Annotated in this window: 113 protein-coding genes (2 of these 113 cut by a window edge); 49 read left to right on the top strand and 64 right to left on the bottom strand. The window is 68.0% G+C overall.

Annotation, left to right across the window (positions count from 1 at the left end):
• Nucleotides 1–182, bottom strand: the beginning of a protein-coding gene (locus GON01_RS13880) for a histidine phosphatase family protein (protein ID WP_181599986.1). 418 nt of this gene lie to the left of the window's left edge; only the first 182 of its 600 coding nucleotides appear in the window; it begins with the start codon at nt 180–182; its stop codon lies off the left edge, out of view.
• 197 nt (nt 183–379) lie between these two features.
• On the opposite strand from GON01_RS13880, the gene GON01_RS13875 reads away from it, so the two are divergent.
• From GON01_RS13875 to GON01_RS17365, 6 genes are read left to right on the top strand one after another with little or no spacing between them, the layout of a single operon-like run.
• A complete protein-coding gene (locus GON01_RS13875) occupies nt 380–1492 on the top strand; it encodes an NAD-dependent epimerase/dehydratase family protein (protein WP_157028259.1) in 1113 nt (370 codons plus the stop codon).
• On the top strand, nt 1489–2547 hold the full coding sequence (locus tag GON01_RS13870) for an SDR family NAD(P)-dependent oxidoreductase (protein ID WP_181599985.1): 1059 nt from the start codon (nt 1489–1491) through the stop codon (nt 2545–2547). The genes GON01_RS13875 and GON01_RS13870 overlap by 4 nt, the downstream gene beginning before the upstream one ends.
• The gene (locus GON01_RS13865; RefSeq protein ID WP_157027961.1) at nt 2544–3635 is read left to right on the top strand and encodes a glycosyltransferase family 4 protein; all 1092 of its coding nucleotides are present in this window, start codon (nt 2544–2546) and stop codon (nt 3633–3635) included. Before GON01_RS13870 ends, GON01_RS13865 begins: the two co-directional genes overlap by 4 nt.
• Nucleotides 3632–4744 carry a CgeB family protein gene (locus GON01_RS13860; RefSeq protein WP_157027960.1) on the top strand — a complete coding sequence of 371 codons (1113 nt, stop codon included), beginning with the start codon at nt 3632–3634 and terminating at the stop codon, nt 4742–4744. Before GON01_RS13865 ends, GON01_RS13860 begins: the two co-directional genes overlap by 4 nt.
• On the top strand, nt 4741–5829 hold the full coding sequence (locus GON01_RS13855) for a CgeB family protein (protein ID WP_157027959.1): 1089 nt from the start codon (nt 4741–4743) through the stop codon (nt 5827–5829). The genes GON01_RS13860 and GON01_RS13855 overlap by 4 nt, the downstream gene beginning before the upstream one ends.
• Nucleotides 5826–7910, top strand: a complete 2085-nt coding sequence (locus GON01_RS17365; protein WP_157027958.1) for a bifunctional glycosyltransferase/UDP-glucuronate decarboxylase — start codon at nt 5826–5828, stop codon at nt 7908–7910. Before GON01_RS13855 ends, GON01_RS17365 begins: the two co-directional genes overlap by 4 nt.
• Here GON01_RS17365 and fliS read toward each other — a convergent pair whose 3' ends face one another.
• The 18 genes from fliS to GON01_RS13760 form a co-directional block, all read right to left on the bottom strand.
• The gene (gene fliS / locus GON01_RS13845) at nt 7911–8309 is read right to left on the bottom strand and encodes a flagellar export chaperone FliS (RefSeq protein ID WP_181599984.1); all 399 of its coding nucleotides are present in this window, start codon (nt 8307–8309) and stop codon (nt 7911–7913) included. It abuts the gene before it with no gap.
• Complete coding sequence (gene fliD, locus GON01_RS13840) at nt 8306–9721, bottom strand: flagellar filament capping protein FliD (protein ID WP_157027956.1); 1416 nt, start codon at nt 9719–9721, stop codon at nt 8306–8308. The genes fliS and fliD overlap by 4 nt, the downstream gene beginning before the upstream one ends.
• Before the next feature lie 134 nt (nt 9722–9855).
• Nucleotides 9856–10989, bottom strand: a complete 1134-nt coding sequence (locus GON01_RS13835; RefSeq protein WP_157027955.1) for an EscU/YscU/HrcU family type III secretion system export apparatus switch protein — start codon at nt 10987–10989, stop codon at nt 9856–9858.
• Nucleotides 10989–11807: a flagellar biosynthetic protein FliR gene (gene fliR, locus GON01_RS13830; RefSeq protein ID WP_181599983.1), complete on the bottom strand. Its 819-nt coding sequence runs from the start codon at nt 11805–11807 to the stop codon at nt 10989–10991. Before fliR ends, GON01_RS13835 begins: the two co-directional genes overlap by 1 nt.
• A 45-nt stretch (nt 11808–11852) precedes the next feature.
• Nucleotides 11853–12122: a flagellar biosynthetic protein FliQ gene (locus tag GON01_RS13825; RefSeq protein WP_157027954.1), complete on the bottom strand. Its 270-nt coding sequence runs from the start codon at nt 12120–12122 to the stop codon at nt 11853–11855.
• A gap of 4 nt (nt 12123–12126) precedes the next feature.
• Nucleotides 12127–12945 (bottom strand): flagellar type III secretion system pore protein FliP, encoded by an 819-nt coding sequence (gene fliP / locus GON01_RS13820; protein ID WP_408640933.1) that lies wholly within the window; start codon nt 12943–12945, stop codon nt 12127–12129.
• Nucleotides 12946–13006: 61 nt separating this feature from the next.
• A complete protein-coding gene (locus GON01_RS13815; protein ID WP_181599982.1) occupies nt 13007–13270 on the bottom strand; it encodes a flagellar biosynthetic protein FliO in 264 nt (87 codons plus the stop codon).
• Nucleotides 13267–13578: a flagellar motor switch protein FliN gene (gene fliN, locus GON01_RS13810; RefSeq protein WP_157027953.1), complete on the bottom strand. Its 312-nt coding sequence runs from the start codon at nt 13576–13578 to the stop codon at nt 13267–13269. Before fliN ends, GON01_RS13815 begins: the two co-directional genes overlap by 4 nt.
• Entirely contained in the window at nt 13579–14523 is a 945-nt protein-coding gene (locus tag GON01_RS13805; protein ID WP_157027952.1) for a flagellar motor switch protein FliM, read from the bottom strand.
• Nucleotides 14524–14529: 6 nt separating this feature from the next.
• Nucleotides 14530–15117: a flagellar basal body-associated FliL family protein gene (locus GON01_RS13800; RefSeq protein WP_157027951.1), complete on the bottom strand. Its 588-nt coding sequence runs from the start codon at nt 15115–15117 to the stop codon at nt 14530–14532.
• Between the two features lie 31 nt (nt 15118–15148).
• Nucleotides 15149–16618, bottom strand: coding sequence for a flagellar hook-length control protein FliK (locus GON01_RS17255; protein WP_157027950.1), 1470 nt, complete (start codon nt 16616–16618; stop codon nt 15149–15151).
• Nucleotides 16618–17052, bottom strand: coding sequence for a hypothetical protein (locus GON01_RS13790; protein WP_157027949.1), 435 nt, complete (start codon nt 17050–17052; stop codon nt 16618–16620). The genes GON01_RS17255 and GON01_RS13790 overlap by 1 nt, the downstream gene beginning before the upstream one ends.
• The gene (locus GON01_RS13785) at nt 17052–18377 is read right to left on the bottom strand and encodes a FliI/YscN family ATPase (RefSeq protein ID WP_157027948.1); all 1326 of its coding nucleotides are present in this window, start codon (nt 18375–18377) and stop codon (nt 17052–17054) included. Before GON01_RS13785 ends, GON01_RS13790 begins: the two co-directional genes overlap by 1 nt.
• Nucleotides 18377–19057, bottom strand: a complete 681-nt coding sequence (locus GON01_RS13780; RefSeq protein ID WP_309503281.1) for a FliH/SctL family protein — start codon at nt 19055–19057, stop codon at nt 18377–18379. Before GON01_RS13780 ends, GON01_RS13785 begins: the two co-directional genes overlap by 1 nt.
• Before the next feature lie 28 nt (nt 19058–19085).
• Nucleotides 19086–20093 (bottom strand): flagellar motor switch protein FliG, encoded by a 1008-nt coding sequence (gene fliG / locus GON01_RS13775; protein ID WP_408640932.1) that lies wholly within the window; start codon nt 20091–20093, stop codon nt 19086–19088.
• Nucleotides 20093–21769: a flagellar basal-body MS-ring/collar protein FliF gene (gene fliF / locus GON01_RS13770; RefSeq protein WP_157027945.1), complete on the bottom strand. Its 1677-nt coding sequence runs from the start codon at nt 21767–21769 to the stop codon at nt 20093–20095. Before fliF ends, fliG begins: the two co-directional genes overlap by 1 nt.
• A gap of 5 nt (nt 21770–21774) precedes the next feature.
• On the bottom strand, nt 21775–22137 hold the full coding sequence (fliE, locus tag GON01_RS13765) for a flagellar hook-basal body complex protein FliE (RefSeq protein ID WP_157027944.1): 363 nt from the start codon (nt 22135–22137) through the stop codon (nt 21775–21777).
• Nucleotides 22134–23396: a sigma-54 interaction domain-containing protein gene (locus GON01_RS13760; protein WP_157027943.1), complete on the bottom strand. Its 1263-nt coding sequence runs from the start codon at nt 23394–23396 to the stop codon at nt 22134–22136. Before GON01_RS13760 ends, fliE begins: the two co-directional genes overlap by 4 nt.
• A gap of 245 nt (nt 23397–23641) precedes the next feature.
• Here GON01_RS13760 and GON01_RS13755 point away from each other — a divergent pair, with 245 nt between their 5' ends.
• Nucleotides 23642–24472, top strand: coding sequence for a flagellin N-terminal helical domain-containing protein (locus GON01_RS13755; protein ID WP_157027942.1), 831 nt, complete (start codon nt 23642–23644; stop codon nt 24470–24472).
• Between the two features lie 93 nt (nt 24473–24565).
• Complete coding sequence (locus GON01_RS13750) at nt 24566–25516, top strand: alpha/beta fold hydrolase (RefSeq protein WP_157027941.1); 951 nt, start codon at nt 24566–24568, stop codon at nt 25514–25516.
• Here GON01_RS13750 and GON01_RS13745 read toward each other — a convergent pair.
• From GON01_RS13745 to GON01_RS13730, 4 genes are all read right to left on the bottom strand, one after another.
• Nucleotides 25403–26674 (bottom strand): glycosyltransferase family 87 protein, encoded by a 1272-nt coding sequence (locus GON01_RS13745; protein ID WP_157027940.1) that lies wholly within the window; start codon nt 26672–26674, stop codon nt 25403–25405. The two genes, GON01_RS13750 and GON01_RS13745, sit on opposite strands and share 114 nt — an antisense overlap.
• Before the next feature lie 8 nt (nt 26675–26682).
• The gene (locus GON01_RS13740; RefSeq protein WP_157027939.1) at nt 26683–29037 is read right to left on the bottom strand and encodes a hydrolase; all 2355 of its coding nucleotides are present in this window, start codon (nt 29035–29037) and stop codon (nt 26683–26685) included.
• A 49-nt stretch (nt 29038–29086) separates the two neighbouring features.
• A complete protein-coding gene (locus GON01_RS13735; RefSeq protein WP_157027938.1) occupies nt 29087–30124 on the bottom strand; it encodes a DUF2332 domain-containing protein in 1038 nt (345 codons plus the stop codon).
• A gap of 71 nt (nt 30125–30195) precedes the next feature.
• The gene (locus GON01_RS13730; RefSeq protein ID WP_157027937.1) at nt 30196–32004 is read right to left on the bottom strand and encodes an ABCB family ABC transporter ATP-binding protein/permease; all 1809 of its coding nucleotides are present in this window, start codon (nt 32002–32004) and stop codon (nt 30196–30198) included.
• Nucleotides 32005–32090: 86 nt separating this feature from the next.
• Between GON01_RS13730 and GON01_RS13725 the strand changes: the two genes are divergently transcribed.
• Genes GON01_RS13725 through nusB form a run of 4 tightly spaced genes read left to right on the top strand, consistent with a single transcriptional unit; the run spans nt 32091 to nt 34745 of the window.
• Nucleotides 32091–32321, top strand: a complete 231-nt coding sequence (locus tag GON01_RS13725; protein WP_157027936.1) for a hypothetical protein — start codon at nt 32091–32093, stop codon at nt 32319–32321.
• A 38-nt stretch (nt 32322–32359) separates the two neighbouring features.
• The gene (gene hisG / locus GON01_RS13720; RefSeq protein ID WP_157027935.1) at nt 32360–33010 is read left to right on the top strand and encodes an ATP phosphoribosyltransferase; all 651 of its coding nucleotides are present in this window, start codon (nt 32360–32362) and stop codon (nt 33008–33010) included.
• Entirely contained in the window at nt 33007–34296 is a 1290-nt protein-coding gene (hisD, locus tag GON01_RS13715; protein WP_157027934.1) for a histidinol dehydrogenase, read from the top strand. Before hisG ends, hisD begins: the two co-directional genes overlap by 4 nt.
• Entirely contained in the window at nt 34293–34745 is a 453-nt protein-coding gene (gene nusB / locus GON01_RS13710; RefSeq protein WP_157027933.1) for a transcription antitermination factor NusB, read from the top strand. Before hisD ends, nusB begins: the two co-directional genes overlap by 4 nt.
• A gap of 130 nt (nt 34746–34875) precedes the next feature.
• Here nusB and pgmG read toward each other — a convergent pair whose 3' ends face one another.
• From pgmG to GON01_RS13695, 3 genes are read right to left on the bottom strand one after another with little or no spacing between them, the layout of a single operon-like run.
• The gene (gene pgmG / locus GON01_RS13705; RefSeq protein ID WP_157027932.1) at nt 34876–36264 is read right to left on the bottom strand and encodes a phosphoglucomutase/phosphomannomutase PgmG; all 1389 of its coding nucleotides are present in this window, start codon (nt 36262–36264) and stop codon (nt 34876–34878) included.
• A gap of 34 nt (nt 36265–36298) precedes the next feature.
• Nucleotides 36299–36574: a J domain-containing protein gene (locus tag GON01_RS13700; protein ID WP_232328849.1), complete on the bottom strand. Its 276-nt coding sequence runs from the start codon at nt 36572–36574 to the stop codon at nt 36299–36301.
• Nucleotides 36574–37359, bottom strand: coding sequence for a division plane positioning ATPase MipZ (locus GON01_RS13695; RefSeq protein WP_157027931.1), 786 nt, complete (start codon nt 37357–37359; stop codon nt 36574–36576). The genes GON01_RS13700 and GON01_RS13695 overlap by 1 nt, the downstream gene beginning before the upstream one ends.
• Before the next feature lie 83 nt (nt 37360–37442).
• Between GON01_RS13695 and panC the strand changes: the two genes are divergently transcribed.
• Nucleotides 37443–38327: a pantoate--beta-alanine ligase gene (gene panC, locus GON01_RS13690; RefSeq protein ID WP_181599981.1), complete on the top strand. Its 885-nt coding sequence runs from the start codon at nt 37443–37445 to the stop codon at nt 38325–38327.
• A gap of 39 nt (nt 38328–38366) precedes the next feature.
• A complete protein-coding gene (locus GON01_RS13685; protein ID WP_157027929.1) occupies nt 38367–38663 on the top strand; it encodes a hypothetical protein in 297 nt (98 codons plus the stop codon).
• Nucleotides 38664–38691: 28 nt separating this feature from the next.
• On the opposite strand, the gene GON01_RS13680 is transcribed toward GON01_RS13685, so the two are convergent.
• The 3 genes from GON01_RS13680 to GON01_RS17250 all read right to left on the bottom strand — a co-directional run bounded on the left by GON01_RS13680 (nt 38692) and on the right by GON01_RS17250 (nt 40262).
• The gene (locus tag GON01_RS13680; protein WP_181599980.1) at nt 38692–39486 is read right to left on the bottom strand and encodes a hypothetical protein; all 795 of its coding nucleotides are present in this window, start codon (nt 39484–39486) and stop codon (nt 38692–38694) included.
• A 306-nt stretch (nt 39487–39792) separates the two neighbouring features.
• On the bottom strand, nt 39793–40116 hold the full coding sequence (locus tag GON01_RS13675; protein WP_157027927.1) for a hypothetical protein: 324 nt from the start codon (nt 40114–40116) through the stop codon (nt 39793–39795).
• An 11-nt stretch (nt 40117–40127) separates the two neighbouring features.
• Nucleotides 40128–40262, bottom strand: coding sequence for a hypothetical protein (locus tag GON01_RS17250; RefSeq protein WP_269748902.1), 135 nt, complete (start codon nt 40260–40262; stop codon nt 40128–40130).
• Between the two features lie 143 nt (nt 40263–40405).
• Here GON01_RS17250 and GON01_RS13670 point away from each other — a divergent pair, with 143 nt between their 5' ends.
• Complete coding sequence (locus tag GON01_RS13670; protein ID WP_157027926.1) at nt 40406–41269, top strand: LysR family transcriptional regulator; 864 nt, start codon at nt 40406–40408, stop codon at nt 41267–41269.
• A gap of 22 nt (nt 41270–41291) precedes the next feature.
• Here GON01_RS13670 and ligD read toward each other — a convergent pair whose 3' ends face one another.
• Together ligD and ku are read right to left on the bottom strand one after the other, a co-directional pair.
• A complete protein-coding gene (gene ligD, locus GON01_RS13665) occupies nt 41292–43826 on the bottom strand; it encodes a DNA ligase D (RefSeq protein WP_157027925.1) in 2535 nt (844 codons plus the stop codon).
• Between the two features lie 146 nt (nt 43827–43972).
• The gene (gene ku / locus GON01_RS13660; RefSeq protein WP_157027924.1) at nt 43973–44839 is read right to left on the bottom strand and encodes a non-homologous end joining protein Ku; all 867 of its coding nucleotides are present in this window, start codon (nt 44837–44839) and stop codon (nt 43973–43975) included.
• Nucleotides 44840–44928: 89 nt separating this feature from the next.
• Between ku and pdxH the strand changes: the two genes are divergently transcribed.
• Together pdxH and GON01_RS13650 are read left to right on the top strand one after the other, a co-directional pair.
• Entirely contained in the window at nt 44929–45507 is a 579-nt protein-coding gene (pdxH, locus tag GON01_RS13655) for a pyridoxamine 5'-phosphate oxidase (protein ID WP_157027923.1), read from the top strand.
• Nucleotides 45504–46439: a cation diffusion facilitator family transporter gene (locus GON01_RS13650; protein ID WP_309503274.1), complete on the top strand. Its 936-nt coding sequence runs from the start codon at nt 45504–45506 to the stop codon at nt 46437–46439. The genes pdxH and GON01_RS13650 overlap by 4 nt, the downstream gene beginning before the upstream one ends.
• 118 nt (nt 46440–46557) lie before the next feature.
• Here GON01_RS13650 and rpoZ read toward each other — a convergent pair whose 3' ends face one another.
• Entirely contained in the window at nt 46558–46899 is a 342-nt protein-coding gene (gene rpoZ / locus GON01_RS13645; RefSeq protein WP_157027922.1) for a DNA-directed RNA polymerase subunit omega, read from the bottom strand.
• A 126-nt stretch (nt 46900–47025) separates the two neighbouring features.
• Between rpoZ and GON01_RS13640 the strand changes: the two genes are divergently transcribed.
• The gene (locus tag GON01_RS13640; RefSeq protein ID WP_181599979.1) at nt 47026–48201 is read left to right on the top strand and encodes a phospholipase D-like domain-containing protein; all 1176 of its coding nucleotides are present in this window, start codon (nt 47026–47028) and stop codon (nt 48199–48201) included.
• A gap of 40 nt (nt 48202–48241) precedes the next feature.
• On the opposite strand, the gene GON01_RS13635 is transcribed toward GON01_RS13640, so the two are convergent.
• Nucleotides 48242–48856 (bottom strand): class I SAM-dependent methyltransferase, encoded by a 615-nt coding sequence (locus GON01_RS13635; RefSeq protein WP_157027921.1) that lies wholly within the window; start codon nt 48854–48856, stop codon nt 48242–48244.
• A 116-nt stretch (nt 48857–48972) separates the two neighbouring features.
• On the opposite strand from GON01_RS13635, the gene GON01_RS13630 reads away from it, so the two are divergent.
• The 3 genes from GON01_RS13630 (at nt 48973) to ung (ending at nt 52714) form a co-directional block, all read left to right on the top strand.
• Nucleotides 48973–50268, top strand: coding sequence for an MFS transporter (locus tag GON01_RS13630; RefSeq protein WP_157028251.1), 1296 nt, complete (start codon nt 48973–48975; stop codon nt 50266–50268).
• Nucleotides 50269–50330: 62 nt separating this feature from the next.
• Nucleotides 50331–51968: a S10 family peptidase gene (locus GON01_RS13625; RefSeq protein ID WP_157027920.1), complete on the top strand. Its 1638-nt coding sequence runs from the start codon at nt 50331–50333 to the stop codon at nt 51966–51968.
• Between the two features lie 50 nt (nt 51969–52018).
• Nucleotides 52019–52714: a uracil-DNA glycosylase gene (gene ung / locus GON01_RS13620; protein ID WP_157027919.1), complete on the top strand. Its 696-nt coding sequence runs from the start codon at nt 52019–52021 to the stop codon at nt 52712–52714.
• A 4-nt stretch (nt 52715–52718) separates the two neighbouring features.
• Here the strand turns inward: ung and GON01_RS13615 are convergent, their stop codons facing one another.
• Nucleotides 52719–53129, bottom strand: a complete 411-nt coding sequence (locus tag GON01_RS13615) for a MerR family transcriptional regulator (RefSeq protein ID WP_157027918.1) — start codon at nt 53127–53129, stop codon at nt 52719–52721.
• A 282-nt stretch (nt 53130–53411) separates the two neighbouring features.
• Here GON01_RS13615 and GON01_RS13610 point away from each other — a divergent pair, with 282 nt between their 5' ends.
• The gene (locus GON01_RS13610) at nt 53412–53636 is read left to right on the top strand and encodes a hexameric tyrosine-coordinated heme protein (protein WP_157027917.1); all 225 of its coding nucleotides are present in this window, start codon (nt 53412–53414) and stop codon (nt 53634–53636) included.
• Nucleotides 53637–53666: 30 nt separating this feature from the next.
• Here GON01_RS13610 and GON01_RS13605 read toward each other — a convergent pair whose 3' ends face one another.
• The 3 genes from GON01_RS13605 to gyrB all read right to left on the bottom strand — a co-directional run bounded on the left by GON01_RS13605 (nt 53667) and on the right by gyrB (nt 57475).
• Entirely contained in the window at nt 53667–54173 is a 507-nt protein-coding gene (locus tag GON01_RS13605) for a GNAT family N-acetyltransferase (protein WP_220128457.1), read from the bottom strand.
• A gap of 11 nt (nt 54174–54184) precedes the next feature.
• Nucleotides 54185–54724 carry a 2'-5' RNA ligase family protein gene (locus tag GON01_RS13600; RefSeq protein ID WP_157027915.1) on the bottom strand — a complete coding sequence of 180 codons (540 nt, stop codon included), beginning with the start codon at nt 54722–54724 and terminating at the stop codon, nt 54185–54187.
• Nucleotides 54725–55012: 288 nt separating this feature from the next.
• Nucleotides 55013–57475: a DNA topoisomerase (ATP-hydrolyzing) subunit B gene (gyrB, locus tag GON01_RS13595; RefSeq protein ID WP_408640929.1), complete on the bottom strand. Its 2463-nt coding sequence runs from the start codon at nt 57473–57475 to the stop codon at nt 55013–55015.
• Between the two features lie 101 nt (nt 57476–57576).
• Between gyrB and GON01_RS13590 the strand changes: the two genes are divergently transcribed.
• Nucleotides 57577–58047, top strand: a complete 471-nt coding sequence (locus tag GON01_RS13590; RefSeq protein WP_157027913.1) for a c-type cytochrome — start codon at nt 57577–57579, stop codon at nt 58045–58047.
• 25 nt (nt 58048–58072) lie between these two features.
• On the opposite strand, the gene GON01_RS13585 is transcribed toward GON01_RS13590, so the two are convergent.
• The gene (locus tag GON01_RS13585; RefSeq protein WP_157027912.1) at nt 58073–58246 is read right to left on the bottom strand and encodes a hypothetical protein; all 174 of its coding nucleotides are present in this window, start codon (nt 58244–58246) and stop codon (nt 58073–58075) included.
• Nucleotides 58247–58349: 103 nt separating this feature from the next.
• Here GON01_RS13585 and GON01_RS13580 point away from each other — a divergent pair, with 103 nt between their 5' ends.
• From GON01_RS13580 to GON01_RS13570, 3 genes are read left to right on the top strand one after another with little or no spacing between them, the layout of a single operon-like run.
• Nucleotides 58350–58763, top strand: a complete 414-nt coding sequence (locus GON01_RS13580; RefSeq protein ID WP_157027911.1) for an ExbD/TolR family protein — start codon at nt 58350–58352, stop codon at nt 58761–58763.
• Nucleotides 58764–58812: 49 nt separating this feature from the next.
• Nucleotides 58813–59130: a hypothetical protein gene (locus tag GON01_RS13575; protein WP_157027910.1), complete on the top strand. Its 318-nt coding sequence runs from the start codon at nt 58813–58815 to the stop codon at nt 59128–59130.
• A 58-nt stretch (nt 59131–59188) separates the two neighbouring features.
• The gene (locus GON01_RS13570; RefSeq protein WP_181599978.1) at nt 59189–60493 is read left to right on the top strand and encodes an Nramp family divalent metal transporter; all 1305 of its coding nucleotides are present in this window, start codon (nt 59189–59191) and stop codon (nt 60491–60493) included.
• 18 nt (nt 60494–60511) lie between these two features.
• Here GON01_RS13570 and GON01_RS13565 read toward each other — a convergent pair whose 3' ends face one another.
• Complete coding sequence (locus tag GON01_RS13565; protein WP_198159863.1) at nt 60512–61717, bottom strand: serine hydrolase domain-containing protein; 1206 nt, start codon at nt 61715–61717, stop codon at nt 60512–60514.
• 79 nt (nt 61718–61796) lie between these two features.
• Nucleotides 61797–62699 (bottom strand): OmpA family protein, encoded by a 903-nt coding sequence (locus tag GON01_RS13560; protein WP_157027908.1) that lies wholly within the window; start codon nt 62697–62699, stop codon nt 61797–61799.
• Nucleotides 62700–62936: 237 nt separating this feature from the next.
• Between GON01_RS13560 and GON01_RS13555 the strand changes: the two genes are divergently transcribed.
• Both GON01_RS13555 and GON01_RS13550 read left to right on the top strand, forming a co-directional pair.
• The gene (locus tag GON01_RS13555) at nt 62937–63359 is read left to right on the top strand and encodes a response regulator transcription factor (RefSeq protein ID WP_157027907.1); all 423 of its coding nucleotides are present in this window, start codon (nt 62937–62939) and stop codon (nt 63357–63359) included.
• Between the two features lie 95 nt (nt 63360–63454).
• Nucleotides 63455–64003, top strand: coding sequence for a DUF4199 domain-containing protein (locus tag GON01_RS13550; protein ID WP_157027906.1), 549 nt, complete (start codon nt 63455–63457; stop codon nt 64001–64003).
• Here GON01_RS13550 and GON01_RS13545 read toward each other — a convergent pair whose 3' ends face one another.
• Nucleotides 64004–64429 carry a surface-adhesin E family protein gene (locus GON01_RS13545; protein WP_157027905.1) on the bottom strand — a complete coding sequence of 142 codons (426 nt, stop codon included), beginning with the start codon at nt 64427–64429 and terminating at the stop codon, nt 64004–64006.
• Nucleotides 64430–64572: 143 nt separating this feature from the next.
• Here GON01_RS13545 and GON01_RS13540 point away from each other — a divergent pair, with 143 nt between their 5' ends.
• A complete protein-coding gene (locus GON01_RS13540) occupies nt 64573–64776 on the top strand; it encodes a hypothetical protein (protein WP_157027904.1) in 204 nt (67 codons plus the stop codon).
• Here GON01_RS13540 and GON01_RS13535 read toward each other — a convergent pair.
• Nucleotides 64773–65615, bottom strand: a complete 843-nt coding sequence (locus GON01_RS13535) for an SDR family NAD(P)-dependent oxidoreductase (RefSeq protein ID WP_157027903.1) — start codon at nt 65613–65615, stop codon at nt 64773–64775. The two genes, GON01_RS13540 and GON01_RS13535, sit on opposite strands and share 4 nt — an antisense overlap.
• A complete protein-coding gene (locus GON01_RS13530; RefSeq protein WP_157027902.1) occupies nt 65612–66010 on the bottom strand; it encodes a ribose-phosphate pyrophosphokinase in 399 nt (132 codons plus the stop codon). Before GON01_RS13530 ends, GON01_RS13535 begins: the two co-directional genes overlap by 4 nt.
• Nucleotides 66011–66077: 67 nt before the next feature.
• On the opposite strand from GON01_RS13530, the gene GON01_RS17070 reads away from it, so the two are divergent.
• Nucleotides 66078–66785 carry a PEPxxWA-CTERM sorting domain-containing protein gene (locus GON01_RS17070; RefSeq protein ID WP_232328848.1) on the top strand — a complete coding sequence of 236 codons (708 nt, stop codon included), beginning with the start codon at nt 66078–66080 and terminating at the stop codon, nt 66783–66785.
• 151 nt (nt 66786–66936) lie between these two features.
• On the opposite strand, the gene lepA is transcribed toward GON01_RS17070, so the two are convergent.
• Nucleotides 66937–68745 (bottom strand): translation elongation factor 4, encoded by a 1809-nt coding sequence (gene lepA / locus GON01_RS13520; protein ID WP_157027901.1) that lies wholly within the window; start codon nt 68743–68745, stop codon nt 66937–66939.
• A gap of 60 nt (nt 68746–68805) precedes the next feature.
• Here lepA and GON01_RS13515 point away from each other — a divergent pair, with 60 nt between their 5' ends.
• Nucleotides 68806–69534 carry a DUF72 domain-containing protein gene (locus GON01_RS13515; RefSeq protein ID WP_157027900.1) on the top strand — a complete coding sequence of 243 codons (729 nt, stop codon included), beginning with the start codon at nt 68806–68808 and terminating at the stop codon, nt 69532–69534.
• Nucleotides 69535–69683: 149 nt separating this feature from the next.
• On the top strand, nt 69684–70493 hold the full coding sequence (locus tag GON01_RS13510; RefSeq protein WP_181599977.1) for a CsgG/HfaB family protein: 810 nt from the start codon (nt 69684–69686) through the stop codon (nt 70491–70493).
• Here the strand turns inward: GON01_RS13510 and GON01_RS13505 are convergent.
• Nucleotides 70490–71056: an AAA family ATPase gene (locus GON01_RS13505; RefSeq protein ID WP_157027899.1), complete on the bottom strand. Its 567-nt coding sequence runs from the start codon at nt 71054–71056 to the stop codon at nt 70490–70492. The two genes, GON01_RS13510 and GON01_RS13505, sit on opposite strands and share 4 nt — an antisense overlap.
• A complete protein-coding gene (gene pnuC / locus GON01_RS13500) occupies nt 71053–71637 on the bottom strand; it encodes a nicotinamide riboside transporter PnuC (RefSeq protein WP_181599976.1) in 585 nt (194 codons plus the stop codon). The genes GON01_RS13505 and pnuC overlap by 4 nt, the downstream gene beginning before the upstream one ends.
• A gap of 134 nt (nt 71638–71771) precedes the next feature.
• Between pnuC and GON01_RS13495 the strand changes: the two genes are divergently transcribed.
• Nucleotides 71772–73076, top strand: coding sequence for an FAD-dependent oxidoreductase (locus GON01_RS13495; RefSeq protein WP_157027897.1), 1305 nt, complete (start codon nt 71772–71774; stop codon nt 73074–73076).
• Here the strand turns inward: GON01_RS13495 and GON01_RS13490 are convergent.
• The gene (locus GON01_RS13490; protein WP_157027896.1) at nt 73063–73731 is read right to left on the bottom strand and encodes a nitroreductase; all 669 of its coding nucleotides are present in this window, start codon (nt 73729–73731) and stop codon (nt 73063–73065) included. The genes GON01_RS13495 and GON01_RS13490 overlap by 14 nt on opposite strands.
• An 82-nt stretch (nt 73732–73813) precedes the next feature.
• On the opposite strand from GON01_RS13490, the gene GON01_RS13485 reads away from it, so the two are divergent.
• From GON01_RS13485 to GON01_RS13475, 3 genes are all read left to right on the top strand, one after another.
• On the top strand, nt 73814–74203 hold the full coding sequence (locus GON01_RS13485; protein ID WP_157027895.1) for a four-helix bundle copper-binding protein: 390 nt from the start codon (nt 73814–73816) through the stop codon (nt 74201–74203).
• A gap of 93 nt (nt 74204–74296) precedes the next feature.
• Nucleotides 74297–75469 carry an acetyl-CoA C-acetyltransferase gene (locus GON01_RS13480; RefSeq protein WP_157027894.1) on the top strand — a complete coding sequence of 391 codons (1173 nt, stop codon included), beginning with the start codon at nt 74297–74299 and terminating at the stop codon, nt 75467–75469.
• 93 nt (nt 75470–75562) lie between these two features.
• The gene (locus GON01_RS13475; protein WP_157027893.1) at nt 75563–76345 is read left to right on the top strand and encodes an SDR family NAD(P)-dependent oxidoreductase; all 783 of its coding nucleotides are present in this window, start codon (nt 75563–75565) and stop codon (nt 76343–76345) included.
• Between the two features lie 83 nt (nt 76346–76428).
• Here GON01_RS13475 and ppa read toward each other — a convergent pair whose 3' ends face one another.
• From ppa to GON01_RS13460, 3 genes are read right to left on the bottom strand one after another with little or no spacing between them, the layout of a single operon-like run.
• The gene (ppa, locus tag GON01_RS13470) at nt 76429–76968 is read right to left on the bottom strand and encodes an inorganic diphosphatase (RefSeq protein ID WP_157027892.1); all 540 of its coding nucleotides are present in this window, start codon (nt 76966–76968) and stop codon (nt 76429–76431) included.
• A 28-nt stretch (nt 76969–76996) separates the two neighbouring features.
• Nucleotides 76997–78904, bottom strand: coding sequence for a M61 family metallopeptidase (locus tag GON01_RS13465; RefSeq protein WP_157027891.1), 1908 nt, complete (start codon nt 78902–78904; stop codon nt 76997–76999).
• A 32-nt stretch (nt 78905–78936) separates the two neighbouring features.
• Nucleotides 78937–79566, bottom strand: coding sequence for a DUF1345 domain-containing protein (locus GON01_RS13460; RefSeq protein WP_157027890.1), 630 nt, complete (start codon nt 79564–79566; stop codon nt 78937–78939).
• Between the two features lie 52 nt (nt 79567–79618).
• Here GON01_RS13460 and hisS point away from each other — a divergent pair, with 52 nt between their 5' ends.
• From hisS to GON01_RS13440, 4 genes are all read left to right on the top strand, one after another.
• Nucleotides 79619–80863, top strand: coding sequence for a histidine--tRNA ligase (gene hisS, locus GON01_RS13455; RefSeq protein ID WP_157027889.1), 1245 nt, complete (start codon nt 79619–79621; stop codon nt 80861–80863).
• The gene (gene prfA / locus GON01_RS13450) at nt 80860–81936 is read left to right on the top strand and encodes a peptide chain release factor 1 (RefSeq protein WP_157027888.1); all 1077 of its coding nucleotides are present in this window, start codon (nt 80860–80862) and stop codon (nt 81934–81936) included. Before hisS ends, prfA begins: the two co-directional genes overlap by 4 nt.
• 109 nt (nt 81937–82045) lie before the next feature.
• Nucleotides 82046–82846, top strand: a complete 801-nt coding sequence (gene prmC / locus GON01_RS13445) for a peptide chain release factor N(5)-glutamine methyltransferase (RefSeq protein ID WP_232328847.1) — start codon at nt 82046–82048, stop codon at nt 82844–82846.
• A 289-nt stretch (nt 82847–83135) separates the two neighbouring features.
• Nucleotides 83136–83822, top strand: coding sequence for a DUF4167 domain-containing protein (locus GON01_RS13440; RefSeq protein WP_157027886.1), 687 nt, complete (start codon nt 83136–83138; stop codon nt 83820–83822).
• Between the two features lie 66 nt (nt 83823–83888).
• Here the strand turns inward: GON01_RS13440 and GON01_RS13435 are convergent, their stop codons facing one another.
• From GON01_RS13435 to hutH, 4 genes are all read right to left on the bottom strand, one after another.
• On the bottom strand, nt 83889–84500 hold the full coding sequence (locus GON01_RS13435; protein ID WP_157027885.1) for a murein L,D-transpeptidase catalytic domain family protein: 612 nt from the start codon (nt 84498–84500) through the stop codon (nt 83889–83891).
• Nucleotides 84501–84569: 69 nt separating this feature from the next.
• The gene (gene hutU, locus GON01_RS13430) at nt 84570–86222 is read right to left on the bottom strand and encodes a urocanate hydratase (RefSeq protein WP_157027884.1); all 1653 of its coding nucleotides are present in this window, start codon (nt 86220–86222) and stop codon (nt 84570–84572) included.
• Nucleotides 86219–87058: an N-formylglutamate deformylase gene (gene hutG / locus GON01_RS13425; RefSeq protein ID WP_181599975.1), complete on the bottom strand. Its 840-nt coding sequence runs from the start codon at nt 87056–87058 to the stop codon at nt 86219–86221. The genes hutU and hutG overlap by 4 nt, the downstream gene beginning before the upstream one ends.
• Nucleotides 87055–88575 carry a histidine ammonia-lyase gene (hutH, locus tag GON01_RS13420; RefSeq protein WP_157027883.1) on the bottom strand — a complete coding sequence of 507 codons (1521 nt, stop codon included), beginning with the start codon at nt 88573–88575 and terminating at the stop codon, nt 87055–87057. Before hutH ends, hutG begins: the two co-directional genes overlap by 4 nt.
• Nucleotides 88576–88636: 61 nt before the next feature.
• Between hutH and GON01_RS13415 the strand changes: the two genes are divergently transcribed.
• Both GON01_RS13415 and GON01_RS13410 read left to right on the top strand, forming a co-directional pair.
• Entirely contained in the window at nt 88637–89986 is a 1350-nt protein-coding gene (locus GON01_RS13415) for a formimidoylglutamate deiminase (protein WP_157027882.1), read from the top strand.
• On the top strand, nt 89983–90672 hold the full coding sequence (locus GON01_RS13410; RefSeq protein ID WP_157027881.1) for a UTRA domain-containing protein: 690 nt from the start codon (nt 89983–89985) through the stop codon (nt 90670–90672). Before GON01_RS13415 ends, GON01_RS13410 begins: the two co-directional genes overlap by 4 nt.
• Here the strand turns inward: GON01_RS13410 and hutI are convergent.
• Genes hutI through GON01_RS13395 form a run of 3 tightly spaced genes read right to left on the bottom strand, consistent with a single transcriptional unit; the run spans nt 90653 to nt 94019 of the window.
• Nucleotides 90653–91849: an imidazolonepropionase gene (hutI, locus tag GON01_RS13405; protein WP_157027880.1), complete on the bottom strand. Its 1197-nt coding sequence runs from the start codon at nt 91847–91849 to the stop codon at nt 90653–90655. The two genes, GON01_RS13410 and hutI, sit on opposite strands and share 20 nt — an antisense overlap.
• 26 nt (nt 91850–91875) lie before the next feature.
• A complete protein-coding gene (gene nagA / locus GON01_RS13400) occupies nt 91876–92997 on the bottom strand; it encodes an N-acetylglucosamine-6-phosphate deacetylase (protein ID WP_157027879.1) in 1122 nt (373 codons plus the stop codon).
• Nucleotides 92997–94019, bottom strand: a complete 1023-nt coding sequence (locus tag GON01_RS13395; RefSeq protein ID WP_309503267.1) for an SIS domain-containing protein — start codon at nt 94017–94019, stop codon at nt 92997–92999. Before GON01_RS13395 ends, nagA begins: the two co-directional genes overlap by 1 nt.
• A gap of 131 nt (nt 94020–94150) precedes the next feature.
• On the opposite strand from GON01_RS13395, the gene GON01_RS13390 reads away from it, so the two are divergent.
• Nucleotides 94151–95734, top strand: coding sequence for an aldehyde dehydrogenase (NADP(+)) (locus GON01_RS13390; protein WP_157027878.1), 1584 nt, complete (start codon nt 94151–94153; stop codon nt 95732–95734).
• Here GON01_RS13390 and GON01_RS13385 read toward each other — a convergent pair.
• From GON01_RS13385 to GON01_RS13375, 3 genes are read right to left on the bottom strand one after another with little or no spacing between them, the layout of a single operon-like run.
• Nucleotides 95664–97070 (bottom strand): peptide MFS transporter, encoded by a 1407-nt coding sequence (locus GON01_RS13385; protein WP_157027877.1) that lies wholly within the window; start codon nt 97068–97070, stop codon nt 95664–95666. The two genes, GON01_RS13390 and GON01_RS13385, sit on opposite strands and share 71 nt — an antisense overlap.
• 19 nt (nt 97071–97089) lie before the next feature.
• Nucleotides 97090–98871 carry a DUF885 domain-containing protein gene (locus GON01_RS13380; protein ID WP_408640931.1) on the bottom strand — a complete coding sequence of 594 codons (1782 nt, stop codon included), beginning with the start codon at nt 98869–98871 and terminating at the stop codon, nt 97090–97092.
• Nucleotides 98872–98901: 30 nt separating this feature from the next.
• Nucleotides 98902–100686, bottom strand: coding sequence for a DUF885 domain-containing protein (locus tag GON01_RS13375; protein WP_157027875.1), 1785 nt, complete (start codon nt 100684–100686; stop codon nt 98902–98904).
• 109 nt (nt 100687–100795) lie between these two features.
• Between GON01_RS13375 and GON01_RS13370 the strand changes: the two genes are divergently transcribed.
• The gene (locus GON01_RS13370) at nt 100796–101818 is read left to right on the top strand and encodes an Ldh family oxidoreductase (protein ID WP_157028245.1); all 1023 of its coding nucleotides are present in this window, start codon (nt 100796–100798) and stop codon (nt 101816–101818) included.
• On the opposite strand, the gene GON01_RS13365 is transcribed toward GON01_RS13370, so the two are convergent.
• Complete coding sequence (locus tag GON01_RS13365; protein ID WP_157027874.1) at nt 101815–103017, bottom strand: M24 family metallopeptidase; 1203 nt, start codon at nt 103015–103017, stop codon at nt 101815–101817. The two genes, GON01_RS13370 and GON01_RS13365, sit on opposite strands and share 4 nt — an antisense overlap.
• Nucleotides 103014–104291 carry an NAD(P)/FAD-dependent oxidoreductase gene (locus GON01_RS13360; RefSeq protein WP_157027873.1) on the bottom strand — a complete coding sequence of 426 codons (1278 nt, stop codon included), beginning with the start codon at nt 104289–104291 and terminating at the stop codon, nt 103014–103016. Before GON01_RS13360 ends, GON01_RS13365 begins: the two co-directional genes overlap by 4 nt.
• Nucleotides 104292–104340: 49 nt before the next feature.
• Here GON01_RS13360 and GON01_RS13355 point away from each other — a divergent pair, with 49 nt between their 5' ends.
• The 5 genes from GON01_RS13355 to GON01_RS13335 are packed head-to-tail and all read left to right on the top strand — an operon-like array spanning nt 104341 to nt 108873.
• Nucleotides 104341–105264, top strand: a complete 924-nt coding sequence (locus GON01_RS13355) for a dihydrodipicolinate synthase family protein (protein WP_157027872.1) — start codon at nt 104341–104343, stop codon at nt 105262–105264.
• 6 nt (nt 105265–105270) lie between these two features.
• Nucleotides 105271–106269: a 4-hydroxyproline epimerase gene (locus GON01_RS13350; protein ID WP_157027871.1), complete on the top strand. Its 999-nt coding sequence runs from the start codon at nt 105271–105273 to the stop codon at nt 106267–106269.
• Between the two features lie 7 nt (nt 106270–106276).
• Nucleotides 106277–106921 (top strand): GntR family transcriptional regulator, encoded by a 645-nt coding sequence (locus tag GON01_RS13345; RefSeq protein ID WP_157027870.1) that lies wholly within the window; start codon nt 106277–106279, stop codon nt 106919–106921.
• Nucleotides 106922–106969: 48 nt separating this feature from the next.
• On the top strand, nt 106970–108397 hold the full coding sequence (locus GON01_RS13340) for an amino acid permease (RefSeq protein ID WP_181599974.1): 1428 nt from the start codon (nt 106970–106972) through the stop codon (nt 108395–108397).
• A 2-nt stretch (nt 108398–108399) separates the two neighbouring features.
• Nucleotides 108400–108873, top strand: a complete 474-nt coding sequence (locus GON01_RS13335) for a YybH family protein (RefSeq protein ID WP_408640928.1) — start codon at nt 108400–108402, stop codon at nt 108871–108873.
• A 1-nt stretch (nt 108874) separates the two neighbouring features.
• Here GON01_RS13335 and GON01_RS13330 read toward each other — a convergent pair whose 3' ends face one another.
• On the bottom strand, nt 108875–109969 hold the full coding sequence (locus GON01_RS13330; RefSeq protein ID WP_157028242.1) for an alpha/beta fold hydrolase: 1095 nt from the start codon (nt 109967–109969) through the stop codon (nt 108875–108877).
• 19 nt (nt 109970–109988) lie between these two features.
• Nucleotides 109989–110215, bottom strand: partial view of a hypothetical protein gene (locus tag GON01_RS13325; RefSeq protein ID WP_157027869.1) — the 3' end only. The gene runs 985 nt beyond the window's last position; the window shows 227 of its 1212 coding nt (coding positions 986–1212); its start codon lies off the right edge, out of view — the gene reads right to left on this strand; its stop codon occupies nt 109989–109991.

The raw sequence follows: 110215 nt of genomic DNA, 5'->3' as shown, positions 1-110215 counted from the left end.
AGCGTGCGCTCGCGGGGCGAGGAATAGATGGCGGCGATCGGCTCGGAGGTCAGACGCGCGCCCAGCGCGCGGGCCTGCTCCTCCCCCGCTGCGCTCAGCGGCACGCCATCGGCCCGGCCGGTGAAGCGCTCGCCATAGTCGGTGTGCATTGCATGCCGGATCAGGAGCAAAGTCGCGGTCACGCGTGGTTTCCAAGCATCTACTTACCCTCGTTGTGCGAGCGTAACCGACGAGCCGGATCACGGTTCCGGTTCCGCCTGGTTCGCATGCGAAATGAATATCTTAGGGGAACTTAGATGATGATCCTTGGTTTGACCGGCGGAACGAAACGGGCGCGCATCGACGCATGCGAATGCCCGGCCTAGGAGCGAAACGCCCGATGCAGGAAAAGGTGCTGGTAACCGGGGGAGCTGGCTTCATCGGCCGCTTCGTCGCCGAGGAGTTGCTGCGCCGCGGCCATCAGGTCCGGGTGCTCGACAGCCTGATCGAGCAGGTGCACGGCGATTGCGAGCGGCCGGCGGGCTTGCCGGATGATGTCGAGCTGGTGCGCGCCGATATCCGCAACGGCGATGCCGTCACCAGGGCGCTGCACGGCATCGACAGCGTGATCCACCTGGCCGCCGAAGTCGGCGTGGGCCAGTCGATGTACGCGGTCGAGCGCTACACCTCCGTCAACGACGTCGGAACGGCGGTGCTGTTCGAGAAGCTGATCGAGCAGCCGGTCCGCCGCGTCGTCACCGCGTCCTCGATGAGCATCTACGGCGAGGGCCTGTACCGCGCTGCGGACGGCGCGCTTGTCGAGAAGGCAGAGCGCGGCGCCACCGCGAGCGGCAAAGGCGGCTGGGATCCGCTGGATGCACAGGGCCGCGCACTGACGCCGGTCGCCACCCCGGAGTGGAAGCGGCCGAGCCTCGCCAGCATCTACGCGCTGAATAAATTCGTCCAGGAGCGGACGACGCTGATCCTGTCCCAACCCTATGGGATCGAGGGCGTGTGCCTGAGGCTGTTCAACGTCTATGGCCCCGGCCAGGCGCTCTCCAATCCCTATACCGGCGTGCTGGCGATCTTCGCGTCGCGGCTGCTGAACGGCCAAGCCCCGATGATCTTCGAGGACGGCGAACAGCGCCGCGACTTCGTTTACGTCGGTGACGTCGCTCGCGCCTTCGCCGACGCGCTGGAGCTGCCGGGCATTTCGGGCGAGGTGTTCAACATCGGCTCGGGCCATGACCGCTCCGTAACGGAGGTCGCGACCGAGCTGGCGCGGGCGATGGGCAAGGACATCGCGCCCGAGATCGTCGGCAAGGCGCGGATCGGCGATATCCGCCACTGCTTCTGCGACACGTCGAAGGCAGCCGAACGGCTTCGCTTCCGCGCCCGGCAGGATTTCGGGGAAGGGCTGGCGGAGCTGGCCGAATGGGTCGCCGAGCAGACCGCCGTCGACCGCGTCGATGAGGCGCGCGCCGAGCTCGAAGCACGGGGACTGGTCGCGTGAACGGCCCGGTCCTGGTGACGGGAGGCGCGGGTTTCATCGGCTGCAACATCGCCGACCGGCTGGCGCGCGACGGTCATGACGTCATTATTCTTGACGCCCTCGCCCGCGCCGGCGTCGACACCAACCTCGACTGGCTGAAGCAGCGGCACGGATCGAAGATCCAGGCGATCATCGCCGATGTCCGGGATGAGGAAACGGTGGCAAGGGCCGTCCGCGACGCAGGCGCCGTGTTCCATATGGCGGCGCAGGTGGCGGTCACGACCAGCCTGGTCGACCCGATCGACGATTTCCAGGTCAACATCCGCGGCACGCTGACGCTGCTGGAGGCGGTCCGGCGGCGGAGTGCCAATGTGCCGGTGATCTTCGCGTCGACCAACAAGGTCTATGGCGACCTGGCCGACATCCAGCTGGAGGAAGACGACGACCGCTGGATGCCGGCCGATCCGGACGTGCGCGCGCACGGCATTTCGGAAGAGCGGCCGCTCGACTTCCATACGCCCTATGGCTGCTCGAAAGGAGCGGCCGACCAATATGTGCTCGACTATGCCCGCAGCTACGGCCTGCCGACGGCGGTGATCCGCATGAGCTGCATCTACGGCCCGCGCCAGATGGGGACCGAGGATCAGGGCTGGGTCGCGCACTTCCTGATCCGCGCCTTGGAAGGCCGGCCGATCACCATTTACGGCGACGGCAAGCAGGTCCGCGACGTCTGCCATGTCGACGATGCGGTCGATACCTACCTCGCCGCCCTGGCTGCGATTGACCGGGTGAAGGGCCGGGTCTTCAACCTTGGCGGCGGCCCGGACAATGCGATCAGCCTGAGGCAATTGCTGCGACACATCGAGACGCTGACCGGCCGCCCGCCCGAGACGCGGTTCGAGGGCTGGCGCGCCGGCGACCAGCGCTATTTCGTCGCAGACGCCCGTCTGGCCCGGTCGACCCTGGGGCTAGGCGCGCCGCGGCCGTGGCAGCAGGGCATCGCCGAGCTGGCGGAGTGGCTGGCCGAGGCGCGCGGGCTTGAGGTTCATGCGGGCCATATGGAGGCCGCGGAATGAGACGGCTGCTGATCACGACCGATACCGTGGGCGGCGTCTGGCAATATGCGACCGACCTGGCGGGAGCCTTGGCCGAACACGGCATCGAGCCGGTGCTGGCCACGATGGGGCCGCGGCCGACGGCACAGCAGCGCGCCGCGCTGGCCGAGGGCGTCGAGCTGGTCGAGACCGACCTGTCGCTCGACTGGCTCGCCACCGGACCGCACGAAGTCACCGATGCTGGCGAAGGGATCGCCCGGCTGGCGGACGTCTATCGCGCCGACATCGTCCAGCTGAACGCTCCGGCCTTGGCGGCCACGGTGCGCTTCGACCAGCCCGTGGTGGCCGTCGCTCACAGCTGCGTTGGCAGCTGGTGGCAGGCGGTCCGGGGCGGCTGCATGGACGGCGACCTCAGCTGGCGCGCGGAGCTGACCGGTGCCGGCCTCCACGCCGCCGATCGCGTCGTCGCGCCCAGCGGCGCCTTCGCGACGATGCTGCAGCAATGCTACGACCTTCCGCGACCGCCCGTCGTGGTGCGCAACGGCCGCCGGCCGGCGGGACTGCCGCCAAGCGCGCAGCAGGATATCGGCTTCACGGCAGGGCGACTGTGGGACGAGGGCAAGAATCTCGCGACGATCGATCGCGCCGCGGCGCTGGCCGCCAGCCGGATCGTTGCGGCAGGTCCGCTTGCCGGTCCCAATGGAACCGCGATCGCGCTCGATAACGTCGAAACGCTCGGCAGCCTGTCCGACCACGACATCGCCCGGCGGTTTGCCGCACGGCCGGTGTTCGTCTCCGCGGCGCTCTATGAGCCGTTCGGGCTGGCGGCGCTGGAGGCGGCGCAGGCCGGCTGCGCGCTGGTGCTGTCCGACATCCCGACCTTTCGCGAGCTGTGGGACGGCGCGGCCTGGTTCGTCTATCCGCACGATGCTGCCGGCTTCGCGCATGCGATCGACACCGTCATCGGCGATCCCGAATTGCGGTCCCGGCTGGGCGAGGCGGCGCGCGAACGGGCCGGCGACTACACCGTCGATCGGATGGCGGCAGGCATGCTCGCGCTGTACCGTGAGCTGCCGGTCCGCGCCGCGCCGGAGCTCGTCGCCGCATGAGGATCGCCTATTTCACCCATTCGCTGGCGAGCTGCTGGAACCATGGCAACGCGCATTTCCTGCGCGGCGTGCTGCGCGAGCTGCAGGCGTTGGGACACGAGGTGCGGGCATTCGAGCCCGAAGGCGCCTGGAGCCTTCAGAACCTGCTCGCCGATCATGGCGATGCCGGGCTGGACGCGTATCGCGCCGCCTATCCGGACCTCCATTCCACTGTCTTCACGGCCGAGGACGATCCCGCCGATCTGATCGACGGCGCGGACCTGGTGATCGTGCACGAGTGGAACGATCCCGGGCTGGTCGCTGTCCTCGGCAAGGCACGCGCGCGGGGCGGCCGCTTCACCCTGCTGTTCCACGACACGCATCACCGCGCAGTCAGCGAGTCCGAGGCGATGCGCGCCTACGACCTCTCCGCCTATGACGGGGTGCTTGCCTTCGGAGAGACGCTGGCGGCGGTGTATCGTGGCTGGGGCTGGCGAGACCGCGTCTTCGTCTGGCACGAGGCGGCCGACACCCGGCTGTTCCACCCGCCGGCCAAGGAAGCACCGCGCAACGGTCTGGTCTGGATCGGCAATTGGGGCGACGGCGAACGCTCGGCCGAGCTGGAAGATTATCTGTTGCGGCCCGCGGCCGAGGCCGGCGTGCCGCTCGACATCTACGGCGTGCGCTATCCGGCCGAAGCGCTGGCGGCGCTGGAGCGGCACGGCGCCGCGTATCGCGGCTGGCTGCCCAATGCGCGGGCTCCGCAGATCTATGCCCGGCATCTGGCGACCGTGCACGTGCCGCGCCGCTTCTACACCGCGCTGCTGCCCGGCATCCCGACCATCCGCGTGTTCGAGGCGCTGGCCTGCGGCATCCCGCTGGTCTGCGCGCCGTGGGACGATGCGGAGCGCCTGTTCCAGCCGGGCGACGATTATCTCGTCGCGCAGGACGGTGACGAGATGACTCGCCACTTGCGCGCGATCCGCGACGACGCGGACCTGCGCGCCAGCCTGGTCGCGAACGGCCTCGCCGCGATCCGCGATCGCCACAGCTGCGCGCATCGCGCGCGGGAGCTGATCGATATCGTCGCGCAGCTCGCCGCGCCCACCCTGATGAAAGCCATCGCATGAAGATCGCGTTTTACGGATCTAGCCTGGTGTCCTCCTATTGGAATGGCGCGGCGACATATTATCGGGGGCTGCTGCGCGACCTGGCGGCGCGGGGGCATGACGTCACCTTCTACGAGCCGGACGCATTCGACCGGCAGCAGCATCGCGACATCGAGCCGCCCGACTGGGCGCGATCCGTCGTCTATCCGGCGACGGAGGAAGGGCTCGCCAGAGTGCTGGCCGAGGCGCGGCACGCGGACGCGGTCGTCAAGGCAAGCGGCGTCGGCGTGTTCGACACCGAACTGCTGGAGGGCGTGATCCGCAACGGGGCCTCGCACGCGATCCGCATTTTCTGGGATGTGGACGCGGCGGCGACGCTGGACGAGATGCGCGGACAGCCGGACCATCCGTTGCGCGCGACGCTGAAGCAGCTCGACCTGGTCTTCACCTATGGCGGCGGCGATCCGGTGGTGGAGGCCTATCGGGGCTTCGGCGCGCGGCGCTGCGTGCCGATCTACAACGCCCTCGATCCTGCCACGCACCATCCGGTCGCGCCCGAGCCGCGCTTTTCCGCCGACCTCTCTTTCCTCGGCAACCGGCTGCCCGACCGCGAGGCCAGGGTGGAGGAGTTCTTCCTGAGGCCGGCGGCAAGCCTGCCGGACCGATCTTTCCTGATCGGCGGCAATGGCTGGCAGTGGAAGGAGCTGCCGGCGAACGTGCGTCACCTGGGGCATGTCGGCACGGCCGAGCACAATGCGTTCAACTGCACGCCGCTTGCCGTGCTGAATGTCGCGCGCGATTCGATGGCCGACATCGGCTTTTCGCCCGCGACCCGCGTCTTCGAGGCGGCGGGCGCCGCGGCGTGCCTGATCACCGACGCCTGGGAAGGGATCGAGCTGTTCCTGAAGCCGGACGAGGAAGTGCTGGTCGCCCGCGACGGGCAGGACGTGGCCGAGCATCTGCGCGCGCTGACGCCGGCGCGCGCCAACGAGATTGGAGAGGCCGCGCTCGCCCGCGTGCTCGCCGAGCACACCTACACCCTGCGCGGCGCGCAGGTGGACGCGATCCTCGCCGAAGAGGTCGGCCAGATGCGGAGCGTCGCATGAAGCTGGTCGTCCTCGGCCTGACCCTGTCCTCTTCCTGGGGCAACGGGCATGCGACCACCTACCGCGCCCTGCTGAAGGCGTTTGCGGCGCGGGGGCACGAAGTGCTTTTCCTGGAACGCGACAAGCCCTGGTACGCAGCGCACCGGGACTTGGGGGATGTGGATTACTGCACGCTCGCCTTCTACGACTCGCTCGCGGACCTGGACCGTTGGCACGGCGAGATCGCGGCGGCGGACGCGGTGATCGTGGGCTCCTATGTGCCGGACGGCGTCGCGGTGGGAGCCTATGCGCAGCGCACCGCCAGGGGCGTCACCGCCTTTTACGACATCGACACGCCGGTCACGCTTGCGAAGCTGGAGCGCGGCGATTTCGAATATCTGTCGCCGGCGCTGATCCCCGGCTATGGCGTCTATCTCTCCTTTACCGGCGGGCCGACGCTGCGGCACATCGAGGAACGCTACGGGTCGCCGGCGGCGCGCGCGCTCTATTGCTCGGTCGATCCCGACATCTACCGGCCGATCGAGGCGGAGAAGCGCTGGGACCTCTCCTATCTCGGCACCTACAGCCCGGACCGACAGGCGGTGCTGGAAAAATTGCTGATCGAGCCGGCGCGGCGCTGCCGGGCGCGGCGGTTCGTCGTCGCCGGCCCGCAATATCCCGCGGACATCGACTGGCCCGCCAATGTCGAGCGGATCGAGCATGTGCCGCCAGCCGGCCACCCGGCCTTCTACGCCGCATCGCGGTTCACGCTGAACGTCACGCGCGCCGACATGGTCAAGGCCGGCTGGTCGCCTTCCGTCAGGTTGTTCGAGGCCGGCGCCTGCGGGACGCCGATCATCTCCGACCGCTGGGCAGGACTCGACCGGCTGTTCGCGCGGGGAACCGAGATCGTGCTGGCCGATACCGTCGACGATGTGGTCGCGGCGCTCGGTACCGACGCCGGAGCGGTCGGCGCGGCGGCGCGCGAACGGACGCTCGGCGGCCACACCGCCGCCCACCGGGCCGCCGAGCTGGAAGGGCACCTGGATGAAGCAGCGAGTCGCAAGAACAACAAGCGGAGCAGGACGATGAAAGCGAAGAAAACCGCGCTGGTCGCCGGCGGCGCCGGCTTCATCGGCTCCCATATCTGCGACCGGCTCATCGAGGACGGCCTTCATGTGCTGTGCTTCGACAATCTCCAGACCGGGCGCGAGGAGAATATCCGGCACCTGCGGCGGGAGCCGCGATTCGACTTGATCGAGGGTGACGTGACGGACGCGCTGCCGGCGGCGCTGACGCGGAGCGCGCGCGGCCTGGCGCTGGTGTACGACCTCGCCTGCGCAGCCTCCCCGCCCCATTACCAGGCGGATCCGGAACACACGATGCTGACCAACGTCGTCGGCGCGTCCCACCTGCTGCGGCTGGCGGAGCGCGCCGGCGCTCGCTTCCTGCTGTCGTCGACCAGCGAGGTCTATGGCGATCCGGAGATGCACCCGCAGCAGGAAAACTATCGCGGCTGGGTCAACTGCACGGGCCCGCGCGCCTGCTACGACGAAGGCAAGCGCGCGGCGGAGACGCTGGCGTTCGACTTCGACCGGCTCGGCCGCGCCGAGGTGCGCGTCGCGCGCATCTTCAACACCTACGGCCCCCGGATGCGGCCGGACGACGGGCGGGTCGTGTCGAACCTGATCTGCCAGGCGCTGTCGGGCGACGACATCACCATCTATGGCGACGGCAGCCAGACGCGGAGCTTCTGCTATGTCGACGACCTGGTCGAGGGCCTGATCCGCCTGTCGCGCTACGAAGGCGCGCAGCCGGGGCCGGTCAACCTCGGCAATCCGATCGAGCTGACGGTGTCGGAACTGGCCGAGCGCGTGGTCGCGCTGACCGAAAGCGATGCCGATCTCGTCTATCGGCCGCTCCCGGTCGACGACCCGCGGCGGCGCCGGCCGGACATCACCAAAGCGCACAAACTGCTGGGCTGGCAGCCCGAAGTCGATCTCGAGGAAGGGTTGGAGCAGACCGTCGCCTGGTTCGCCCGCGCGATTGAACGCCCGCGCCGCGCCGAGCTTCGGATGGAGGCGACAGTCGCGGCGGAGTGATCAGCTCCGTCCGATCGCCTTCCAGCTGTCGGCAATCTCGCCGACATTGGCGACGACGTCACGTACCAGGGCGGCATTGGCCTCGATGCTGGCGCGCATCACTGCGTCGCGACAGCCGCGATAGAAGCGGGAGAGGGCTTCAGCCACCGACGCGCCTTTGTCGAAATCGAGGCCGGACTCCAGCGCGAACAGCAGCGCGATTGCCTTGGTGAGGCGCGCGTTCTTCGCCGCGTGGTCGCCTTCGTCGATCGCCAGCGCACCCAGCCGCAGCTCGCGCAGCAGGTCCTCGTAGAGGATCGCGATCAGCTGGTGCGGCGACGCGCCGCCGGTGCGGCTGGCCACATCCACCGACCGGTAGGTCTCGCGCGGATCGCGATGAAGGCGCGACGCATAGCTCACGCGCTCTTCGTCCAGGATGCGACCTGCTGCTGGAGGAAGCTCTGCGTCGCCTTATAGGCGGACACGCGCGCATCCATGCCGGCATATTGCAGCGTCAGCCGCTGAGTCAGGGTTTCGGTATCCGTCTGGATCTTCAGCTCCTGCTCGGAGATGTCCTTCTGCTGCCGGGTATAGCCGCTCTGGCTGGAGGTCAGCGCGCCGCCCGGGCCGGTCAGCGACAGCGAAATCTGGCGCAGCGCCGATCCCAGGCCGACGTTCAGCATCTTCTCCACGGCCGGACCCGAATTTGCCAGCGCGCGCTGCAAGGTAGCCGCGTCGAGCGAGAGGGTGCCGTCGCGATTGGTCTTCACGCCCAGCTCGGCGAGCGTCTTCGGCTCGCCATCGGCCGCGCCGGCGTTGATGTCCCTGCCGGTCAGCTCGCGCAGCTGACGCATCAGGTCCTTCGCGCCGGCGTCGGCCTTCAGCACGCCGGACGTCGCGTTGGTGTCGTCCTTCGCGATGTTGATCAGCTGGTTGTAGGTCTCGATAATGTCGTTGACCGCCTGGCTCAGCGCCGCGGTGGGCGGCGAGGTGTTGATCGCGATCGTCTGGCCCGGCGCTTCCTTGATCAGGTCGAGCTTCACGCCCGGGATCAGGTCGCTGAACGTGTTGGTGGGGCGGAGCACATCGACCCCGTCGAGCGCGACCAGCGCGTCGTTGGACTTGCGCGTCAGCGTCATGGCCTGGGCGCCAGTGTTGAAGGCGAGCGCCGACAGGCCCGGCGCCCCGGCATCCTCCGCCACGCCAATCGTGAACGCCTGGTCGGCACCGGTCTGGCCCTTGATCGACAGGCGCGATCCGGTCGAATCGGTGATGACGGTCGCCGTCACGCCCGCCTTGGCCGCGTTGATTGCGCTGGCGATGCCGGCAAGGCTGTTCTGGCCGTCGCCGATCGTCACCACCACCGGCGTCGCGCCCGATTTGGGCGTGAAGCCGGTCGGCACGTCGCTGCCGTCATAGGTCGCGGTGCCGAGCGTGATCGTCAGCGTTCCCTTGCCGAACGCGGCCGCGGCATCGGCAACCGAGCCCGAGGTGACGACCTGCGCATTGGCGAGCTTCTTGACCTCCAGGCTGGCGGACAGGCCGCTGATGCTCGCCCCCGGCAGCAGTCCGACATTCAAGACCGACGTGTCGGAGCTGACCGGCTGGGTCGCCAGCGAGCCGCCGGAGACGAGGCTGGTCAGCGCCGTGGAAAAGCCGGTCAGGCCGGAGCGGAGCTGCGACAGCGCCGAAATCTGCGCGGCAAGTGTATCCTTGCGCGCGGTGAGCGCCTTGGTCTTGGCACCGAATTGCGCGTCGACGAGCGAGGCCACCAGCGCCTTGGTGTCGATGCCCGACCCGGCGCCAAGCGTTACTGCAATCGAGTCGGCCATGTTCGTCTCCTGAATGCATAATCGGCCGATTGCGCCCGGACTTTAGCTCTCCATCGTCATCCCGGCGAAAACCCGGACTGCCTTGCTTCTTTGTGGAGAAAGGCGGTCCCGGCTCAAAGCCGGGGCTGACGAAATCAGGCCTTGGCGATGCGCACGCCGTTTTCGTCGAACAGCGCGGAATCGGGCACGATCACGTTGGGCTGGCCGCCGCCGGCGCGCAGGTTCACGCCGAACACGAAGGCGAGGACCGTCGCGATCGCGACATAGAGGTCGTCGCGCACTTCCTGGCCTTCGCGGCTGGTATAATAGACCGCGCGCGCCAGCGCCGGATATTCGAGCACCGGCTTTTCCAGTTCCTGCGCCAGCTCGCGGATCGCCAGCGCCTTGGCGCCGCGGCCCTTGGCGACCACCACGGGCACCTGGTCCTGACCGCGCTCGTAGCGGAGCGCGACTGCGAAATGGGTCGGGTTGGTGAGCACCACATGCGCGGTCTGGACCGATTTGCGCGCGCTCTGCTTGAAGATCTCGTGCATCCGCCGGCGCTGCGCGCCCTTGGCTTCGGGCGAGCCTTCGGCCTCCTTGTGCTCGTCCCTGATCTCCTGCTTGCTCATCTTGAGCTTGTTCAGCAGCCGGATGAACTGGATCGGCACGTCGACCCCGGCGATCAGCAGCAGGCCGCCGGACATCACCAGAAGCAGCAGGATCAGCCGCCAGCCGAGGGCGGTGACGCTGCCTTCCACGTCGCCCGCGACCAGTCCCAGCGATTGCTGGCGCATCGACCACAGCATCCAGACGCCGATCGAGCCCAGCAGCGCGACCTTCATCAACCCTTTGCCGAGTTCGATCCAGCCGTGCATCCCGAAGATGCGCTTGAGGCCGCTGCCCGGATTGATGCGCGACCCCTTGAACCCGATCAGCTTCGACTGGAAGCTGACGCCGCCGAGGCCGGCCTGGCTCAGCACCGACACGCCGATGCTGATCGCGAACAGCATCACCATCGAGGGAGCGAGCGTCAGCCCGACACTCAGGATCGGGCGCAGCGGCTGGAAGTCCTCGACGTCGGCGCGGCCGAATTGCAGGCTTTCGCGCATAACGGCCTTCAAGGCGCCGATCAGCGCCGGGCCGGACAGGGCCAGCCACAGCACGCCGGCCAGCACGACGGCGGCGGCGGTCAGCTCGCGGCTGCGGAGGACCTGGCCGTCCTCGGCTGCCTTCTGCCGTCGCTTGGGCGTCGGCGCTTCTGTTTTCTCGGCGAATTCCTCTGCCATCAGCCGAGCACCAGATTGGCCGTGGCCGACAGCGCTTCACGGATGATCAGGCCCATCGCGTCGCCCATCGCAGGAAAGGCGATCGCGAGCGCGACCAGGCCGGTCGCGAGGCTCGCCGGCAGGCCGATCGCGAATAGGTTCAGCGCCGGCGCCGAACGCGAGATCATCCCGACGATGATGTTGAGGCACAGGAGGATGAAGCCGACCGGCAGCGCCAGCAGCAGGCCGGACGCGAAAGCGTAGCTGCCGAACAGCGCGATCGCCTTCAGCTTTGCGGCCGAGAGCCAGGCCTCGCCCGGGGGCAGCACGCTGTAGCTGCGCACGACCAGGTCGACGAGGATCAGGTGCCCGTCCAGCGCCAGGAACAGCAGCACCATCACGATCGACAGGAACTGGCCGAGCGCGGGGCTCGGCGCGCCGCGCTGCGGATCGACGCTGGTGGCAAAGCCCAAGCCCATCGTGTTGCCGATCGCCTCGCTGGCGACCAGCGGCCCGGCAAAGGCGATCTGCAGGATGAACCCCAGCGCAAGGCCCACCAGCGCTTCCTGCGCGACCTGCAGGAACGTCTCCAGCGAGAACACGGCTTGCGGCGTCGCCACCGAAGCATTGTTGACGACCAGGATGCCGATTGCGCCCGCGAGCACGATGCGGACCGGCAGCGGCACCGACACCGCGCCGAACACCGGCGCGGCGACGAACGCCGCCCCGATCCGCACCATCACGAAGATCAGCGCGAACAGGGCCGGTTCGACGGAGGGCAGGCCGAGCCCGAGCACGCGACTATTCTGTGCTCCGGCAAAGGCCGGAGCCCTTGGCATATTCTCGCACGGCTCCGGTCTTCGCCGGAGCACAGAGACTTTGCGTCACTTCACCAAATCCGGAATGCGATCGAAGATCGAGATGGTGAAGTCGGAGAGCAGGCCCATGATCATGCTGCCGAAGATCACCAGCGAGATGCCTACCACCGCCAGCTTGGGCACGAAGCTCAGCGTCGCTTCGTTGATCGAGGTTGCCGCCTGCACCATGCCGAGCAGCAGGCCGGCGAGCAGCGCCGGGACCAGCACCGGCAGCGTCGCCAGCGCCAGCACCCAGAGCGCCTCGCGGCCCACTCCGATGAAATAGGATGCGTCCATCGCGCTAACTCACGAAGCTGTTGGCGAGCGAGCCCATCGTCAGCGCCCAGCCGTCGACGAGGACGAACAGCAGCAGCTTGAAAGGCAGGGAGATGATCGTCGGCGACAGCATCATCATGCCGAGCGCCATCAGCACGCTTGCGACGACCAGGTCGATGACCAGGAACGGCAGGAAGATCAGGAAGCCGATCTGGAACGCGGTCTTCAGCTCCGACGTGACGAAGGCCGGCAGCGCGATCGAGAAGGGCACGTCATTGGGGGTCGCGAACGGCCCTTGCTTGGCGATGCCGGCGAACATCTGCACGTCCTTCACCCGCGTCTGCTTCATCATGAAGCCGTGCAGCACGTTGCCGCTGCGCGAGATCAGCTCGCTCGCCTGGATCTGGCCGGCGGCATAGGGCTTGATCGCCTCCGCGTTCACCCGGTTCAGCACCGGCGACATCACGAACAACGTCAGGAACAGCGACAGCCCCACCAGCACCTGGTTCGGCGGCGTCTGCTGCAGGCCAAGCGCTTGCCTCAGGATCGACAACACGATGATGATGCGGGTGAAGCTGGTCATCATCAGCAGCAGCGACGGAAGCACCGTCAGCAGCGACATGATGATCAGGACCTGCAGGCTCAACGACAGCGGCGCGCCGCTGCCCGAGGTGCCGCCGATCTGGCTCAGCGCGCGGTCGAGCGCCTCGGGCGCGCCCGGCTGCGCCGCGGGCGCGGCGGCCGGCGCTGCGGCAGGCGCGGCCTGAGCGAATGCAGGCACCGCAAAAAGCAGGGCGAAAAGGATGAAAGCCGCCAGCCAGAGGCCAATCGTGCTCCGGCGCAGGCCGGAGCTCTGGGTGGAACGTTGCAACGCTCCGGCCTGCGCCGGAGCACCAAGAACAAGATCAGACACGCGGAGCGTCTCCACGATCCACCAGCTGGACGCCGCCGCGGCCGACCGAGACGAGCAGCTTGCGGCCCTCGAACTCGATCACGGCGAGGCGCAGCCCCGGCGAGATCATCATGCTTTCCTTGATCGCGATCGCGCGCGTGCCCTGGTTGCCGGGCAGCTTCTGCTCCAGCTTGCGCCAGGCCCAGAGGCAGGCGACCAGCAGGCCGCAGACCAGCGGCAGCAGCAGCGCGAGCTTGAGGAGATAGGTTCCGATCACAGCGGCGTCGCGCCCGCGGCCGGCGTGGCCTGGTCGGCCAACTCGGTGATGCGGATGCCGAAGCGCTCGCCGACCGTCACGACCTCGCCCCGGCCGATCAGCGTGCCGTTGACCAGCACGTCGAGCAGTTCGTTCGCATAGCGATCGAGCTCGATCACGCTTGATTCGCCGAGCGCGAGCAGCTCGCGCAGCTTCAGGCTGGCGCCCCCGACTTCGACCGACAAGCGGACGTCGACATCCTGCAGCAGGCGGAAATTGGCGGCGATGCCAAGATCCTTCGGCAGGCCGGTATGGCTCATGTCACTCATTCAGGAATCCTCGTCCTCGAGAGGTTCGATGCGATGAACGCGGATCGCGGCGCGGCCGTTCGAGGCCCCGACTGCGCCGCGCGCGAAACGGTTGTTGGAGACCAGCAACGGGATTTCCGGCCCGAAGCTGATCGGGATGATGTCGCCCGGCTTCAGCGTCATCAGTTGCGCGAGCGGGATGACCGGCTCAGCCAATACCGAGCGGACCGGCAGCTTCACCTGCATTACCGCGCGGGCGAGATTGTTGGTCCAGGCCGGATCCGCGGCCTGACGGCGCGACTGGACCTTGGACGAAAGGATCGCCGCGATCGGCTTCAGCGAGGCGGCGGGATAGAGGAGGTCGATCTCGATCGGCCGGGCCTCGCCCACCGTGAGCACGAAGCGGGTGCGGACCACCCGGTCCTCGCCGTCGATGTGCGACAGCATCGCCGGATTGGCCTCGGTGCGGCCGGGCTGGAACGCGATTTCGGCCAGCTCGCCCCAGGCGCCGGACAGGCGCTCGGCAAAACCGGCGGCGATTCGCGCGATCATCGCCTCGGCCGTCGGCGTGAACTCGGCCGGCAACGGATTCGGCGGAAGGCCCGGACCGCCGAAATAGAGGTCGACCAGGCGGAAGGTCAGCGCGCCGTCCAGCACCAGCATCGCCTGGCCGGACAGCGGCGCCATGCCGATCATCGTGACGCTGCTGAGCGCCTGGCCACGAGATGATTGATAGGCGTCGAACCGCTCGACCGCGATCGGCTCCGCCGACACCTTGACGGCCTGGCGGAGCAGCGGCTCGAACAGGCCCCGCAGCGATCGGGCGAGGCGCTGGTTGACCTGGGCCAGGGCCTGCAGGTCGCCCAGCGGATTCGCGGACGCGCTCGCCAGCACCGGCGCGTGCTGCGCCGTCGCGCGCCCGGAGGCGGCGCCCTGAACGGGTGTGGTGGAAGCGGCCTTAACCATATCCGGCTACTGAACAATGAAATTGGTAAAGTAGACGTTAGCGACGCCTCCGAAACCTTCCTTTTCCTTCAAAACATCGTTGATCGCCTTCGCCAGGCGACGCTGCAGGTCCTTCTTGCCCTCGGGCGTGAAGATCTGCTCCTCGTCGGTATCGGCGAGCGTCATCAGCACCGCCGAGCGCACGGCCAGCTCGTGCGCCTGCAGATGCTCGATGACCTTTTCGTCATAGGGCGTCGAAACGGCGAGCCCGACCTGGATCAGGTGAACGCTGTCCTTCAGGTTGGAGGTGAACTCCTTCTCCATCTGGAAATAGCTCGATTCGTATTTCGGGCCCTCGGCCGATTCGCCGCCGCCGCCATGGCCGCCTTCCTCGCCTTCCTTTTTGGCGGGCTTGGAGCCCTTGGGCAGCAGCTTGGGCAGGTCCTTGCCTTCGGGCTCGGCGGCCTTGGTGCTGCCGATCATCCCGGACGAGGCAAGGAAGATGCCGCCGCCGACACCGGCTCCGGCGAGGACGAGCGCGGCGAGAATAGTGATGAGCCCCTTCTTGCCCTTCTTCTTGGGAGCGGCGGCTTCCGGAGTAGCTGCGGTGGCCATGGTCTTCAGGCTTTCTGTGGCTGGGTGTGGATCAGGCGATCAGGTCGCCATCGGGGTTGAAGTCGGACTCCGCCGCGGCCGATTCGGTCGGGCGGGGACGGGTCGGCGCGGCCGGCTGCTGGTCCGGCGCCTGGCGGCGATCATGCGATTCGGCACCGCCGAAGCCGGTGTGGGCGAAGCGGATGCCACGTGCCTCGGCGAGCTCGTGCAGCCTGGGCGCGGCGTCGCTCAGCAACTGGCGCGCCTGGGGCGTCTCTGCGTTCAGCGTGACGTGGAGCCGCTCCTGGCGCTGCTCGATCTTGACGTCGACCGGGCCGAGCGCGTCGGGGACAAGGCGGATCTGGGCATCGCGCCTGCCGCCTTCCGGCTGCGGCATCTCGGCGATGCGGTCAATCATGGCCTGCACCCATTCGGCGCGGCCGGTGTCAATCACCGGCCGATGCACGGCTGCGAAGCTCGGGTGCAGCGGTGCAGGCGGCGCCACGGCCGGCTGGGGCAGCGGCGACGACGTCGCGGCCGCGAGCGGGGCGGATTCGCCCGCGCTTCGCGAGTCATGGCCATCGCGCTCACCGACCGCCGCCTTCACCAGCTGGGCGATGTCGCGCGCGACCTCGGGCGGCAGCGTAAAGCTGTGGGGTAGTGCAGTCGCCTGCTGCGGTGCGGCCGGCTGGGGCGCGGTGACCGGCTGCTGCGCAGCCGTAGCCGGCGGCGAGCCGGTGCCCGCCTGTGCGGGCGCAGGCCCTGGTTGCGCCGGCGGCGAGCCGGGGTCGGCCTGTGCGGGTACAGGCCCGGGTTGCGCCGGCGGGGCGGCGGGCTGCGCCGGTTTCTCGGCGGCGACGGCACCGGTCTCGGGTCCGCCGGGGGCCTCCGCCTGCTGCGGCGGAGGCGGCGTCCAGGCGACAGGCGCAAAGCCGGGCGCGGGCGGCGGAGCATCGGCGGCCTGTCCCGGCGCCGGCTGCGAGGGCACGGCCTTGTCGGTATCGGCTGCGGGCGCGGAGGGATCGGCGTCGGGCAGGTCGACAGCCGGTTCAGGTGGAAGCTGGACCGGCGCGGGGGCGCCGGGCTTCGCTTGCGGCGCGCGAGGCATGCCGGGCTTCCCGATATCCAACCCGCAGGCGATCGGACCCGGGTCGGGAGACGCAGGCGATGCCTGCGGCGCCGGCTCGTCTCCGGCGACGGTGATGGGCGCAGGAGCCGCAGCCGTCGTCGGGGCAACACCCGGAACCGGGCCGGCGGAGCCGACCATCACGGCTTCGACGTCGAGCTCCGGCAAGGGCGCCGGCGCACCGGCAACATCCGGCCGCTGCGGCGGCAAGTTCGTGCCGGTCGGCGGCAGCTGGAGCGGCGGCGATGCGTCAAGCGCGGAGCCGAGCCCGTCCATCACGCTGGCGAACGCGGGCGGCGCCGCCCCGTCGGTCGCCGCGATCGGACTCGCGGCGACCGGTGAGAGGCCGGTGAGCAGGGTCGGAACCCCGGGCAGAGAGATGTTGAGCGACGGCATCAGCCGTCCTTCAGCAAGGTCCGTGCCAGCGCACGTGCATGATGCGGCGCGTTTTCGAGCGCCTTGCGCGCCGCCGCCGCCTGCAGCTCCAGCTCGCGCTCGATCAGCTTCTCGACGACGCCATGATCGCGCTTGGCGGCGCTGGCCGCGTCGCGCGCCTGGTCGAGCTGCTGGTGCGCGATCTGGACCCGCCGCTGCGCCTCGACCTGGCTCTTCGCCAGCCGGTCGCGATAATGGGCGGCGGCGAACAGGCTGAGGCCCTGGTCACGCCCCTCTCGCGGGGCGACGTCCTGGCGGAGCGACTCGATCCGTGCGGCAAGCGCGGTGGCGCTGGAGGCGCGCTCGGCGGCGGCCGCCTGCTCCGCGCGCGCAAGGTCGAGCTGGAGCGAGCGGACGCGCAGCATCCGGCCGAGCCGCTTCGCGTCGCGTGCCATCAGCCGTCGCCGAAGATGCCGACCAGCTCGGCGGCGGAATCATCCAGAGAAACGGCGGCATCGGCGTCCTGCCGGATATAGTCGAGGATCGCCGGGTGATAGGCGAGCGCCTGGTCGATCTGCGGATCGGCGCCGCCGCGATAGGCGCCCATCAGGATCAGGTCCCGATTCTCCTCATAGGTGGCGAGGTGGCGGCGCAGCACGCGCGCGGCGGCGATATGTTCGGGTGCGGCAATGTCGGTCATCACCCGGCTGACCGAGGGGCCGAGATCGATCGCCGGATAGACGGCGCGCTCCGCGAGGCTGCGCGAAAGCACGATGTGGCCGTCCAGGATCGAGCGGGCCGAGTCGACGACCGGGTCGCTGCCGTCGTCGCCGTCGGCGAGCACGGTGTAGATCGCCGTGATCGAGCCGCCGCCCTTGGCATCGGCGCCGGCCCGCTCGATCAGGTTCGGCAGCATCGCGATCGCGGACGGCGGATAGCCGCGCGCCGAGGCCGGTTCGCCCAGCGCAAGGCCGATCTCCCGGCCCGCGTGCGCGACGCGCGTCAGCGAATCCATGATGAGCAGCACGCGCTTTCCTTCGGCGCGGAACGCCTCGGCGATCGCGGTCGCGCGCATCGCGCCGCGGATGCGGAGCACCGGCGAATGATTGGCGGGCACGGCGACGATTACCGCGCGCTCGCGCGCCGCGCCGGCGACCTTGGTTTCAAGGAAGTCCGTAACCTCGCGGCTGCGCTCGCCGATCAGACCGACCACGACCACGTCCGCCTTCACTTGGCGGACGATCATGCCCAGCAGCACCGACTTGCCGACGCCGGAGCCGGCCATGATGCCGACGCGCTGGCCCTGACCGATCGTCAGCAGGCCGTTGATCGCGCGTACGCCGACGTCGAGCGGCTGCGTCACGCGGGCGCGGTCGAGCGGGTTCTGCGGCCTGCCGGCAAGCGGCCAGCTCTTGGCGCCGCGGATCGGGCCGAGCCCGTCGATCGGATTGCCGGCGCCGTCGACGACGCGACCGAGCAGCGCGGAGCCGACCTGCGCCTCGCCCGGCTGGCCGACCGGCCGCACCGGCGCGTCGGGAAGCAGCGGCGCGGGGCCGCCCAGGTTCATCAGCAAGGTCTTGCCGGCCCGAAAGCCGATCACTTCGGCTTCCACCGCGCCCGCGCCGGAGCCGATCCGGCAGACGGTTCCGACTGGCACCGTGATGCCGACGGCCTCCATCAGCAGCCCGTCGAACGAGGCGAGCCGCCCGACCACTTCAGGTTGCGGCGAGAAGTCCAGGGCCAGGCGCGAGAGATAGTCTTCGGCAAATCGCTTCAGCATCAGCCGGCATCCGGCAGTGCCGCCCGATCGAGCGCGGCGGCGAGTTGGGCGAGCCAGGCGTCCGGACCGTCCTCGATCGAGGTGGTGCGGGTCTCGATACGGAAGCCGCCGCGATCGATCTCCACGTCGGCGACCGCCGTCACCGTCGCGGGCAGCTGTGCCTCGACCAGCGGCAGGTCCTCAGGATTGAGCTTCAGCACCGCGGCTTCGGCGCTGTCGGCAAGCAAGGCGACCGCCGACTCGACGCGGCGGCCGAGCATCTCGGCCGAAACCCCCGCCTCGCCGATCAGGCGCGACACCAGAAACATGACGGTCTGCCTCAACCGGCCGGCGAGCGCGTCGCGATCGAAGGCGCTGATCGCCTCCAGGCCGGCGGCAATACGGGCGAGCGCCTGCGCATCTGCCTCGCCACGCTCGGCCGCCATCCGTTCGGCGGCGGCCATGCCCTCGGCAAAGCCTTCGGCGCGCGCGGCATCGATCGCGTCGTGCGGCGGCTGCCGGTCCGAATTTCCCTTCTCGCCCATCGGGTCGAACGGATCCCAACCCGCCGTCGGGTTGGCGCCCGGCGTGGCCGGGCGGAAATGCTGCGGCTGCGGTGCCGGCGAGAAATGGACCGGGCCGCCCGCCGCGAAGCCGCCGCGCATGCCCGACATCGCCGCCCCCAGCGCACCGAAATCCACCGGCCGCGCCTCAGCGGCCCCTGCGAACCTAGACATAGTCGTCGTCTCCGCCGGCGAGGCGGATCGCGCCGTCCTTGGCCATCTGGCGGGCGATGCCGAGGATCGTCTTCTGCGCCTCCAGCACCTCCGACAGCTTGACCGGGCCGCGTGCTTCCATCTCGTCGCGGATGCCGTCCGCCGCGCGGCTGGACATGCAGCCGAGGAACTTGCCCCGCGCCGCATCGTCGACGCCCTTCAGCGCCAGCACCAGCACGTCCGATTCGACGCCGCGCAGCAGCGTGCCCATGCTCTTGTCGTCGAGCGCGAGCAGATGATCGAAGACGAACATCTCTTCCTCGATCGCCTTCGCGGTCTCCTTGCTGATCTTGGCGACCTTCGGCATCACCCGCTGCTCGGTGGCCTTGCGGGCATTGTTCATGATCGCCGCCGCTTCCTTGGCGCCGCCGAGCGGGACCGCCGCCGCGCTCTGGGCGGCGCTGGCGCGGCGCGACAGCACGTCGCGCAGCATGTCGAGCGCATCGGGCGGAATCGGACCCAGCGTCGCGATCCGGTGCAGCACGTCCGGCTGCATCGCGTCCGGCAGCTGCTCGATCACCTGGGCGGCGACGGCCGGATCGAGATTGACCAGCAGCACTGCCGCGATCTGCGGATGCTCGTCCTTGACCATCGCCGCGATCTCGCCTGCGTCGAGCCAGTCGAGCAGCGGAATCGCGCACGCTTCCTCGCGCGGGGTGATGCGGGCCAGCACGTTCTCCGCCTTGTCCGCGCCCAGCGCCTTGGTCATCATCGTCTCAATCTGCGGACGCGGATCGAAGCCGATCGTGTTCTTGCCCTTCGCCTTGCCGACAAACTCGTCCAGCACCTCGACGACCTGCGGCTCGGCGACGTCCGCGACCGCGAACATCGCGCGGCCCAGCATCCGCACTTCCTCCGGGTCGAGGTTCTGCAGGATGGCGGCGGCTTCGTCGTCGCCGACCAGCATCATCAGCACCGCCGCCTTTTCGACCCCGGTGAACGCCCGGGCGGGCTCCTGCATCATGCGGCGGCCTTCCCGTCGGAGCGGATCATGTCCTTGACCGCGAGCGCGGCGCGCGCCGGGTTGTCGCGGGTGAAATCGCGCACCAGCTTCACCTTGTCCTCATAGTCCTGGGCATTCTCCAGCGCCTCGACGCTGACCCCCTGCGGCCGCGTCATCGCGAACTCGCCGAGGTCGCTGCCGCCTTCCTCGCGCTTCCTGCCCATCATCTTCAGCATCGGCTTCAGCCCGACGAAGAGCACCAGCAGGGCAATCACCAGCGCGGTCAGGTTGCGGGCGACGACCGGGAACCAGCCGGCATCATACCAGGGCGACTTCGCCTCTTCCTCGCTCGCTCCCGCAAACTTGCGCGAGATGACCGTCACCTGGTCGTTGCGGGCGGCATCGTAGCCGACAGCGGCGCGGACCAGGTCCGTGATCTGCGCGATCTCCTGCGGGTTGCGCGGCTTGCCCGTCTCGGGATCGCGCAGCACCACCGCGACCGACAGCCGCTTGATGCTGCCCGGCACCGCGCGGGTGACGGAGATTTCCTTGTCGAGCTCATAGGCCCGCGAGAACTGGTCCGACTGCTTCAGCTGGTCCGGCACCTTGCCGCCAGGAACCGGCGTCGCGGCACCGGCAGGAGCGGCTGCCTGACCGGCCTTGACCTGCGCTGCGGGCGGCGGCGTGTTCGAGAGCGTGCCGGGAATACCTTCGGCACCGACCGGCCCCGCCTGGTTGCCCGTCCAATTGCCCTGTTCGGCGCGCAGCGCCCCTTCCTTGCCGTAAGCCTCGCGCGTCGCCTGGCTTTCGTCCAGATTGACCTCGGCCTGCACCTCGGCGCTGAAATTCCCCGCGCCGACCAAGGGCGTCAGCAGCTGCGTCAGCTGCTCGCGATACTTGTTCTCAACCCGGCGCTGGAAATCAATGCGCTCGTCGTTGACGCCGCTCGCGCCGGCGCCGCCGGGCTTGGTCAGCAGCGAGCCGGCGCCGTCGACGATCGTCACCGCATCGGGCTTCATGCCCGGCACGGACGACGCGACGAGGTTCACGATCGAGCGGACCTGCGCTTCCGACAGCGACTGGTTGGCGGCGAGCCGCACGATCACCGACGCGGACGGCGCCGCGTTGTCGCGGACGAACACGGTGTTTTCCGGCATCGCGAGGTGCACGCGCGCCTCGGTGACGCCTTCGATCTCCTCGATCGACTTGGCCAGCTCCGTCTCGCGCGCCTGGCGCAGGCGTTCGCCTTCCACCGCGCGGCTGACGCCCATCGGCAGCTGGTCGAGGATCGCATAGCCACCCGGCGTCGCCTTGGGCAGGTTCTGCGAGGCGAGCAGCATCCGCGCCTTGTAATAATCGTCCGCGGCGACGGTCAGCGTGCCGGTCTGCGGGTCGATATGGCTGTCGATCTTGGCCTGGGACAATGCCTCGGACGCGGATGCCTTGTCGGCGTCCGATAGGCCTGAGAACAGGATCTTCTGCGGCGGCGTCGCGACCAGGGTCCAGGCGAGCGCGGCGGAGCCGAGCAGGCCCAGCAGGCCGATCAGCGGCGCGCTTTTCTTGACCGCGGGCTGAGCCCAGACGCGCTGCAGCGCGCCCATCGGGTTGCGCCCGGCATCGCCGAGAGCGGCGCCGGCGGGAGCGGCGGGGAGGACCTCGCCTTGCGAAGCTGGGGTGAGTGCGTTGCTGGCCATCTAGATTATACCGGCATGCTCATGATGTCCTTGTAGGCGGACAGGAGTTTGTTGCGGGCCTGCAGCGTCGCTTCGAACGCGACCGAGGCCTTCTGGCGGGCGAGCATCACCTGGGCGACGTCGACGGTCTCGCCGCGCTCATAGGCTTCGCTGGCCTGCTGCGCGGCGCTCTGGCTGGCATTGACCTGCTTCAGCGCCGCGTTGAGGGTCGCCGCAAAGCTGTTGCCGGCGCCCGAGGCGGCGTCGTTCGTCGCCGGAGCGGCATTGCCGCCGACCTGCGCCGCCTTTTGCAGGGCGGCGTTGCGCTCGAGGATTTGGGCGCGGATCGCCATCACGCGATCGGCGCCCGAGATGCTGCTGATGCTCATGCCCAGGCACTCCGGCTAGGGGCGATATTGCCGCCGGCTTCGCGGATGCGGGCCAGGCGGTAGCGCAGGGTGCGCTCGGAAATCCCGAGGCGCTTGGCGGTCTCGGTGCGGTTGCCGCCGCAGGCCGCGAGCGCGTCCTGGATCGCCTGGACCTCGTGCAGCCGCACGATGTTGCCGAGGGTCGGATCGGCGGCGGGAACCGGCACCGGGGCCGGACGCGCGGTCGCATCGAACACGATGTGGCTGGCCTCGATCCGGTCAGCGGGCGCGAGCAGCAGCGCGCGCTGGATGACGTTCTCGAGCTCGCGGACGTTGCCCGGCCAGTCATGCGCCTGCAGCGCATCGAGCGCGGCCTGGGTCGGCCAGGGCATCGCGGCCCGATTGCCGGCGTGGCGCAGGATCATCGTCGCGGCCAGCGCGGCAATGTCCTGCCGGCGATGCGCCAGCGGCGTGGTGGTGAGCGGGAAAACGCTGAGGCGGTAATAAAGGTCGGCGCGGAAGCGGCCGGCCTCGACTTCGGCGGGCAGGTCGCGGTTCGCGCAGGCGATGACGCGGACATCGATCGGCTCGGGCGTGGTCGCGCCCAGCGGCACCACTTCGCGCTCCTGGAGCACGCGCAGCAGCTTGGCCTGCAGGCCAAGCGGCATTTCCGCGATTTCGTCGAGCAGCAGCGTGCCGCCATGCGCGGCGCGGAAGAAGCCCTGCGCAGCCTGGCCGGCGCCGGTGAAAGCGCCCTTGGTGTGGCCGAACAGCAGCGCCTCGAGCATGGTTTCCGGGAGCGCGGCGCAATTGACGGCAACGAACGGTCCGTCCGCGCGCGGCGAGTTAGCGTGGATGTGGCGGGCCAGCACTTCCTTGCCGGTCCCGGTCGGGCCGTTCACCAGCACGGTGATGTCGCTGGCGGCCACCCGCTCCGCGAGCGCGAACAGGGCGAGCGTATTCGGATCGGCGGCAGTCGGCGCGGTGCCGCGCAGCAACGCGGCGGCAAAGGCGTGGCCGAACACCAGGTCTTCCTGGCCATAGCCGAGGCGTGCCGGCGCGGTATCGCCGGCCGCAACGAGCCGGCGGTCGTCGCCCGATCCCAGCACCAGCGTGGAGCGCGGAGCCGGCAGCGGCTCGCCTTCGGTCACGATGAACGAGTCGCCGGCATTGATGCGGCCGCCGGCGAACGGCCGGACATCCCAGCCGAGTCCGCGCAGCCACGACAGCAGCACCGTCTGGGTCTGTCCCGCGGCCTCGCTGTAGAAAATCGACTGCATCTTCTGTTCTGCCCCCGAGATTGTCCGGCCTCGCGGCCTTCGGGGGCTGGTATCGGCGAACAGGGTAAAGCCCCGGTTAACGCTGCCTTCTTTGCCGCATGCGCGCGTGAGGGACGCCGGAAAAATCCGCCAGGCCACCCTAAAGTCCGGCTGATGGCGGCCGTTCAGTGCAGTGGCGGCTCTGGCTTCGATCCGGCTCTCCGGGGGGAAGGAGCGACAGCCGGAGTGACATTTGGAGACGTGTTATGACTGTTATTTCCACCAACTCGGCAGCCCTGCGCGCCCAGAACGGTTCGCGCATGGCAGAAGCTTCGCTGCAGACGGCGATGGAGCGCCTGTCGACCGGCAAGCGCATCAACAGCGCCAAGGACGACGCGGCGGGCCTCGCCATCGCCTCGACGATGACCGCGGCGATCCGCGGCATGAGCCAGTCGATCCGCAACGCCAATGACGGCATTTCGTACGCCCAGACCGCTGAAGGCGCGCTGAGCGAGGTTTCGAACATGCTGCAGCGCATCCGCGAGCTGGCGGTGCAGTCGGCTTCGGGCACCTACTCGAACACCGACCGCACCAACCTCAACACCGAGGTCACGGAGCTCAAGGCGCAGATCACCAACATCCTGGCGACCACCGAGTTCAACGGCACCCGCATCTTCAACTCGGGCAGCGGCTCGGGCTACACGGCGAAGGCGGGTTCGGTTGCGATCCAGATCGGCGCGAACAACGGCGACTCGATCAGCCTGACCTTCACCTCGCTGTCGAACCTGAACTCGAGCACGGCCGTCGACAGCGACACCAACGCGAAGACGGCGATGGACAATGTCGACACCGCGCTGGATGCGGTCAACACGACCCGCGCGTCGCTCGGCGCCGGCCAGAGCCGCCTGCAGTCGGTGGTCAACAACCTGACGCAGAACGTCGCCAACCTGTCCGATGCGCGTAGCCGCATCGAGGACACGGACTTCTCGGTCGAGACGACCAATCTCGCCAAGTCCCAGATCCTGTCGCAGGCCGCGACGGCGATGCTCGCCCAGGCGAACCAGAGCCAGCAGAACGTGCTGAGCCTGCTGCGCTAAACGGCTTCGCACCAGTAGCGTAAGCGTTCCAAGCCCCCGGCGCCCTGCGGCGCCGGGGGTTTTCTTTTGGCAGCCGCGGGCCGACAAACGGCCATGGCAGAGCGAAAAACGCCCCCGATTGCGAAGCTGGGCCTGGCCGCAGCGGCTTTGGGCGCGGCCGCGCTCTACAATCGCCGCCGGGCCCGTGACGCCGAGGCGGCAACGCCGCCGGCCGGCCGCTTCGTCGAAGTCGATGGCGTCCGGCTGCATTATGTCGAGCGCGGCGCGGGCCGGCCCCTGGTGATGTTGCACGGCATGGCGGCGCTGGTGCAGGACCTTCTCGGCTCCGGCCTCGTCGATCGCGCCGCCGCGCAATACCGGGTGATCGCGTTCGATCGCCCCGGCTACGGCTATAGCGAGAGGCCCGGCGGCCGATTGTCCACGCCTGAAGCGCAGGCGGCCCTGATCCGCGGCGCGCTCGCCGGGCTCGGCATCGAGCGGCCGCTTGTGCTGGGGCACAGCTGGGGCACTCTGCCCGCACTCGCCCTGGCGCTCGGGCATCCGCGGGACGTGGCCGGGCTGGTGCTGCTCGCCGGCCCCTATTTCCCGGTGATGCGGGCGGAACCGATGCTGCTCGCTGTGCCGGCGCTGCCGATCCTCGGCACCTTGCTGGCAAACACGGCGATGCCGCTGCTGGCCCGCGCCGCGCGCGCCCGAATTGTCGAGCAGATCTTCGCGCCCGATCCGGTGCCTGCGGCCTTCGCCGCCTTCCCGGCCGAGCTGGGGCTGAGGCCAAGCCACATCCGGGCGACGGCAGGCGATGCCGGGCTTCTGCAGCTTGCCGAGCTTCGACTCTCTAAGCGTTATGCCGAGCTGCAGCTTCCGGTCGCGATCGTTGCCGGCGTTGGTGACCGGCTGGTACCTTTTGCGCAGGCCGAGCGGCTGCACCGGCTATTGCCGCAGAGCAGCCTTCACCGGCTGGAGAGGCACGGTCACATGGTCCATTGGGTCGCGCCGGACCGGGTCATGACCGCCATCCGGGAGGTCGACCAGCGCGCCGTATGACGTCCGCCCCGACAGGCCGGCCACGAAGATGAGGAGGCCCGCGAGAGTGTAGGACGCCATATAGGCGATCGTGCTGGGCCAGACCTGCTCATACGGGACCGGCCCCGCCCCGATCAGCAGAGCGAAATTGATCGGACGGAAGACGAGGCCGAGGGCAAGGCACAGGCACACCGCCGCCCAGCGCCGGAGATGCCGGATCAGCAGCAACAGGGTCCCGGCCAGCAAGAAGTCATAGCCGTGGAGCGGCAGCACGAAGACCGCGGCGGCAACCGTGGCGATCCAGACGTCCTCGATCGGCCCGTGGCGGCGGAGCGCGAGCAGGCAGCTGCCGATCGCGAGAGCGACGTAAAGCAGCGCCGACAGCTCGGGACCGCCGCTCAGCGCGGCAACAAAGTCCAGCCCCGCCAGCTCCAGCGGCCGGTTCCATTTCAATGTCGGATAGACGGAGAGATTGGCGAGCAGGCGCTCCATGCTTTCGGCAAAGCCGCCGAGCCCGGACACGACGATGAGCGGAAGACACAGCAGGCCGGTCGCTGCCAGCGCCAGCATGGCCGGACGGCGCAGCTCCCGCCTGGACAGGGCGACCGCTGCGAAGATCAGCCCGAACTGGGGCTTGAGCAGCAGCAATGTCAGGCCCAGGCCCGATATGGCCGCATTGCCCCGACGGAGCCCGAACATCATCGCGGCGAAGCCGAACAGGACGAGGACATTGGTCTGGCCCAGATCGAACCCGGCCAGCGCGGCATCCGAGAAGCACGCGAACAGCAGGAAGGCGATCGCCGCGGCGGGAGGAACGGGCCGACCGGGACCGTTCGCGGCCAGCCAGGCTAGGATCGCGGCGCCGCCCAGTAGCACCAGGTTGGCGGCCTTCCATGCCAGGAACGCGTGATGCGGCGCAAGGCACGCCAGTCCGGTCGCGATCAGCCACCATTGCGGCGGATAGACCCACACGAACTGCGGCGGCAGGCCGTGCGCCGCCGCATAGGCCGCGAACTGCGGTCCATAGGGATCGAGCCCGTCCAGCCACATGCGGCCGGCGGCGTAGAAGGTCGTCGCGTCGACCTGGAACAGATTGCCCAGCTGCGAGACGGCGAGGACCAGCAGACCGGCGCCGAGAGCCGCCGCGAGCGCTATCGGCCGGAGAGCATGGCCGCGCATCGAATCGATCAGGCTGCCTGCCTGACGTCCGCCGCTTCGCCGCGCCGCACGACCGGGCGGAAGACGATGTACAACATCACGTCGACATCGCGCTTCAGTCCTGGCGGCGGGACCATGGTCAGCGACGCCAGGCTGGTGCAGCGATACAGGCCCGGCGCGAGCGTCTCCATGCCGTCATGGACCGGCGTCGCCGGCACCGACAGCCCGTCGCCCTTGGTGCCGAAGCTTTCGACGATATGGACGCGGGCCGATTCGATCTGCACGCATTCGAGCACGGCGCCCCATTGCACGCCGACCGTGAACCGCCCGGCGCCCATCGGCACCGCCATCGCATAATAGCCGTCATGGGTCGGATGCGCTTCGATCTCGGTCAGGGTCTGGCCCTGCGCGTCCGCGATGATCACCGGGAGCGTCATCGGGAAGCCGGCCATGTCGCCGGTCGTAATCTCCAAGCCGTAGCGGCACCAGGCGAGCATCGACAGGTTGAGCGACAGGCCCTGCCCGCGAATCTCGCCCGGGATGTAGATGCGATTGGCGTGCATCAGATAGGGAAGGCCGCGCGATCTGAGGCCGGCGACGGCCGCTTCCGAGTCGACCAGCGGAACCAACGCTTCGGTGCCGAGATTCACGTCGTGATCGAAGCGGAGAAGCACCTCCACTTCTTCCGGCGTCGGCAGGTACAGCAGCCGCGCGAGCGATGCCCCGGCCGCGATGCGCCACGGCTCGAAGTCTCCCGGCAAGGCGACGTCCTTGCTGCGGCGGGCGAAGGCGACCGCCCCGGCCTGCGCCCGATCACGCGTCGCGCTCTGGGCGGACTTGATTCCCGCCACTTTCCGGACCGGCGTACCGTCGAATTTATAGTCGACGACCGATCCCTGCGCGATCGTGCAGAGCTGCTCAAGCACCGCGATGGGGCCGAACAGCGAGTCGAGCACCCTTTGATCATAATGGCGCGCATCGATCAGCCCCCGCTTGTCGAGGCCGGTCTGCTGGCCTTCGCGCAGCAGCAGGTAGCGACCGGCCACCTGAAGCCCCATGCGCTCGACCAGCATCGGGGCGATCTGATCCTGAACGGAACCCTGGTAACCGAGGTCGGCGAATATGACGGCATCGCCTTCCGCGACGCCGACGCGCTTGAGGTGCGCCATCAGCCGATCCGCGAACCGCGCTGAACGATGGACGATCTGGCGCAGCATCTCGGGCCGCAGCACGGTCGCGACGAAGTCCGGATCGTCGGCCAGCTCGTCAAGCTTCAGCTTCGCAAGCTCGCCTTGCTTGAAGTGAAACTGCCCCGCCAGCATCCCCACGGAGATGTACTTGCCTTCGTGAAAAAGGCGGGCCCGCACCGCCGCCTCGTCGACCAGGCTGGCGCCTGCGGCGGTGTGGCGGCTGATCTCGACCAGCCGAGCGGGCTCGTCGGCGAACAGCTCTTCGAACACCCGGCCGGGAAGAAAGCCGTCGCGCAGCAGGAACAACAGGTGCGTGCGCCGGCCGCTCCGCTCGGCGATCGCGCGCCGCTCCTCGCGCAGCCAATGGGCGTAGGTCTGCAGCAACGGCCCCAGAACATCGTGGCCGAGCGCAAAGGCCGGGTCCGATTCCTCGCGGAGGGAAACGAGCGGACGGTGCGGCTGCCATGCGGGCCGCGTGACGCGCACGTCCGGCTGGATCATCGCGCTGGCCGCCGCTTCGAGGCGAAGCCGCGCCCTGGCCGCGTCGTCGAATTGCAGCAGGTGAACCGTGTTGATCCCGAGTTCGCTGGGCGCGACCTGGTCGGCAACGGGATTGTCGCCGACATGGAGCAGCTCGCCGGGCGCGGCGCCGAGCGCTTCCAGCACCGGCCCGAACAGCCCGTCGCTCTTGTTCATTCCATAAGCGCTCGACGGGAAGACGCGATCGATCAGCGCCGCGATGTCCGCGCCCGCCGCCGTCGCGATCAGTGCGCGCAGCTGGGCCTCGTCCAGGTAGGTGTCGGACACGATCATCACGCCCAGCCCCCGCGCCTTGGCGTCGCGGATCAGCTGCTTGACCGGCTCGAACCCGAAGCAGTGGCGCGCTTCGGCAGCCAGTTCGGCCTCGACCGAGGCAGCGACATCGCCGCCGGGCCGAAGCCGCTCGTGGATATCATCAAGCGACACCTCGAAGCTGTCGCGGTACAATTTGGCCCAAGCTCGCGCAGCGTCTTCGGCGCGGCGCCGCGGCTCGATCGCGCCGCCGGGGAAATCGAGGTCGGCGAACACATCGGCCGGCGTCGCCGTATCGCGCCAGACGAGCGTATCGAAACAGTCGAGCGACAGCCAGCGCACACCCGGCGGCGCCTGGTCGAGCAGGGTGGAGAGTTCGGACGAACGCAGCTGGATCTTCATGGGCACCTCGATTTGGCGCCCTTGTTGGCGGAAGATGGTTGAGAAGGCTTTAACCGTGCCAGGCGATGGCGCTGCCGTGCGGATGGCCGGTCGCCAAATGCCGTTCGCGCCCGCCGGGCCACTGCGTCAGGTGCAGCTCGGCGACCCCGCCCTGCCCGTTGAGCTCGTAGCGTGCCCAGGCGAGTGGCCGCGCGCGCGTCGCGCGTTCGCCGGCTCTGGCCAGCGCAGAGCGCACCCGCGCCTGCTTGTCGGCCGGCACATAGGTCCAGAAAATGGTGTGGAAGATCACCCGGCAGACCCCGTCCGCCTGCGGCTCAGAGAGCACCGCCTCGACAAAATCGGCGGCATCGGCCTGCTGGACCCGGGGCGGGTGCGCGGCGGCGAGCGCAAGCGCGGCTTCGAGCCGCTGGATGCGCTCCGCCTGGTCGGCCCAGCAATAGGCCATCAGCCGCTCGCGTTGCGCAGGATCGGCGACCGGCACCGGACTCTGGTCGATCGCGCAGCGAGAGACGACCCTGACCTCGGCTTGAGGCGGCGAACCGCCTTCCCATGCGGGCGCAAGCTGGAGTGGCGACTCGGCATAGCCCGCCTGCGTTTCGCCGAGACGATAGCCGAAGCGGTCGAGGTTCTGGTTGAGCCCGGCGCTCGCGCCCAGCTCGATCAGCTCGAACGGCAGCCCATAGTCTTCGGCGAGCAGCAGCAACGCCGCCATGATCGGCGCGGCGCGGCCGGTCTCGTTGGTTTGCGGTGGCGAATCGAGCCAGGACGAGAGCTCCGCATCGAAGCGATGCAGTACGCCGGCGACCACGGCGTCGCTGCCCTCGAGCTCACCCCTGTAGAGCCGCGACAGCCGCTCGTCGGCCCCGCGCCGCGCGAGCGCGTGGAAGCCGCCGGCGAGCCGCAGCGGCACCGAATCGCCGCTGCCGCGCGGATCGCCCTGCCAATCAAGCACGCGCCGGCCGGTTTCGGTCGACCGATCCAGCGCCGCGGCGATCCCGCGCACCACGGCGGCAGTGACGGGCGTGCCAGAGCGGTCGCAGAAGATCGCCTGGTTGCGGAAGGCTTCACGTACGTCTTGCTCGCTCATGCACCGCGGGTGGCATGGCGTGAGTTTCGGGTAAAGCTGCCTCTTATTCCGTTCGGTCTCTGGAGACCGCGCTATGCCTCCGCCATCTCCGCTTCCGCCGCCTGGCGCGCCCACATCTCCGCGTAGAGCCCGCCCTGCCGCAGCAGGCTGGCGTGGGTGCCGCGTTCGGCGACGCGGCCTTCGTTCAGCACGACGATCTCGTCGGCGTCGACGATCGTCGACAGGCGGTGGGCGATGACGATCGTGGTGCGGCGCTCCGACACGTCGCGCAGCGTACGCTGGATCGCGCTTTCGGTGCGGCTGTCGAGCGCGCTGGTCGCTTCGTCGAGGATCAGGATCGGCGGGTCCTTCAGCAAGGTGCGAGCGATCGCGACGCGCTGCTTTTCGCCGCCCGACAGCTTCAGCCCGCGCTCGCCGACCTGGGATCGGTAGCCCTCCGGCAGCTTCGAAACGAAGCCGTGGATCGCAGCGCCCTGTGCCGCAGCCTCGATCTCGTCCTGGGTCGCCCCGGCGCGGCCATAGCCGATATTGTAGCCGATCGTGTCGTTGAACAGCACCGTGTCCTGCGGGACGATGCCGATATTGGCGCGCAGCGTCCGCTGCTGCACGCGGCCGATATCCTGCCCGTCGATCGAGATGCTGCCGCCGCTCACGTCGTAAAAGCGGAACAGCAGCCGCGCGATCGTTGACTTGCCGGCGCCCGACGGCCCGACGATCGCCAGCGTCTTGCCGCCGGGCACCAGGAAGCTGACGCCCTTCAGGATTGGCCGGCCCGATTCATAGCCGAAGCGGACATTGTCGAACTTCACCCGGCCCTCGCTGACGATCAGCGGCTGGGCGTTGGGCACGTCGACGACTTCGGCATTGGTGTCGATCAGGTTGAACATCGCCGCCATGTCGATCAGCCCTTGGCGGATCGTGCGATAGACCATGCCGAGCATGTCCAATGGCCGGAACAGCTGGGCGAGCAGCGTGTTCACCAGCACCACGTCGCCGGGCGTGAAGCGGCCCTTGCTCCACCCCCAGACCGTGAAGCCCATCGCGCCCGCCATCATCAGGTTGGTGATCAGCGACTGGCCGATATTGAGCCAGGCGAGCGAGTTCTCGGACTTGACTGCGGCATCGGCATAGGCGCGCGCGGCCTTTTCGTAGCGCGCGGCCTCACGGTCCTCGGCGTTGAAATATTTGACCGTCTCGTAGTTCAGCAGCGAATCGACCGCCTTCGCGACCGCGCCGGTGTCGAGCTCGTTCATCTGCTCGCGCAGCTTCGCGCGCCAGTCGGTCACCTTGCGGGTAAAAAGGATGTACGCCGCCACCATACTGAACGTCGCCGCGACCATGCCGAAACCGAATTTGACCCAGAAGATCACCGCGACCGCGCCCAGCTCGATCACGGTCGGGCCGATGTTGAACAGCAGGAAATAGAGCATCACGTCGATGCTCTTGGTGCCGCGCTCGATCACCTTGGTGACGGCGCCCGTCCGCCGCTCCAGGTGGAAGCGCAGCGACAGGTCGTGCAGGTGCCGGAACACATGGGTCGCCAGCCGCTGCGTCGCGTCCTGGCCGACCCGCTCGAAGATCGTGTTCCGCACATTGTCGAAGAACACGCCGCCGAAGCGGGCGGCCGCATAGGCGACGACCAGCGCGACCGCGAGGGCGGCGCCCGGCTCCAGCCCCGGCGCCATCCGGTCGATCGCGCCTTTGTAGGCGAACGGCATCAGCAGCGTCGTCGCCTTCGCGATCAGGATCAGCGCCAGCGAGGCGACGACGCGCCTGCGGATCGCCGGCTCATGCTCCGGCCACAGATAGGGAAGGAAGCGGCGGAACATCGCCCAGCTGAGCCGGTCGTCCGATGTGCCCCCGGTCACAGATTTCGACATCCTCGTCGATGTAGGGAGGACCGCGCGCGAAACCAATGCAACCGGTCGCAATGTCATTGGTTGAGTCGCTCCCGAGGAGAGTGGCGATGGGCCCGTTCATTTACGTGATGGCGATCATGGGCTGCGGCGACGGCGGCTATCAATGCACGCAGGCCCGCATCGTCGACACGCGCTTCGAAACGATGGCCCAATGCCAGCAGGCCGCCGAAGCCGAGCTGATCAGGAACGGCGACCTCGACTTCCCCGAACTGATGGCGAGCTGCCGCTCAGTCACCAACCAGATTGCGCTCAACGACACGAAGCCGCGGCAGCGTTAGTTGCCCGGCGGTGGCGGCACCTCTAAAGCCGCCCGGCCATGGCCGATCCCGTCATCATCGCCGTGCCGAAGGGGCGCATCCTCGACGAGGCACTCCCCTTGCTCGCGCGCGCCGGGATCAAGCCTGAGCCCGCCTTTGCCGATGAAGCCAGCCGCGCGCTCCGCTTCGCGACCAACCGGCCGGACATCTCGCTGATCCGCGTGCGTGCGTTCGACGTCGCGACCTTCGTCGCGCACGGTGCCGCGCAACTGGGGATCGTCGGCTCCGACGTGCTGATGGAGTTCGACTATTCCGAGCTCTACGCGCCGGTCGACCTCGGCATCGGGCGCTGCCGCGTATCGGTGGCCGAGCCGGCGACGCTCGCCGCGCTGGACGACCCGCGCGAATGGAGCCACGTCCGCGTCGCGACCAAATATCCGGCGCTGACCCGCCGGCATTTCGAGGCGCGGGGCGTGCAGGCCGAATGCGTGAAGCTCAATGGCGCGATGGAGCTGGCGCCGCTGCTCGGCCTGTCCAGCCGGATCGTCGACCTGGTGTCCTCCGGCCGCACGCTCAGGGAGAACGGGCTGGTCGAGGTTGAGGTCATCGCCGAGGTCAGCGCGCGCCTGATCGCCAACCGCGCGGCGTTCAAGATGCGCTCGCCGCAGATCGGGCCGCTGATAGACGCGTTCCGGGCGGCGGTGCGATGATCCGCCTTTCCGCCTCCGATCCCGATTTCCGCGCCCGCTTCGACGCGCTGGTGAATGCGCGGTGCGAGGCAGATGCCAACGTGTCGCTTGACGTGCTCGGGATTCTCTCTCGCGTGCGTGCAGAAGGCGACGCTGCGCTGCGCGACTACACACAAGCGTTCGATGGCCACGACCTCGAAACGAGCGGCTGGCAGATCGATGCGGCGGAATGCGGGGCGGCGCTCGATGCGCTCAGGCCCGATCTGCGCGAGGCGCTGGAGCTCGCTGCCGCGCGCATCGCTGCCTATCACGAAAAGCAACGGCCGGCGGATCGCGACGAAGTCGACGCCGCAGGCGTGCGGATTGGCGCACGGTGGCGGCCGGTCGAGGCGGCAGGGCTGTACGTGCCCGGGGGACGGGCGGCATACCCGAGTTCGCTGCTGATGAACGCGATTCCCGCCAAGGTCGCCGGAGTCGAGCGGCTGGCGATGGTGACGCCGACGCCTAAAGGCGAGGTCAATCCGCTCGTGCTGGCGGCGGCGGCGCTGGTCGGCATCGAGGAAATCTGGCGCATCGGCGGCGCGCAGGCGATCGGGGCGCTCGCGTACGGGACCGACCGGATCGATCCGGTCGACGTGATCGTCGGGCCCGGCAACGCCTGGGTCGCGGAAGCCAAGCGCCAGCTCTACGGCGTGGTCGGCATCGACATGGTGGCGGGGCCATCGGAAATCCTGGTCATCGCCGATGCGGACAACGATCCCGAATGGATCGCCGCCGACCTGCTGAGCCAGGCCGAGCATGACCCGACCAGCCAGTCGATCCTGTTCACAGACGACCATGGGTTCGCCGGCGCGGTTGCGGCCGCGGTCGACCGCCAGACCGGCGAACTCGCCACCGGCGCGACGGCGCGAGCGAGCTGGGACGCGAACGGCGCGATCATCCTGGTCGAACGGCTGATCGACGCCGCGCCGCTGATCGACCGGCTCGCGCCCGAGCATCTGGAGCTGGCCGTCACCGATCCCGAGCCGCTGTTCGCGGCCGTGCGCCACGCCGGCTCTGTCTTCCTTGGCCGCCACACGCCGGAAGCGATCGGCGATTATCTGGGCGGCCCAAATCATGTCCTTCCGACCGGCCGCCGCGCGCGCTTTTCGTCGGGGCTCAGCGTGCTGGATTTCATGAAGCGCACGAGCTTTCTCGGCTGCTCGGCGGAGTCGCTGCAAAAACTTGGGCCGGCCGCGGTTGCACTGGCGGAGGCGGAAGGGCTACCGGCCCACGCACGCTCCGTCGCCCTCAGATTAGGCCAATGACCCAGACCGCACGATCCAAATCCCGTTCCGCCGCCCGCCTTGCCGCGGTGCAGGCGCTGTACCAGCAGGAAATGGAAGGGACCGCGCTCCGTCCGCTGTTGCACGAATTCCACATGCACCGGCTTGGCGCGACGATCGAAGACGTCGAATATGCCGATGCCGAGGTCGCCTTCTTCGACGACATCGTGACCGGCGTCGACGCGCGGCGCGAGGAAATCGACCGGCTGATCGCGGCCAAGCTCGCCCAGGGCTGGAGCCTGTCCCGGCTCGACCGCCCGATGCGCCAGATCCTGCGCGCCGGCACCTACGAGCTGCTCGCCCGCGCCGATGTGTCGGTGGCGAGCGTGATCAGCGAATATGTCGACGTGGCGCACGCCTTCTACGACAAGCGCGAGACCGCCTTCGTGAACGGGCTGCTCGATACCGTGGCGAAAGAGGTGCGGAAGTAGCCCCTCTCCCGCTTGCGGGAGAGGGTGCCGAGCGTAAGCGAGGCGGGTGAGGGCCTGTCACGCGCCGAGTACCCTCACCCCGGCGTCGTTCCGCTCCGCACCCTCTCCCGCAAGCGGGAGAGGGGCTGCATCAGTGCCCCGCCTGCGGCCCCCGCTTGATTCCTGACGCCGCGAGCTGATCGTCGATCTGGGCGACGAGCCGGTCCAGCCCCGCCTGGTCCTTCGCTTCGGCGCGCGCGACCAGCACGTCCTGGGTGTTGGACGCGCGCAGCAGCCACCAGCCATCGGCAGTGGTGACGCGGGCGCCGTCGGTGCGGTTCACGTCGGCCCCGTTCTTCTCCAGCCGGTCGAGCACTTCGTCCACGACCGCGAATTTGCGGCTTTCGTCGACCTGGAAGCGCATCTCGGGCGTGTTGAGCACCAGCGGCATCTCGGACTTCAGCTGCGTCAGCGACTTGCCCGACAGCCGCACCGCCCCCAGCAGCCGCACCGCGGCGTAGAGCGCGTCGTCATAACCGTAATAATCGTGCGCGAAGAAGATATGGCCGCTCATCTCGCCGGCGAGCGGCGCATGGATCTCCTTCATCTTCGCCTTGATGTGGCTGTGGCCGGTCTTCCACATCAGCGGCTTGCCGCCGAGCTCCGCGATGCGATCGTAGAGCGCCTGGCTCGCCTTGACGTCGCCGATGATGGTCGCGCCCGGCTCAGCCTTCAGCACCGGCTCGGCCAGGATGCCGAGCAATTGGTCCCCCCAGACGATCCGGCCCTCGCCGTCGATCGCGCCGATCCGGTCGCCGTCGCCGTCGAAGGCGATGCCGAAATCGAGGCCCTTGCTCCGCACTTCGGCGCGAAGATGCTCGAGGTTCCTTTCCTCGGTCGGATCGGGGTGGTGGTTGGGAAAGCGCGAATCGACATCGGTGAAGAGGAGATGATGCTCGCCCGGCAGCTGCTGGACGAGCTTTTCCAGTGCCGGTCCGGCGGCGCCGTTGCCCGCGTCCCAGGCGATGCGGAACGCGCCGCCCTGATAGCCAGCGACCAGCCGCCCGACATATTGGTCGAGAATGTCGAAGTCGCCGACCTGCCCGGGCGTTTCGGCCGCTTCCCAGTCGCCTTCGGCGGCCAGCCTGCCGATCTGCTGGATGTCCGCGCCGAAGAAGGGCCGGTGCTGGAACACCATCTTGAAGCCGTTGTAGCTCGGCGGATTGTGGCTGCCGGTGATCATGATGCCGCCGTCCACTTCAAGGACTGCCTCGGCATAATAGAGCATCGGCGTCGGGCCGAGGCCGACCCGCACCACGTCGCAGCCGCTTTGCGTCAACCCTTCCACCAGCGCGTCGGCCAGCACCGGCGAGCTTTCGCGCCCGTCCCAGCCCACCGCCACCCGCGTGCCGCCGGCGCGGCGCAACAGTGTCGCGAATCCGCGCCCGATCGCGCGTGCATCGTTGGGCCCGAGCGTCTCGCCGATCACGCCGCGGATATCGTACTCGCGCAGCGACGTGGGGTGGAATTGATGAGTCATTTGATCTCCGTCGTGGATGGCCCGCGTTTCGAGCCTAATCTGTCGAGGGCCGCGCCAGTTCCTTCAGCAGCACGTCGCGAGCGAGATTGGTGCGTCGCGCAAGCTCGATCGTGCCACCGGCATCCGGATGCACTCGCGCGATGATGCGGCGATGGGCGTCGCGGACCTGATCGGCATCCGCATCGGCGCCGAGCCCCAGCAACTGGCGCGCCTCGGCAAGCGGCATGCTGACGCGCCGCCGCTGCTGATTCCCCCGCCACCAGAAAACGACCAGCGCCGCCAGTGCGACCAGGGTCAGCAGCTTGGCCATCAGGCGGCGGCGCCGATCCGGTCCGGCAGCGCGAGTCCGGCGACCAGCTCGCGCAATTCCTGGCGCGCCGCGACATGGCCGAGGCCGATGTCCGGGATCTGGCCGATGTCGAGCATGGTGAGGCCGCTCGGGAACAGCTCGCGATAGATGACGCGCTCGCCGAGGCCGGGGATGATACGGAAGCCGACGCGCTTGGACAGCGCGACCAGCGCCTCGCCGACCCGGCGCATGTTGCGCGCCTCGATATGCTGCATCCGGTTGCGCAGCACGATCCAGTCGATCGTCGCGCCGTCGGTCTTCGCCCGCACCTTGCGCGCATCCCAGATCAGCTCGGAATAGAAGCTCGGCCGGCTGACCTTGTAATTCTCCGGATCGACCTGGCCGATCAGGTCGAAATCGACGAAGCTGTCGTTCATCGGCGTGACCAAAGTATTGGCCATCGTCGCCGCCCGCCGGGCGATCGGGTCGTCGCGGCCCGGCGTGTCGATCACGACGAACTCGGCATCGGCGGCTGCCTCGGCCAGCGCCGCGTCGAAGCCCGCCTCGCTCGATCCGTCGACGACGGCGAAGCGCGGCTGCGGCAGGTCGACACCGCGCCGCTTCATCGTCGCGGCGCGGTTCTCGAGGTAGCGGGCGAGGGTCCGCTGGCGATGATCCAGGTCCAGCGCCGCGACCGAACGCCCCTGGGCGGCGAGCGCGACCGCCACGTGCACCGCCGTGGTGGATTTCCCGGTGCCTCCCTTTTCGTTCGCGAAAACAATGACGTGCGCGCCGTGCAAGGCCATGCGACCGCTTTCCATGATCAGGTTACTTGATCGGGAACATGAGCGCCCCCTATGGAGCCCGCTCATATCAGCCCCGAGTCACCGTGCAAACCATCCGTCAATTGAAACCGCTGCGCAAAGCGCTCGCGGCGCTTTGTGCCGAAGGGGGCAAGCTGGCGCTGGTGCCGACGATGGGCGCGCTTCATGCCGGGCACATGGCGCTGGTTGCGGAGGCGCGGAAGCGCGCGAAGCACGTCGTCGTCTCGATCTTCGTCAACCCCAGGCAGTTCGGCGCGAACGAGGATCTGGGCGCCTATCCGCGCCGTGCCGCCAAGGATTCGGCGATGCTGAGCGAGGCCGGGGCCGCGCTGCTGTGGATGCCCGACGCCGAGGTCATGTATCCGGCCGGCTATGCGACGAGCATTTCGGTCGCCGGCGTCAGCGAGGGGCTCGACGGCGCGGCGCGGCCGGGCCATTTCGAGGGCGTGGCGACCGTCGTCGCCAAATTGTTCAACCAGGTCCGGCCGGACGTCGCGCTGTTCGGCGAAAAGGATTTCCAGCAGCTCGCGGTGGTCCGCCGGATGGTCGCGGACCTGGATTTCGGCATCGAGATCGTCGGCGTCCCGACCGAGCGTGACGAGGACGGCCTCGCGCTGTCGTCGCGCAACGTCTACCTGACCGAAGAGGAGCGGCAGCAGGCGCGCGCACTTCCCCGGGCGCTGGGCATGGCCGCGTCCGCGATCGAAGGCGGCGGCGACGTGGGCGAAGCGCTCGCCCGCGCCGAAGCGGCACTGGTCGAGGGCGGCTTTCAATCGGTCGATTATGTCACCCTGTGCGACGCCGCGACGCTGCAGCCGCTGGAGTCGCTGGACCGCCCGGCACGGCTGCTGGCGGCCGCCCGGATCGGCGCGGCGCGGCTGATCGACAACGTCCCCGTCATGCCCAGGGATTTATCCACCGACCCCGTTAACCATTCTTCAAAACCCTGACCCCACTCTGCCCCATGCAGCAGAAGGGGATTTGCTGAGATGGGAAGCAGTTACAAGAGTGCCGCGTTCCTGATCGAGAGCCGGCTTGCCGACGCGGCCCGCGGCGATGCCGATGCGTGCTTCGACCTGGGAATCGCCTATTCGTCGGGCGCAGGCGGCCTGGAGGTCGACCTGATCGAGGCGCACAAATGGTTTAACCTGTCGGCGCTGTCGGGATCGACGCGCGCCGCCGAATGCCGGGCCGAAGTCGCCGACGAAATGACGGCGCGGGAGATCGCCGAGGCGCAGCGCCAGGCGCGCGCCTGGCTGCACGCGACGCAACGCCGGGCGGCCTGAGTCTTTCGAGCCGGGCCGCCCCGGCTTCTTATTTTCCGCTTTCCGCTCCTTCCGCCTCCAGCGCGGCGAGCGCTTCGCGCAGCGCCCGGGCGGCATCGCGAACCGCCTTCATCCGGTCGGGCGCAACCGCCGGCTTCGGCGCATCGACCGCCGCGACCTGCACCGGCTCGGCCGGTTTTGCCGGCATCGCCGCCGGCGGGGGCGGGGCTTCCGCCAGCTTCACTGCATTGGGATCGACCGCGCGCGCCGGACCCTCAGGCTGGACCGGAGCCAGGTCCGGCCATTCGGTTTGCGCCATTTCGTCCGCTGCCTGCGGCGCCGGCTCGGGCGCGGCCGCGACCGGAGCGGGCGGCAATACCGGCTCGGCCTGCGCCGCCAAGGGCGGGGGGGACGGATCGGCCCGCGGCATCATCAGCGGCGGCGGCGGCGCGTAAGTGGCCGGCCGTTCCGCATAGCGCCGTTCGGGCGGGCACAGCAGCGCGTCGCCTTCGTCCGGCACCGACCGGATCATGTCCGTCAACCCGCGTTCGGACACATAGCCGGCGTCGCGCAGATCGGCCGCCGCGTCTGCGCAACGATCGGGGGTGAAATCGGCATCCGAATATTGGTTGCCGAGCGCGGTTTCATATTCCGAATAGGCGTCGAGCCCGGCAAGGGCGCCGCGCGTGCGGACGAAATGCGCGCGCACGATCGCCTGCTTTTCCGCGATCAGCGCGCGGTTGGCGCGCACGAAGCGGTTGGAATCGACCACGATCCCGGGTTCCAGATCCCGGCAGTTCAGCATTGCGACCAGCAGCATCGTCTTGAATCGCTGAACCTTCAACGCATCCAGTTCGCTGCTCTGCCAGCAGTCTGTGTCGAACGAGGAGATGTTCGCGTGCAGCGGCGCTGACGCGCACGACAATAGGAGCGCAAAAGCGCTGATACGCCCACCAATCATGTGAGTTCCCCTTCACGACCGGCGCCCCCTACCGCTGTTACGGCCGAGGAGAGTCGCCGGGTGAGAAGGTATCACATCACTTATCCACAGCAACGGCAAGCTGTTCAGAAAAGGCGGTAAAACCGGCCCGTTTCTGTTCAGGAACGATCAGCCGACTGCCTAACGCGATATTGCGAAGCCGGAATGATTTCAGGCAGCAAGCGCGGGGAGCGTGCGGGCATCGGAGGTCACGAGCTCGACCGCCATCGCCTCGCCGATCCAGAATTCGACGAGGCCGCTGCGCCCCAGCTCCTCTGCATGAAAACCATGCATGCACGCGATCTCGATGACCTGCTCGACGCTACGGGCGACAGGCAGCGGCAGTCGCTCGATAATGCTCGCACTCGATTCCGCCGGCAGCACGGTAATCCGCCCGCCGACCGCCCGGCCGCCCGGACTGATGGACGACGGTGCGCCCAGCAGCGCCGCAAGCGCAGCCGCCGCGCGCTCGGGATGGTCGGCGCGAACGATCATCGCACGTCTCCTCAGCCTTGAAGCGACAAGAGCGCATAGAGCAGCGGCAGCGTGCCTAGGCTCAGGAAGATGCTCGCCAGCACGGCAAGCGCGGGATCGAGCCGGGGACGAGGCCGGATTTGGAGGGGCTGCATCATCGTCTTCATGACTCCGGCTAATCGCATTTTCCGCCGTATCCGCTGTGGCCAACGGCACAGAATGGCCGGCCGGGGTGTAGCGGCGGCCCGGCTGGACAGGCAATCAACGATCCTGCAGACCTGTTCTGCAAATCCGCAGAAGGGGGGTCGGCATGCCGGCATGGGAATGGAGCGACGTGCGCTGCTTCCTGGCCGTCGCCCGGCACGGTGCGACGCTGCGCGCCGCGCGCGATCTCGGCATGAACCAGACGACCTGCGCGCGGCGGATCACGGCGCTGGAGGGCGCGCTGGGACTGCGCCTGTTCGACAAGTCAGGCAGCGGCTACCAGCCTACTCCGGCCGGCCAGCGATTGGTGGCCGCCGGCGAGCGGCTGGCGGATGCCGCGGCCGCGTTCGAGGACGCGGCGACCGCGCTCCGGCGCGCCGCGAGCTTCGCCCTGAAACTGACGACCGTGGACGGGTTCGAGCATGCGCTGGTCGCGCCCGCCGTGGCCGCCGCGCGCCGGAAGCTGCCCGGCCTCGCGGTCGAGATCGACGTCGGCAGCGAGCGGCGGGACCTGCTCCGCGGCGAGGCCGACCTGGCCGTGCGGGCCGGACCGGAGCCCGACGAACTCGGGCTCGTCGCGCGCAAGCTCGCGCAGACTCCGTGGGGCCTGTACCGCCATCGCGATTATCCGGCCCCCGTCACCCCCGACAACATGCTGGAGCATCCGATCGCGAGCGTGGACGGCTATCCGCTCGAATCGACGCGCGCGATGGCGCCGCACGCCCGCATCGTCCATGTCACCAGCAGCCTGACCGGGCTGCTCGCGGCGCTCGGCGGCGCCGACTGTATTGCCGGCCTGCCGCTGTTCATCGGCGATGCCGAGCCCGACCTCGTTCGCTGCGGCCTGTTCGAGGGAGACCGGACCGGCCTCTGGGCGGTCTATCCCGAGCGGCTCCGCGGCCGGCACGAAATCCGCGTGCTGGTCGACTGCCTCGCGGACCAGGTGAAGGCATTGGGATGGCGGCCGTAACACCAGCGGGCGCAACGGTGCGTCAGAAGTCCGGCAGCACCTGCTCAGCCACCCCCCAGCCTTTCAGCGGGCGCGAATTGGCGCGTTCGATCAATTCCTCCCCGTCGAGCACCGTGAACCGGGCGGCGGTATCGAGGTCCTTCAGCTCGTCCCAGGCGATCGGCGCCGCGACCGGCGCGTGCGGCCGCGCGCGCGCGGCGTAGGGCATGATCGCGGTCGCGCCGCGCTGGTTGCGCAGATAGTCGACGAATATCCGGCCGACCCGCTTCGCCTTTGACATATTGGCGACGAAGCGCTCCGGCTCCGACTGCTCCAGCGCCAGCGCGAAGCGGTGGGTGAAATCCTTGACCGCCGGCCAGGCCGCCTCCGGCGTCAGCGGCGCCACCACGTGCACGCCCTTGCCGCCGGTCAGCATCGGGAAAGTGACGAGGCCGAGATCGCCCAGATAGCGTTTCAGGTCGAGCGCCGCCTTCTTCACCTGCTCGAAATCGAGGCCTTCGTCCGGGTCGAGGTCGAACACGATCCTATTCGGCCGCTCGATATCGGGCACCAGCGAGCCCCAGCCATGGAATTCGATCGTGCCCATCTGCACGCAGGTCAGCAGCCCCTCGGCGGAATCGACGTAGAGATAGTCTTCGGTCGCGCCGTTCTTTTCCTTCACCGGCACGTGACGCACATGCTCGCCGAAGCTGCCGGCATCGTGCTTCTGGAAAAAGCACTTCTTCGCGCGTCCCTGCGGACACCGCACCAAGCTGATCGGGCGGTTCGCGAGCCAGGGCAGCATGATGCCGGACACCTGCGCATAATAGGACGCCAACTGGCCCTTGGTGATGCCCGAATCCGGGTAGATCACGCGTTCGGGATTGCTGATCTTCACGCTGGTCTCCGGCGCGGCGGGCGGCTCGACCGGCTTTTCGGGCTTCACCTCGGCCGGCTTCTTGTCCTCCCGCAGGCCGATGAAGCTGCCGTGGCGAACGACATTGTCGGCGGTGAACTCGGCGAAGGCGATCTCGGCCACCAGCTGCGGCTTGACCCAATGCGCGCCGCGCACGGCCGCACGCGGCGCCTCGACGGTCGGCTTGTCGCTCTTCAGCTTTTCAAGCTTCGCGCTCAGCTCCTCGATCAGCCGGGCGTTGAAGCCGGTCCCGACCTTGCCGGCATAGCGCAGCTTTCCGCCCTCGTTCAGGCCCAGCAGCAGCGAACGGAAGCCGCGTCCGCGCGCTTCGCTGGCGGTCCAGCCGACAATGACGAATTCCTGGCGCTGGATGCATTTGATCTTCAGCCAGTTCTGCGTGCGCTTGCCGAGATATGGAGCGTCGGCGCGCTTGGAGACGATGCCTTCGAATCCTTCTCGGCACATGGCCTGGAACAATTTCTCGCCCTCGCCGATCACATGCTCGGCGAACAGGATCGGCCCCTCGGCGGGAATGATCGTGCGCAGCAGCTCCTTGCGCTCCAGGTTCGGCAGCCGCTTCAGCTCCTCGCCGTCCAGCGACAGCAGGTCGAACGCGAACATCGTGAGATCCCGGCTGCCGCGCGACAGCGCGTCCTGCAGCGCCGAGAAGCTGGGCTTGCCCGCCTGGTCGAGCGCGACCACTTCGCCGTCGATCAGCGCGGCGCCAACATCGAGCGACTGCGCCGCCTCGGCGATGACGGCGAATTTGTCGGTCCAGTCGAGGCCGGTGCGCGTGAACAGCTTCGCCTCTGAGCCTGTCGAAGGACCGCGGCCGACCGCGAGCAGCACGCGATAGCCGTCGTATTTCGCTTCGTGCAGCCAGTTGGAGCCGGTGGGGACGGTATCCACGAGCGTGGCGAGCTGGGGCGGGGTGAAAGCGGGGAGTTCAGGTCCTCCCCGAGCTTTGCTCGGGGAGGGGGACCGCGCGGAGCGCGGTGGAGGGGCAGCGCCGGCACGGCGCTGACGCGCCGCCCCTCCACCCCTCGCCTTCGGCGAGCGGTCCCCCTCCCCCAGCTGAGCTGGGGGAGGATCTTTGCCCGCCGCGATCTCGTCCATCGTGCGGCCGGTGCTGACGCTGGTCAGGCAGCGGTCGACCAGGCCGCCGGACGGGCCCGCATATTCGTCGTCGATCTTGCGCAGGAGCCAATTCTCCGTCCGCTCCTTCGGTCGCGGCTTCAGGCGGATCAGCAGCCATTCGCCCTTCATCCGCTCGCCGTCCAGGATGAAGTGGAGGTGCCCTTTCTCCAGGTCCTTCGCGCTCTTGCCCTTGACCGGCGCCCAGGTGCCGCGGTCCCACAGCATCACCGTGCCGCCGCCATATTCGCCCTTGGGGATCGTGCCTTCGAACGTGGCGTAGGAAAGCGGATGGTCCTCGGTGCGGACGGCGAGCCGCTTGTCGTCGGGATCGAGGCTCGGCCCGCGCGTCACTGCCCAGGATTTGAGCACGCCGTCCATCTCCAGCCGCAAATCCCAGTGCAGCCGCGTCGCGTCGTGCTTCTGGACCATGAAACTATGACCGGTCCCCTTCGCGATCGCGCCGGCCGGCTCCGCGGTCTTGGTGAAATCGCGCTTGGCATTGTAGCGGGCGAGCGGGTCGGCCATCTAAATCCTCCCCTCGCTTGTCGAGGGGACCGCGGGAAGCGCGGTGGAGGGGACCGGAACGAAGCGGAGGGTTAAGCTCGGCGCTACGCGCCGCCCCGCCACCATGCTTCGCATGGTCCCCCTCCCCTGCCGCGCAGGGGAGGATTTCATCCCGCCGCCCTCTTCTTCACCGTCGCCGCCTTCTTCGCCGGCGCCTTGGCCGCCGGCTTGCGGGCCGGCTCCCCGGGTTTTTCGAGCGACTTCTTCAGCGCGGCCATCAGATCGACGACATTGCCGCCGCGCTTCGGCGCTTCCTCCTCGGGCTCGGGCGCGACCTTGCCGCCTTTCGCCTTCAGCTTCTTCTGCACCAGCGCCTTCAGCGCGTCGACATAGCGGTCGTGGAACTGGTCCGGCTTGAACGGCGCGCTCTTCTTCGCGATCAGCGTTTCGGCGAGGTCGAGCAATTCCTCGTCCGGTTTCGTGTCGGCGATGTCGCGGAAATAGCCCTGCGCCTTGTTGACTTCATCCGAATAGCGCAGCGTTTCCAGCACGATGCCGCGCCCGCACGGCTTCAGGCTGATGATGTATTCGCGACCCCTGAGCGTCAGCTGGCCGAGGCCGACCTTCTTCGTCCGCTTCAGCGCCTCGCGCAGCACGATGAATGCTTCCTCGGCGAGGTCGTCGGCGGGGACGACATAATAGGGCTTCTCGAAATAGAGCACGTCGATCTCATGCGCGTCGACGAACTGGGTCAGCTCCAGAGTCTTCTTGCTCTCGAGCTTGACCGCATCGATCTCGCTCTCGTCGAGCAGGACATAATGGCCCTTCTCATACTCGAAGCCCTTACGGATATCCTCCGGATCGACCGCGCCGACGCCCGGCGCGACTTTCTCATATTTGATCCGCTTGCCGGTCGGCTCGTGGATCTGGTGGAATTGGATCTGCGCGCCGCTCTTCGTCGCCGAATAGAGCTCGACCGGAATCGAGACGAGCGCGAGTCTGATCTGTCCCTGCCAATAGGCGCGTGCGGCCATGGGTCACCTTCGTTGCGAGACCGATTCAATCGCCGGAGCGCCCGCTGGTTCCTTGCGGGGCCCCGCCGCGCCACTTAAACGCGCGAGCCATGCAGACCGACCCCTTCGCCCTGTTCCGCGCCTGGTATGCCGAAGCGCGCGAGACCGAGATCAACGATTCGAACGCGGTGGCGCTGGCCACGGCCGACGCCGAAGGGCGGCCATCGGTGCGGATGGTGCTGCTGAAGGGCTTCGACGAGCGCGGGTTCGTCTTCTATACCAACCGCGAAAGCCGCAAGGCCGTGGAGCTGGCCGCCAATCCGCACGCCGCCTTGCTGTTCCACTGGAAGTCGCTTCGCCGCCAGGTGCGGATCGAAGGGCCGGTGGCGCTCGCGTCCGACCAGGAATCGGACGCCTATTTCGCGTCGCGCAGCCGCGACTCGCAGCTCGGCGCCTGGGCGTCGGACCAGTCGCGGCCGCTCGACCGGCGCGAGACCTTCGAACAGCGTTACGAGGCGATGGGGCAGCGCTTCGAAGGGCAGTTGGTGCCGCGGCCGCCGCATTGGGGGGGCTATCGGCTGGCGCCAGAGCGGATCGAGTTCTGGCAGGACCGTGAGCATCGGCTGCACGAGCGGCGCCTGCTGGAGCGCGACGGCGCCGGCTGGCGCGAAAGCCTGCTCTACCCGTGAGCGACGCCCGGCTTCAGGAGCGCGGCTCGCTGACCGCGCGCGCGGCGATCGCCAGCGTGTCGATGGCGCTGTTCCTGCTCGGGCTGAAGGCCTGGGCGGCATGGACGACCGGCTCGGTCGCGATGCTCGGCTCGCTCGCCGACACCGCCTTCGACGTATGCGCCTCGCTGATCACGCTCTATGGCGTCCGGCTGGCGGCGCAGCCGGCCGACTATGATCACCGCTTCGGCCACGGCAAGGCGGAAGCGCTGGCCGCACTGGTCCAGGTCGCGCTGATCGCAGTTTCTGCCGCCGCCATCCTGTGGCGTGCCGTCGACCGGCTGCGCAGCGGCGGCGAGACCCAGGGCGCGGAGTTCGGCATCGGCGTCTCGGCGATCGCGATCCTGTCGACCTTCCTGCTGCTCGCCTATCAGCGGCGGGTGATCGCCCGCACCGGATCGGTCGCGATCCACGCCGACAACGTCCATTACCAATCCGACCTGCTGCTGAACGGCAGCGTTATCGTCGCGCTCGTCCTGGAGCAATTCGCCGGCCTGCGCGGCGCCGATCCGGTGTTCGGCATCGGCATCGCGCTGTGGCTGGCATGGGGCGCCTGGCAGGCATCGTCGCAGGCGATCGACCAACTGATGGACCGCGAATGGCCGGAAGAGCGGCGGCGACGCTTCGTTGAGCTCGCCAATGCGCAAGCCGGCTTTCGTGGAATCCACGACCTGCGCACCCGCACCAGCGGCGCGCATGATTTCGCCCAATTCCATGCCTGGGTCGATCCGCAGATGACGATCGCGGAAGCGCACGACATCGTCGAAGCCGCAGAGCACGCATTGCAGTCGGCCTTTCCCGGGGCGGAAGTGCTGATCCACCTCGATCCCGAGGGGCAGATCGACCGCGCCGGGCAATATGACGAGGATCTGCGGGAGACGCCGGAGACGTGAGGTCCGAAACGATTCGCTTTGAGCGGGGTCGAGAAGCAACCCGTGGTTACGACAACGGCTTAGCCGGCCGGCCGAAGTTCGCGCTGTCTTCGGCTAGGCTGCGCCGAGCCGCGCGCGCTCACTCGTAATCGCCGCCCATGTTCTGGTTGCGCGGCGGGGCGGCCGCAGTGAGGCGGAGCGCCTCCGCCTGCTGCGCCAGCGAGCCGAGCTCGTCGACCGCGTCGTCGTCGTCGACCTGCACGCGCTGCAGGCTGCCGATCAGCGTGTCGCGCAGATTGTCCGGCCGGATCGTCTCTTCGGCGATCTCGCGCAGCGCGACGACCGGGTTCTTGTCGCGATCGCGATCGATCGTCAGCTCGGCGCCGCCCGAGACCTGGCGCGCGCGCTGAGCGGCCAGCAGCACCAAGTCGAACCGGTTCGGGACCTTGTCGACGCAATCCTCGACGGTAACGCGCGCCATTGAACGCTCCAAAAAATCGGCACTTCGGGAAGGCGGGCGACATAAGGTCGGGCGTCCCGTGAGTCAATGTTCCTGTCCCCGGCCCTACCGCCAGCTCGGAACGCAAGTGTCTCGACTTCGCTCGACATGAGCCGGATTGTTGTCGATGAATGGGTGATGCCTGAGCAAAGCGACAGCTTCGACGTCGAAGGCAACCGCCTGACCCTGCTGGTGGAGCCGCGCGACCGGCTGACCGGCCTGCTTACCCTGATCGAAGGCGCGGAGCAGAGCCTGCGCCTTCTCTATTACACTTTCGCGGATGACCATATCGGCGGGCGCGTGCGCAACGCGCTGATCGCCGCGTGCGAGCGGGGGGTGCATGTCAGCCTGATCATCGACGGCTTCGGCAGCGACCCGGACGACGCGTTCCTGCAGCCCCTGCGCGACGCCTGCGTCGACATCTGCCGGTTCCTGCCGCGCTACGGCCGACGCTTCCTGCTGCGCAACCACCAGAAGCTGTGCATCGCCGACGAGACTCGCCTGGTGATCGGCGGCTTCAACATCGAGGACGCCTATTTCGCAGGCCCCGAGGAGGATGGTTGGCGCGACCTGGGCCTGATCGTGGAAGGGCCCGCGGCCGGGCGGCTTGTCGGCTATTTCGACGCGCTGTCCGCCTGGACCAAGCGGCCGCAGGCGCGGATGCGCGACTTGCGGCGCGCGCTGAGGCGCTGGAGCGAGCCTGAAGGAAAAGTGCGCTGGCTGCTCGGCGGACCGGCGCGGCGCCTGAGCCCCTGGGCACGCGCGATGCGCTCCGACATGCTGAAGGCGCGCTCGGCCTCGCTGATCGCGGCCTATTTCGCGCCCAGCCCGGCAATGCTGCAGCGGCTCGACAAGGCCGGCATCCGCGGCGACGTGCGCGTGATCACCGCCGCCAAGTCCGACAATACGACGACCATTGCGGCCGCGCGATTCACCTATCCGGGCCTGTTGCGCAAGGGCGTGCGGATCTTCGAATATCAGCGGGCAAAGCTGCACACCAAGCTCTACATCATCGATGATGCGGTCCATATCGGCTCCGCGAATTTCGACATGCGTAGCCTGTTCCTGAACATGGAGCTGATGCTGCGGATCGAGGACCGCGTCTTCGCGGACCGCCTGCGCGCGCTCTTCAATCACGAGCTGAACGACAGCGTCGAGATCACGCTCGATGCGATGATCGGCTGGGGCCACACCCTGGCCCGCGCACGCAACGCCATCGCCTATTTCCTGGTCTCGACGCTCGACTACGGCGTCACGCGCCGGCTGAACATCGACGCCGAATGACCTCGTCATCCCGGCCCTGAGCCGGGGCGACGAGAACCGCTCAGCCCTTCCGCGCCCAGAACAGGCGCATCGGCGGGATGTTCAGCCATTCGAAGCCGCGCTCGATCGCCGGGAAATGCGGGCCGATATAGTCGGCGACCTTGGCTGAGACCTGATAGACCAGGAATGCGCCGTCGGCCTTCAGCACGGCGGCCGTTTCCGCGGCGATCCGGTCGCCGACACCTTCCGGAAGAGTCGAGAAAGGCAGGCCGGAGAGCACATAATCGGCCTGGTCGAAGCCGAAATCGGCGACGATCCGCCGCACGTCTGCGGCCGACCCGCGCACCGCGTGCAGGCGCGGGTCGGCCATCTCGCGGCGCAGGAAAGTGACGAAGTCCGGATTCGTGTCGATCGCGATCAACGTCGCGTCGGGGCCGAGCCGGTCCAGGATCGGCGCGGTGTAGGTGCCGACGCCGGGGCCGTATTCGACGAACAGCTTCACGCGCTCCCAGTCGACGGGAGCAAGCATCTTGTCGACCAGCGCTCGCGACGACGGGATCACCGATCCAACCATCGCGGGATGCTTCAGGAATCCCTTGAAGAACAAGGCGAGCGGGTGGCTCGGCCGGCGCCGGGGAAGTGCCCCGGCCTTCTCGCCGGCGGAGGAAACGGACATTGACGAACCTCTTTCTTCGTTTCAGCGCCGTCGCAAATCTTTCAGGCACTTGCAACCGCGCTTCCGGCCGCGGCCGCTCTGCACTATCGCGCCTGTTGATGGCGGCGGACAGCGGCATGGCGGGGCACCCCGGCCCAGATACAACGCGAGGCGAGGCACTTGGTGCCGCTCCGCCCTTCACGCTGCTGTTCCTGGTGATGTTGACGATCGCGGCCGGGAACACCGCATTGCAGTCGGTGCTGCCCGCGCTCGGCCGATCGCTGAAAGTGCCTGACAATGCCGTCGCCGCCGCCTTTTCGGTGTCCGCGCTGGTCTGGGTGATCTCCGCACCCTATTGGGCGCGCCGGTCGGACCGGCAGGGACGGCGGCAGATGGTGCTGCTCGGCCTGTTCGGCTTCTGCTCCTCGGTTTTCCTGTGCGGCGCGTTCCTGGCCGCCGGCATCCTCGGCTGGCTGGCGCCGCTGCCCGCCTTCGGCTGCTTCATCGTCGCGCGGATGCTCTATGGCACGTTCGGCGCCGCAGCCCCGCCCGCCGCCCAGGCGATCGTCGCCGCCGGCACCTCGCGCGAGGAGCGCACGCGGGCGCTGACCCTGCTCGCGTCCGCGTTCGGGCTCGGCACCATCCTCGGCCCCGCACTCGCGCCCTTCTTCGTGCTGCCGGTGGTCGGGCTTTCCGGGCCGGCCTTCGTCTTCTCGATCTTCGGCATGGGCATGTTGGCGGTCGCGGCCCGGCTGCTGCCCGACGACGCGCCCGGCGATGCGCGGGGTGCCGCGACCAGCTATCCGTCGATCGGCGGCGAGCCGACCGGCGCCAGCGTCCGCGCCGCGACCGCGGAGGACCATGGCAAGCCGATGCCGCTCACCGATCCGCGCATCTGGCCGTGGATGGTGCTGGGGCTGGTTACCGGCCATGCCCAGGCCATGACGGGGCAAGCGGTCGGCTTCCTTATCATCGACCGGCTCAATATCTCCGCGGAACAGGCCGCGGCAGAGACTGGCGTGGTGCTGATGGTCGGCGCCGGGGCTGCGCTGCTCGCCCAATGGGGGCTGATCCCGAACCTTAATCTGAAACCCCGCGCGCTCGCCATTTCCGGCGCGCTGCTGGCCGCGGCCGGCTGCGTGCTGACCGGCTTTTCGGAGTCGCTGCACATGCTGGCCGTTTCCTACGGGCTCGCCTCGCTCGGCTTCGGCTTCCTGCGTCCGGCCTTCACCGCCGGCGCCTCGCTGGCCGTCGGCCATCATGAGCAGGGCGCAGTGGCCGGCCGCACCACATCGGTCAACGGCGCTTGCTTCGTGCTCGGCCCCTCGATCGGCGTGGGACTCTATCAGTTCTGGGGCTCGCTGCCCTATCTCGTCGCCGGCGGGGCGCTGCTGGCGATGCTGCCCTGGCTGTGGCGGCGCCTAAGGGGTTGATTGACCGTCGCCTTCGCACGTTGCATGTGCTCTCCCGGGTGGTCGAGGAGAGAGGCAAGAGGATGCGTTCGACGATCGCGCTGATATTGTTGATGACAGCGGTGGCAGCTCCGGCACAGGAGCTCCCCGCCGACAAGGCCACCCCCGCCAGCAAGATGGCGAAGACCCACCAGGAAGCGATGATCGCAGAGGCGGAGGACGCCTGGGTCAAGCCGCCGGTGGACGAGGCAAGCGCGGTCAGCCACGGCGCCGTCACCGTCGGAGGGCAGCGGATCGCCTATACCGCGACCGCCGGCACGCTCACGATCCGCGACAATGACGGCAAGCCCACCGGCTCGATGTTCTACACTGCATATACCAAGGACGGCGCGGCGCCATCCTCGCGGCCGGTGACGTTCTTCTACAATGGCGGTCCCGGCTCGGCGACCGTGTGGCTGCACATGGGCAGCTTTGCCCCGGTGCGGGTGACCACGGCCAACCCGGAGTACATCCGCCCCGCCCCCTATGGCTTCGGCCCCAACCCGCACTCGCTCATCGACAAGAGCGACCTGGTCTTCATCGATGCGATGGGTGCGGGCTGGTCGCGGCCGCTGGGCGCCAAGACCGGCAAGGATTTCTGGGGCGTCGATCAGGACGCCGATGCCTTCGCCCGCACCGTCGAGCGCTACGTCACCAAGACGGGCCGCTGGTCGTCGCCGAAATTCCTGTTCGGCGAGAGCTATGGCACGCTTCGGAACGGCGCGGTCGCCGCGCTGCTGGAGGAACGCGGCCTCAGCCTCAACGGTATCGTTTATCTGTCGTCGATCATGAACTACGGCGTTCGCCAGCCCGGCTATGACGCCAACTACCTGACGCTGTTCCCCGGCTATGCGGCGACCGCCTGGTACCACAACCACCTGCAGAACCGGCCGCCGAACCTGGAAGCGTTCCTGCAGGAGGTCCGCGCCTTTACCAGCGGGCCCTATGCCGCGGCGCTGGCCAAGGGCTCGACGATCAGCCCCGACGAGAAGCGCCAGGTTGCCGAGCAGATGTCGAAATATATCGGCATCAGCCCCGACTTCATCATGCGTGCGGACCTTCGCATCGACCTCAACCATTTCCGGACCGAGCTGCTGCGCGACCGGCGGCTGGTGGTCGGCCGGCTCGATTCGCGCTACACGCTGATCCCCAGCGACGCCAATGCCGAGCGGCCGGACGACGATCCCTCGTCCACCGCCATCTCCGGCGCGTTCGTGTCGAGCTTTATGGACTATGCCAAGAAGACGCTCGGCTATCAGACCGCGATGCCGTACAAGATCTCGGCACGCGACAAGGGTTTCGACTGGGACTGGAAGCACGTCGCGCCGGGCAGCAATTTCCCGCAGAACAATCCCAACACGGCGATCGACCTGGCCTATACGATGCGGACCAATCCGTATCTCAAGGCGCTCTTCCTGAACGGCTATTACGACATGGCGACGCCGTTCTACGGGACCGAATTCGACGTCAATCACATGCTGCTGGAGCCGTCGCTCCAGAAGAATGTCGAGTTCAAATATTACGAGTCCGGGCACATGGTGTATCTGAACCCGGCCGAGCTGGCGAAGATGCACGCCGACCTCGCCGCCTGGTATGACGCGACGCTGGCTGACGCGCGCTCCAGCCAGCCGCCGGCGCGGCCGGTCGCCCGCACCGGCGATGCGGGGCCGGGGCCGAACTGAGGCCTTCGCCCGGTTGACACCGCCGCCGGCCTTGCGGATGCCGGCGGCGCATGGGCGAGATCAAACTGCATCCGGGCTGGCGGGAGCCGCTCAGCGGCGAGTTCGCCAGCCCCTACATGGCCGAGCTGCGCGCCTTCCTCGTCGCGGAGAAGGCCGCCGGCAAGCGCATCTTTCCGGCCGGGAGCGAGTGGTTCCGCGCGCTCGACCTGACGCCGCTCGACCGGGTGCGCGTCGTGATCCTGGGGCAGGACCCGTATCACGGGCCGGGCCAGGCGCACGGCCTGTGCTTTTCGGTGCGGCCGGGGACGCGGATTCCGCCGAGCCTGGTCAATATCTACAAGGAGATGGAGTCTGACCTGGGCATCGCGCCGGCGCGGCACGGGTTTCTGGAGCATTGGGCGCGCCAGGGCGTGCTGCTGCTCAACAGCGTGCTGACGGTCGAGCACGGGCTCGCCGCCTCGCACCAGGGCCGCGGCTGGGAACGGTTCACCGACGCGGTGATCCGCCTGGTCAACGCCCGCCCGGACCCTGTCGTCTTCCTGCTGTGGGGCAGCCACGCGCAGAAGAAAGCCGCGTCCGTCGATTCACTGGATCGCGGCGGGCCGCACCTGGTACTGAAGGCGCCCCACCCGTCGCCGCTTTCCGCCCATTCGGGCTTTTTCGGTTGCCGCCATTTCAGCAAGGCGAACGTGTTCCTGGAGAGCAGAGGCCTGCCGCCGATCGACTGGGCGCTCCCGGACGCATAGCGCCTCAGGCGGGGTGCTCGAATGCTGCAATGATCGGACACGGGCCGGACGCGCTGCCGGCGCAGGCAGTGGCAAGGCGAGTGAGCGCCGCGCGCGCCTGCTGCAGCTCGGCGATCTTCGCGTCGAGCGCCGTGAGCCGGGCCGACGCAAGCGCACGGGCGCGCGCGCGGTCCTCCGACGCATCGAGCGCCAGCAGCTCCCCGATCTCCTCGAGCGTGAAGCCAGCGCTCTGCGCGGCACGGATGAAACGCAGCCGCCGTACGTCGTCCGCGCCGTAACGCCGGACCCCGCCGCCGAGCCCGATGCCGCCGGTGCGCGGCGGCTCCGGCAACAGGCCGCGGCGCTGGTAATAGCGGATCGTTTCCACCCCGACGTCACCGGCCTTGGCGAGCGCCCCGATCGTGAGCGAATTCATCGCTTGACTCCGTACTATGGTACAGATGCCATATGGGTCAGGCTCGATCCCCGGGCAAGAAGGAGACACGCGATGACCAAGACCGAAGAGACCAAGGCGGCCTGCACCTGCAGGTCCAGCGGCTGCAAGTGCAATCCTTGCACCTGCAAGAACTGCAACTGCTGAGCCACGGGCCGCGCTCTCCGCAAACAGGGGAGCGCGGCTGATGGACCCTCCGCGCCGTTCGCGTGTTTGCCTAAGGGCGCGCCCGTCAGGGCCCAAACATCATCCGGGAGGGATCGAATGGACAATTGGCTGCCCACTCTCATCGTCGCCACGCCGGAACAGGGTTTCGACCTGGCGTTCAAACTGTCTCGGATGGCGGTGAAGAAAGCCCAGCCCTCTGAAGACGTGCGGGAGAAGGTGCGCAAGGATTATGAAGACGACGCCGAATCGCTGATCGCGATCTCTCAGGTGGTCGCCATCAATTTCCAGACGATCGCCGCCGCCAACGGCTATTGGCGCTAAGAGCTGGGCCGACCCCCGGCCGCCGCTGCGTCAGGGGCGCGGCAGCGCGAAGATGTCGCGCTCGATCCCGTCGGGGAACCGTTCGCGAGCGATGATCACGCCGCCAAGCCTTACCGCAAGCCCGCGAGCAGCCACATTGTCGTCCTTCATGTGCGTCTCGACCCGCTCCCAGCCCAAGGCCGCATAGGCCCAGCCGATGGCGGCGCACGACGATTCGAACGCAAAGCCGCGACGGCGCGCGCCCGGCATGATCCACCAAGTGAGCTCATGTCGTGGCCAGCCTTCCGGCCGGACGAGGCCGCAGCCGCCCACCATCGTGCCGCTCGCCCGCTCGGCCACCGACCACATGCCGAAACCGCGCAGGCTCCAATGGCCGATGTCGAAGGCCAGCTTGCGCCATGCAAGCGCCGGCGCGAGCGGGCCTCCATAGAAGGCCGAAGCGTCCGCATCGGCATAAAAGTCGCGATAGACGGGAAAGTCAGAAGCCGCGGGGGCACGCAGGACCAACCGCGCGGTCTCGATCGCCGGGTCAGTCACCAAGGCACCGACTATGCGCAGGGCACGCGGGCGGCGAGGCCCCACCGGCCGTGCACAATGTGTCGGGCCCGGCCGACGACACTTTCAACCAGCAGCACTTCTTGAACCGACCAGTGGATTGGCAAGATCGCCTCCGATCCCAAGCCGTCGCAATGGTAGGCGATCGTGACGTGCGGGACCAAGCGGTACGGTGGGACCGGGAAACCGCGTTCGATAAGCGCCGAAACGATCGCTCTTTGAAACGCGATCGCCCCCTCCGCCGGTTGGCTGCCGCGCAGCGAAACCGTGCGGGCGCTCTCAACGATCCGGTCAAAGACCAACTGAAATGAGGGCAACTGGCCGTTCAACAGCCCGGCCACCCAAGCCGCGACGCCGGCCGGAAGCGTTGCGAGGTCGCAAAGCGGCTGGATGGTCATATGCAGCAAGCCGGCATCGCGGAACGGATCGACCCGCCCGGTCGCGATCATTTGCGTACGCACTTCGTCCGAAGGCTTCGCCATCAGATAGAGCGGATTTGATGCACGCGAACGATCTGGTCTGCGGCCGGTCATAGACTACTCCCCGCGACTTAACTCCGAAATACAGAACATAGAACGAACATACGGGGTTTGGAGCGCGCAGGCTCGCAAACGAGCATCGAAGTCTCTGCCGTGATCGGGCCCGCGCTCACCATAGGGAATACCGACGCGAGATGACGTCGTGGCGTAACCCACGTGAAGGGTCACTCAGTGCATCACGCGGCGAGCGGGCGACCAAGGACATGAGGTGCTGCGGATTGCGGGCCGCAAAATACATCGCAAACTCTGCCTTTGCGAACCACTCGATCCGGGCAGAACCGCCTACACGTCCAGGTTCGCGACGCTCAGCGCATTCTCCTGGATGAACTCGCGGCGGGGTTCGACGACGTCGCCCATCAGGCGGGTGAAGACTTCGTCGGCCACGTCGGCCTGCGCGATCTCGACCTTCAGCAGCGAGCGCACGTCCGGGTCGAGCGTGGTTTCCCACAATTGCTCGGCGTTCATTTCGCCCAGCCCCTTGTAGCGCTGCACCGACAGGCCTTTGCGGCCGGCGGCGAAGATCGCGTCGAGCAACTCGGACGGCCGTGTGACCGCCGTGCCCTTCGGGTCCGCCGGCGCGTCGTCGCCGTCCTCGGCGGCGGCCGCCTTGGCGGAGACCAGCCGGGACGGCTGCGCGTAAGTGTCCGCCTGCTCCTTGGCGAGAATGTGCAGCTTGCGCGCCTCGGCCGAGCCCAGGAAGCTCGCCTCGATGATGTGATGGTCGGTCACGCCGCGCCACAGCCGTTCAAGATGATAGCCGCCTTCGGCCGCGACGCGTCCGGTCCAGCGCGCTTCCGGGTCGCTCCGGTTCAGCCATTCCGCCACCCGCGCGATCGCCTCGGACTTGGCCTCCGGGGTCATGTCCGGGGCGAGCGCGCCGTTCAGCGCCAGCGCCTCGACGATCCGCGGATCATAGCGCCGCGGCACATAGCCCATCAGCGCGCGCATCCGCCGCGCATGGTCGACCACCTGGCGCAGGTCGTCGCCGAAGCGCGTGCCTTCGGCCGTCTCCAGCCGCATCGCGTCGACGCCTGCGCCGATCAGATACTCGTCCATCGCCGCCTGATCCTTCAGATAGCTTTCGGACCGGCCGCGCGCGACTTTGTAGAGCGGCGGCTGGGCGATGTAGAGGTGGCCGTTCGCGATGATCTCCGGCATCTGGCGATAGAAGAAGGTCAGCAGCAGCGTGCGGATATGGGCACCGTCCACGTCCGCGTCGGTCATGATGATGATCTTGTGATACCGAAGCTTCTCGATGTTGAAGTCGTCGCGGCCGATGCCCGTGCCCAGCGCCTGGATCAGCGTGCCGATCTCCTTGGACGACAGCATCCGGTCGAAACGGGCGCGCTCCACGTTCAGGATCTTGCCCTTCAGCGGGAGGATCGCCTGGTAATGCCGGTCGCGGCCCTGCTTGGCGGAGCCGCCGGCTGAGTCGCCCTCGACCAGGAACAGCTCGGACTTGGCAGGATCGCGCTCCTGGCAGTCGGCGAGCTTGCCGGGCAGCGAGGCGATGTCCATCACGCCCTTGCGCCTTGTCAGCTCGCGCGCCTTGCGCGCCGCCTCGCGCGCCGCCGCCGCGTCGATGATCTTCTGGACGATCGCGCGCGCGTGCGCCGGGTTTTCCTCCAGCCACTCGTCCATCTTGTCCGCCATCAGCTGCTCCATCGGCTGGCGGACTTCGGACGAGACGAGCTTGTCCTTGGTCTGGGAGCTGAACTTCGGGTCCGGCAGCTTGACCGACACGATGGCGGTCAGGCCTTCGCGCATGTCGTCGCCGGTCAGCGTCACCTTTTCCTTCTTCAGCAGGCCCGAGCGCTCGGCATAATTGTTCAGCGTGCGCGTCAGCGCCGCGCGGAACGCGGCCATGTGCGTGCCGCCGTCGCGCTGGGGGATGTTGTTGGTGAAGGCGAGGACGTTCTCGTAATAGCTGTCGTTCCACTCCAGGGCGATGTCGATGCCGATCGCGTCGCGCTGCCCGTTGATCGCGATCGGATCGGGGAACAGCGGCGTCTTGGCGCGGTCGAGCCACTTCACGAAGGCGGCGATCCCGCCCTCGTAAAATAGGTCATGCTCGACCCGCTCCTCGTGGCGCGCGTCAACCAGCCGCAGCCGCACGCCCGAGTTCAGGAAAGCGAGCTCGCGATAGCGATGCTCCAATTTCTCGAAATCGAATTCGGTGACCTTGAACGTCTCAGGGGAAGGCAGGAAGGTGACGCGCGTGCCCTTCTTGCCCTCGGGCGCATCGCCCACCACCTTCAGCGGCGCGACCGCGTCGCCGTGGCGGAAGCGCATGTAATGCTCCTTACCGTCGCGCCAGATGGTCAGGTCCAGCCATTCGCTGAGCGCGTTCACCACCGACACGCCGACGCCGTGCAGGCCGCCAGAGACCTTGTAGGCATTGTCGTCGGAGGTGTTCTCGAACTTCCCGCCCGCGTGCAGCTGGGTCATGATGACCTCGGCCGCAGACACGCCCTCTTCCGGGTGGATGCCGACGGGGATGCCGCGGCCATTATCCTCGACGGAGACGGAGCCGTCGGGGTTCAGCTGGATCAGAATGAGGTCGCAATGCCCGGCCAGCGCTTCGTCGATCGCGTTGTCGGAGACCTCGAACACCATGTGGTGGAGGCCGGAGCCGTCGTCGGTATCGCCGATATACATGCCGGGCCGCTTACGGACCGCGTCCAGGCCCTTCAGCACCTTGATCGAATCGGCGCCGTAACTGTTCGCATTGGGGGAGCTTTCCATGCCGAGCATATAGGAAGCGGCGTCTCGAAACGGAAGCAAAATGGCCGGTTTTCCACAGCCGAAAGGACCGCTAGACCGGGCGGGAATACTGGGAGGGCAGCATGAAGGCGGGCGCGGTCATCGGCATTGCGATCGGCATATTCGCGGCGTTCGGCACGGCGCGCGCGGCGCCGCGCGGCGGCCTCTCGGTTCCAGCCGACCAGGTCGTCGCGGCGCGGCGCGCGGCGATGGCCATGTCCGGCGTCACGCTCGCCGCGCTGAAGGCGCAGGCCGGGGCCGAGGATCTGAAGCGCGCCGGCTTCCCCGCACGCGGGCTCGACGCCTGGGCGAAAGCCTTGCCAGGCATGTTCCCGCCGGGCAGCGACATGACGTCCAGCGAGGCGCTGCCAGCGGTCTGGGCCGATCGCGCCGGCTTCGATGCGGCCGCGCGGTCGTTCGTCACCGCCACCGCCGCGCTCGCCCCCGCCATTTCCGCCAACGACAAAGCTGCCTATACGGCCGCTCTTGACCAGGTCGACAAGACGTGCTCCGCCTGCCACGACAAGTACCGCAAGCCGCGGGAAAAACGCTGAACGCCGGCTGCGGCCGGAACCGGCCTCAGGAGCTGAAGCCGGTGAAGGTCTGCGCGATCTCTTCGCCGCTCTGAGTGGCCCAGTCGCGGGCACTGGCGGTGGTGTCGAACAGCTTCACCGTCAGCATCCCGTGATTGAACGCCCGGTCGCAGACCAGGGTCAACGCCAGCGCGATCGACATGGACGTGATCAGCTTCATGCGATCCGGCATAAACGGAACTGCTTAAGGAAAGGCGAAGGATCGCGCTTGCGCATTGGTTAGTGATGTGATGTTATCACATTAATTATTGAGGGAGGATGGGATGCGCCGTACTTTTGTTGCTGCCCCCGAATTCCGGCCGTTCGCGCAGATGAACACGACTCCGCTGATCGACGTGCTGCTGGTGCTGCTGATCATGTTCATCCTGACCATCCCGGCGCAGACCGACAAGGTCGCCGTCGACCTGCCCCGGCAGCGTCCCGGGCCGCCGGTACAGTTGGAAGCGCACCGCCTCGCGATCGCCGCCGATGGCACGCTCCGCTGGGATGGCACGCCGATCAGCGGCGCTGCGCTGGCAGCGCGGCTGCGCGCGATAGCCGCGCGGCCGGACGCCGTTCTTCAGCTCGAATCCGCCGCCGAGGCGCGCTACGCCCGCTTCGACGCGGTGCTGGCCGAAATAAAACGCGCCGGAATCACCCGCTTGGGCTTCGTCGGCAACGACCGCTTCCCTATATAAGGTGCAGCCGCGCGGGGCCGACCGGTTCGAGCGCGGGTGGAGGTAAGCAATGTCGATGAGGGAACCGGGCGCGGACGAGCGCTCAGGGGGCGGGTCCGCCCCGGTGCCGACGCGCGAACAGGCGGTGGCCGAATTCAAGCGGAAGATGATGTGGATCACGCTGGGCGGAATCATCCTAGCCGCCGCCGCGCTCTGGTACCTGTCGCTGTTCGGACCGCTGCGCGCCCACATGGTCGTCGCGACGATCGCGGGCGTGTTCCTGTCGGTCGTGGTTGGCTGCGGCCTGTTCGCCGCGGCCTTTTTCAGCGACCAGAGCGGCCATGACCGCGACGTCACCGACGCCACCCGGCAAAAGAAGCTCGACTGATTCCTGAACCCGAATAGCGGTCGGGGGTTCAGCGTCTCGTCGTAGCGTGCGAGGCCTCGTGAACCGCCCGATCCGAGAACCGCTGGAATCGGATACCCAGGCTGAGGCGCCTCCGCCGCCTCCAGGGCTGCTGAAGCTGGTCGGCGCCGGCATCGTCACCGGCGCTGCCGACGACGATCCTTCCGCGATCGGGACCTACGCGAGCGCGGGCGCGCGCTACGGGCTCGGCTTCCTGTGGATCGCCCCCGTCCTGCTGCCGATGATGTACGTCGTCACCTACCTGTCGGCGAAGGTCGGGCAGGTGTACGGCAAGGGACTGTTCGCCTGCATCCGCGACCAATTCCCGCGCTGGGTGCTGGTGCCGATGGTTGTGCTGGCCTTTGCCGGCAACATCATCGAGGCCGCGGCGGACCTGGGCGGCATCGCCTCTGCGCTGAACCTGCTGGTGCCGGTGCCGATCCCCGCGATCGTGGTCGCCGCCGCCGCGCTGATCTACGGCGTCCAGTATTTCGGTTCCTACACGCTGATCCGCGCGATGTTCCGCTGGCTCGCGCTGGTGCTGTTCGCCTATGTCGCCGCCGCGGTGATGGCGCGGCCCGACCCCATCGAGGTGCTCCGCGCGACCTTCCTGCCCCGCATCCACTTCGATACCGAGTTCCTGGCGCTGGTGGTCGCCTGCATCGGCACGTCGCTTTCCGCCTACATCTATACCTGGCAGTCAAACCAGGAAGTTGAGGAGCAGATCGCGATCGGCCGCCGCCAGCTGTGGCAGCGTAAAGGTGCCAGCCGGCGCGAGATGAAGCGGACCAGCCGCGACGTGCTGACCGGCATGATCTTTTCCAACCTGATCCTCTATTTCATCATCCTCGCCACCGGCCTGACGTTGCACCCGGCCGGCCAGCACCAGATCGAGACCGCCGCCCAGGCCGCCGCCGCGCTGGAGCCGCTCGCCGGCGACGCCGCCAAATACCTGTTCGCGGCCGGCGTGATCGGCGTCGGCTTCCTCGCCGTGCCGGTGATGACCACCGGCGCCGCCTACGATATCGTCCAGGGCCTCGGCCGCCAGGGCAGCCTGCACGACGATCCCAGTGACAACCGCCTGTTCTACGGCGTGATCGCGCTGGTGACCGTGTTGGCGATGGGGCTCAATTTCCTCGGCTTCAATCCGATGCGGGCGCTGGTCTGGTCCGGCATCGTCCAGGGCTTTTCGGTGCCGCCGCTCCTGTTCCTGATGATGCTGCTCACCAACAGCCGCCGCGTCGTCGGCGCGCGCACCAACAGCCGCTGGACCAATTTCCTCGGCTGGGCGACGACGGCGATCACGTTCCTGTGCACCGCCACGCTGGTGATCAGCTGGTTCTGATGGGGCGTGGTTTGGCGGTCACGACTTCCCGGCGTGGTCGCCATATTCCCAGTCGAACGGCACGCCGGTGTCGCCCAGCACCGCTTTGACCAGCTCCCCGACGCCCGCTTCGGCGCGGACATCGTTCGACATCAGCAGCACGCAACTCCGGCTCCGTTCGATGCAGACCATCATGTTGGCGGTCTGCTCGTCGTGCCCGCCCTTGAAGAAGCCGGGACCCTGTGGCCCCCTAAAGACAATCACGCCGAGGCCGGCGGCCAGGTTCTTGTGGCGGCGCGAGACCGGCAGCTCGGGCGCGAAGTTCGGAAATTGGTGCGCCGTTCCGATCGGCAGTTGCGCCTTCAGTATCTCCGCATAGGCTTTCGCGCTGAGCCCCTCGTTTCGGACAAGGGCTGCGACAAACTTCGAGAGATCGGCGATCGTCGTGTCCATCGATCCGGCGACGCGGACCTTCGACCGCTCGTCGTGCGGAACCGCTGCGCCGTGATCGTTGAACCCGTCGGCCAGGTTCGGCCGGAATTCGGGGCGCCACATCAGGCTGGTGCGGGCCATGCCCAGTCGCGTGAAGCTCGACTGGGTAAGCGCGCCCAGGTCGAGGCAGAGCCCCATGTCCTTGCGCCCGTTCTCGATCACGAACTGCAGCAGGATCATGCCCTCGCCGGAATAGCTGTAGCGCGTGCCCGGATCGAAATGGATGCGCAGCTTCTGGTCCGGCTCGTCCCACCAGAAATTGGGAAAGCCGGTGGAATGGGTCAGCACCGTCCGCGCGGTGATCCGCCGCCAGCGCGGATCACCGGCCAGATCGCGATAGGGGCCGTATTTGCCGGGATAGATCGCCTCGGTGTCATAGTCCGGCAGCGGCTTGTCGAGATAATCGGCGAGAGGCCTGTCGAGCGCGATCGTCCCGCGGTCGACAAGCTGCAGCACCGAATAGGCAAACACGGTCTTGGTCAGCGAGGCGCCGTACATGACCGTGTCGGGAGTCAGCGGATCGCCCGCCGCATCGCGCACGCCATAGGCCTGCACGTAGCGAACGCGCCCGCCCTTGATCACGGCCAAGGCCAGTCCCTTGGCGCCGGTGCGCGCCATCACCCGATGAACGGCCGAATCTATCGCGGAGACCTTGCCGGCCGGCAAGCCGCCCTCCATCGCAGCGGGCGGCTGAAGCAGAACCAGCAGCGGCAGCAGCCAGGTCTTCATCGCCGGGATAGTAACGACAACCACCGCGCCCGCAACGGGTGGAGGGCGGCCATCGACGCTTCCCCGGCGGGAACCGAGGGTGGGCAAAGCCCACCCCGGCGCCTCACATGCCGTCCACGGCCTTGCTGACCAGGATATTCACCGCGACGCGGCGATTCTGTGCCTTGCCCTCGACGGTGTCATTGCTCGCCGCCGGGTCCGACTCGGCCATTCCGGTGGGGGTCAGCATGCGATAAGGTTTCCAGCCGCAGGCCTGTTGAAGGTAGTTGACGACGCTGCCCGCGCGCTTTTCGCTCAGCTGCTGGTTGAATTCCTGGCTTCCCGTCGAATCGGTGTAGCCCACGACGAGCAGCAGGGCGTTATCCATCGCGTCGGCCGCTGCTGCCGTGGCGCAGAGATCGTTCTTTGCCTGAGCGGACAGCGCTGCCTTGCCGGTATCGAAGTTCACGTTCGTCGTGCTTTTGACGTTATACTGGTCGATATCCCCCATGCGGCCGCGCAGTGCCTCCGTTGCCGCGGCGTTCTGCGCGATTGCCGCACCCTGTTCGCCGAAGCGCTGGTCGGTGCCGTTCCGGATCATCGAGGCGGCCTTGAGGTCCTTGCTTTTCAGATCGATCTGGCTCGCCACCAGGACACCACCCGATTGCATCGTCTTGACGGTGACGGGTAGGCCGTTGAGCAGCGCGTCCGCGGTCAGCTTGCTGCGGTTGAGGCCCAGGAACCCACCGCTGCTCTTGATCCGGGTGGCGTCGTTGAAGGCAATGACCGTGTCGCTGCCGTCGGCGGTCGTGATCTTCATCGTGTCCCGGCTGCGCGCGGAAATGATGCCTTCGATCTCCGGCCCCGGGGCCATCGCAGCCGCATCAAGCGCGGGCGAGCCGTTTACAGTTACAGCGCTGTCGGCCTCTGGCAGCTCTTGCGGCTGCTGGGCCAGGCTCGCCGAAGCCGACCCGGCCAGCAAGGCAAGCGGCAGGAGAACTCTTGGACTCTTGGACATGACAGTCATTGCGCGACTCCTCCGAAGTTCATGTGCCGGGCGTGCGTGGTTTAAGCTTCCGCCCGGCTGCAGGCTTGATCGCGCACCTCCACCTTGCGGGCACATGAACGTGCGTGGCATCGCGGGTGGTGGTTAGGTCAATTCGAGCGGATCGTGGGGCGAACCGATGCAGGTCATGCCGCATCACCCTCTGGGCCGCTTCCCAACCCCAATTGAGCACGCGCCGCACCGGCGCTAGCCTGCGTCATGGCCTTGCCTGCACTGAAGCGGATCCTTGCCTATGGCGCGCTGCTCGCCGCCGGCGCCTTCGCGTTGCAGTGGCTCGACTATCAGCGGCTCGCCCGCACCCGCACCGGGGAGCTCTACGGTTTCCTGATCGCCGCCGCCTTTCTGGCGCTCGGCGTCGCGATTGGCGTCCGGCTGTTCGCGCCGCGTGCCGCTCCGTTCGACGGCAACCCGCTCGCCGTCGCCGCGCTCGGCATCAGCCCGCGCGAGATGGCTGTGCTGCGCCAACTGGCCGACGGCCGCTCGAACAAGGAAATCGCGGCGATGCTCCACGTCTCGCCGAACACGGTGAAGACGCACGTCGCGCGGCTGCTCGAGAAGCTCGACGCTCGCCGCCGCACCGAAGCGATCGCCCGCGCCCGCGAATTGGGCCTGCTGCGCTGATTTTTTTCGGGCGATCGCGACCAAATCACCCATTCGGGCGATTGCGTCCGCCGGCGATCGGCGCATCCTCGGCCACTCACCAAGGGGAGGGTGCGATGCTGAAGCGAATCCTGATCTACGGCACCATGGCCGGCTTGGCGGTCGGCGCCATGCTCTACGCCACCACCGCGGCGCCTTGGGGCATGCCGCACGGCGCCGTAGGCATGCTGATCGGCTACACGACGATGCTGATTGCGCTGAGCCTGGTCTTTGTCGGCATCAAGCGGCAGCGCGACGATGCCGGCGGCGGCGTGATCGGCTTCTGGCCCGCCTTCGGCATGGGACTCGGCATCAGCGCGGTTGCCGGCATTTTCTACGTACTGGCGTGGGAGCTCGCCCAGGCGACGACGGTGTCCGGCTTCATCGACAGCTACACGGCGGCGCTGATCGCGGACAAGAAGGCGTCGGGCGCCAGCGCGGCCGAGCTCGCCCGCTATGCCGCCGAGATGAAGGCGTTCGCCGCCCAATATGCGGACCCGCTGTTCCGCCTGCCGATGACGTTCGCGGAAATCTTCCCGGTCGGCGTGCTGGTATCGCTGGTTTCGGCGGCCCTGCTCCGCAACCCGCGCTTCCTGCCGGCCCGGCGCGAACCGGCGCCGGCTTGATCAGCGCCTTTTGCGGGGCGGAGGAGGAGGTGGCGGCCGCAGCCTGCAGGCGCCCTCCACCACCGTTTCACCGGTGGTGCCGGGTGTCGGCGGGTTGATGCGCTGCATCGCCAGCTCCTCGCCGTCGCGCTGGTTGGCGATGACTTGCCCGGCGCCGTTCAGCGACACCGTTTCGATCACAGCTGATTCGCCGCTGCGGCAGTCGATCAGCTCCAGATGCCGCTCTTCGACCGTGCCGTCGCGCTTGGCCGGCACATAGCGGATGCGCCACCAGACGCGCTGCTGCGCCCGCCAGGTGAGCGAGGCGCGGTCGATTTCGATCGCGCCGCCGCCGGCCCCCGTTCCGACCGCCGCCCAGCGCGGCATCGGCGCCGCGGCCGCCGCGGGCATGGCCAGCACCGCGATCAGCATCCATATGGGTCTCATCGCATTAACCTCCCTTGTCAGGACGCCATTAACACGGCGTGCGGCTTCTGCCGTGCGTTCGATCACATATCCTTATGTCGGCTGGCGGACAGATTCGCGGTCGGGCCTGTGCTAGTAAGACCGCTGTCGGGGGGTCGTTGTGCGTGGCCGAGTATAAGCTTTACTGCCTGGACCCCAAGGGTCGCATCCAGCGTCGCCACGAATTCGAGGCGGCGGACGATGCCGCCGCGATTGCCGGGGCGCGCACCGAATTTCCTGACGAGACCTGCGAGCTCTGGTGCGGCACGCGCAAGATCGCGCTGATCCCGGCCGGCCGCGAGCCTGTCCTCGCCCGCCCCGTCGCTTAGGCGATCGTCCGGCTGACGGGGGCCGGCTCCGGCCGCCCTCCCTGCTCGCGTTCCGCCGCCAGGCGCGCGCCTTCCCTGGCCAGCATGTCGAACAGCCGCTCGGGATCGCTGAAGCGCAGCGCCGCGGCATGCGCTTCCGCCCCTTGCGCAACCAGGATTTCGCGTTCTCCCGCGGCGATGCCGGCCAGGATTCGCCGCGCGCATTCCGCCGGGTCCATGCCAGCCTCGATGTTAGGGTCCGATGCGCCGCGCGCCGAGCCGTCGGCCAGCAGCGCGTTGGCCGCGACCCGGGTGCGCACCGATCCCGGCAGCACCGTCGTCACGCTGATGCCATAGGCCTGCTCGACCTCGGCACGCAGCGCGTCCAGATAGCCGATCAGCCCGTGCTTCGCGGCGCAATATCCGGTCCTCAGCACCGTCCCGATCCGCCCGGCGACCGAGCTGATGCCGATGATGTGGCCGGAGCGGCGGGCCGCCATGCCGGGCAGCACCAGCTGGGTCAGCCAGATCGGCGCCAGCAGGTCGGTCTCGACGATCGTGCGATACACTTCGGGCCGCGTGTCGACGGCCAGACTGCGCTGGCTGATCCCGGCATTGTTGACCAGCACGTCGATCACGCCGGCCTCCGCCGCGACGCGCGGCAGCGCCGCCCAGTCGGTAGCGTCGAACGGCAGGATCGCGGCGTCCGGCTGCACCCGTGCCGCCACCTGGGCCAGCGCGTCTCGCCGCCGGCCTGACAGCACCAGCCGCGCGCCTTCGGCCGCAAACGCTTCAGCCAGCGCTGCACCTATTCCCGACGAGGCGCCGGTGATCCACACTCGCTTGCCCCGAAAGCTCATCCGCGCTCCTCCCAATAATCGAAGGCCTGTCCCTGCAGCTCGCGGACCAGCGCGCGTGCCTGCGGCCCGGTCCAGTCGCCTTCATGGCCGAGCGGATCGGCCCGCGCCACCCACCAACCCTGGCCGGGCAGCCCGTCCGATTCGCGCACCACCAACACTGCCAGCTCCGGCTCTCCGGCACCCGCGCCGGCCTCGTCGATCCGCCCCAGCACCGCGCAGAGCGCCCGCATCTTCGGCCGGGTGAAGCGGTGGCCCAGGCCCGCCAGCATCTCCGAATAGGAGACCGCGCGCCGCTCCCGCGCCGCCGCGACCAGCAGCGCACGCACCGCGGCCACGTCGAACGCCGCAGCCCGTCCCGTCCCGACACAGTCCCCGATTGAGACAGCGTTAACCATAACCCTCTCCCGCGCTGGGCCTGCGCATGCGCCACAAGGGGGCGTGTTGCATAGGGGAGTCGCGATTATGAAGATGCGTTCGTTGCTTGCCGCGGCCGTGCTTGCCGCCGCCGTGCCGAGCGGCGCCCAGGCCGCCGCCTACACCATCACCGGCTACAGCTTCGCGCCCGGCTCGCTGACCGGGAACATCAAGTACACGCCCACCAATCTCAGCCTCAACGTCGGCATCGGCCGGCTGAACCTGACGGGCACGGAGCAGGGGAGCGGCGATACCGCCAGCTTCCTCACCTACTGCATCGACATCTTCCACACGCTGACGGTTCCCGCGACGTTCGACGTGCTGCCGATCGGCGCGCTGATCCCGGATGCGACCAAGCAGACGCGGCTGCTGACGCTGATCGGCAACGCAAACGCGGTGATCGCGCACGCGTCGAACAAGACGGAGGCGACCGCCGCGATCCAGCTCGCCACCTGGGAGATCGTCAACGAGAACACCGGCAGCTACGGCTTTGCGACCGGCACCTTCCGCTCGTCCGGCGGCAACAGCGACGGCGCCCGCGCGCTCGCCATGACCTATCTGGACGGGATCACCAGCGGCGCCTGGGGCACCCCGCAGAGCGGCTCGCTGAAGCTGTTCCATTCGGCGACCAGCCAGAGCCAGGTGCTGACCGCGGTGCCGGAGCCCGCCACCTGGGCAATGATGATCGCCGGCTTCGGGCTGGTGGGCGGCGTCGCCCGCCGCCGCCAGCGGTCGACGACGGTCGTCTACGCCTGATAAAAGAGCGCCCGGGTCGCTGGGCCAACGGGGGTGAAGGAACGGCGCGGGTATTGCTCCCGCGCCGTTTTCGCTTTCCGATTCCCGCCACGCCGCGAAGACCAAGGTCAAGCCGGGCCTGGGCGACCGCTTGGACCGGTGAAGCTGGCGCCTAGCTTTCATCCCCCATCCGCAGGGCCGCGATGAACGCCTCCTGCGGAATCTGCACGGACCCATATTCCCGCATCCGCTTCTTGCCCTCTTTCTGCTTCTCCAGCAGCTTGCGCTTCCGCGTGATGTCGCCGCCATAGCATTTGGCCGTCACGTCCTTCCTCAGCGCGGCGATCGTCTCGCGGGCGATTACCTTGCCGCCGATCGCGGCCTGGATCGGGATTTTGAACAGGTGTCTCGGGATCAGGTCCTTCAGCCGTTCGCACATGCCGCGGCCGCGCGTCTCGGCGGTGCCACGGTGGACGATCATGCTCAGCGCGTCGACCGGCTCGTTGTTCACCAGGATCGACATCTTGACCAGGTCGCCCTCGCGATAGCCGATCTGGTGATAGTCGAAGCTCGCATAGCCGCGGCTGATCGATTTCAGTCGGTCGTAGAAATCGAACACCACTTCGTTCAGCGGCAGCTCGTAGGTCAGCTGCGCACGGCCGCCGACGTAAGTGAGGTTCTTCTGGATGCCGCGCCGGTCCTGGCACAGCTTCAGGATCGCGCCCAGATATTCGTCGGGCACATAGATGGTCGCCTCGATCCACGGCTCCTCGATCGTATCGATCTTGTTCGGGTCCGGCATGTCGGCGGGGTTGTGGAGCTCGATCGTGCGCGCCTCCGCTTCGCCGGCACTGCGAGTCAGGTTGAGCCGATAGACGACGCTGGGGGCGGTCGTGATCAGGTCCAGGTCGTATTCGCGGGTCAGCCGCTCCTGGATGATTTCCAGGTGGAGCAGCCCCAGGAAGCCGCAGCGAAAGCCGAAGCCCAGCGCGGCACTCGTCTCCATCTCGAAGCTGAAGCTGGCGTCGTTCAGGCGCAGCTTTGAAATCGATTCCCTGAGCTTCTCGAAATCATTGGCGTCGACCGGGAACAGGCCGCAGAACACGACCGGCTGCACTTCCTTGAAGCCGGGCAGCGGGGCATCGGCGGGGCGGCGGGCGTCGGTCAGCGTATCGCCGACCCGGGCCTGCGCCACGTCCTTGATCTGGGCGGTGATGAAGCCGATCTCGCCGGGGCCGAGCTCCGGCAGGTGCTCGATCTTGGGGCGGAACACGCCAACCCGGTCGACCAGATGCTGGGTGCCGGCCTGCATGAACTTGATCTGCTGGCCCTTCTTCAACGTGCCGTCGATCACGCGCACCAGGATCACGACGCCCAGATACGGGTCGTACCAGCTGTCGACCAGCATCGCCTTGAGCGGCGCGCCGGCGTCGCCCTTGGGCGGGGGAATCCGGGCGACGATCGCGTCCAGCACTTCGTCGATGCCGATGCCGGACTTGGCGCTCGCCAGCACCGCGTTGCTCGCGTCAAGGCCGATGATCTCCTCGATCTCGGCGCGCACCTTTTCGGGCTCGGCGGCGGGAAGGTCGATCTTGTTGATGACGGGCACGATCTCATGGTCGTGCTCGATCGACTGATAGACATTGGCCAGCGTCTGCGCCTCCACGCCCTGGGCGGCATCAACAACCAGTAGGGCGCCTTCGCAAGCGGCGAGCGAGCGGCTCACTTCATAGGCGAAGTCGACATGGCCCGGCGTGTCCATCAGATTCAGGACATAGCCGTTCCAGTCCAGGCGCACGGTCTGCGCCTTGATCGTGATGCCCCGTTCCTTTTCGATGTCCATATTGTCGAGGACTTGCGCGGACATTTCACGGTCGGACAGGCCGCCGGTCCGCTGGATCAGGCGGTCGGCCAGAGTCGACTTGCCATGGTCGATATGCGCGATGATGCTGAAGTTACGGATGCGGGAAAGGTCGGTCATGTCGCGGGGCCGTTAGCAGGGGGCGGGGAACGGGGGAAGCATGCCGCGCGTCATTCGGACATGACGGCGTGGCGCATCGGGACTGCGGGCTGGACGATCCCGCGCGCTGCCGCCGATGGTTTCCCGCGCGAGGGCAGCGCATTGCAGCGCTATGCTGCGCGGCTGAGCGCGACGGAAATCAACTCCAGCTTCCACCGGCCGCACCGGCCGTCGACGTACGCGCGCTGGGCCGACAGCGTGCCTGCGGGCTTTCGCTTCGCGGTCAAGCTCCCGAAGGCGATCACGCACGTCCGCCGCCTCGCCGGCTGCGGCGATCTGCTCGCGGCCTTCGCGGCGGAGATCGCGGCGCTGGATGGAAAACGCGGCCCCACCCTCGTGCAGCTTCCGCCAAGCCTGGCGTTCGACGCCGGCCTGGCGGCGGCCTTCTTCGCCGATGCCGGCAACGCCCTGACCGGCGCACTCGTTTGCGAACCGCGGCACCCGAGCTGGTTCACGCCCGCCGCCGACGCTCTGCTCGCGAAGCACCGCGTCGCCCGGGTTGCGGCCGATCCCGGCTCGTTGGCGGACGCGAGTATGCCCGGCGGCTGGCACGGCCTGGCTTATTTCCGGCTGCATGGCTCGCCGCGCGTTTACTGGTCTGCCTATGACGAGGACGCGCTCCGGCTGTGGGCGGAACGCGTGCGCGGAGCGGCGCCGGAGGTTTGGGTGGTGTTCGACAACACGGCCGGGGGCGCCGCTACGGCCAATGCGCTACGCTTCCTCGAACTGGCCGAGGTCGAGCCAGAATAGCGTCGCAATCCAGCCGCTTCTGCAGTATCGTCGAACAAAAGGGGTCGCACATCGCAAAACCTGTGACTGGGGTCACACGCCCGTGGCTTCGGCCGCGCTAGGGCGCATCCGGATTCGGACCAAGCGCCTGGGTTTAGGGAGACTTTGAAGTGCGCAACCTGATTTCGATTTTCGCGGCCGCGACCATTCTCGCGACCACGCCGGCCGCCGCCCAGACGGCGACCTCATCTTCGGGCAGAACCTACAAGGACGGCACCACGAAGGGCGCCTCGTCCGGGCGCCGCGACCAGGAACGGGGCGAGCGCCAGATCCCGGTCTGCAGCCGCAAGCTCGGCACCGTCGCCATCGTCGAGCCGGACAATCAATGGTGGCGTGAGCTGAACCTGGGCAGCCCGGAAGCGATTCTGAAGGTGTTCGTCCAGCAGTCTGGCTGCTTCACCATCGTCAATCGCGGCCGCGCGATGGCGAGCCGCAATTTTGAGCGCGCCATGGCCGATTCGGGCGAGCTGCAGGCCGGCTCGAACCTGGGCCGCGGCCAGGTGAAGACCGCCGACTATTATCTGCAGCCGGACATCGTCAGCTCGAACAAGAATTCGGGGGGCGGCGGGCTCGGCGGCGCGCTCGGCGGCTTCCTCGGCCGCTCGACCTTCGGCTCGATCCTCGGCGGCATTTCGGTCAAGAAATCGGAAGCGAACGTGACGCTTTCGATCGTCAATGCCCGTACCACCGAGGAAGAAGCACTGACCCAAGGCTATGCCCGCAAGTCGGACGTCAGCTTCGCGGGCGGCGGCGGCGCCGGCTGGTGGGGCGGTTTCGCCGCGGCCGGCGGGGGCGGCTACCAGAATACCGAGATCGGGCAGGTGATCGTGCTCGCCTATCTCGACGCCTATACCAAGCTGGTGACGCAGCTGGGCGGCCTGCCGGAGAATGCGGCGGCGGCGGCGCCCCAGGCCCGCTAGCCTACGTCGCGACGGGTCGCGCGCCGGACATCGTCGGGGAAGCAGCCGCGCTCGGCGGCTTCCCCGATCGCCTTCATGGCATTGTCGAAGCGCGCATTGCCCTGGCCGCCGACCAGCGCCCAAGGCAGGCCGCGCCGCTCCAGCTCCGCGCGCGACAGGTCGAAGAATTTCCTGCGCAGCTCTTCGCTGCCAAACATCCGCGTGCCGTCCGCGACCCAGGGCAGGTCGATGTCGAACATCAGGTAGAAATCGGCCGTGTCGGTGAAGCGATCGAACCAGGGATCGCGCTCGCCGAACAGCATGTCCGCCCAGACCGCGGTCATCAGCGGATCCGTGTCGAGCACCAGCCAGGGCGGGCGCCGATTCAGCGCCTCGCGGGTCGCCGCCATATGGCCTTTCGCGATCGCGATCAGGTCGGTCATGGTGAAGCCGATGCCCTTGGCTTCGGACCAGGTCCGGCCGAACTCGGCCACGTAAAGGCCGCCGAGCGCTTTCGCAATGCGCGGGCCCAGCGTCGACTTGCCGGTGCTTTCCGGGCCATGCAGACAGATGGTGCGGGTCATGCCGGCATCGCCCCGCGTTCAGCCAGCAGCGCCTTGCGCCAGCTCAGCAGTCCGACGCCTGACAGGATCAGGAACATTGTATAAAGTATCGCGGTCAGCATCAGACCCTTGGCCGCATAGACGCCGATCGCGACCACGTCGACAGCAATCCACAAGACCCAATTCTCCAGATAGCGCCGGGCCATCAGGAGCTGGGCCGAAACGCTCGTCATCGCAATGAACGCGTCCCACCAGGGCAGGGCGGCGCTCGTGTAGCGGTGCATAACGGCGCCCCAGACCAGCGTCGCCCCCGTAATTGCCGCAATCCAGCCGATGCGGCCGCCGGCGGAGAGCAGCAGCACCTCGACCTCGCCGCTTTGGGCTTCGGATTTCAACCAGTTCCACCAGCCGTAAAGCTGGACGATGAAGAAAAAGGCCTGCAGCCCGACATCGCTATACAAGCGCACGTCAGGCTGCGCGAAGATCCACGCGTAGATCGCGACCATCGCCAGCCCGAACGGGTAATTCCAGACGCTGCGGCGGACGATCAGCGAGATATTGATCAGGCCCAGCAGCACGGCCAGCGCTTCCAACGGTCTCACCGCCGTCCCCCTATCACCGCGCGCCACGCCGCCGACCGGCTTCGCGACGAACGCCCCGATTCGTTCGACCGCGAGCGGGCTTGCGCTCCCCTGCCGTCCCGTTAGCATCCGATGCCATAGGGCGGGAGAGCGGAATGCGCCACGTCGCGGTGATCGGGTCGGGTCCGGCGGGTTTCTATACGGCGGAAGCGACGTTGAAGGCGTTCGGTGACGGCGTGTGCGTCGACCTGATCGACCGGCTGCCCGTCCCTTACGGCCTGATCCGTTTCGGCGTCGCGCCCGACCACCAGTCGATCAAGGCCGTCTCGCGACGCTACGAGCAGGTCGCGCTGACTCCGCATGTGCGGTTCGTCGGCAACGTGACGGTGGGACAGGACGTCTCGATCCCGGAGTTGCAGTCGCTGTACGACGCGGTCGTGCTTGCGACCGGCGCACCGCACGACCGGCCACTGGACATCCCGGGCAGCGACCTCGCTGGCGTGGTGGGATCGGCGGCGTTCGTCGGCTGGTACAATGGCCATCCCGATTTCGTCGACCTCGACCCGCCGCTTCTGGGTCCGGGAGCGGTGGTTGTCGGCAACGGCAATGTCGCGCTCGACGTCGCCCGCATTCTTTCCAAGACGCGCGCGGAGTTCGAAGGGTCGGACATCACCGCCCACGCGCTCGACGCGCTTCAGGTGTCGCGGATCGCCCGCATCACTTTGCTCGGCCGGCGCGGGCCGCATCAGATCGCGATGACACCGAAGGAACTGGGCGAGCTGGGGCATCTGGAACGGGCGCAGCCGCGCGTCGACCTTTCCGACTTTCCGGCCGCGGGCGACGACGCCTTGCTCGAGCCGGGCATGCGCAAGTCGGTCGGTCATCTGCGCGACTTCGCCGCGACTCCCCCGACCGGCAAGCCGGTTACGATCGACTTCGACTTCTTCGCGATGCCGGTCGCGATCGAAGGGCGGGCCGGGCGCGCGGAGCGGGTGATCGTCGCGCGCACGAGGCTCGACGCGGAGCTGCGCTCGGTGCCGACCGGAGAGACCTACGCCGTGCCGGCCTCGCTGGTGGTCAGCTGCATCGGCTACAAGACTCCGCCGATCGAGGGCGTGCCGTACGAACATGGCCGCGGACGCTTCGCCAACAGCGACGGCCGCATCCTGCCCGGCCTGTACTGTGTCGGCTGGGCGCGTCGCGGGCCGACCGGCACTATCGGCACCAACCGGCCGGACGGCTATGCGGTCGTCGAGCTGATCGCGACCGACACGAACGACGACAGCGGCAAGGCGGGGCCGGACGGATTGAACGCCTTGCTCGCTGCCCGCGGCGCGGACGTCGTCACCTTCCGCGACTGGCAGAAGATCGAGGCCGCCGAGGCCGCGCGCGCCCGCGACGGCAGCCCACGGGAGAAGTTCGTCTCCATCGACGAGATGATCGCCGCTAGTCGAACCTGAAGCTCGCCCATTCCTGCACCGGCGCACGGCTGCTGCGCAGGCGGTTGGCGGGCTCGTCCGGGTCCTCGTAGCCGATCGCCATGCCACAAAAGAGCATCCGTTCCGGCGGGGTTCGGAGGAACCGCGTCACTGTCTCGGGATACATCGCCCAGCATTCCTGCGGGCAGCAAGCGAGGCCGGCGTCGACGATCAGCAGCATCAGCGTCTGCAGATACATGCCGAGGTCGGACCATTGCGGCGGGCCCATGCCGCGGCCGACGGTGCAGAACAAGGCGACCGGCGCCCCGAAGAACGCAAAGTTGCGCGCGAACCAGGCGCGGCGCGCCGGCCGATCCTCGCGCGGAATGCCGACATGGCCGTACATCGCCTCGCCGATCTCGAACCGCCGGGTGCGGTACGGATCGTCGAGCTCCAGCGGATAGATGTCGTAGGCGGGTTGTTCGCGCTCCCCGGCCATGATCTTCGCGGCGATCTCGCGCTTGAATGCGGCCAGCGCGGCGCCCCCCACCACGTCGATATGCCAGGACTGCAGGTTGCCGCCGGACGGGGCCCGCGCGGCGAGCTCGACCAGCCGCCGGATCAGCGCCGGATCGACCGGCTTGTCCAGGAACCCGCGGACGGAACGGCGGGCGAGCACGGCTTCGGCGACAGTCATGCCCTTGTCATAAGGGCGCTCGTTCCGCCTTGCCAATCAACTCGATCCGGCCTGGATCGTTGGATGAGCGAGGAGGATCGCAATGTCGCTTGAGAAAATGATCGCGCTTCACCCGGACGTCGCCGGCAACGTCAATGCGGAGCTCGCCACTGCCGCCCGGCATGCGATGCTCTGTACCCTGTTCTGCACCTCGTGCGCGGATGCATGCATCGCCGAAGACATGGACATGACGCAGTGCATCCGCACCTGCCTGGACTGCGCTGATATCTGCGCAGCGACGTCGCGAATGGCGGTCCGTCGCGCCGGGCAGAACATCGCGATGCTCCGCGCGCAGGTGGAGACCTGCATCCGCGCCTGCGAGTTCTGCGCTGAGGAATGCGACAAGCATGACCACGATCATTGCAAGCTGTGCGCGACCATGTGCCGCGAATGCGCCGATGATTGCCGCAAGGCGCTGCCCACGATCCAGTGATGGGCCTCTCCCTAACGTAAACGTAAATTCCCGCTTGCCCGGGATGCGGCGATGCGCGATGCATCGGCGCACACGGACAATGGGAGTTCTGGGATGGCCGAGGCCTATATCGTCGATGCAGTGCGGACCGCGGGCGGCAAGCGGGGCGGCAAGCTCGCCGGCTGGCATCCGGTCGACATGGCCGCTTCGGTGCTGGACGCGCTGGTCGAGCGGACTGGCGTCGACGGCGGCGCGGTCGAGGACGTGATCATGGGCTGCGTGATGCAGGGCGGCCAGCAGGCAGTGCAGGTCGGCCGCAATGCGGTGCTGGCGTCGAACCATCTGGGCGAGCGCACGCCCGCCGTTACGATCGACCGGCAATGCGGCTCCTCGCAGCAGTCGATCCAGTTCGCGGCGCAGGCGGTCATGTCCGGCACCCAGGACGTGGTGATTGCCGCCGGCGTCGAATCGATGACGCGCGTGCCGATGGGCTCAACCGTCGCGTTCCACGCCAAGGAAGGGCTCGGCACCTACAAGTCGCCGGGGCTGGAGGCGAAATATCCGGGCGTCCAATGGTCCCAGTTCATGGGCGCCGAGATGATGGTGAAGAAGCACGGCTTCGCCAAGGAGGACTTGGACCGCTTCGCGCTCGCGTCGCACCAGAAGGCCAAGGCGGCGACCGAAGCGGGCCGCTTCGACAGGGAGATCGTGGCGCTGGAGATCGAGACGCCCGAAGGCACCGAACTGCACCGGGTCGACGAAGGCATCCGCTTCGATGCGACGCTGGAGGGCATTGCCGGCGTGAAGCTGCTGCAGGAAGGCGGCGCGATCACCGCCGCGAGCGCCAGCCAGATCTGCGATGGCGCATCGGCCGTGCTGATCGTCTCGGAAGCGGCGCTGAAGGCGCACAACCTGACGCCGCTCGCCCGCATACACAATCTGACCGTCACCGCCGGCGATCCGGTGATCATGCTGGAAGAGCCGCTGTTCGCCACGGACAAGGCGCTTAAGCGGGCGGGGCTTCGGATCGAGGACATCGACCTTTATGAAGTCAACGAGGCGTTCGCGCCGGTGCCGCTCGCCTGGTTGAAACACACCGGAGCCGATCCTGAGCGACTGAACGTGCACGGCGGCGCGATCGCGCTCGGCCATCCCCTCGGCGCCTCGGGCACCAAGCTGATGGCCACGTTGCTGAACGCACTGAAGGCACGCGGCGGCCGCTATGGGCTGCAGACGATGTGCGAAGGCGGCGGCGTCGCCAACGTGACGATCGTCGAGCGGCTCTAAGGGTTCAACCGACAAGAGAGACCGTTCGTATCGAGCGTAGTCGAGATACGCTTCTCGACTACGCTCGAAGCGAGCGGAGAAGGGGAGATGAGAATGAAATTGGGAAGTGACATCGCCGCGGTCGTAACCGGCGGCGCCTCGGGCCTCGGCGCGGCGACAGCGCGGTCGCTGGCGGCGAAGGGGGTGAAGGTCGCGATCTTCGACCTTCAGGCCGGCAAGGGTGAGGAGGTCGCGCGCGAGATCGGCGGCGTGTTCTGCGAAGTGAACGTGACATCGGACGAAAGCGTCGACGCCGGCTTCGCCAAGGCCCGCGAAGCGCACGGGCAGGAACGGATCCTGGTCAATTGCGCGGGCGTCGGCAACGCGATCAAGACCGCCAGCCGCTCCAAGGAAGACGGCTCGATCAAGCATTTCCCGCTGGATGCGTTCAACTGGATCATCCAGATCAACCTGGTCGGCACCTTCCGCTGCATCGCCAAGTCGGCGGCGGGCATGCTGACGCTGGAGCCGCTGGACAGCGGCGAGCGCGGCGCGATCGTCAACACCGCGTCGGTCGCGGCCGAGGACGGGCAGATGGGCCAGGCGGCCTATTCGGCGTCCAAGGGTGGCGTGGTCGGCATGACGCTGCCGATCGCGCGCGATCTGATGAGCGAAGGCATTCGCGTCAACACGATCCTGCCCGGCATCTTCGACACGCCGCTGCTCGCCGCCGCCCCGCAGAACGTTCGCGATGCGCTCGCCGCCTCGGTGCCGTTCCCGAAACGGCTCGGCCGGCCGGACGAGTATGCCCAGCTTGCGCTGACGATGATCGAATGCGGCTATTTCAACGGCGAGGATGTGCGGCTGGACGGCGCGATCCGGATGGCGCCACGGTGATGTAACCCGCCGTCACCCCGGACCCACCTTCTCTTCTCGTGCGCAAAAAAAGGTAGGCCCCGGCTCAAGGCCGGGGTGACGGTTCAATTGCCCTTCGCTGCCTTCGCACGTTCGATCGCTTCGACCACGATCCGGCGCGCGGTTTCGGCGCCTTCCCAATGGCCGATGCGGACCCACTTCTTGGCCTCGAGGTCCTTGTAGTGGGTGAAGAAGTGCTCGATCTGCTGGGCGACGATCTCGGGCAGGTCGCTGCGCTCTTCCACCTTGGTGTAGTAGGGGAAGGTGTCATCGACCGGGACGGTCAGCAATTTCTCGTCGCCGCCGGCTTCGTCTTCCAGCATCAGCACCGCGATCGGGCGGACGCGGACCACGCAGCCGGGAATGAAGGGCGAGCGCGCGACGACCAGCGCGTCGAGCGGATCGCCATCCGGCGACAGTGTGTGCGGAATGAAGCCGTAGTTCGCAGGATAGCGCATCGGCGTGTGCAGGATGCGGTCGACGAACAGGGCCCCCGACTTCTTGTCGAACTCATATTTCACCGGCTCGCCGCCGACCGGCACTTCGATGATGACGTTGAGGTTGTGCGGCGGCTCGTCGCCGCACGGGATCAGGTCGATATTCATGTGTCTGTCTCGAAACTGAAGGGTCAGCTCATCTGGGCGTGAGCAGCCTGTCCAGCGCACCCTCTCCGGTGCCGAATTTTTCGAGGCGCGGGTAGCGCAAGCCGCCGTGCCAGTCGAGCGGGAGCGTGCGATACTGGTCGAAATTGCGCACCAGCAGCTGAATCGGCTCCTTGGCCGACGCAGCGGCGGTGATCGCGTCCTTGATCACCTCGGCCGAATAGGGCTTGCCGTTCACCGCCGCGATCTCGGTGCCGACGGTCAGCCCCGCCTTGTAAGCTGGACTGTCCCAGATCACCGACGAGATCTTGCGGTCCTTGTCCACCGAAAAGCCGCCCGAGAAGCTGAGGTCGGTGCCTTTGGAGCGCTTCTCCGCATCCTTGAAGAACGGCGTCGGCTCCGCCGTGTAGACCAATTTATAGCCGCTCGCAGTGAAGCCGGTCAGCGGCGCGCCCTCGGCATGTTCGAACAGCCGCTTGTCGAGCAGCCCGGCCCAGTCATAAGGCGCGATGCCGTTCAGCGTGCGGACGATGTCGTCGAGCGTGTAGGTGACGACGCCCCAGTCCCGGTCGCCAATGCCGAAAAAGGCGCGGGCGAAATCGTCCATGCCGCGCCGGCCATCGGTCAGGCGGCGGAGCGTCGCGTCGACTTCCAGCCAGACCAGCATGCCTTCGTTGTAATAATCCTCCGACCGCTGCCAGCTGACCCAGCCCTTGGGGCGTCGCGCGGAGATGATCGGGTCGTAGGTGGTGTCCTCCAGCCCGCGCCATTCGCGCGCCGGCCGCTGGTCGAGCGTGGCAGCGATCGAGGCGAGCGCGTCCAGCGTCTCCTGCTTGGTGAACAGGCCGGAGCGCGCGCCCAGCACATAACCCCAGAATTGCGTCTGCCCCTCATAGACCCAGAGCAGGCTGTTCTTCGTGGGCGTGTTGTGATCGGGCGTCCATAGGCCGGCCGGGCGGCGGAATTTGCCGTTCCAGCTATGCGTGAACTCGTGCGCCAGCAGGTTGCGGCGACCCGGCCCGTCGTTCCACTTGGTGAAATATTCCGGGTTCGCGCCGTTCTCGGAGCTGCGGTGATGCTCCAGCCCGATGCCCCCCATCTCGTCGGTTAGCGCGAGCAGGAACTCGTATTTGTCGTAATGCTGCGCGCCGAACAGCTTGACCGCCTGCTCGACGAGGCGCCGGTGCGTCTCGATCTGCTCGGGCGTCGCGGCGAGATCTGCTGGCTCGTCGGCGACGATGTTCAGCCGGACGTCGGGCGTCAGCTGCTCCTGCCGGGCATATTTGCCGGCGAAGACCGGTGAATCGAGCAGCGTCTCGTAGCTCGTCTTTTCATAGCGATAGACGCCGCCAGCCACGTCGGACGGCAACCCGGAGAAAGCGCGCCAGCCTTCGGGATAGCGCGCGGTCGCCTGGATCGGGATCTGCCGGGCGTAGTAGCCGGCCGGGTAGAGCGACACCGAGTTCCACTGCAGGTTCAGCATCGCCGGCGTGGCGACGATTCGGCCCTGGCTCGGCGCCGTGGCTGAGAGGAATTGAAACGACAGCTCGACCGTCTTCGCGCCCTGCGGCACGTCGATATGGAAGGCATAGACGTCGTACGGATCGCGCCGCCACGGCACAGTCTTGCCGTTCGCGGTGACGACCAGGTCGGCAAGCTTGTCGATCTCGCCGCGCGGCGCATGGTTACCCTGCAGCCATTTGGGAAAGAGCAGGGTCATCGGCCCCGGTTTGTCGACCGGGATCGATTCCTTCACACGGAAGATTCCGCGCGCGACGTCGGTCGCGTCGACGTCCAGCCGGATCGTGCCGGGATAGGGCTCGTCCTTCGACTGCGGAACCTGGGCGATCGCGGGAATCGCCTCCGGCCGGCTGTTCTCGGCGAGAAGCGGAGCGGCGGCGACCAGCGAGGTGGCGAGGAGGAGCGAGCGGATGATCATGACGGCTCGCTAACGGCAATTGTCGCGTCGCGCTAGGAGCCCAACACGTTGATCGTGAAGGCGAGCACGCCGATGTTGAACACGAACGCCGCCATGCTGTGCATCAGCACGAGCTGACGCATGCGGCGGCTGCAGATCGACACGTCCGACGTCTGGAAGGTCATGCCCAGCGTGAAGGCGAAATAGAAGAAGTCCGCATAATCCGGTTCGCGGCGGCCGGGGAATTCGAGTCCGCCCCGGTCCCGATTCCCGTCCGGCAGGTAGAAGACGTGCGCGTAGTGCAGCGCATAAACGGCGTTGGAGAACAGCCAGGCAAGCGCCAGCGTCGCGATGACCAAGGCCTTGCCGAGCGCGTCGAGCCTGTCCTTCTGCGACACTTCGGAGCCGATCGCGACCAAGATCGCAAGGATCACTGCGCCCGATACAGCCAGCAACATCGCGCGATTGGCGTCGTTCAGCCGGGAGCTTTCGCGCATATGCCGCGCGTCCTTGCGCAGCAGCGGCAGGATGATGAGCAGGAATGCCAGCGCAGCGACATCGAAACCGATCATCGCGGCCCGCTCGATCGGCGCCTGTTGCGCAGCAAGCCAGGTCGTCAGCGCCAGCACGACGAGGAACGCGAGAAAGCGTTCTGGCGCGAGATAGGTACCCACCGGCCGCATGCATTGCGGACGCTAGCGAAAGCGCCGCGTCTCGCATAGAGAGCGGCGCCTTATGGGAAAGATCGAAACACCCCGCCCGATCCGCGGTACGCAGGACATGCTTGGCGAGCAGGCCCTGCGCTTCCAGCATGTGGTCGACACGTTCGACCGGGTGCGAAAGCTGTACGCCTTCCAGCGCGTCGAGGTGCCAGTGTTCGAGGCGACCGCCGTATTCGCGCGCTCGCTGGGCGAAACCACCGACGTCGTCTCGAAGGAAATGTACACCTTCGAAGATCGCGGCGGGGATTCGCTGACGCTCCGGCCGGAATTCACCGCCGGCATCGCCCGCGCCTATCTGACCGAAGGCTGGCAGCAATATGCGCCGCTGAAGGTCGCGACGCACGGGCCGCTGTTCCGCTACGAACGGCCGCAGAAAGGCCGGTTCCGGCAATTCCACCAGCTCGACGCCGAAGTGATCGGCGCGGCCGAGCCGGCGGCCGATGTCGAGCTGCTGGTGATGGCCGATCAGTTGTTGAAGGAACTGGGCGTCAGCGATGGCGTGACGCTGCAGCTGAACACGCTGGGCGATGCCGAGACGCGGACCGCCTGGCGCGACGCGCTGGTCCGCCACTTTGCGGCGCATCGCGGCGAGATGTCGCAGGAGAGCCTCGACCGGCTGGAGCGCAACCCGATGCGCATCCTCGACAGCAAGGACCCGCGCGATCGCCCGATCGCCGACGCGGCGCCGTCGATCGACGACGTGTTGACCAGCGAGGCCGGCGCCTTCTTCGAAGCGGTGACGAAAGGCCTCGACGCCGCCGGCGTCGCCTGGACTCGCAACCCCAGCCTCGTCCGCGGCCTCGATTATTACCGCCACACCGCGTTCGAGTTCGTGACCGACCGCCTGGGCGCGCAGGGGACGGTGCTGGGCGGTGGCCGCTATGACGGACTGATCGAAAATCTCGGCGGCCCGCACACGCCAGCCGTCGGCTGGGCGGCGGGAATCGAGCGGCTGGCGATGCTGGTCGAGGCGCCGGCTAGTCAGGTCTTGGACGTCGTTATCGCTGTCGAAGACGACGAGGCCCTTACCGATGCAACTGCTCGATTATCCGATCTAAGACGTGCTGGCTTGTCAGCGGACATGATCGCATCGGGTTCCCCCCGAAAACGCTTCGATAAGGCTGCTAAAGTGCCGGCACGGATTATCTTGAGCTTTGTTGTGCGCGATGGAAAGGTGCGTGTCGGCTCGCGAGGTGACAAGGAATTAGTCGAGCGGATCAGTCATCTGTTGCCGCTTTCCTCACCTGAGGCCGCATGACTACAATCTCCCCCGAACGGATCGCGCAGATCGAGGCGCGGCGGGACGAGTTGCAGGCGCTGATGGCGTCGGGCGAGCTTGCCGCCGAGCGGTTCGTCGCCGTCTCCAAGGAGTATGCCGAGCTGGAGCCGGTCGCCAAAGCCGCGGGCGAGGTGCGGCGGCTGCGCGCCGAGCTCGGCGTGCTCGCCGACATGGCGAACGACAATGATCCCGACATCCGCGAAATGGCGGTCGAGGAAGCCGCCTCGATCCGCGAACGGCTGCCGGCGGCGGAGCGTGACCTGGCAGTCAAGCTGCTCCCCCGGGACGCGGCCGACGAGCGCGCGGCGATGCTCGAAATCCGCGCCGGCACCGGCGGCGACGAGGCCGCGCTGTTCGCGGGCGACCTGTTCCGCATGTACCAGCGCTATGCCGAGGAGCGCGGCTGGCGGGTCGAGCTGATCTCCGCGAGCCCGTCGGAGCTCGGCGGCTACAAGGAAGTGGTGGCGAGCGTGACCGGCCAGGGCGTGTTCGCGCGGCTGAAGTTCGAAAGCGGCGTGCACCGCGTCCAGCGCGTGCCGGCGACCGAAAGCGGCGGCCGCATCCACACCTCCGCCGCCACCGTCGCGGTCTTGCCCGAGGCGGAGGACGTCGACGTGCATATCGACGAAGCGAAGGATCTGCGCATCGACATCTACCGCTCGTCCGGGCCCGGCGGCCAGTCCGTCAACACGACGGACTCGGCCGTGCGCATCACCCATTTGCCGACCGGCCTGGTGGTGATCCAGCAGGACGAGAAATCGCAGCACAAGAACAAGGCCAAGGCGCTGAAAGTGCTGCGCACCCGCCTTTACGAGATGGAACGCGAGCGGCTGCACAACGAACGCGCCGGCGCGCGCAAGTCGATGGTCGGCTCAGGCGACCGATCGGAGCGCATCCGCACCTATAATTTCCCGCAAGGCCGGGTGACCGACCACCGCATCAACCTGACGCTGCACCGCCTGCCCGAAATCCTCGAAGGCCATATGGACGAGCTGATCGAGGCGCTGATCGCGGAGGATCAGGCGGAAAAACTGGCGAATCTGGATGGGTAAGAAAACCCCTCCCCTTCAGGGAAGGGGTTGGGGTGGGGCCGGTCCGTCGGACTCCGAGCGTCAAACCAGCCCCAGCCCCAACCCCTTCCCTGAAGGGGAGGAGCTTAGTTTGGCTGCCGCCGCCCGGCGCCTCGCCCCTATCTCCCCCACCCCGCGTCTCGACGCCGAACTGCTGCTCGCCCACGCGCTCGGCATCTCACGGGAGGCGCTGCTGCTCGGGCCCGGCCGCCCCGTGCCGCCCGCCTTCGAAGCGCTGCTCCGCCGCCGCCTCGCGCACGAGCCGGTCGCCTATATCACCGGCACCAGGAGCTTCTGGACGCTCGATCTCCACGTCACGCCGGACGTGCTGATTCCCCGACCGGACACCGAGACGCTGCTCGAAACGGCGATCGCGCATTTCACCGGCCGCGCCCCGCGTATCATGCTCGATCTCGGCACCGGCTCCGGCGCGCTGCTGCTGGCGGGCCTCGACCAGTGGCGGTCCGCATGGGGACTCGGCCTCGACCAGTCCGCGGCGGCGCTGAAGGTCGCGCGCGGCAACGCCGAACGGCTCGGTTTTGGCGACCGCGCCGCGTTCGTCCGCGGGAGCTGGGCCGACGCACTCGATGCCCGCGTCGACCTGGTCCTGTGCAACCCGCCCTATGTCGAATCCGGCGCTGCCCTGCCGCCCGACGTCGCCGACCACGAGCCATCCGCGGCGCTTTATGCAGGGCCGGAGGGGCTGGACGATTATCGCTCCCTCATTCCCCAGCTGCCACGCCTGCTGGCGCCGCAGGGGCTCGCCGTGCTCGAAATCGGCGCCACCCAGGCGGCGGCCGTGAGGCGGCTGGTCGAGGCGGCCGGACTGAAGGCCGTGACGGCGAAGGACCTGGCGGGACTTGACCGCTGCCTGGCCGTGACTGCGCCCTGACACAGATCAGCAAGAATTTGCCGCTAATTTCCACTTGGTTTTTGTGACACGACCCACTAGATAAGGGGCCAGAGGGGAAGGCAGTTTTTCGAAAACGGCGCCCAACGGCGGTTCGAAAAGGGCCTCCCATCCCCACAGCTAAGACGCGGTTATGACCCGGCCGCGCTGGCGAATGGCGTGAGCCTGCGCATGCGGCGCGGCTCCCCAGGGCCGCGCATCCGACGGAGTTCGAGAAGGAACTGGACGGGGCCGGAACGGACAAGTTTTTGGGTGAAGTAGAGGACATCCTTTGATCGACAATCGTCAGGGCGGCCGCCGTCGCGGCCGTGGCGGCCAGCGGCCGCAGGGCAATCCGGGGCGTCCCGGCGGTGGCGGTGGCAACCGCATCGACAATCGCGCCCGCGGGAACGCCCAGCAGCTTCACGAGAAATACAAGAATCTGGCGCGCGACGCGCAGATGGCCGGCGACCGCGTCACCACCGAATATTATCTGCAGTTTGCAGATCATTATTTCCGGGTGCTGAGCGAATCCCGCGCCCGCTTCGAGGAACAGCGGCCGCAGCGCAGCGGCTCGGACGACGAGTTCGAGGGCGAAGACGGCGGCGACGAGTTCGAAGCGCGCGACAACAACCAGCGGCGCGAGCGCAACGATCGCGATCGCGGCGACCGCAACGGCTTCCGCCGCGACGATGAGCGACGCGACCGGCAGCCGGCGCAAGCGGCCGAAGCAGCGGGCGATGGCTCCGAAGCCTCGGAGACCCGCAGCGGCGACGAGGAAGGCCAGCGCCGCAACCGCCGTCCCCGCCGCCAGCGCGAGGATAGCGAGCCGGTCGAGGCGTTCGATGTCGATCGCCTGCCACCGTCGATCGCCGCCGACACCGGCGCGGCCGAGGAGCAGCCGGCACCGCGCCGCCGCACACGCCGCCCGCGGCCGGAAGGGGCCAACGACACGGTCGAAGTGCCGCCCGCAGCCTGATCGATCGCCGCTAACAGAAAAGGGCGTCCACCGTTGCGGTGCGCGCCCTTTCTCTATTCGGCGAGATCAGAATTTGCCGGCGGTAATCAGCCGTCCGGGCCCGAGCCGCTCCAGCACGCGCGGCAGGTCGGCCTCGCTGAACGCGAAGCAGCCTTCGCTGCGGCCTAGCTTGCCGTGCTCCGCGACCATCTGCGGGCTGACATACCAGGCGCCGTGAATCACGACCGCCCGCGGCTCGGCATTGCAGTTGGTGGGGTCAAGTCCCTGCAGGCGCATCGAGCGGCCATGCTTGCCCTCATATTCGCCGGCCGTCAGGTACACGCCCGAAGAAGTCGCGTTCGACCCTTCGTCGTTCGAAAAACGCTTCAGCCAGCCGCTGTGATCCGGGTCAGACCCGCGGCCGTGCGCGACCAGGAAGCTCGACACACGCCCGTTGGCCATGTCGACGAGGTAAAAACGCGGATCGCGTGAAGCCGGGCTGAAATCGGCAACGCCGACCAGGTCGCGATGCTCGGCCGCGCCGCCATGCGTTGCCAGCGCCCGCCGCGCTGCCTTCACGATATCCGATTCATTCTGTTTCGGGGCGACCAGTGTCCCCAGTGCCGCCGGCGCGCGGGCCGTCCCCGTCACCGCCAACGCCGCCACGGACCCGATCAGCCCCCGCCGCGAAATCAACATGCATCGAAGGTATGGGCGAAGGTTCCCGACAACAACGATCGTCAACGCGGCCCAGGCACGGTTCGTCGCCTAAAGAGAGGGAAGGTCCAGCCCTTTTTCCCGCGCGCATTCCACCGCGATGTCGTAGCCGGCATCCGCGTGGCGCATGACCCCGGTGGCGGGGTCGTTCCACAGCACGCGTTCCAGCCGGGTGGCGGCTTCGTCGGTTCCGTCGGCAACGATCACCATGCCGGCGTGCTGCGAATAGCCCATGCCGACGCCGCCGCCATGGTGCAGCGAGACCCAGGTCGCGCCGCTCGCGGTGTTCAGCAGCGCGTTCAGCAGCGGCCAGTCCGAGACCGCGTCGGAGCCGTCGCGCATCGCTTCGGTCTCGCGATTCGGGCTGGCGACGGAGCCCGAATCGAGATGGTCGCGGCCGATCACAACCGGCGCCTTCAGCTCGCCAGAGCGCACCATCTCGTTGAAGGCGAGGCCGAGGCGGTGGCGGTCGCCCAGGCCCACCCAGCAGATGCGCGCCGGCAGGCCTTGGAAGGCGATCCGCTCCTTCGCCATGTCGAGCCAGCGATGGAGATGCGCATTGCCGGGCAGCAGTTCCTTCACCTTGGCGTCGGTCCTGTAGATGTCCTCCGGATCGCCGGACAACGCACACCAGCGGAACGGGCCGACACCGCGGCAGAAGAGCGGGCGGATATAGGCGGGCACGAAGCCGGGGAAAGCGAACGCGTCCGCGACGCCTTCATCTTTCGCCATCTGGCGGATATTGTTGCCGTAATCGAGCGTCGGCACGCCCGCTTTCCAGAAATCGAGCATCGCGCGGACATGCTCGGCCATCGACGCCTTGGCCGCGTGCTCGACTGCCTTGGGATCGGCCTCGCGCTCGCGCATCCAGCGGTCGAGCGTCCAGCCCTTGGGGAGGTACCCGTTGACCGGATCGTGGGCCGAGGTCTGGTCCGTCACCACGTCCGGCCGCACGCCGCGCCGCACCAGCTCCGGATAGGTATCCGCGGCATTGCCGAGCAGACCGACCGAGATCGGCGCCTTCGCGGTCGTGACCAGCTCCAGCGCTTCGTCCAGGCTGTCGGTCGCGCGATCGAGATAGCGGGTCTTCAGCCGCATCTCGATCCGGCTCGGTTGGCATTCGACCGCAAGGCACGAGGCGCCGGCCATCACCGCCGCCAGCGGCTGCGCGCCGCCCATGCCGCCCAGGCCCGCCGTCAGAATCCATTTGCCGGAAAGGTCGCCGCCATAATGCTGGCGCCCGACCTCGACGAAGGTCTCGTAGGTGCCTTGGACGATACCCTGCGTGCCGATGTAGATCCAGCTGCCGGCCGTCATCTGGCCGTACATCATCAGCCCTTTGCGATCGAGCTCGTTGAAATGGTCCCAATCGGCCCAGCGCGGCACGAGGTTGGAGTTGGCGATCAGCACGCGCGGCGCGTCACGGTGGGTGCGGAACACGCCGACCGGCTTGCCGGACTGGACCAGCAGCGTCTCCTCGTCCCCTAGCCGCTTCAGCACGGCTGCGATGCGGTCGAAGCTTTCCCAGTCCCGCGCCGCCCGGCCGATGCCGCCATAGACGACGAGCTCCTGCGGGTTCTCGGCGACCTCGTCGTCGAGATTGTTCATCAGCATCCGCAAGGGGGCCTCGGTCAGCCAGCTTTTCGCATTGAGCTCGGACCCACGGGGCGCGCGGATGTGGCGGCTGTTGTCGAGGCGGCTCATGCTTGCTCCTTGGCAAAGGCGATGCAGGCGCGGAGCACTTGGGCAAGCGTGTCGCGCATCGGGGCCGCGCGCGCGTCGTCGTAGCGCACGGGCCAGGTTTCGGGGGTGAAGGCGGTGGGTTCGTCGAGATAGCCGCGCATCGCCAGCTCCATCTGGATCGCGTGCACGCCGTCTTCCGGGCGGCCATAATGGCGCGTCGTCCAGCCGCCCTTGAAGCGGCCATCGATGACAACGCCGTGCTCCGGCGAAGGCCGAGCAACGCTCCGGCCTTCGCCGGAGCACGCGGAGCGGACTGCTTCCGCCAGTTCAGGCGCGCAGCTCTTCCCGCTGTTGGTGCCGATGTTGAACTGCGGCAACTCGCCGTCGAACAGGCGCGGCACGACGCTGCGGATCGAATGGGCTTCATAGAGCACGATCGCCGGGTGCAGCGCCCGCAGACGCGCGATCTCGCTGTCAAGCGCGGCATGATAGGGGCGGAAATAGGCGTCCACGCGCCGCGCGATTTCCACTTCGACCGGCGCTTCCCGCCAGAGCGGCTCGCCATCGAAGGTCGTGGTCGGGCACAGTTCCGTGGTCGCCTGGCCAGGGTAGAGCGACGCGCCCGACGGGTCGCGATTCACGTCGACGACAGTCCGCGAGATCGACGTGGCGACGATCGTCGCGCCGAGCTCGCGCGCAAAGTCGTAGAGCCGATCGACATGCCAGTCGGCGTCCTGGCGCCCGATCCACGGCGAGACCAGCGCGGTTTCGACGTCCGCAGGCATATCCGTGCCGGCATGCGGGATCGAGACGATCAGCGGCGCGTCGCCGCGGCGGATCGTCAGCCAGTCGGTCACGCGGCCAGCTCCGGCAGAGTCACGCCGGCGGCTGCGGCGAGTTCGCCGCTCGCGACCAGCCGCGTGGCTGCGAGCATATCGGGATGGAAATAGCGGTCGTCCTGCAGTTTCGACACGGCATTGCGCACCGCCGTCCGCGCACGCTCCAGCGGCTCGCTGGAGGTGAGGGGCGCCAGGAAGTCGCAGCCCTGCGCGGCCGCCAGCAGCTCGATGCCGATCACGTTGCCCAGATTCTCCGCCATCGCGACCAGCCGCCGCGCGCCATGGGCGGCCATCGAAACATGGTCTTCCTGGTTGGCGGAGGTCGGGATCGAATCGACGCTGGCCGGATAAGCGCGCTGCTTGTTCTCCGAGACGAGCGCCGCCGCCGTCACCTGCGGGATCATGAACCCGGAATTGAGGCCGGGTGCGGGGGTCAGGAACGCCGGCAGTCCCGACAGCGCCGGATCGACCAGCATCGCGATCCGCCGCTCGGCGATCGAGCCGATCTCGCACAGCGCCAGCGCGATCATGTCGGCGGCGAAGGCGACCGGCTCCGCGTGGAAATTGCCGCCGGACAGCGCCTCGTCGCTGTCGGCGAAGATCAGCGGATTGTCGGAAACGCCGTTCGCTTCGTCGGCCAGCGTCGCCGCCGTCTGGCGCAGTAGGTCGAGCACCGCGCCCATCACCTGCGGCTGGCAGCGCAGGCAATAGGGGTCCTGCACGCGCGTGTCGTTCTCGCGGTGCGATTCACGGATCGCGGAGCCGGCGACCAGTGCGCGCAACGCCTCGGCCACTTCGATCTGCCCGCGCTGGCGGCGAAGCGCATGGATGCGCGGATCGAAGGGCGTGTCGGAGCCACGTGCCGCCTCGGTCGACAGCGCGCCGGTGACCAGCGCGGCCTGCAGTAGCCGCTCCGCCTCGAACAGCCCGGCGAGCGCATAGGCGCAGGAGAATTGCGTGCCGTTCAGCAGCGCCAGCCCTTCCTTGGGCCCGAGCGACAGCGGCTTGAGGCCCGCGCCGTCCAGCGCGACAGCGGCGGGCCGTCGTTCGCCCGAAACGCAGATCTCGCCCACTCCGATCATCGTTGCCGCGAGGTGCGCCAGCGGCGCCAGATCGCCGCTCGCGCCGACCGACCCCTGCGCCGGGATCACCGGCACCAGGTCCCGCTCGATCATCGCCGCGAGCAGCTCGATCGTCGCGCGCCGCACGCCGGACGCACCCTGCGCCAGGCTGGCGAGCTTCAGCGCCATCATCAGCCGCGCGACCGGCGCGGGCATCGGCTCGCCGACGCCCGCGGCATGGCTGAGCACGATGTTGCGCTGGAGCATCGCCAGGTCCGCGTCGGCGATGCGCACGCTTGCCAGCTTCCCGAAGCCGGTGTTGATGCCATAGACCGGTTCGCCCCTGGCGACGATCCGCTCGACCGCCGCGGCGCCGGCGTCGATCGCCGCCATGCAGGCGGGATCGAGCGCGACCGCGCCGCCTTCATAGATGTTGCGCCACTCTGCGAGCGAAACCGAACCGGGCGTGAGCATGGGCACAATCTTGCCGTGCGCGGCAAATATGTCTAGTCATAATAATCAGGAGGAGGCCCGGATGACGCAGCTTTGGTTCAAAACGGCATTGCTGCCCCAGGGCTGGGCCGGCCGGGTGCGCGTACGGATCGAGGGCGGCCGGATTGCAGGCGTAGAGACGCAGGTCGAGCCCGCCTCCGGCGACGAGCGCCACGCGATCGCCCTTCCCGGCCAGTGCAACGTGCACAGCCACGGCTTCCAGCGCGGCATGGCGGGGCTGACCGAGCAGCGCGGCCGCCCACACGACGATTTCTGGAGCTGGCGGGAGCTGATGTACCGCTTCCTCGACCGGCTCGATCCCGAGGATATCGCGGCGATCACGGCCCAGGCCTATGTCGAGATGCTGGAGACCGGGTATACGCGGGTCGGAGAGTTCCACTATCTCCACAACGCAGCGAATGGCCAACGCTATGACGCGCCCGAGGCAACGGCCGCGGCGATCGTGGAGGCCGCACGGCAGACCGGCATCGGCCTGACCTTGCTGCCGGTCTTTTACGCTCATGCCGATTTCGGCGGCACTCCGCCCGCGCCCGGCCAGCGCCGCTTCATCTCGAACCTGGACGGCTTCGCGCGGCTGGTCGACGCCAGCGAAAAGCTGTTGGACGGCGACGATCGGATCGGCATCGCGCCCCACTCGCTGCGCGCGGTCACGCCCGACGAGCTGAAACAGCTGCTGACGCTCCGCCCCGCCGCGCCCGTGCACATCCATGCGGCCGAGCAGACAAAGGAAGTGGAGGCCAGCATCGCGCACCTGAGGGCGCGGCCCGTCGAGTGGCTGCTAGGCAATGCTGGCGTCGATGCGCGCTGGTGCCTCGTGCACTCGATCCACCTGACGGAGGTTGAGACCGACGCGCTCGCCGCCAGCGACGCGGCGGCCGGCCTGTGCCCGGTCACCGAAGCGAACCTCGGGGACGGCATCTTCCCGGCCCGGCGCTATCTGGATGCAGGCGGGCGGTTCGCGACCGGCACCGATTCGAACATCCAGATCGACATCGCCGCCGAGCTGCGCCAGCTCGAATACAGCCAGCGCCTGCGCGACCGCGCGCGGGGATGCCTCGCCACCCCCGAAGAGCCGTCGGTCGGCGGTCGCCTGTTCCGTGCGGCCGGCACGGGCGGGGCGCAGGCGCTGCAGGGCGAATTCGGCATTGTCGTGGGCCATTCCGCTGATATCGTCTCGCTCGATGCCGACCATTCGTCGCTGATCGAGCGCAATGGCGACGCGCTGATCGACGGCTGGATCTTCGGCAGCAATCGTCCGGCGGTCGATTGCGTCTGGCGCGGCGGAAAACCGGTCGTACGCGACGGAGCGCATCTCGCACGCGCAGAAGTGGCGACGCGCTACCGCAAGACCCTCGCCAAGCTCCTTGCATGACGATCGAGGCGCGCATCCGCGCCGACCTCGAACACCGCATCCGCTCGGGCGAGCTCCGCCCCGGTGCGCGCATCCCGTTCGAGCATGAGCTGGTCGCCCATTATGGCTGCGCTCGCGCGACCGTCGGCAAGGCGCTGGCGTCGCTTGCCCGTGCGGGACTGATCGAGCGACGGCGCAAGGCCGGATCGTTCGTCGCCCATCCGCACAGCGAAGCGGCCGTGCTCGACATTCCCGACATCGGCGCGGCGGTCGCGGCGCGCGGCGGCGGCTATCGTTTCGAGCGGATCGCGCGGGTCGCGGAGCAGGGAGACGCGAGTCCATTCGCCCCCGGCACCGAGCTGCTGCGGCTCGAGGGCGTGCATCACGCGATTGACGGCCCGTTCGCGCACGAGCTGCGTTGGATCAGCCTCGCCGTGGTCCCGGACGCGCGCGCCGAGCCGTTCGAAGCGGTCGCCCCCGGCGTGTGGCTGCTCGACCATGTGCCATGGAGCGAGGCCGAACACCGGATTTCGGCGACCGGCGCGACGGGCGATATCGCGACGTGCCTCCAGCTGCCGCGCGGCACGCCGTGCCTCCGCCTCACCCGCACGACCTGGCGCAATGGCGAGCCAGTCACGCATGTGCGCCAGACCTTCCCAGGCGACCGCTACGACCTGGTCGCCCGCTTCACGCCGGCCGGGCGCTAGTCTCACCCCCGAACACCCGCGCATGGAGCGGGTTGAAGCCGATCCGGTAAACCAGCTCCGCCGGCTCCCGCACGTCCCAAATGGCCAGATCACAGGCCTTGCCGATCTCGATCGTGCCGATCTCGTCCGAAAGGCCCAGCGCGGCGGCGGCGTTGCGGGTAACGCCCAGCAGGCACTCCTCGACCGTCATCCGGAAGAAAGTCGCCGCCATGTTCATCACCAGCAGCAGCGAGGTCATCGGCGAGGTGCCCGGATTGCTGTCGGTCGCAAGCGCGACCGGCACGCCGGCGGCGCGGAGCCCGTCGATCGGCGGCAGCTTCGTCTCGCGCGTGAAGTAATAGGCGCCGGGCAGCAGGGTCGCGACGGTGCCTGCGCGCGCCATCGCGGCGACGCCGGCTTCGTCGAGATGCTCGAGATGATCGGCTGAGAGAGCGCCATAGCTGGCCGCGAGCGCCGCCCCGTGCAGGTTCGAAAGCTGCTCGGCATGGAGCTTCACCGGCAGGCCGGCTTCGCGCGCAGCCGCGAACACCCGCTCCACCTGCGCCGACGAAAAGCCGATGCCTTCGCAGAACGCGTCCACCGCGTCAGCCAGACCGCCGAGCGCGGAGATCATCTCGGCGACGGCGTCGACATAATCGTCGGCACGCCCGGCAAATTCCGGCGGCAGCGCGTGAGCGCCGAGGAATGTCGTCGCGACCCGCACCGGCCGGCGCTCACCGAGCGAGCGCGCCGCGCTCAGCATCTTGCGCTCGGACTCAACGTCCAGACCGTAACCCGACTTGATCTCGATCGTCGTCACGCCTTCGGCCAGCAGCGCGTCGAGTCGGGTCAGCGATTGCTCGACCAGCTCCGCCTCGCTTGCCTCACGCGTGTGGCGCATGGTCGAGACGATGCCGCCGCCGGCGCGCGCTATCTCCTCGTAGCTCGCGCCTTTCAGCCGCAGCTCGAACTCGGCGGCGCGGTTGCCGGCATAGACGAGGTGGGTGTGGCAATCGATCAGCCCGGGCGTCACCAGCCGCCCGACGCAGTCGATCGTGCGCTCGGCCTCGACGGCCTGCGGCCCGACATGGACGATCCGGCCCTGTCTGGCTGCAATCGTGCCCAGCTCGGCCGAAACCGGCCGGCCCGGGGCCATCGTCAGCAAGCGGGCATTGGTCCAGAGTGTGTCGGCGCGCATCGCGCCCTGCCTACAAGAGCGCGGCGTCAGACCGCAACGCCGTCGATCCAGGTGCCGCGCAGGTTCAGCTCGCTATCGAGCCGGACAAGACTGGCCATGGCTCCGGGCGCGATCCGGCCATGGCTTGACCCCAGTCCGAGGAAACGAGCGGGCACCGCAGAAGCCATCGTCAGTGCCTGTTCCGGTGCGAGACCCAACATCGAAACCGCGTTCCGCACTGCCAGCGCCATGTCGAGATCGGAACCCGCAAGCGTGCCCGTGTCGTCGACGCACACGCCGTTCTCGACGCGGATATGCTTGCCTTGCAGAATGAAATCGTCGCCGTCGCCGACCGTCGGCATCGCGTCCGTGACCAGCATGAAGGCGTCGGGCGACCGCGCCCGGATCGCGATTCGCAACGTCGCCGGGTTGACGTGGCGGCCGTCGACGATGATCCCGGCCGTCACGCGGTCGCTGTCGAGCACTGCCCCCACCATGCCCGGCTCGCGATTGCCGAGCGGCGACATCGCATTGAACAGATGCGTTGCGCCGCTGAGCCCAGCCTCGATCGCGGCCATCGCCTCGGAATAGGTCGCGTTGGTGTGACCGGCCGAAATGATCGCCCCGCGCTCGGCCAGCGCCCGGATCATCGCGGGGCTTGTGCGCTCCGGCGCCAGCGTCACCAGCGTCCGGCCGTTGCGCAGCCGCGTCACCTTCCCGACAGCCTCGACATCGAGCGAGCGGATCTTGCTCGCAAGATGGATGCCTCTGCGCTCCACGTTCAGGAACGGCCCTTCGATGTGAATGCCGAGCACGCCCGGCACGCCTTGCTCGATCGCCGCTTCGGCCGCCTCGATCGCGCGGCCGATCACCGGCAGATCGTCGCTGATCAGCGTCGGCAGGAAGCCGGTGGTGCCGAAGCGGCGGTGCGCGGCGCCGATCCGCGCGATCGCCTCGACCGTCGGCGCGTCGTTGAACAGCACGCCGCCGCCGCCGTTCACCTGGGTGTCGATGAAACCCGGCGCAAGGATGTCGCCGTCGAGATCGATGCGCTGTCCCTCCATCTCTCCGCCAAGGGCCGCGATCCGCCCGTCCTCGACCGCCACCGTGACATTCTCGCGGAACGCACCATCGATCAGCACGCGGCCGTTGTGGAAGACGGTTCGCATCAGACCGTCTCGGTCACTTTGCTGAGGTGCGGCGGCCGGTCCGGATCGAATCCCCGCGCGACCGCCAGCTGCGCGGCGGCCCGGTAAAAGCTCTGCACCTGCAGCAAGGGAGTGGCGGCCGCACTGGCGTCCGGCGTCGGCAGCGCGATCGCACCTGGCACCGCGCCGCCGGCCACAAACACGGGTGTGCCGCGCGCCGCCGCGTCTGCCGCCAATGTCTCAACTCCGACGGCGGTCTCGTCGGGCTGCCGGAACACGAGCAGCGGGAAATCGGGCCCGACCAGCGCCATCGGCCCGTGCCGGACCTCGGCCGTGCTGAACGCCTCGGCATGGAGACCGCTGGTTTCCTTCAGCTTCAGCGCCGCTTCCTGCGCGGCACCCAGGCCGAGGCCGCGGCCGAGGACATAGAGGCCCCGCGCGTCGCGCAGGCCCTCGACCAGCGGCGACCAGTCGCATTCCCAGCTTTGCGCCAGCAGGGCCGGCAGTTCACCCAAATCGCTCGCATCCTGCGTCCAGGCGGACACGATCTGCAGCAGCGCCGCCAGGCTGGCGATGAAGCTCTTGGTGGCGGCGACGCTCCGTTCCGGGCCGGCATGGAGCGGCAGCAGCCAGTCGGCGCGTTCTCCGAGCGGCGAATCGGCGACGTTCACCAGCGCGGCGACCGAGGCGCCGGCACGCACCGCGGCGTCGACGGTCGCGAGCAGGTCGGGGCTGGCGCCGGATTGCGAGACGGCGAGGCACAGCGTTCGCCTCAGCCTGGGCGCGACCCCGTAAACCGACGCGGTGGACGGCGCGGCGGAGGCAACCGGCGTGCCGGTGCGCGTCTCGATCAGATATTTGGCGAAGGTCGCCGCATGGTCGGAACTGCCACGCGCGCAGGTCAGCACCAGCTCCGGCGGCGCCTCGCGCAGGCGGCGGCCGAGCGCCGCGAAGATCTCGGCATTGCCGGCCAGCATCCGCTCGACCGCCGCGGGGGCCTCGGCGGCTTCGGTGAACATCAGGGTCGATTCGGCCGCGATCACAACAGGTTCAGCTCCGTCAGGGACACAGGCGGTTCTCCGATACCAGATGCGGACCGGCCCAGGCCACAGCCGCGGGTTGACCAGAATCGTATACGATGTAGGGAGGCCGTTCCGTCACCGAAAGGCCGCCCATGATCACCGGCTCCATCCTGATCGGCTCCAGCGACATCGAGAGCGACGAGCACTTCGACGCGGTCGACCCCGCGATCGGCGAGGCGATCGCGCCGCGATTCAGCGCGGCCGATGCCGGTCATGTCGAGCAGGCCTGCGTGCTGGCCGATGCTGCCGCTGCGACCTTCGCCGCGACCCAGCCGGAGACTCGCGCCATGTTCCTGGAGGAAATCGCGGACGCGATCCTTGGCATTGGCGACGCGCTGATGGTCCGTGCGATGGCGGAGACCGGCCTGCCGCGCGCGCGCCTGGAGGGCGAGCGCGGCCGCACCGTCGGGCAGCTGCGGATGTTCGCCGAACATGTGCGCGGCGGCGACTGGCTGCATGCGACGATCGACTCCGCGCTTCCGGACCGTGCGCCGTCGGCGCGCCCGGACCTGCGCCGGCGCCATGTCGCGCTCGGCCCTGTCGCGGTGTTCGGGGCAAGCAATTTCCCGCTCGCCTTCTCGGTCGCGGGCGGGGACACGGCATCGGCGCTCGCCGCGGGCTGCCCGGTCGTGGTCAAGGGCCATCCGGCGCATCCGGGCACCGGCGAGCTGGTCGCGCGCGCGATCCGCAGTGCGGTGCAGGCATGCGGGCTGCACGAAGGCGTGTTTTCCTACCTGCCCGGCCCCTCCAACGCGCTCGGCGGCGCGCTGGTCGCCGATCCGCGGATCAAGGCGGTCGGCTTTACCGGCTCGCGCGCCGGCGGACTCGCGCTGATGCAGCTTGCCGCCGCACGGCCGGAGCCGATCCCGGTCTATGCGGAGATGAGCAGCATCAACCCGATCCTGCTGTTCCCGGCCGCGCTCCGTAATCGCGCCGAGACGATCGCGACCGGCTTCGTCGGCTCGCTAACGATGGGGGCCGGCCAGTTCTGTACCAATCCCGGCCTGCTGATCGCGCTCGCCGGACCCGATCTCGACCGCTTCGCGACCGCGGCCGGCGCCGCTCTCCAGGCCACCGCGCCCGGCCAGATGCTGACCGCGGCTATCCATGGCAATTACGAGGCCGGAGTCGAAGCGCTTCTCGGCCACAACGCCGTGCAGTTGATCGCGCGCGGCGCGACCGGCCAGGACGGATGCCAGGCGCGGGCGGCGCTGTTCGCGACCGATGCCGATAATTTCGTCGCCGACTCCGCGCTCGGCCATGAAGTGTTCGGGTCATCGTCGATCATCGTGCGCTGCCGCGACCTGACTCAAGTGGCGGAGGTCGTCGCGGGCCTCGAAGGCCAGCTGACCGCTACGCTGCAGATCGATGCGGAGGACGAGCCAGCGGCGGCCGAATTGCTGCCGCTGCTGGAACGCAAGGCCGGGCGCATCCTCGCCAATGGCTGGCCGACCGGCGTCGAGGTCTGCCACGCGATGGTGCATGGCGGGCCCTATCCCGCCACGTCCGACGGCCGCACCACCTCGGTCGGCACGCTGGCGATCGAGCGCTTCCTGCGCCCGGTCTGCTACCAGAACCTGCCGGCCGGGCTGCTGCCCGCCGCGCTCAAGCCGGACAATCCCTGGAGTCTCGGCCGGTTCGTGGACGGGCAAAACGGCGTTCGATCGGCCGCCTGAGCGCGAGCAGCACGACCAGCCCGGCCACGCCGATCGCGACGTTCATCGCCCAGAAGCCGGTCGGCGTCATCCGCTCGTAAAAGCCGCCAATCCAGCCGATCATGCTGTACGATACGAACAGAGACAGGAACGCGACGCCCATCATCGTCGCATTGACCTGCGGCGGCGCGACGCGCGACACCAGCGCCAGCAATGTCGGCCAGTAATAGAGGAACGACACGCCCAGCAGCAGGTCGTAGGCGACGGGGAAGATCACCGGCACCGGCGGTCCGAACCGGCTGCCGAGCACGAGCAGCAGGTTCGCGACCGTCGCGATCGCAAGGCCGATGACGATTTTCGTCATCTCGCCCGGCTCCCTGCCCCTGGCGGCCTGGCGACGCCAGAAGGCGAGCAGCAGCGGCACGCCCAGCACGCTCGCGATCGGGTCGATCGAAGCGAACCACGGCACCGGGATGCGGAAGCCGGCATAATCCAGCGCTACGGTCCGATCGATCCAGACAAGGGCCATGTTGGCGTTCTGGTAATAGATGATCGAGTGGAAGACGGTCAGCGCGATGACGAGCAGCAGCAGCGCGATCGTCCTCCAATCCTGTGCGCTCAGCTTCTCGTGCGTGTCGCGCGCCCGCTTCTCCACCGCGGGATCGGGCAGATAGCGATAGCCGACGATGTACGTCGCGAGGCCGATCAGCATCAGCGCCCCGGCGGCTGCGAAGCCGGCATGCCAGCCGAACCGCTGCGCGAGGAGCCCGCAGGCGAGCGGCCCCAGGATCGCGCCGATATTGATGCCGGTCGAAAAGATTGCGAACGCGCGCGTCCGCCGCTCGGCCTCGTCGCGTCCGTAGAGCTGGCCGACCTGGGCCGAAATATTCCCTTTCAGGAAGCCGCAGCCGACGATCAGCAGTGCGAGCGCGAGCAGGAACGATCTGCCGAACGCCATCGCGACATGGCCACCGCTCATCATCACCGCGCCCAGCATCACCGCGCGCCTGCGGCCGATGAACCGGTCGGCGATCCAGCCGCCGAGCACCGGCGTGAAATAGACCAGGCCGCTGTAGAGGCCGTAGATCTGCGAGGCGAGCGCCAGCGTCCCCATCGGCCCGAACACGGCTTCCAGCCCGCTCCGAAAAGCGGCGAACCCCGCGACATGCTCGACATGGCCGGGCAGCAGCAGCGCCTGGCTCATGTACAGAACCAGGATCGCCGTCATGCCATAGTAGGAGAAGCGCTCCCACGCTTCGGTCAACACCAGGAAGGTGAGGCCGATCGGCTCGCCGAACAGGCGGCGCTGCCGCCGCTCGTCGGGCGGCAGCGCGGCAGATGCGGCGGCGAGGCTCATCCGGCGGATTTCCCCACGCTCAGGGGGTGCCGAGCACCGGGTCCTTTCCGCCGCTGGCGATGAACCGGTCGAGCTCGGCCTCGAGCACCGGCAGCGGCACCGACCCGAGGTTCAGGAAGGCGTCGTGGAAGGCGCGCTGGTCGAATTTGGGCCCAAGCTCCTTCTCCGCCTTCGCGCGCATCTTCCGAATCGTCAGCTCGCCCAATTTGTAGGCGAGCGCCTGGCCCGGCCAGCTGATGTAGCGGTCCACCTCGGTCTCGATGTCGTGCTGGGCCAAGGCGGAGTGGCTGGCGAGATAGTCGATCGCCTGCTGGCGGGTCCAGCCATAGTGATGGAGGCCGGTATCGATGACCAGCCGGCAGGCGCGCCAGATCTCGAACGAGAGGCGGCCGAAATCCTCATAGGGCGTGCGATAGATGCCCATCTTGGTGCCCAGCCACTCGGTGTACAGGCCCCAGCCCTCGCCATAGCCGGAGAAATAGGTCTCGCGGCGGAAGGCGGGACGGCTCGGCGCTTCCAGCGCGAACGCAGCCTGGAAGCTATGGCCCGGGTTGCACTCGTGCAGCGTCAGCGCCGGAATCTGGTAGAGCGGCCGCGACGGCAGGTCGTAGGTGTTCATCATACAGGCGTCGAGCCCGCCGCGTCCGGACGTGTAGGTGGGCGCGATCTCCGCGGGCACCGGGATGATCGTGAACCGATAGCGCGGCAGGAAGCCGATCGTGTATTTCAGCTGCCCGTCGACGCGCTTGGCGACATAGGCGGAGACGCCGAGCAGCTCGTCCGGCGTCTTCGCGTAGAATTGCGGGTCGGTGCGCAGGAACTTCAGGAACGCGGCCATGTCGCCCTTGAAGCCGGTCTTCGCCTTCACCGCTTCCATCTCGGCCGTGATGCGCGCGACTTCCTTCAGCCCGATCTCGTGGATCTGCTCCGGCGTCAGGTCGGTGGTCGTGTATTCCTTGATCTGCGCCTGGTAGTAGGCCTTGCCGTCGGGCATCGCCTCGGCCGCGATGGTGGTGCGGGTCTTCGGCAGGTATTCTGTGCGGTAGAAGGCCAGCAGCTTCCGATAGGCCGGGACCACCGCCTCCGCGATCACCTGCCGCGCTTCGGCTTGCAGCCTGTCCTGGTCGGCGGCCGGAATCGTCGACGGCATCTTGGCGAACGGCGCGTAGAAAGGGGTCTTCGCCGCGTCGGCATCGATATAGGCGGCGATCGTCGCGTCGCGCCCTTCCAGCGATGCGCGCGGGACGCTGAACCCACGCTTCAGGCCGGCGCGCATGTTGACGATCTGTTCGTCGAAATAGCGCGGGATGTCGCGCATCCGGCCCAGATAGCGCCGATACTCGTCGGCCGACGGATAGGGGTTGCGCGCGCTCAGCCCCGACCAGAATTGGCTGTCGGAGTTGAACGGCATTTCCCAGCCGCGGAACCTGCCGTCGGCGACGAACGCCTCCAGGCTGGTGCGGAACACGGCGGCGTTGATCTGCTCTTCGTGAGAGAGCTGGTCCAGCGGGATCCTGTCCAGCTCGGCCAGCATATTCCGCCAATATTTCTGTCGCGTTTCCTGGCTGGCGGCGTCGACGCGCGGCAGGTGATCGGCCGAGACGGTCGCGGCGCCTTCGCCGGTGTCGCGGGCGAACTCCTTCTGCCGCCACGCCCATTCGGCTTCGTAGAGCGCGCGCAGCCGCGCATCGGCGCTTTGCGCGGCAGGGGCGGATGCGGGCGCGGGTGCGGCTTGGACGCCGGCCGGAACCGGCGCGAAGGCAGCAAGCGCGAGGGCGGAAGTCAGCAAGGGACGAAGGATCAAGATTGGTCTCCGTTCAGGACAGAATGGTCAGGACGTAGCGTCTGATACGAGCGAGGGGTTCGGGTTCTTGCCGCCGCCCGCGATCCATTCGTCGATCACGCGCTCCAGCGTCGGCAGCGGGACCGAGCCGAGACCCAGGATGACGTCATGGAACCAGCGCTGGTCGAAGCCGGCGCCCAGCTTCGCTTCGGCCTCGGCTCGCTTGCGGCGGATCAGCATCTCGCCAAGCTTGTAGGCCAGCGCCTGGCCCGGATCGTTGATGTAGCGATCGACCTCGATCGTCACTTCATGGTCGGACAGCGCCGTGTGTCCGGCGAGATAGTCGATCGCCTGCTGCCGGCTCCAGCCCATGTGATGCAGCCCGGTATCGACCACCAGCCGCGCCGCCCGCCACATCTCGTACGTCTCCCGGCCGAACTCCTCATAGGGCGTCTCGTAGATGGCCATCTTCGTCCCCAGCCACTCCATATAGAGCGCCCAGCCTTCGCCATAGCCTGAGAAATAGGTCGTCTTGCGGATCGCCGGCCGGTTCGGACCTTCCAGCGCCAGCGCCGCCTGGAAGCTGTGGCCGGGCACGCATTCGTGCAACGTCAGCGGCGGGATCGTGTAGAGCGGGCGTGCCGGCAGGTTGTAGGTGTTCATCAGGCAGGATTCGAGCCCGCCATTGCCGCCAGTGCCGAACGGGGCGATCGCCGGCGGCGTCTGCTTGATCGTGAAGCGATAGCGCGGCAGCAGGCCGATCGTGTATTTCAGCTGGCCATAGACCTTGTTGGCCACATAGGCCGATTTGGCGACCAGCTCGTACGGCGTCTTCGCGTAGAATTGCGGGTCGGTCTTCAGATAATTAAGGAAACCCTTGAAGTCGCCGGTCCAGCCCGCCTGCTTCATCGTCGCCTGCATGTCGGCGTCGATCCGCGCGACTTCCTTCAGGCCGATCTGATGGATCTGCTCCGGCGTAAGGTCCAGCGTCGTATATTCCCTGATCTTCGCCCGGTAATAGGCCTTGCCGTCGGGCAGGGACTCCGCCGCCGTCGTCGTGCGCGCGTGCGGGATGTAGTCGTCGCGAACGAAAGCGAGCAGCTTGGCGAAAGCCGGGGCCGCCGCTTCGGCCACCGCGGCACGCCCTTCCGCGATCAGCGCGTCGCGCTCGCCGGCCGGGATGTTCGACGGCATGCTGGCGAACGGCGTGAAGAACGGATTGGCGGAGACGTCGCTTGCGGCGAGCGGCGCGATCGTCTTGTCGCGGCCCTGGATCGCCACCCTGGCGGGAACGAAGCCGCGCTTCTGCCCCGCCTTCATGTTGGCGATCTGCTCGTCGACATAGCGCGGCGTGTCTCTCAGCCTGCCGATATAGGCCCGATACTCGGCCACGGTGCCGAAGCCGCGGTCCGGCGCCATCCAGGTCCAGAAGCCGAACGGGTCCTCATATTCCCGGAACCTGATCCGTGCGACGAACGCTTCCAGCGCGGTGCGGAAGACCTCGGCATTGATCCGTTCCTCCGGCGACAGCTGCTCCGCCGGGATCTTGTCGAGCTCGGCCAGCTTCGCCGACCAATAAGCGAGCCGCCGCTGCTGGCTCGCCGGATCCACGCGCGGCAAATGGTCGCTGACAGCGGCGCCCTCGTCCTCGGGATCTTGGCCCAGCTCGGCCTGCCGCCAGGTCCATTCGGCGTCGTAGAGCGCCTTCAGCCGCGCATCCGCCGATTGCGGGGCTGGTGAAGCGGACGCCGGCTGCTGGGGTGCAGCAATCAGCGGCGCCGCCAATCCGGTCGCCAGCCAGAGGCCTATTGCCGATCGCGCCCGCTTCGTCATCAAGCCCTTCCCTCCACCGCCCCTCGCGCAAGCCTCGGCCACGATATTGCCGATCATATTATACTGTATACAGGTGGCAAGCTTCCAAACCTGTCACACGGGCATGATCATGACTTACGACGAATCGGACATAGCCTTGTCGCTTGAGGAAGTCGCGGCGCTGTCGCGGGCTGCGCTGTCGCGCCTCGGCCTGGCGCCGGCGCATGTGGAGGCGGTGACCGCGACCGTCGTCGCCGGGGAGCGCGACGGCTGTGCCAGCCACGGCATCTATCGGCTGCTCGTCTGCGCCGACACGCTGAAGTCCGGTAAGGTCGCCAGGGACGCGGAGCCGGTGGTCGACGACCGGGCCGGCGGCGTCGTGCGGGTCGATGCGCGTGGCGGCTATGCGCAACTCTCCTTCCAGCGCGGCCTGCCGCTGCTGGTCGAGAAGGCGCGGCGGAACGGGATCGCGGCGCTTGCGATCAACGATTGCGTCCACTTCGCCGCGCTCTGGCCGGAAATCGAGGCGGTGACCGCGGAAGGGCTGGTCGCGCTGGCCTTCACGCCCAGCCATGCCTGGGTCGCGCCGGCGGGCGGGACCCGGCCGCTGCTCGGCACCAACCCGGTCGCGTTCGGTTGGCCCCGGCCGGGCGAGCATCCGTTCGTGTTCGACTTCGCGACCAGCGCCGTCGCGCGCGGCGAGATCGAGCTTCACCGCCGTGCCGGCGAGCCGATTCCCGCCGGCTGGGGCATCGATGCCGAGGGCCGGCCGACCACCGACGCGGCGGCTGCCCTTGACGGCGCGATGCTGACGTTCGGCGGGCACAAGGGATCGGCGCTGTCGGTGATGGTCGAGCTGATCGCGGGCCCGTTGATCGGCGACTTGACCAGCGCCGAGTCGCTGGCGCTCGACGCTGGCGCCAAGGCCTCGCCCATCGGCGGCGAGCTGGTCATCGCGATCGACCCCGCCGGATTCCTGGGCGGCGAGGCCGCGCAGCACATCGCACGCGCCGAGAAGCTGTTCGACGCCATCGTCGGCCAAGGGGCGCGCCTGCCCTCGCAGCGCCGGTTCGAGGCGCGCAAGAGGAGCCTGTCCGAAGGGGTGCGGGTTCCTCGAAAGCTCTACGACGATGTCCGCGCGCTCGTCGATTAGCCGAACGGCGCGTCGATCGCGGGCGACGGCTCGGTGAACCATCTCGGCCCGTCGCCGGTCATGTAGAAATGATCTTCGAGCCGGACGCCGAAGCGGTCCGGCAGCACGATCATCGGCTCGTTCGAAAAGCACATGCCGGCGGCCAGCGGGGTGCGGTCGCCGCGGACCAGATAGGCCGGCTCGTGGATCGACAGGCCAATGCCGTGGCCGGTGCGGTGCGGCAGGCCCGGCAGCCGGTAGTCCGGGCCCAGTCCGGCCCTTTCGAGCACGCGGCGCGCGGCGGCGTCGACGTCCTCGCAGGGCCGGCCGGGTTGCGCCGCATCGAACGCCGCCGCCTGCGCTTCCTTTTCCAGATTCCAGATCCGGCGCTGCTCCGCGTCCGCTTCGCCGAAGACATAGGTGCGGGTGATGTCCGAATGATAGCCCTGGATGGTGCAGCCGGTGTCGATCAGCACGACGTCGCCTTCATGCAATTCGGCATCGCCGGGCAGGCCGTGCGGGAATGCCGTCGAGCGGCCGAACTGGACGATGCAGAAGCTGTTGCCGCCCGGCGCGCCGATCGCGCGATGCGCGTCGTCCAGAAAGCGGGTGACTTCGCTGGCGCGGATGCCCGGACGCAACACGCGCGCGGCGCGGCGGTGGACCTCCAGCGTCATCGACTTGGCCTGTTGCAGTAGCGCAAGCTCGGCCGGCGACTTGTACATCCGGCAGCCGTCGACGATCGGGCTCGCGTCCATGATGTCGAGAGAAGGCGAGGCGCGGCGAATGCGCTCGACGAACAGCAAGGCCATCGACGGATCGATCGCCAGCACCGATGCGCCGAGCTCGCGCAGCGCATCGGCGACAAGCGCGGACGGGCTTTCGTCCTCCTGCCAGAGCCGGATATCCGCGTCGATGACGAGCTCCGCCTGCAGCGTGCCGAGTTCGAACGCGGGCGCGATCACGATCGGCCTGCCGTCGGCCGGCAGCAGCATCGCCACCAGCCGCTCGCTCGCGTCCCAGGATATGCCGGTAAAGTAGCGCAGGCTCGCGCCGGCACCGATCAGCAAGGCGCCCGCGCCGGTCTCCGCCGTCAGCCGGCGGGCTTTTTCGAGCCGAGCCTGGCGCTCTCCGTCGCCGATCGGCGCCGCGGGCCTTGTCCAGGGCCGAATGGCCGCAAGCTCCCGGGCCGCGGTGGACCCGCCTATTCCTTTGGTCATGCGCCTCCTCGAAAACGGTCGATGTCGAACGGGCGGATATCGAAGGGGGTCGTCTTGCCCGCAACCAGCGCCCGAACCGCCTCGGCCGTGGCGGCGGCAAGCGTCAGGCCGAGATGCTGGTGCCCGAACGCGTAGAACAGGTTGCCGGCGCGCCGGCTGCGGCCGATCGCCGGCAGATAGTCGGGCAGGGTCGGCCGCGCGCCCATCCATTCGCGCCCGGGCTGATCGAAGGAGAGGCCGAGCTCTGCGACATGCTTGCGCAGCCGCGCCCATTTGCGCGCGTCGGCGGCGCGGCCGAGGCGCCCGAACTCCACGAAGCTCGCCGCGCGCAGGCCGGACCGGAAGCGCGTGACGATCATCGACCGGTCTTCGAACACAACCGGCGGCGTGCCCATCGGCCAGGCAGTGTCTTGCGACTGGATGTGATAGCCGCGCTCCGCGATCAGCGGCACGCCATGGCCGATCGGCTCCAGCAGCGCGCGCGAGGCCGCCCCGGCCGTGACGACGATCGCCGACGCCTGGTGCCGCGTGCCGCTCGCCTGAAGCGCAACGGCGCGCCCGCCTTCCACCGCGATATGATCGATCCGCGCTTCGACGCGCGCGCCGCCGGCCTTCTTGAAGCCGCCGATCAGCGCCTGCGCCAGCGCGTCCAGGTCCGAAATCTGTCCGGACCCGGAGAAGCGCACTGCACCCGCGATCGGCCCGCGGGTGAGCTTTGCGAGCTCGCTCAGCTCGTCGGGCGTCGCGTCACGGAATGTCGCCCTGCCGGTGTTCGCGGCAGCCCAGCGAGCGCGGCCGGCACGCGCGCTACGGTCGGTTTCCCAAACGATAAAATGGCCATCCTCCAGCAACAGCTCGCGTGCGCTGACCTGCTCCAGCAGGCGTTTCCAGGCGCCCATCGCATCTTCGAGCGCTCCCGTCAGGGCGGCGCAGCCCACGGCGAAGCGCGCGGGGCTTGCCGCCGCCAGCAGCCGCATCGCGAACGGCACCCAGGCGAGGAGGTCGCGCGGCGGCAGCGACAGGGCGCCGCCGCGCCAGAACAGCCGCCCGGGCATCGACCGGATGGCCGCGCGCGAGGCGAGCGGCTCCACCTGCTCGATCGCGATATGGCCGGCATTGCCCCAAGATGCTGCCGGGGAGTCGCTGGGCATGTCGATCAGCGTGGTGGCCATGCCATCGAGCTGCAGACTGAGTGCGGTGGCGAGACCAACGACTCCGCCGCCGATCACCACGGCCGTCGCGGGACCGACGGAAAGACCAAAATCAGTTTGCATGCGCTAGTTCATATCGTATACGATTTTTCGCTTCAACGGGAGGTGGTGAATGACAGCGTCGCGGAAACTGTGGGAAGGCGTTTATCCCGCGGCTACCACTCAGTTCGCGGAAGATATGTCGGTCGATCTGGACGCGACGCAGCGCGTTCAGTCCGCGCTGATCGACGACGGCGTCACTGGACTCATCATTCTCGGCACCTGCGGCGAGAATAACTCGCTCGAGCCGGACGAGAAGCGAACCGTGCTGAGGGGCGCAGTGGAGGCGGCCGCGGGGCGGGTGCCGGTCGTCGCCGGCGTCTCCGAATTCACGACCGCGCGTGCGATCGACTATGCGCGCGACGCGGAAAAACTCGGCGTCGACGCGCTGATGGTGCTGCCGGCGATGGTCTATGTGCCGACGCCCGAGGAGCTGCAGGCGCATTTCCGCGCCGTCGCGAACGCCACCTCGCTGCCTGTCATGCTCTACAACAATCCGCCCGCCTATCGCGTCGGCGTCGATTTCGCGACGCTGGAGGCGCTGTCGGACGTGCCGAACATCGTCTGCATCAAGGAAAGCGCGCCCGATCCACGCCGCTTCACCGACGTCTTCAACCGCTTCGGCGACCGCTACACCGTGATGGCGGGCCTGGACGACGTCGCGCTGGAAGGTCTGTTCCTGGGCGCGAGCGGCTGGGTATCGGGCCTGACCAGCGCCTTCCCGACCGAATCGGTGCGGCTGGTCCAGGCGTTCTACGAGGGCAAGTATGACGAGGCGCTGGCGATCTATCGCTGGTTCATGCCGCTGCTTCACCTGGATTCCGAACATGACCTCGTCCAGTCGATCAAGCTTGCCGAGCAGATCATGGGCCGCGGATCGGAACGGGTGCGCATGCCGCGCATGCCGCTGACGGGCCAGCGCCGCAAGGACGTGATCGCCTGGGTGGAGCAGTGCGCCGCCACCCAGCCGAGCAAGGCCCGCGCCCAGGCCGCCTGACATTTCATGCGACATACCTTCTTCTGCATCGACGGCCATACGGCGGGAAACCCGGTGCGGCTGGTCGCGGGCGGCGCGCCGCTGCTGCGGGGGGATTCGATGGCCGAGCGGCGGCAGGATTTCATCGAGCGGTTCGACTGGATCCGCACCGGCCTTTGCTTCGAGCCGCGGGGCCACGACATGATGTCGGGCGGGTTCCTCTACCCGCCGACACAGGGCGACAGCGACGTCGGCATCCTGTTCATCGAGACCAGCGGCTGCCTGCCGATGTGCGGCCACGGCACGATCGGCATGGTGACGTTCGGGCTGGAGCATGGGCTGATCGCGCCGCGGCAGCCGGGCAAGCTGCGCGTCGAAGTGCCGGCCGGCATCATCGACATCGATTACGGCGTCGAGGGCGAGAAAGTGTCGTGGGTCCGCATCCGCAACGTCCCCGCCTATCTGGCCGCCGAGGGCATTGCGATCGAGGCCCCCGGCTTCGGGCCGCTGACCGTCGACGTTGCCTATGGCGGCAACTATTACGCGATCGTCGAGCCGCAGGGGCCGTACCAGGGGCTCGACGCGTTGAGCGCTTCCCGGATCGTGGAGCTCAGCCGTACGATCCGGGCCCTGGTGCGTCAGGTCTATGAGCCGGTCCACCCGCTCGACGACCGCATCCGCGGGGTCAGCCATGTGCTTTGGGCCGACGCGCCGAAGCACCAGGATGCCGACGGGCGCAACGCGGTCTTCTACGGCGAACGGGCGATCGACCGCAGCCCTTGCGGCACCGGCACTTCGGCGCGGATGGCCCATTTGGCGGCGAAGGGCAGGCTGGCGGTCGGCGATCGTTTCGTCCACGAAAGCTATATCGGCAGCCGGTTCACCGGGCGGGTCGAGGAGGCGACGATGGTGGGCGGCATGCCGGCCATCGTCCCGTCGATCGAGGGGTCGGCCATCGCCACCGGTTTCAACACGATCTGGCTCGATCGCGCTGATAGCTTCTGGACGGGATTTTCGGTGGTATGAGCCGGGCATGAGCCTCGTCATCCGCACCCTGTCCGACCAGCTGGTCGACCTCGTCCGCAACCGCATCCTGTCTGGCGTCGTCTCAAGCGATCACGCGATCCGCCAGGACGCGCTCGCCGCCGAGCTGGGCGTCAGCAAGATCCCGCTGCGCGAAGCGCTCGCGCGGCTGGAGGAAGAAGGGCTGATCCGATCGCAGGCCAATCGCGGCTTCTTCGTCTCTCCAATGAGCGCATCGGAAGCCCGGGAAGTCTATGATCTGCGCCTGACCCTGGAGCCCGAGGCGACGGCCCTGGCCGCCAGACTCGCGACCGAGACGGATCACGCCCATGCGCAGGAGACTTTGGCCTCGCTCTACAGCGTCACCGACGAGCATGGCGAAGGCGTTGGCGCGTTCAATCGCGCTTTCCATCGCGCGCTTTTCCGGCCCTGCGGCAAGCCGATCACGATCAACATTCTCGAGCGGCTGCAGGTGCTTTCAGAACGCTATGTACGGATGCATCTCGAGCCGCTCGGCCGTGACGAGCGCGCCAATGAAGAGCATCAGGAGCTGCTGCAGGCCTGGCTTGCGCGCGACGCCGATCGCGTCGGCGCGCTGGTGCGTGCGCACATCGGCAAGACGATCGAGGACCTGCATCAGCAGCTCGGCGAATAAGAAAGGGAGCCGGCTGCCGTCGGCTCCGGCAAGGGGAAGGGTGACCGAGTGGCATCTGGATTGTTTGGCCCGATCAAGCCGATCGAGGTGTCTCGGGAGGAAGCCGGCCATGGCCTGCGCGCCACGCTCAGCTGGCCGCACCTGGTGGCGCTGGGCGTGGGCGCGATCGTCGGCACCGGCATCTACACGCTGACCGGGGTCGGCGCCGAGCGGGCCGGACCCGCGGTGATCCTGGCCTTTGCGATCGCCGGCGCCGTCTGCGCCTGCGCCGCGCTCGCCTATGCCGAGCTGGCGACCCTGATCCCGACCTCAGGAAGCGCCTATACCTATACCTATTCGGTGCTGGGAGAGACGCTCGCCTGGATCGTCGGCTGGAGCCTGATCCTCGAATATTCGCTCGCCTGTTCCGGCGTGGCGGTCGGCTGGTCCGGCTATCTGGTCGGCCTGATCGAATCTGCCGGTGTGCACCTGCCGCCATGGATGCTGGCGGGGCCGCACGCGGGCGGGATCATCAACCTGCCCGCGGTGCTGGTGTCGGTCGGCATCGCCGCGATGCTGATGGCCGGCACGCGAGAGAGCGCCACCGTCAACATCCTTCTGGTGGTCATCAAGCTCGCCGCGCTTGCAGTGTTCGTGGTCGTCGTGATGCCGTCCTTCAACCCGGCGAACCTCGACCCCTTCATGCCCTATGGCTTCGGCAGCCATTTCCAGGATGGCGAAAAGCGGGGCGTAATGGCGGCGGCCGCGATCGTCTTCTTCGCCTTCTACGGTTTCGATGCCGTCGCGACCTCGGCCGAGGAGACGCGCAATCCCAAGCGCGACCTGACCATCGGCATCGTCGGGTCGATGGCGCTTTCGACCACCATCTACATCCTAGTTGCCATCGCCGCCGTGGGCGCGGTCTCGTACACCACGCTGGGCGGCTCCCCCGAGCCGCTCGCGCTGGCGCTGCGCACGCTGGGGCACCCGGTCGTCTCCTGGGTAGTGGCGAGCGCGGCGATCGTCGCGCTGCCGTCGGTGATCCTGGTGATGATGTATGGCCAAAGCCGCATCTTCTTCGTGATGGCGCGAGACGGCTTGCTGCCGCGCCGCCTGTCGACCGTGTCAAAGCGCGGAACGCCGATGTTCGTGACCGGGATCACCTGCCTGTTCGTGTCGCTGATCGCCGCCTTTTTTGATGTCGGCGAGATCGCGGCGCTCGCCAATGCCGGGACGCTGCTCGCGTTCATCGCGGTCGGCGTCTGCCTGATGGTCCTGCGGAAGCGGGCGCCCGACCTGCCGCGCGTGTTCCGCTGCCCGGCGCCCTATCTGGTCGGCTCGCTCGCGGTGCTGGGCTGCATCTACCTGCTGGTCAGCCTGCCCAGTTCGACGCTGATCCGCTTCCTGATCTGGAACGCGATCGGCCTGGCCGTCTATTTTCTCTACAGCCGCGCGCGCAGCATGGTCCGCATGGACCGGCCGGTGGTGGGCATCTGACGGTGCGGAGCGGCCTGCTCACCCGCCTGCTCGGGCCGGCGCTCGCCTTGCTGCTGCTCGGCGCGGTGCCGGCCCATGCTGGCGAGGCCGAGGACAAGGCGGCGATCCTGAACGTGATCGCGTCGATGGAGCAGGCCTGGAATCGCGGCGATTTCGCCGGCTACATGGCCGGCTTCTGGAATCCCGGCGTGGTGTTCGTGTCGGGCGGCAAGATCCAGGCCGGCTGGCAAGGCACGCTCGACCATTATGTCCGCGACTATGGCGGCTCGCCCGAGAAGCGCGGCAATCTCCATTTCTATGACATGACGGTCGACATGCTCGCGCCCGACGCGGCGCTGTTGATCAGCCATTATCACCTCGAACGGCCCGAGCATCCGCAGGAAGGGATCAACACCCGCCTGTTCCGCAAAATCGACGGCCACTGGGTGATCGCGATGAACCACGTCTCCTCATACGAGGCGCACGCGGCGAAATAGATCAGCGCGCGCTGCGGGCGAGCAGCTCGATCAGATCCTGCTTCCAGAATTTGGCCCAGCTATGGGTGCCGTGCCCGTGCGTGCCGTCGGATTCGGCGATCAGGCGGAAGCGGGCGTTCGGCATCCGCTTCAGCGCTTCCTGCGGAAACGTGAAATTGCGCGGGTTGATGAAGTCGTCGGCCGAGTTGATCCACGTCATCGGCGCCTTGATCTTCTCCAGGTCCGGCCACGGATTGTAGGTCTTCGAGGATTCGAACTGGTAGATCATGTCGTTTGCGTCGCGGCTGGCGATGTCAGCGTCGATACGCTCGCGGACATAGGCTATCGCGGCGTCGCGGTCGGAATAGAGCTTCTGCAGATTGAGCGGTGCGCCGCCGACAATCAGGGAGATCGAGGCGGCAGTCCGCAGCCCCTGGATCGGCTGGGTCGTATAGTCGCCGTTCATCCACGCCGGGTCCGCCTTGATCCCGTCGACGATCATCTGCCGCCACATCCGGTTCAGGCCCGCGATCTGCACCGGCTCGCAGGCGAGCGGCATCAGCGCCTGCATAAAGTCGGGATACATCTCGCCCCAGACGAAGCCCTGCATGCAGCCCATCGACGTGCCCATGATCAGCCGCATGCGCCTGATGCCCAGCCCGTCCGTCAGCAGCCGGTGCTGGAGCTCGACCATGTCGTCATAGTCGTAATGCGGAAACTTCATTCGCAGTCCGTCCGACGGCTTGGACGAGCCGCCATGGCCGACATTGTCAGGCAGGATGATATAGTAGCGCGTGATGTCGAGCGGCTGGCCGGGGCCGTAGAGCTCGTCCGCGAATTGCGGCCGCAGGAACTGCTTGCCGCTGCCGCCGGTGCCGTGGATCACCATCACCGCATTGTCGATCTCGCCCCGCGCATTGCGATGCGGCGAACCAAGCGTCGTGTAGTGCAGCCGCACTTCCGGCAGCGTCTCGCCCGAACGGAAGCGGAAATCGCGGACGGTGAAGTTCCCTTCGCGGGTCGGCCACTGCTTCGCGGCCGGGGTTGCGGCCGGGGCCGACGGCGCCGCCGCGGCGGGCGTGGCCTGCATCGCCAGCATGGCGAGGGCGAGAGACATCATCGGCATTGCTCCATGGTCATGACCGGCGGCGCCGGGCGGTGATGACGACGTCGATCTCGTCCGTACGCGGGTTGATGAACTCGATCCGGATGCGGCCGTCGTCGGTCTGGCTGATCGTGCCCGGAATCGAGCTGTTGGTCAGCACCCAGCCGGCGGGCAGCACGACGGTGTTGAGCGGCCGCCCGAACGAGCGGTGCCAAACCAGCTCGTCGCCGACGAGCTTGTAGCGGTCGGGATCGGTGT

It is taken from the genome of Sphingomonas horti (genome assembly GCF_009753715.1).
Lineage (GTDB): Bacteria > Pseudomonadota > Alphaproteobacteria > Sphingomonadales > Sphingomonadaceae > Sphingomonas_B > Sphingomonas_B horti.
Note: the sequence above shows the minus strand (reverse complement) of the source record. Positions and strands in the feature narration are given on the sequence as shown.

Excerpts from the sequence above, each read along its gene's own strand:
- GON01_RS13580 (WP_157027911.1), top strand. The coding sequence starts at position 58,350 with ATGCGCCGTACTTTTGTTGCTGCCCCCGAATTCCGGCCGTTCGCGCAG.
- hisS (WP_157027889.1), top strand. The coding sequence starts at position 79,619 with ATGGGAAAGATCGAAACACCCCGCCCGATCCGCGGTACGCAGGACATG.
- GON01_RS13370 (WP_157028245.1), top strand. The coding sequence starts at position 100,796 with ATGACTTACGACGAATCGGACATAGCCTTGTCGCTTGAGGAAGTCGCG.
- GON01_RS13700 (WP_232328849.1), bottom strand. The coding sequence starts at position 36,574 with ATGGCCAAGCTGCTGACCCTGGTCGCACTGGCGGCGCTGGTCGTTTTC.
- GON01_RS13530 (WP_157027902.1), bottom strand. The coding sequence starts at position 66,010 with ATGGTTAACGCTGTCTCAATCGGGGACTGTGTCGGGACGGGACGGGCT.
- GON01_RS13640 (WP_181599979.1), top strand. The coding sequence starts at position 47,026 with ATGAGCCGGATTGTTGTCGATGAATGGGTGATGCCTGAGCAAAGCGAC.
- GON01_RS13610 (WP_157027917.1), top strand. The coding sequence starts at position 53,412 with ATGGACAATTGGCTGCCCACTCTCATCGTCGCCACGCCGGAACAGGGT.
- fliR (WP_181599983.1), bottom strand. The coding sequence starts at position 11,807 with ATGCCAAGGGCTCCGGCCTTTGCCGGAGCACAGAATAGTCGCGTGCTC.
- GON01_RS13825 (WP_157027954.1), bottom strand. The coding sequence starts at position 12,122 with ATGGACGCATCCTATTTCATCGGAGTGGGCCGCGAGGCGCTCTGGGTG.
- GON01_RS13745 (WP_157027940.1), bottom strand. The coding sequence starts at position 26,674 with ATGCGCGGCCATGCTCTCCGGCCGATAGCGCTCGCGGCGGCTCTCGGC.
- GON01_RS13860 (WP_157027960.1), top strand. The coding sequence starts at position 3,632 with ATGAGGATCGCCTATTTCACCCATTCGCTGGCGAGCTGCTGGAACCAT.
- GON01_RS17255 (WP_157027950.1), bottom strand. The coding sequence starts at position 16,618 with ATGCCGTCGCTCAACATCTCTCTGCCCGGGGTTCCGACCCTGCTCACC.
- GON01_RS13460 (WP_157027890.1), bottom strand. The coding sequence starts at position 79,566 with ATGCGGCCGGTGGGTACCTATCTCGCGCCAGAACGCTTTCTCGCGTTC.
- GON01_RS13750 (WP_157027941.1), top strand. The coding sequence starts at position 24,566 with ATGGCAGAGCGAAAAACGCCCCCGATTGCGAAGCTGGGCCTGGCCGCA.
- GON01_RS13330 (WP_157028242.1), bottom strand. The coding sequence starts at position 109,969 with ATGTCTCTCGCCCTCGCCATGCTGGCGATGCAGGCCACGCCCGCCGCG.
- GON01_RS13355 (WP_157027872.1), top strand. The coding sequence starts at position 104,341 with ATGACAGCGTCGCGGAAACTGTGGGAAGGCGTTTATCCCGCGGCTACC.
- GON01_RS13495 (WP_157027897.1), top strand. The coding sequence starts at position 71,772 with ATGCGCCACGTCGCGGTGATCGGGTCGGGTCCGGCGGGTTTCTATACG.
- GON01_RS13855 (WP_157027959.1), top strand. The coding sequence starts at position 4,741 with ATGAAGATCGCGTTTTACGGATCTAGCCTGGTGTCCTCCTATTGGAAT.
- GON01_RS13375 (WP_157027875.1), bottom strand. The coding sequence starts at position 100,686 with ATGACGAAGCGGGCGCGATCGGCAATAGGCCTCTGGCTGGCGACCGGA.
- GON01_RS13635 (WP_157027921.1), bottom strand. The coding sequence starts at position 48,856 with ATGTCCGTTTCCTCCGCCGGCGAGAAGGCCGGGGCACTTCCCCGGCGC.
- GON01_RS13410 (WP_157027881.1), top strand. The coding sequence starts at position 89,983 with ATGACGATCGAGGCGCGCATCCGCGCCGACCTCGAACACCGCATCCGC.
- GON01_RS13695 (WP_157027931.1), bottom strand. The coding sequence starts at position 37,359 with ATGGCCTTGCACGGCGCGCACGTCATTGTTTTCGCGAACGAAAAGGGA.
- fliE (WP_157027944.1), bottom strand. The coding sequence starts at position 22,137 with ATGAGCATCAGCAGCATCTCGGGCGCCGATCGCGTGATGGCGATCCGC.
- GON01_RS13350 (WP_157027871.1), top strand. The coding sequence starts at position 105,271 with ATGCGACATACCTTCTTCTGCATCGACGGCCATACGGCGGGAAACCCG.
- GON01_RS13515 (WP_157027900.1), top strand. The coding sequence starts at position 68,806 with ATGACGGCGTGGCGCATCGGGACTGCGGGCTGGACGATCCCGCGCGCT.
- prfA (WP_157027888.1), top strand. The coding sequence starts at position 80,860 with ATGACTACAATCTCCCCCGAACGGATCGCGCAGATCGAGGCGCGGCGG.
- GON01_RS13760 (WP_157027943.1), bottom strand. The coding sequence starts at position 23,396 with ATGCAGTCGATTTTCTACAGCGAGGCCGCGGGACAGACCCAGACGGTG.
- GON01_RS13480 (WP_157027894.1), top strand. The coding sequence starts at position 74,297 with ATGGCCGAGGCCTATATCGTCGATGCAGTGCGGACCGCGGGCGGCAAG.
- GON01_RS13630 (WP_157028251.1), top strand. The coding sequence starts at position 48,973 with ATGGCGGGGCACCCCGGCCCAGATACAACGCGAGGCGAGGCACTTGGT.
- GON01_RS13670 (WP_157027926.1), top strand. The coding sequence starts at position 40,406 with ATGCCGGCATGGGAATGGAGCGACGTGCGCTGCTTCCTGGCCGTCGCC.
- GON01_RS13575 (WP_157027910.1), top strand. The coding sequence starts at position 58,813 with ATGTCGATGAGGGAACCGGGCGCGGACGAGCGCTCAGGGGGCGGGTCC.
- gyrB (WP_408640929.1), bottom strand. The coding sequence starts at position 57,475 with ATGGAAAGCTCCCCCAATGCGAACAGTTACGGCGCCGATTCGATCAAG.
- fliD (WP_157027956.1), bottom strand. The coding sequence starts at position 9,721 with ATGGCCGACTCGATTGCAGTAACGCTTGGCGCCGGGTCGGGCATCGAC.
- GON01_RS13875 (WP_157028259.1), top strand. The coding sequence starts at position 380 with ATGCAGGAAAAGGTGCTGGTAACCGGGGGAGCTGGCTTCATCGGCCGC.
- fliG (WP_408640932.1), bottom strand. The coding sequence starts at position 20,093 with ATGCAGGAGCCCGCCCGGGCGTTCACCGGGGTCGAAAAGGCGGCGGTG.
- GON01_RS13475 (WP_157027893.1), top strand. The coding sequence starts at position 75,563 with ATGAAATTGGGAAGTGACATCGCCGCGGTCGTAACCGGCGGCGCCTCG.
- GON01_RS13505 (WP_157027899.1), bottom strand. The coding sequence starts at position 71,056 with ATGACCCGCACCATCTGTCTGCATGGCCCGGAAAGCACCGGCAAGTCG.
- GON01_RS13625 (WP_157027920.1), top strand. The coding sequence starts at position 50,331 with ATGCGTTCGACGATCGCGCTGATATTGTTGATGACAGCGGTGGCAGCT.
- GON01_RS13600 (WP_157027915.1), bottom strand. The coding sequence starts at position 54,724 with ATGACCGGCCGCAGACCAGATCGTTCGCGTGCATCAAATCCGCTCTAT.
- fliN (WP_157027953.1), bottom strand. The coding sequence starts at position 13,578 with ATGAGTGACATGAGCCATACCGGCCTGCCGAAGGATCTTGGCATCGCC.
- GON01_RS13685 (WP_157027929.1), top strand. The coding sequence starts at position 38,367 with ATGGGAAGCAGTTACAAGAGTGCCGCGTTCCTGATCGAGAGCCGGCTT.
- GON01_RS13615 (WP_157027918.1), bottom strand. The coding sequence starts at position 53,129 with ATGAATTCGCTCACGATCGGGGCGCTCGCCAAGGCCGGTGACGTCGGG.
- GON01_RS17070 (WP_232328848.1), top strand. The coding sequence starts at position 66,078 with ATGAAGATGCGTTCGTTGCTTGCCGCGGCCGTGCTTGCCGCCGCCGTG.
- ku (WP_157027924.1), bottom strand. The coding sequence starts at position 44,839 with ATGGCCGCACGCGCCTATTGGCAGGGACAGATCAGACTCGCGCTCGTC.
- GON01_RS13675 (WP_157027927.1), bottom strand. The coding sequence starts at position 40,116 with ATGATCGTTCGCGCCGACCATCCCGAGCGCGCGGCGGCTGCGCTTGCG.
- GON01_RS13535 (WP_157027903.1), bottom strand. The coding sequence starts at position 65,615 with ATGAGCTTTCGGGGCAAGCGAGTGTGGATCACCGGCGCCTCGTCGGGA.
- GON01_RS13735 (WP_157027938.1), bottom strand. The coding sequence starts at position 30,124 with ATGAGCGAGCAAGACGTACGTGAAGCCTTCCGCAACCAGGCGATCTTC.
- GON01_RS13755 (WP_157027942.1), top strand. The coding sequence starts at position 23,642 with ATGACTGTTATTTCCACCAACTCGGCAGCCCTGCGCGCCCAGAACGGT.
- ung (WP_157027919.1), top strand. The coding sequence starts at position 52,019 with ATGGGCGAGATCAAACTGCATCCGGGCTGGCGGGAGCCGCTCAGCGGC.
- hutU (WP_157027884.1), bottom strand. The coding sequence starts at position 86,222 with ATGAGCCGCCTCGACAACAGCCGCCACATCCGCGCGCCCCGTGGGTCC.
- GON01_RS13465 (WP_157027891.1), bottom strand. The coding sequence starts at position 78,904 with ATGATCATCCGCTCGCTCCTCCTCGCCACCTCGCTGGTCGCCGCCGCT.
- ppa (WP_157027892.1), bottom strand. The coding sequence starts at position 76,968 with ATGAATATCGACCTGATCCCGTGCGGCGACGAGCCGCCGCACAACCTC.
- nusB (WP_157027933.1), top strand. The coding sequence starts at position 34,293 with ATGACCCAGACCGCACGATCCAAATCCCGTTCCGCCGCCCGCCTTGCC.
- GON01_RS13790 (WP_157027949.1), bottom strand. The coding sequence starts at position 17,052 with ATGGCACGCGACGCGAAGCGGCTCGGCCGGATGCTGCGCGTCCGCTCG.
- GON01_RS13345 (WP_157027870.1), top strand. The coding sequence starts at position 106,277 with ATGAGCCTCGTCATCCGCACCCTGTCCGACCAGCTGGTCGACCTCGTC.
- hutH (WP_157027883.1), bottom strand. The coding sequence starts at position 88,575 with ATGCTCACGCCCGGTTCGGTTTCGCTCGCAGAGTGGCGCAACATCTAT.
- fliF (WP_157027945.1), bottom strand. The coding sequence starts at position 21,769 with ATGGCCAGCAACGCACTCACCCCAGCTTCGCAAGGCGAGGTCCTCCCC.
- GON01_RS13390 (WP_157027878.1), top strand. The coding sequence starts at position 94,151 with ATGATCACCGGCTCCATCCTGATCGGCTCCAGCGACATCGAGAGCGAC.
- GON01_RS13490 (WP_157027896.1), bottom strand. The coding sequence starts at position 73,731 with ATGACTGTCGCCGAAGCCGTGCTCGCCCGCCGTTCCGTCCGCGGGTTC.
- GON01_RS13865 (WP_157027961.1), top strand. The coding sequence starts at position 2,544 with ATGAGACGGCTGCTGATCACGACCGATACCGTGGGCGGCGTCTGGCAA.
- GON01_RS17250 (WP_269748902.1), bottom strand. The coding sequence starts at position 40,262 with ATGAAGACGATGATGCAGCCCCTCCAAATCCGGCCTCGTCCCCGGCTC.
- lepA (WP_157027901.1), bottom strand. The coding sequence starts at position 68,745 with ATGACCGACCTTTCCCGCATCCGTAACTTCAGCATCATCGCGCATATC.
- GON01_RS13485 (WP_157027895.1), top strand. The coding sequence starts at position 73,814 with ATGTCGCTTGAGAAAATGATCGCGCTTCACCCGGACGTCGCCGGCAAC.
- GON01_RS13805 (WP_157027952.1), bottom strand. The coding sequence starts at position 14,523 with ATGGTTAAGGCCGCTTCCACCACACCCGTTCAGGGCGCCGCCTCCGGG.
- pgmG (WP_157027932.1), bottom strand. The coding sequence starts at position 36,264 with ATGACTCATCAATTCCACCCCACGTCGCTGCGCGAGTACGATATCCGC.
- hisG (WP_157027935.1), top strand. The coding sequence starts at position 32,360 with ATGGCCGATCCCGTCATCATCGCCGTGCCGAAGGGGCGCATCCTCGAC.
- GON01_RS17365 (WP_157027958.1), top strand. The coding sequence starts at position 5,826 with ATGAAGCTGGTCGTCCTCGGCCTGACCCTGTCCTCTTCCTGGGGCAAC.
- GON01_RS13550 (WP_157027906.1), top strand. The coding sequence starts at position 63,455 with ATGCTGAAGCGAATCCTGATCTACGGCACCATGGCCGGCTTGGCGGTC.
- GON01_RS13415 (WP_157027882.1), top strand. The coding sequence starts at position 88,637 with ATGACGCAGCTTTGGTTCAAAACGGCATTGCTGCCCCAGGGCTGGGCC.
- pdxH (WP_157027923.1), top strand. The coding sequence starts at position 44,929 with ATGCAGACCGACCCCTTCGCCCTGTTCCGCGCCTGGTATGCCGAAGCG.
- rpoZ (WP_157027922.1), bottom strand. The coding sequence starts at position 46,899 with ATGGCGCGCGTTACCGTCGAGGATTGCGTCGACAAGGTCCCGAACCGG.
- GON01_RS13590 (WP_157027913.1), top strand. The coding sequence starts at position 57,577 with ATGAAGGCGGGCGCGGTCATCGGCATTGCGATCGGCATATTCGCGGCG.
- GON01_RS13835 (WP_157027955.1), bottom strand. The coding sequence starts at position 10,989 with ATGGCAGAGGAATTCGCCGAGAAAACAGAAGCGCCGACGCCCAAGCGA.
- GON01_RS13555 (WP_157027907.1), top strand. The coding sequence starts at position 62,937 with ATGGCCTTGCCTGCACTGAAGCGGATCCTTGCCTATGGCGCGCTGCTC.
- GON01_RS13785 (WP_157027948.1), bottom strand. The coding sequence starts at position 18,377 with ATGCTGAAGCGATTTGCCGAAGACTATCTCTCGCGCCTGGCCCTGGAC.
- GON01_RS13740 (WP_157027939.1), bottom strand. The coding sequence starts at position 29,037 with ATGAAGATCCAGCTGCGTTCGTCCGAACTCTCCACCCTGCTCGACCAG.
- GON01_RS13725 (WP_157027936.1), top strand. The coding sequence starts at position 32,091 with ATGGGCCCGTTCATTTACGTGATGGCGATCATGGGCTGCGGCGACGGC.
- GON01_RS13385 (WP_157027877.1), bottom strand. The coding sequence starts at position 97,070 with ATGAGCCTCGCCGCCGCATCTGCCGCGCTGCCGCCCGACGAGCGGCGG.
- GON01_RS13585 (WP_157027912.1), bottom strand. The coding sequence starts at position 58,246 with ATGAAGCTGATCACGTCCATGTCGATCGCGCTGGCGTTGACCCTGGTC.
- GON01_RS13360 (WP_157027873.1), bottom strand. The coding sequence starts at position 104,291 with ATGCAAACTGATTTTGGTCTTTCCGTCGGTCCCGCGACGGCCGTGGTG.
- nagA (WP_157027879.1), bottom strand. The coding sequence starts at position 92,997 with ATGCGAACCGTCTTCCACAACGGCCGCGTGCTGATCGATGGTGCGTTC.
- GON01_RS13730 (WP_157027937.1), bottom strand. The coding sequence starts at position 32,004 with ATGTCGAAATCTGTGACCGGGGGCACATCGGACGACCGGCTCAGCTGG.
- hisD (WP_157027934.1), top strand. The coding sequence starts at position 33,007 with ATGATCCGCCTTTCCGCCTCCGATCCCGATTTCCGCGCCCGCTTCGAC.
- GON01_RS13545 (WP_157027905.1), bottom strand. The coding sequence starts at position 64,429 with ATGAGACCCATATGGATGCTGATCGCGGTGCTGGCCATGCCCGCGGCG.
- GON01_RS13435 (WP_157027885.1), bottom strand. The coding sequence starts at position 84,500 with ATGTTGATTTCGCGGCGGGGGCTGATCGGGTCCGTGGCGGCGTTGGCG.
- GON01_RS13560 (WP_157027908.1), bottom strand. The coding sequence starts at position 62,699 with ATGACTGTCATGTCCAAGAGTCCAAGAGTTCTCCTGCCGCTTGCCTTG.
- GON01_RS13365 (WP_157027874.1), bottom strand. The coding sequence starts at position 103,017 with ATGACCAAAGGAATAGGCGGGTCCACCGCGGCCCGGGAGCTTGCGGCC.
- hutI (WP_157027880.1), bottom strand. The coding sequence starts at position 91,849 with ATGCGCGCCGACACACTCTGGACCAATGCCCGCTTGCTGACGATGGCC.
- ligD (WP_157027925.1), bottom strand. The coding sequence starts at position 43,826 with ATGGCCGACCCGCTCGCCCGCTACAATGCCAAGCGCGATTTCACCAAG.
- GON01_RS13800 (WP_157027951.1), bottom strand. The coding sequence starts at position 15,117 with ATGGCCACCGCAGCTACTCCGGAAGCCGCCGCTCCCAAGAAGAAGGGC.